General features: G+C 63.7%; 102 protein-coding genes (2 of these 102 cut by a window edge). 46 read left to right on the forward strand and 56 right to left on the reverse strand.

What is annotated here, in order from left to right; genetic code table 11:
- On the reverse strand, positions 1–1508 hold the 5' portion of the coding sequence (locus tag NKI46_RS11810) for a propionyl-CoA synthetase (protein WP_023684216.1). 400 nt of this gene lie to the left of the window's left edge; only the first 1508 of its 1908 coding nucleotides appear in the window; its start codon is at positions 1506–1508; its stop codon lies off the left edge, out of view.
- A 218-nt stretch (positions 1509–1726) separates the two neighbouring features.
- Between NKI46_RS11810 and NKI46_RS11815 the strand changes: the two genes are divergently transcribed.
- The 4 genes from NKI46_RS11815 (at position 1727) to NKI46_RS11830 (ending at position 4784) form a co-directional block, all read left to right on the forward strand.
- Positions 1727–2524, forward strand: coding sequence for a DUF2259 domain-containing protein (locus tag NKI46_RS11815; protein WP_245260383.1), 798 nt, complete (start codon positions 1727–1729; stop codon positions 2522–2524).
- A 546-nt stretch (positions 2525–3070) separates the two neighbouring features.
- Positions 3071–3358, forward strand: coding sequence for a PqqD family protein (locus NKI46_RS11820; protein WP_352746328.1), 288 nt, complete (start codon positions 3071–3073; stop codon positions 3356–3358).
- On the forward strand, positions 3358–3792 hold the full coding sequence (locus NKI46_RS11825) for a lasso peptide biosynthesis B2 protein (RefSeq protein ID WP_023668789.1): 435 nt from the start codon (positions 3358–3360) through the stop codon (positions 3790–3792). Before NKI46_RS11820 ends, NKI46_RS11825 begins: the two co-directional genes overlap by 1 nt.
- Positions 3789–4784, forward strand: a complete 996-nt coding sequence (locus tag NKI46_RS11830) for a phosphoenolpyruvate carboxykinase (ATP) (protein ID WP_023738104.1) — start codon at positions 3789–3791, stop codon at positions 4782–4784. The genes NKI46_RS11825 and NKI46_RS11830 overlap by 4 nt, the downstream gene beginning before the upstream one ends.
- Before the next feature lie 8 nt (positions 4785–4792).
- Here NKI46_RS11830 and NKI46_RS11835 read toward each other — a convergent pair whose 3' ends face one another.
- The 15 genes from NKI46_RS11835 to NKI46_RS11905 form a co-directional block, all read right to left on the reverse strand.
- Positions 4793–5818 carry a nucleotidyltransferase family protein gene (locus NKI46_RS11835; RefSeq protein ID WP_023668787.1) on the reverse strand — a complete coding sequence of 342 codons (1026 nt, stop codon included), beginning with the start codon at positions 5816–5818 and terminating at the stop codon, positions 4793–4795.
- A gap of 448 nt (positions 5819–6266) precedes the next feature.
- Positions 6267–7253: a dihydroxyacetone kinase subunit DhaK gene (gene dhaK / locus NKI46_RS11840; protein ID WP_352459269.1), complete on the reverse strand. Its 987-nt coding sequence runs from the start codon at positions 7251–7253 to the stop codon at positions 6267–6269.
- Positions 7254–7275: 22 nt separating this feature from the next.
- Positions 7276–7701, reverse strand: coding sequence for a hypothetical protein (locus NKI46_RS11845; RefSeq protein ID WP_023725853.1), 426 nt, complete (start codon positions 7699–7701; stop codon positions 7276–7278).
- Between the two features lie 10 nt (positions 7702–7711).
- Positions 7712–9298: a phosphoenolpyruvate--protein phosphotransferase gene (ptsP, locus tag NKI46_RS11850; protein WP_023738106.1), complete on the reverse strand. Its 1587-nt coding sequence runs from the start codon at positions 9296–9298 to the stop codon at positions 7712–7714.
- On the reverse strand, positions 9282–9584 hold the full coding sequence (locus NKI46_RS11855) for an HPr family phosphocarrier protein (RefSeq protein ID WP_023738107.1): 303 nt from the start codon (positions 9582–9584) through the stop codon (positions 9282–9284). Before NKI46_RS11855 ends, ptsP begins: the two co-directional genes overlap by 17 nt.
- A gap of 21 nt (positions 9585–9605) precedes the next feature.
- Positions 9606–9995: a dihydroxyacetone kinase phosphoryl donor subunit DhaM gene (gene dhaM, locus NKI46_RS11860; protein ID WP_023690004.1), complete on the reverse strand. Its 390-nt coding sequence runs from the start codon at positions 9993–9995 to the stop codon at positions 9606–9608.
- On the reverse strand, positions 9992–10594 hold the full coding sequence (gene dhaL / locus NKI46_RS11865; protein ID WP_352459267.1) for a dihydroxyacetone kinase subunit DhaL: 603 nt from the start codon (positions 10592–10594) through the stop codon (positions 9992–9994). The genes dhaM and dhaL overlap by 4 nt, the downstream gene beginning before the upstream one ends.
- 70 nt (positions 10595–10664) lie before the next feature.
- Entirely contained in the window at positions 10665–12308 is a 1644-nt protein-coding gene (locus tag NKI46_RS11870) for a dihydroxyacetone kinase subunit DhaK (protein ID WP_352459266.1), read from the reverse strand.
- Positions 12309–12368: 60 nt separating this feature from the next.
- Positions 12369–13382 carry an ABC transporter ATP-binding protein gene (locus tag NKI46_RS11875; protein ID WP_023738110.1) on the reverse strand — a complete coding sequence of 338 codons (1014 nt, stop codon included), beginning with the start codon at positions 13380–13382 and terminating at the stop codon, positions 12369–12371.
- Positions 13375–14487, reverse strand: a complete 1113-nt coding sequence (locus tag NKI46_RS11880) for an ABC transporter ATP-binding protein (protein ID WP_352459265.1) — start codon at positions 14485–14487, stop codon at positions 13375–13377. The genes NKI46_RS11875 and NKI46_RS11880 overlap by 8 nt, the downstream gene beginning before the upstream one ends.
- A gap of 2 nt (positions 14488–14489) precedes the next feature.
- On the reverse strand, positions 14490–14693 hold the full coding sequence (locus NKI46_RS11885) for a hypothetical protein (protein WP_023668776.1): 204 nt from the start codon (positions 14691–14693) through the stop codon (positions 14490–14492).
- 214 nt (positions 14694–14907) lie between these two features.
- A complete protein-coding gene (locus tag NKI46_RS11890) occupies positions 14908–15858 on the reverse strand; it encodes a carbohydrate ABC transporter permease (RefSeq protein ID WP_023694180.1) in 951 nt (316 codons plus the stop codon).
- Positions 15855–16802, reverse strand: coding sequence for a carbohydrate ABC transporter permease (locus tag NKI46_RS11895; RefSeq protein ID WP_031198535.1), 948 nt, complete (start codon positions 16800–16802; stop codon positions 15855–15857). The genes NKI46_RS11890 and NKI46_RS11895 overlap by 4 nt, the downstream gene beginning before the upstream one ends.
- A gap of 230 nt (positions 16803–17032) precedes the next feature.
- On the reverse strand, positions 17033–18364 hold the full coding sequence (locus tag NKI46_RS11900) for an ABC transporter substrate-binding protein (RefSeq protein ID WP_023738112.1): 1332 nt from the start codon (positions 18362–18364) through the stop codon (positions 17033–17035).
- A gap of 253 nt (positions 18365–18617) precedes the next feature.
- Positions 18618–19316 carry a PIG-L deacetylase family protein gene (locus tag NKI46_RS11905; RefSeq protein ID WP_023738113.1) on the reverse strand — a complete coding sequence of 233 codons (699 nt, stop codon included), beginning with the start codon at positions 19314–19316 and terminating at the stop codon, positions 18618–18620.
- A 26-nt stretch (positions 19317–19342) separates the two neighbouring features.
- On the opposite strand from NKI46_RS11905, the gene NKI46_RS11910 reads away from it, so the two are divergent.
- The 5 genes from NKI46_RS11910 (at position 19343) to nhaA (ending at position 26304) form a co-directional block, all read left to right on the forward strand.
- Positions 19343–20233: a DMT family transporter gene (locus tag NKI46_RS11910; protein ID WP_023684199.1), complete on the forward strand. Its 891-nt coding sequence runs from the start codon at positions 19343–19345 to the stop codon at positions 20231–20233.
- A gap of 41 nt (positions 20234–20274) precedes the next feature.
- Positions 20275–22737: an ATP-dependent helicase HrpB gene (gene hrpB / locus NKI46_RS11915; protein ID WP_352746337.1), complete on the forward strand. Its 2463-nt coding sequence runs from the start codon at positions 20275–20277 to the stop codon at positions 22735–22737.
- A 32-nt stretch (positions 22738–22769) separates the two neighbouring features.
- Positions 22770–24095, forward strand: a complete 1326-nt coding sequence (locus NKI46_RS11920; protein WP_023703121.1) for an ActS/PrrB/RegB family redox-sensitive histidine kinase — start codon at positions 22770–22772, stop codon at positions 24093–24095.
- Between the two features lie 86 nt (positions 24096–24181).
- A complete protein-coding gene (locus NKI46_RS11925; protein WP_023672848.1) occupies positions 24182–24745 on the forward strand; it encodes an ActR/PrrA/RegA family redox response regulator transcription factor in 564 nt (187 codons plus the stop codon).
- Positions 24746–25116: 371 nt separating this feature from the next.
- Positions 25117–26304 carry a Na+/H+ antiporter NhaA gene (gene nhaA / locus NKI46_RS11930; protein ID WP_023732524.1) on the forward strand — a complete coding sequence of 396 codons (1188 nt, stop codon included), beginning with the start codon at positions 25117–25119 and terminating at the stop codon, positions 26302–26304.
- A 53-nt stretch (positions 26305–26357) separates the two neighbouring features.
- Here the strand turns inward: nhaA and NKI46_RS11935 are convergent, their stop codons facing one another.
- Positions 26358–26858 carry an MmcB family DNA repair protein gene (locus NKI46_RS11935; RefSeq protein ID WP_023732523.1) on the reverse strand — a complete coding sequence of 167 codons (501 nt, stop codon included), beginning with the start codon at positions 26856–26858 and terminating at the stop codon, positions 26358–26360.
- Between the two features lie 337 nt (positions 26859–27195).
- The gene (locus NKI46_RS11940) at positions 27196–27843 is read right to left on the reverse strand and encodes a hypothetical protein (RefSeq protein WP_352746340.1); all 648 of its coding nucleotides are present in this window, start codon (positions 27841–27843) and stop codon (positions 27196–27198) included.
- A 169-nt stretch (positions 27844–28012) separates the two neighbouring features.
- Between NKI46_RS11940 and NKI46_RS11945 the strand changes: the two genes are divergently transcribed.
- The gene (locus tag NKI46_RS11945; protein WP_352746343.1) at positions 28013–28333 is read left to right on the forward strand and encodes a hypothetical protein; all 321 of its coding nucleotides are present in this window, start codon (positions 28013–28015) and stop codon (positions 28331–28333) included.
- A gap of 381 nt (positions 28334–28714) precedes the next feature.
- On the opposite strand, the gene cueR is transcribed toward NKI46_RS11945, so the two are convergent.
- Positions 28715–29131 (reverse strand): Cu(I)-responsive transcriptional regulator, encoded by a 417-nt coding sequence (gene cueR / locus NKI46_RS11950; protein WP_023672853.1) that lies wholly within the window; start codon positions 29129–29131, stop codon positions 28715–28717.
- A gap of 238 nt (positions 29132–29369) precedes the next feature.
- Between cueR and NKI46_RS11955 the strand changes: the two genes are divergently transcribed.
- Positions 29370–29987 (forward strand): L,D-transpeptidase, encoded by a 618-nt coding sequence (locus tag NKI46_RS11955; RefSeq protein WP_023692663.1) that lies wholly within the window; start codon positions 29370–29372, stop codon positions 29985–29987.
- Between the two features lie 182 nt (positions 29988–30169).
- Here the strand turns inward: NKI46_RS11955 and NKI46_RS11960 are convergent, their stop codons facing one another.
- The 6 genes from NKI46_RS11960 to NKI46_RS11985 all read right to left on the reverse strand — a co-directional run bounded on the left by NKI46_RS11960 (position 30170) and on the right by NKI46_RS11985 (position 38128).
- Positions 30170–30739: a NifU family protein gene (locus NKI46_RS11960; protein WP_023685140.1), complete on the reverse strand. Its 570-nt coding sequence runs from the start codon at positions 30737–30739 to the stop codon at positions 30170–30172.
- 200 nt (positions 30740–30939) lie between these two features.
- The gene (locus NKI46_RS11965; RefSeq protein ID WP_023672856.1) at positions 30940–31431 is read right to left on the reverse strand and encodes a universal stress protein; all 492 of its coding nucleotides are present in this window, start codon (positions 31429–31431) and stop codon (positions 30940–30942) included.
- A 100-nt stretch (positions 31432–31531) separates the two neighbouring features.
- Positions 31532–32599, reverse strand: coding sequence for a tryptophan--tRNA ligase (trpS, locus tag NKI46_RS11970; RefSeq protein WP_023738118.1), 1068 nt, complete (start codon positions 32597–32599; stop codon positions 31532–31534).
- 173 nt (positions 32600–32772) lie between these two features.
- Entirely contained in the window at positions 32773–34380 is a 1608-nt protein-coding gene (gene murJ, locus NKI46_RS11975) for a murein biosynthesis integral membrane protein MurJ (RefSeq protein ID WP_023703110.1), read from the reverse strand.
- 76 nt (positions 34381–34456) lie between these two features.
- Positions 34457–37252 carry a [protein-PII] uridylyltransferase gene (locus tag NKI46_RS11980; RefSeq protein ID WP_023685137.1) on the reverse strand — a complete coding sequence of 932 codons (2796 nt, stop codon included), beginning with the start codon at positions 37250–37252 and terminating at the stop codon, positions 34457–34459.
- Between the two features lie 33 nt (positions 37253–37285).
- Positions 37286–38128: a glycosyltransferase family 25 protein gene (locus NKI46_RS11985; protein WP_023685136.1), complete on the reverse strand. Its 843-nt coding sequence runs from the start codon at positions 38126–38128 to the stop codon at positions 37286–37288.
- A 176-nt stretch (positions 38129–38304) separates the two neighbouring features.
- Between NKI46_RS11985 and NKI46_RS11990 the strand changes: the two genes are divergently transcribed.
- The 4 genes from NKI46_RS11990 to NKI46_RS12005 all read left to right on the forward strand — a co-directional run bounded on the left by NKI46_RS11990 (position 38305) and on the right by NKI46_RS12005 (position 42989).
- Positions 38305–40812, forward strand: a complete 2508-nt coding sequence (locus tag NKI46_RS11990) for a heavy metal translocating P-type ATPase (protein WP_352746348.1) — start codon at positions 38305–38307, stop codon at positions 40810–40812.
- 43 nt (positions 40813–40855) lie between these two features.
- Positions 40856–41239, forward strand: a complete 384-nt coding sequence (copM, locus tag NKI46_RS11995) for a CopM family metallochaperone (RefSeq protein WP_023685134.1) — start codon at positions 40856–40858, stop codon at positions 41237–41239.
- Positions 41240–41332: 93 nt separating this feature from the next.
- Positions 41333–42178, forward strand: a complete 846-nt coding sequence (locus NKI46_RS12000; RefSeq protein WP_023715573.1) for an aldo/keto reductase — start codon at positions 41333–41335, stop codon at positions 42176–42178.
- Positions 42179–42230: 52 nt separating this feature from the next.
- Positions 42231–42989 carry an MBL fold metallo-hydrolase gene (locus NKI46_RS12005; protein ID WP_352459261.1) on the forward strand — a complete coding sequence of 253 codons (759 nt, stop codon included), beginning with the start codon at positions 42231–42233 and terminating at the stop codon, positions 42987–42989.
- 4 nt (positions 42990–42993) lie between these two features.
- Here NKI46_RS12005 and NKI46_RS12010 read toward each other — a convergent pair whose 3' ends face one another.
- The 3 genes from NKI46_RS12010 to mutS form a co-directional block, all read right to left on the reverse strand.
- The gene (locus NKI46_RS12010; protein ID WP_352746353.1) at positions 42994–43548 is read right to left on the reverse strand and encodes a TetR/AcrR family transcriptional regulator; all 555 of its coding nucleotides are present in this window, start codon (positions 43546–43548) and stop codon (positions 42994–42996) included.
- 66 nt (positions 43549–43614) lie between these two features.
- A complete protein-coding gene (locus tag NKI46_RS12015; RefSeq protein WP_023715575.1) occupies positions 43615–44079 on the reverse strand; it encodes a nuclear transport factor 2 family protein in 465 nt (154 codons plus the stop codon).
- 73 nt (positions 44080–44152) lie between these two features.
- Positions 44153–46882 (reverse strand): DNA mismatch repair protein MutS, encoded by a 2730-nt coding sequence (gene mutS, locus NKI46_RS12020; RefSeq protein ID WP_352459260.1) that lies wholly within the window; start codon positions 46880–46882, stop codon positions 44153–44155.
- 165 nt (positions 46883–47047) lie between these two features.
- On the opposite strand from mutS, the gene NKI46_RS12025 reads away from it, so the two are divergent.
- From NKI46_RS12025 to NKI46_RS12035, 3 genes are all read left to right on the forward strand, one after another.
- Positions 47048–48229: a glycosyltransferase family protein gene (locus tag NKI46_RS12025; protein ID WP_352459259.1), complete on the forward strand. Its 1182-nt coding sequence runs from the start codon at positions 47048–47050 to the stop codon at positions 48227–48229.
- Positions 48230–48372: 143 nt separating this feature from the next.
- The gene (locus NKI46_RS12030; RefSeq protein ID WP_023738125.1) at positions 48373–50652 is read left to right on the forward strand and encodes an NADP-dependent malic enzyme; all 2280 of its coding nucleotides are present in this window, start codon (positions 48373–48375) and stop codon (positions 50650–50652) included.
- Positions 50653–50773: 121 nt separating this feature from the next.
- On the forward strand, positions 50774–51853 hold the full coding sequence (locus tag NKI46_RS12035; RefSeq protein WP_352459257.1) for a diguanylate cyclase domain-containing protein: 1080 nt from the start codon (positions 50774–50776) through the stop codon (positions 51851–51853).
- A gap of 71 nt (positions 51854–51924) precedes the next feature.
- Here the strand turns inward: NKI46_RS12035 and NKI46_RS12040 are convergent, their stop codons facing one another.
- On the reverse strand, positions 51925–52917 hold the full coding sequence (locus NKI46_RS12040) for an adenosine kinase (RefSeq protein ID WP_352459256.1): 993 nt from the start codon (positions 52915–52917) through the stop codon (positions 51925–51927).
- Positions 52918–53132: 215 nt separating this feature from the next.
- On the opposite strand from NKI46_RS12040, the gene NKI46_RS12045 reads away from it, so the two are divergent.
- A complete protein-coding gene (locus NKI46_RS12045) occupies positions 53133–54035 on the forward strand; it encodes a DMT family transporter (protein ID WP_352746357.1) in 903 nt (300 codons plus the stop codon).
- A 198-nt stretch (positions 54036–54233) separates the two neighbouring features.
- Positions 54234–54935, forward strand: coding sequence for a sulfate transporter family protein (locus NKI46_RS12050; protein WP_023672874.1), 702 nt, complete (start codon positions 54234–54236; stop codon positions 54933–54935).
- Positions 54936–54940: 5 nt separating this feature from the next.
- On the opposite strand, the gene NKI46_RS12055 is transcribed toward NKI46_RS12050, so the two are convergent.
- The 6 genes from NKI46_RS12055 to NKI46_RS12080 form a co-directional block, all read right to left on the reverse strand.
- Positions 54941–55939, reverse strand: coding sequence for a proline racemase family protein (locus NKI46_RS12055; RefSeq protein ID WP_352459252.1), 999 nt, complete (start codon positions 55937–55939; stop codon positions 54941–54943).
- A gap of 12 nt (positions 55940–55951) precedes the next feature.
- Positions 55952–56755, reverse strand: coding sequence for an isocitrate lyase/PEP mutase family protein (locus tag NKI46_RS12060; protein ID WP_023834356.1), 804 nt, complete (start codon positions 56753–56755; stop codon positions 55952–55954).
- Between the two features lie 76 nt (positions 56756–56831).
- Positions 56832–57650 (reverse strand): hypothetical protein, encoded by an 819-nt coding sequence (locus NKI46_RS12065; protein ID WP_352459251.1) that lies wholly within the window; start codon positions 57648–57650, stop codon positions 56832–56834.
- Positions 57651–57826: 176 nt separating this feature from the next.
- On the reverse strand, positions 57827–58486 hold the full coding sequence (locus NKI46_RS12070) for an HAD family hydrolase (RefSeq protein ID WP_352746360.1): 660 nt from the start codon (positions 58484–58486) through the stop codon (positions 57827–57829).
- A complete protein-coding gene (gene dut, locus NKI46_RS12075; protein WP_023690041.1) occupies positions 58487–58972 on the reverse strand; it encodes a dUTP diphosphatase in 486 nt (161 codons plus the stop codon).
- 85 nt (positions 58973–59057) lie between these two features.
- A complete protein-coding gene (locus NKI46_RS12080) occupies positions 59058–59528 on the reverse strand; it encodes an Lrp/AsnC family transcriptional regulator (RefSeq protein WP_023690042.1) in 471 nt (156 codons plus the stop codon).
- Between the two features lie 115 nt (positions 59529–59643).
- Here NKI46_RS12080 and NKI46_RS12085 point away from each other — a divergent pair, with 115 nt between their 5' ends.
- From NKI46_RS12085 to NKI46_RS12095, 3 genes are all read left to right on the forward strand, one after another.
- Complete coding sequence (locus NKI46_RS12085; protein ID WP_023685117.1) at positions 59644–59898, forward strand: DUF6356 family protein; 255 nt, start codon at positions 59644–59646, stop codon at positions 59896–59898.
- A 15-nt stretch (positions 59899–59913) separates the two neighbouring features.
- The gene (locus NKI46_RS12090) at positions 59914–60708 is read left to right on the forward strand and encodes a class II glutamine amidotransferase (protein ID WP_352459249.1); all 795 of its coding nucleotides are present in this window, start codon (positions 59914–59916) and stop codon (positions 60706–60708) included.
- Positions 60709–61009: 301 nt separating this feature from the next.
- Positions 61010–62383: an amidase gene (locus NKI46_RS12095; RefSeq protein WP_352459248.1), complete on the forward strand. Its 1374-nt coding sequence runs from the start codon at positions 61010–61012 to the stop codon at positions 62381–62383.
- Here NKI46_RS12095 and NKI46_RS12100 read toward each other — a convergent pair.
- The gene (locus NKI46_RS12100) at positions 62377–63450 is read right to left on the reverse strand and encodes an NAD(P)/FAD-dependent oxidoreductase (protein WP_352459247.1); all 1074 of its coding nucleotides are present in this window, start codon (positions 63448–63450) and stop codon (positions 62377–62379) included. The two genes, NKI46_RS12095 and NKI46_RS12100, sit on opposite strands and share 7 nt — an antisense overlap.
- Before the next feature lie 138 nt (positions 63451–63588).
- On the opposite strand from NKI46_RS12100, the gene NKI46_RS12105 reads away from it, so the two are divergent.
- Positions 63589–65181 (forward strand): peptide chain release factor 3, encoded by a 1593-nt coding sequence (locus NKI46_RS12105; RefSeq protein WP_352746365.1) that lies wholly within the window; start codon positions 63589–63591, stop codon positions 65179–65181.
- A 178-nt stretch (positions 65182–65359) separates the two neighbouring features.
- Here the strand turns inward: NKI46_RS12105 and NKI46_RS12110 are convergent, their stop codons facing one another.
- Complete coding sequence (locus NKI46_RS12110) at positions 65360–65830, reverse strand: VOC family protein (protein WP_023685112.1); 471 nt, start codon at positions 65828–65830, stop codon at positions 65360–65362.
- A 270-nt stretch (positions 65831–66100) separates the two neighbouring features.
- Between NKI46_RS12110 and ilvD the strand changes: the two genes are divergently transcribed.
- Positions 66101–67945: a dihydroxy-acid dehydratase gene (ilvD, locus tag NKI46_RS12115; protein ID WP_352746367.1), complete on the forward strand. Its 1845-nt coding sequence runs from the start codon at positions 66101–66103 to the stop codon at positions 67943–67945.
- 156 nt (positions 67946–68101) lie between these two features.
- On the opposite strand, the gene NKI46_RS12120 is transcribed toward ilvD, so the two are convergent.
- The gene (locus tag NKI46_RS12120; RefSeq protein WP_023685110.1) at positions 68102–69859 is read right to left on the reverse strand and encodes an ABC transporter ATP-binding protein; all 1758 of its coding nucleotides are present in this window, start codon (positions 69857–69859) and stop codon (positions 68102–68104) included.
- Positions 69860–70034: 175 nt separating this feature from the next.
- Between NKI46_RS12120 and NKI46_RS12125 the strand changes: the two genes are divergently transcribed.
- Complete coding sequence (locus tag NKI46_RS12125) at positions 70035–71315, forward strand: amidohydrolase family protein (RefSeq protein ID WP_352746370.1); 1281 nt, start codon at positions 70035–70037, stop codon at positions 71313–71315.
- Between the two features lie 72 nt (positions 71316–71387).
- Positions 71388–72311, forward strand: coding sequence for a DMT family transporter (locus tag NKI46_RS12130; RefSeq protein WP_023692641.1), 924 nt, complete (start codon positions 71388–71390; stop codon positions 72309–72311).
- A 1-nt stretch (position 72312) separates the two neighbouring features.
- On the opposite strand, the gene NKI46_RS12135 is transcribed toward NKI46_RS12130, so the two are convergent.
- A complete protein-coding gene (locus tag NKI46_RS12135) occupies positions 72313–73215 on the reverse strand; it encodes a phosphotransferase family protein (RefSeq protein WP_023685107.1) in 903 nt (300 codons plus the stop codon).
- A 106-nt stretch (positions 73216–73321) separates the two neighbouring features.
- On the opposite strand from NKI46_RS12135, the gene NKI46_RS12140 reads away from it, so the two are divergent.
- Entirely contained in the window at positions 73322–73954 is a 633-nt protein-coding gene (locus NKI46_RS12140; RefSeq protein WP_031204315.1) for a class I SAM-dependent DNA methyltransferase, read from the forward strand.
- A gap of 12 nt (positions 73955–73966) precedes the next feature.
- On the opposite strand, the gene NKI46_RS12145 is transcribed toward NKI46_RS12140, so the two are convergent.
- Positions 73967–76420 carry a GcvT family protein gene (locus tag NKI46_RS12145; RefSeq protein ID WP_352746375.1) on the reverse strand — a complete coding sequence of 818 codons (2454 nt, stop codon included), beginning with the start codon at positions 76418–76420 and terminating at the stop codon, positions 73967–73969.
- A complete protein-coding gene (locus NKI46_RS12150; protein ID WP_031204313.1) occupies positions 76417–77301 on the reverse strand; it encodes a phosphotransferase family protein in 885 nt (294 codons plus the stop codon). The genes NKI46_RS12145 and NKI46_RS12150 overlap by 4 nt, the downstream gene beginning before the upstream one ends.
- A 420-nt stretch (positions 77302–77721) precedes the next feature.
- On the opposite strand from NKI46_RS12150, the gene NKI46_RS12155 reads away from it, so the two are divergent.
- The 10 genes from NKI46_RS12155 to NKI46_RS12200 all read left to right on the forward strand — a co-directional run bounded on the left by NKI46_RS12155 (position 77722) and on the right by NKI46_RS12200 (position 87441).
- The gene (locus NKI46_RS12155) at positions 77722–78486 is read left to right on the forward strand and encodes a DeoR/GlpR family DNA-binding transcription regulator (RefSeq protein ID WP_023685103.1); all 765 of its coding nucleotides are present in this window, start codon (positions 77722–77724) and stop codon (positions 78484–78486) included.
- A gap of 69 nt (positions 78487–78555) precedes the next feature.
- Complete coding sequence (locus tag NKI46_RS12160) at positions 78556–78831, forward strand: hypothetical protein (protein ID WP_155923951.1); 276 nt, start codon at positions 78556–78558, stop codon at positions 78829–78831.
- A 55-nt stretch (positions 78832–78886) separates the two neighbouring features.
- Positions 78887–79498 carry a DedA family protein gene (locus tag NKI46_RS12165; protein WP_023692634.1) on the forward strand — a complete coding sequence of 204 codons (612 nt, stop codon included), beginning with the start codon at positions 78887–78889 and terminating at the stop codon, positions 79496–79498.
- 80 nt (positions 79499–79578) lie between these two features.
- Positions 79579–80490, forward strand: a complete 912-nt coding sequence (locus NKI46_RS12170) for a LysR family transcriptional regulator (RefSeq protein ID WP_023673412.1) — start codon at positions 79579–79581, stop codon at positions 80488–80490.
- A 211-nt stretch (positions 80491–80701) separates the two neighbouring features.
- Positions 80702–81856 carry an ABC transporter substrate-binding protein gene (locus NKI46_RS12175; RefSeq protein ID WP_023692632.1) on the forward strand — a complete coding sequence of 385 codons (1155 nt, stop codon included), beginning with the start codon at positions 80702–80704 and terminating at the stop codon, positions 81854–81856.
- 210 nt (positions 81857–82066) lie between these two features.
- On the forward strand, positions 82067–83065 hold the full coding sequence (locus tag NKI46_RS12180; RefSeq protein WP_023692631.1) for an ABC transporter ATP-binding protein: 999 nt from the start codon (positions 82067–82069) through the stop codon (positions 83063–83065).
- A 220-nt stretch (positions 83066–83285) separates the two neighbouring features.
- Positions 83286–84251: an ABC transporter permease gene (locus NKI46_RS12185; protein ID WP_023692630.1), complete on the forward strand. Its 966-nt coding sequence runs from the start codon at positions 83286–83288 to the stop codon at positions 84249–84251.
- Entirely contained in the window at positions 84241–85056 is an 816-nt protein-coding gene (locus tag NKI46_RS12190; RefSeq protein ID WP_023673416.1) for an ABC transporter permease, read from the forward strand. The genes NKI46_RS12185 and NKI46_RS12190 overlap by 11 nt, the downstream gene beginning before the upstream one ends.
- 105 nt (positions 85057–85161) lie before the next feature.
- On the forward strand, positions 85162–86589 hold the full coding sequence (locus NKI46_RS12195; RefSeq protein ID WP_352746380.1) for a gamma-aminobutyraldehyde dehydrogenase: 1428 nt from the start codon (positions 85162–85164) through the stop codon (positions 86587–86589).
- A 153-nt stretch (positions 86590–86742) separates the two neighbouring features.
- Entirely contained in the window at positions 86743–87441 is a 699-nt protein-coding gene (locus tag NKI46_RS12200; RefSeq protein WP_352746382.1) for a hypothetical protein, read from the forward strand.
- Positions 87442–87469: 28 nt separating this feature from the next.
- Here the strand turns inward: NKI46_RS12200 and NKI46_RS12205 are convergent, their stop codons facing one another.
- From NKI46_RS12205 to NKI46_RS12250, 10 genes are all read right to left on the reverse strand, one after another.
- Positions 87470–87784, reverse strand: coding sequence for a hypothetical protein (locus NKI46_RS12205; RefSeq protein WP_023738143.1), 315 nt, complete (start codon positions 87782–87784; stop codon positions 87470–87472).
- A 55-nt stretch (positions 87785–87839) separates the two neighbouring features.
- Positions 87840–88202, reverse strand: coding sequence for a nuclear transport factor 2 family protein (locus NKI46_RS12210; protein WP_352746385.1), 363 nt, complete (start codon positions 88200–88202; stop codon positions 87840–87842).
- Positions 88203–88278: 76 nt separating this feature from the next.
- The gene (locus NKI46_RS12215) at positions 88279–88758 is read right to left on the reverse strand and encodes a carboxymuconolactone decarboxylase family protein (RefSeq protein ID WP_023688798.1); all 480 of its coding nucleotides are present in this window, start codon (positions 88756–88758) and stop codon (positions 88279–88281) included.
- A gap of 110 nt (positions 88759–88868) precedes the next feature.
- Positions 88869–90422 (reverse strand): alpha/beta fold hydrolase, encoded by a 1554-nt coding sequence (locus NKI46_RS12220; protein ID WP_023673422.1) that lies wholly within the window; start codon positions 90420–90422, stop codon positions 88869–88871.
- A gap of 134 nt (positions 90423–90556) precedes the next feature.
- A complete protein-coding gene (locus NKI46_RS12225) occupies positions 90557–90871 on the reverse strand; it encodes a formate dehydrogenase subunit delta (protein WP_023688796.1) in 315 nt (104 codons plus the stop codon).
- Positions 90861–91691: a formate dehydrogenase accessory sulfurtransferase FdhD gene (gene fdhD, locus NKI46_RS12230; protein WP_352746387.1), complete on the reverse strand. Its 831-nt coding sequence runs from the start codon at positions 91689–91691 to the stop codon at positions 90861–90863. Before fdhD ends, NKI46_RS12225 begins: the two co-directional genes overlap by 11 nt.
- A gap of 343 nt (positions 91692–92034) precedes the next feature.
- Positions 92035–94947 carry a formate dehydrogenase subunit alpha gene (gene fdhF, locus NKI46_RS12235; RefSeq protein ID WP_352746389.1) on the reverse strand — a complete coding sequence of 971 codons (2913 nt, stop codon included), beginning with the start codon at positions 94945–94947 and terminating at the stop codon, positions 92035–92037.
- A 10-nt stretch (positions 94948–94957) separates the two neighbouring features.
- Positions 94958–96514: a formate dehydrogenase beta subunit gene (locus NKI46_RS12240; RefSeq protein ID WP_023673426.1), complete on the reverse strand. Its 1557-nt coding sequence runs from the start codon at positions 96512–96514 to the stop codon at positions 94958–94960.
- The gene (locus NKI46_RS12245; RefSeq protein ID WP_023738147.1) at positions 96511–96990 is read right to left on the reverse strand and encodes a formate dehydrogenase subunit gamma; all 480 of its coding nucleotides are present in this window, start codon (positions 96988–96990) and stop codon (positions 96511–96513) included. The genes NKI46_RS12240 and NKI46_RS12245 overlap by 4 nt, the downstream gene beginning before the upstream one ends.
- Before the next feature lie 194 nt (positions 96991–97184).
- Positions 97185–98084, reverse strand: coding sequence for a LysR family transcriptional regulator (locus NKI46_RS12250; RefSeq protein WP_023688790.1), 900 nt, complete (start codon positions 98082–98084; stop codon positions 97185–97187).
- Between the two features lie 158 nt (positions 98085–98242).
- Here NKI46_RS12250 and NKI46_RS12255 point away from each other — a divergent pair, with 158 nt between their 5' ends.
- From NKI46_RS12255 to NKI46_RS12265, 3 genes are all read left to right on the forward strand, one after another.
- Complete coding sequence (locus tag NKI46_RS12255) at positions 98243–98884, forward strand: DUF47 domain-containing protein (protein WP_023673429.1); 642 nt, start codon at positions 98243–98245, stop codon at positions 98882–98884.
- Between the two features lie 3 nt (positions 98885–98887).
- Positions 98888–99892 (forward strand): inorganic phosphate transporter, encoded by a 1005-nt coding sequence (locus tag NKI46_RS12260; protein WP_352746393.1) that lies wholly within the window; start codon positions 98888–98890, stop codon positions 99890–99892.
- Positions 99893–99969: 77 nt separating this feature from the next.
- The gene (locus NKI46_RS12265; RefSeq protein ID WP_352518548.1) at positions 99970–101160 is read left to right on the forward strand and encodes an Mrp/NBP35 family ATP-binding protein; all 1191 of its coding nucleotides are present in this window, start codon (positions 99970–99972) and stop codon (positions 101158–101160) included.
- 159 nt (positions 101161–101319) lie between these two features.
- On the opposite strand, the gene NKI46_RS12270 is transcribed toward NKI46_RS12265, so the two are convergent.
- Positions 101320–101778, reverse strand: a complete 459-nt coding sequence (locus tag NKI46_RS12270) for an SRPBCC family protein (RefSeq protein ID WP_352746397.1) — start codon at positions 101776–101778, stop codon at positions 101320–101322.
- A gap of 143 nt (positions 101779–101921) precedes the next feature.
- On the opposite strand from NKI46_RS12270, the gene NKI46_RS12275 reads away from it, so the two are divergent.
- On the forward strand, positions 101922–103727 hold the full coding sequence (locus tag NKI46_RS12275; RefSeq protein WP_352746400.1) for an IlvD/Edd family dehydratase: 1806 nt from the start codon (positions 101922–101924) through the stop codon (positions 103725–103727).
- 139 nt (positions 103728–103866) lie between these two features.
- On the forward strand, positions 103867–104265 hold the full coding sequence (locus NKI46_RS12280; RefSeq protein ID WP_023696770.1) for a hypothetical protein: 399 nt from the start codon (positions 103867–103869) through the stop codon (positions 104263–104265).
- Between the two features lie 17 nt (positions 104266–104282).
- Here the strand turns inward: NKI46_RS12280 and NKI46_RS12285 are convergent, their stop codons facing one another.
- The gene (locus NKI46_RS12285; RefSeq protein WP_023696769.1) at positions 104283–105887 is read right to left on the reverse strand and encodes a trimethylamine methyltransferase family protein; all 1605 of its coding nucleotides are present in this window, start codon (positions 105885–105887) and stop codon (positions 104283–104285) included.
- A 207-nt stretch (positions 105888–106094) separates the two neighbouring features.
- The gene (gene pdxR / locus NKI46_RS12290; protein ID WP_023669484.1) at positions 106095–107588 is read right to left on the reverse strand and encodes a MocR-like pyridoxine biosynthesis transcription factor PdxR; all 1494 of its coding nucleotides are present in this window, start codon (positions 107586–107588) and stop codon (positions 106095–106097) included.
- A gap of 427 nt (positions 107589–108015) precedes the next feature.
- On the opposite strand from pdxR, the gene pgi reads away from it, so the two are divergent.
- Positions 108016–109659: a glucose-6-phosphate isomerase gene (pgi, locus tag NKI46_RS12295; RefSeq protein ID WP_502896811.1), complete on the forward strand. Its 1644-nt coding sequence runs from the start codon at positions 108016–108018 to the stop codon at positions 109657–109659.
- The gene (locus NKI46_RS12300; protein ID WP_023709202.1) at positions 109656–110387 is read left to right on the forward strand and encodes an HAD family hydrolase; all 732 of its coding nucleotides are present in this window, start codon (positions 109656–109658) and stop codon (positions 110385–110387) included. The genes pgi and NKI46_RS12300 overlap by 4 nt, the downstream gene beginning before the upstream one ends.
- A gap of 347 nt (positions 110388–110734) precedes the next feature.
- Here NKI46_RS12300 and NKI46_RS12305 read toward each other — a convergent pair whose 3' ends face one another.
- Together NKI46_RS12305 and NKI46_RS12310 are read right to left on the reverse strand one after the other, a co-directional pair.
- The gene (locus NKI46_RS12305) at positions 110735–111472 is read right to left on the reverse strand and encodes a class I SAM-dependent methyltransferase (RefSeq protein ID WP_050593122.1); all 738 of its coding nucleotides are present in this window, start codon (positions 111470–111472) and stop codon (positions 110735–110737) included.
- Between the two features lie 29 nt (positions 111473–111501).
- Positions 111502–113493, reverse strand: a complete 1992-nt coding sequence (locus NKI46_RS12310) for a long-chain fatty acid--CoA ligase (RefSeq protein ID WP_023738157.1) — start codon at positions 113491–113493, stop codon at positions 111502–111504.
- A 477-nt stretch (positions 113494–113970) separates the two neighbouring features.
- Here NKI46_RS12310 and NKI46_RS12315 point away from each other — a divergent pair, with 477 nt between their 5' ends.
- Positions 113971–115343, forward strand: partial view of an ABC transporter substrate-binding protein gene (locus NKI46_RS12315; RefSeq protein ID WP_023669491.1) — the 5' portion only. 226 nt of this gene lie beyond the right edge of the window; 1373 of the gene's 1599 nt are visible here — the first part of the coding sequence; its start codon is at positions 113971–113973; the stop codon falls past the right edge of the window.

Raw genomic sequence — 115343 nt, forward strand, 5'->3', positions numbered from 1 at the left:
ATGTCGTCTGTGCGCGCCATGACATAGAGGTAGCCGTCTTCGTCGATCATGCCGGCATCGGCCGTCTTGTAGAAGCCGGGAAACTCCTCGAGATAGGCCTGCCGGAAACGCTCGTCGGCATTCCACAGCGTCGGCAGGCAGCCGGCCGGCAGCGGCAGTTTCACCACCACATTGCCAAGCGTGCCGCGCGGCACTTCATGGCCGGCATCGTCGAGCACGCGAATGTCGTAGCCCGGCATCGGCACGCCGGGCGAGCCGTATTTCACCGGCAGCAGGCCGAGGCCTGCCGGGTTGATGGTCATCGGCGAGCCGGTCTCGGTCTGCCACCAATGATCGACCACCGGCACGTTGAGTTTCTGCTCCGCCCATTTGATGGTTTCCGGGTCTGCGCGTTCGCCGGCCAGGAACAGAGTGCGGAATTTCGACAGATCGTATTTCGGCACGAATTCGCCCTTGGGGTCCTGCCCCTTGATGGCGCGAAAGGCTGTCGGCGCGGTGAACAGCGCGACAACGCCGTGTTCGGCGATCACCCGCCAATAGGTGCCGGCGTCGGGTGTGCCGATCGGCTTGCCCTCGAACAGCACGCTTGTCGCACCATGCAGCAGCGGTCCGTAAACGATGTAGGAATGGCCGACCACCCAGCCGACATCGGAGGCCGCCCAGAATACTTCGCCCGGTCTGACGCCGAACTCGTTTTCCATCGTCCATTTGAGCGCGACCATGTGGCCGCCATTGTCGCGCACGATGCCCTTCGGCTGGCCGGTCGTGCCGGAGGTATAGATGATGTAGAGCGGGTCTGTAGCCAGTACCGGAACGCAATCGACGTTGGCGCCCGCCGCCCGCTCGCGGGCAACGGCGTCGGCAAAATCGATATCGTAATGCTCCCTCAGATCGCAGCGCAGCTGGTCGCGCTGCAGGATCAGGCAGGCGTCCGGCTTGTGGCGGGACATTTCGATCGCCTTGTCGAGCAGCGGCTTGTAGGCCACGACACGTCCAGGCTCCAGGCCGCAGGACGCGGAGATGACCAGCTTCGGCTTAGCGTCGTCGATGCGGGTGGCGAGCTCGTGCGAGGCAAAGCCGCCGAACACCACCGAATGCACCGCGCCGATGCGGGCACAGGCAAGCATCGCGATCGTCGCTTCGGCCACCATCGGCATGTAGATGATGACGCGGTCGCCTTTGCGAATGCCGCGGTTCTTGAGCACCGAAGTCAGCGCTACCACTTCGCGCTTCAATTCGGCATAGGTGAATTTCTTGACCGTGCCGGTGATCGCGCTGTCGTAGATAAGTGCGATCTGGTCGGCGCGGCCGCCTGCGACATGGCGATCGAGAGCGTTGAAGCAGGTGTTGCAGGTGGCGCCGTTGAACCAGCGCCCGTAAACGCCCGCCTTGGCATCGAAGACGCTGGTCCACGGCGAATACCAGTCGATCGCCTCGGCGGCAGCGGCCCAGAATTGTTCCGGGTCGCGTTTCCAGCCGTCATAGACCTCGTGGTAGCGTGACGCCATTCATCCCTCCTCGGGAAAACTCTCTATGTTGCAATAGCCTATGCGGGTTTTCCCGGCCACGTCTTTCCCCAAATGCCATGTCTTTCCCGAAATTTGGGGCTTGGCCGATCTCGCCTTGGCCATAAATTGCAGGCACCATGGCCGGGTTTGAAATCGGGGCAGGGCGCGCAATGACGGTACGATACGGGGTTGGATCTGCCGTTGGAGCAGCGCTGCTGTTGACGATCGTTTCCGCCGCCCAGGCCGGCGATGCCGCCGCGCGGCGCATCATCGGCTTTTCCCCCGACGGCAAATATTTCGCCTTCGAGCAATATGGCGAGGTCGACGCTGCCCTTTCCGGCTGGTCGCAGATCGACATCATCGACACAAGCACAGACGAGTTCGTCGGCGGCAAGCCGATCCTTGTCCTCGATGAATCGGAAGAGGCGACCACGACGGTGGAGCAGGCACGGGCGCAGGCCGCAAAGCAGGCCGCGCCAATCCTGGCCAAATACGGCATCGCCGAGCGCGGCACGCGCACGGCCTCCGACAGGTTCACCTTCCCGGACGACACGGTCGAGTACAACGACATCCCCCGCCTCGAGCAGGCCGCGCAGAAATGGCTGTCGCCGTTCTATGGCGAAACACAGATTTCGACCATCCAGCTCGATGAGATTTTGGCCGACAGCAAGGAGGATTGCTCGGCAAGCTTTGATGACGCCAAGGAAGGCGACCAGCCTCTTCAGGGGCACAAGACACTTCAAGGCGACAAGACACTTCAAGGGGACAAGACGGGCAAGGCGCGCGGCTTCCGCCTGTCGCTGCAGGGGCAGGACGGCAAGCCGTTCAAGGTGCTGCACGAGGACAAGGCCGTGCCGGGCTCGCGCAACTGCCCGACCTCCTACAGCCTGTCGGAATCCTACGAATACGCCCCGCCCGACAAGCCGGCGGTACTGGCCGTGCTGGTGCAGCGCTTCAGCCAGGGCTTCGAAGGACGGGACCGCCGCTTCATCGCCGTAACCGGCCAGGCACGCTAAGCCGCGGCCCCCCTTGTGGCAGGCAGAAAAAGCTCATGCGCCCGGAGAAAGCAGGGCGTTCGTGTCGGATATCAGCTCTTAAAGCGGCAAGGCCGCCAGCATCAGCCCGACGCCACCCGCAATCAATATGGCGGCTGCCAACGCTTTTCGATGACGTTCGAACGCGGTCGGCGCCCGCTCCCAATTGTAACGCATACCCAATGCTCTCCCAAAACCCCGCGACTGCATAGCTTACTTTAGGTAAGACAAGCAAGACCTTGACCCTGCGAGATAGCCGGCTTGACGGTTTGCGGCGGTGATTACCAGCTGCAATCACCGACGATTTCTGGGGTGCTTCCCTGTTCTCAGGCTCTGAATGATGTGGAAGTTACCACAATCTGAAATTGGATGTCTCCATTAGGCTTCGGTCGCCTGTGTCGTGAGGATGGTGGCGTTGCCGGATTGCCACAGAACGGTCAGGCCGGCCTGTTCTCCCTCTCGCCCGCGCAATGGACAGACCCGCATCGCCGCGCTATCTGCTCTCCAGGAAAATGGTGGAGGGGCTCCATGGCCCAAATCGGTTCTGAAATGGTTCTGCGGCTGGCGGACGACGCCTCGGTCCAGCATGTCGGCGATGGCGCCGTCGTGCTCTTGGCGCGCAGCGGCCAGCTTTACACCTGCAACGGCACCACCGAAGCCTTTCTCGACAAGGTGGACGGCGCCCGCAGCCTTGACCAGATCGTCGTCCTGTTGTCTGACGAGTTCGAGGTCGACAAGGGCACGCTCGACCGGGACATGGCGGCGCTGGCCGCCGAACTGGTGAGCGAAGGCATTCTCGCCGACCCGGCTCCCTGATGGTGGACGGCGTTCTCCTGCGCGCTTTGTTTCGTGTCCATTTATGGGCAAGCGCGCGGCTGATGCCGACCCTGATCGGCCGCCGCAGCTTCGAATCGGTGCTGAAATGGGCGCCGCTCAGCGCACCCACCCCTTATCGCGGCCTGTCGTCAGCCTACATCGTCGCTGCCGTCAACCGGACCGTCCGGCACCCCTGGCTGATGCGCGACCGCAGATGCCTGCGCGAGGGCCTGCTCGCCCACCGCTTCCTGCGCTTTGCCGGCTTCGATCCGGATCTGCGCTTCGGCGTCGATCCGAAGTCGATGCAGGCGCCGCGTATGTCTGCCCATTGCTGGGTCTGTCTCGATGGCCGCCCGGTGGTCTCGGACAGCCTCCCCGGCATGGTGCAGATCTATCGCCATCACGCCGATGCCGGAAAGGCGCACGCTGCTTGACCGGTCCGGCGACCACCTTCTGCTATGATCTCCAGGGCCAGGTCATCAGCATATCGGCCCCGCGGGCCGATCTCTGGCCGAGCTTCGACCTCTTGCTCGGCACGTTGCGCGTGAGCGGGCCGGTCGAGCCCGATTTCCGCGTCGACATCGTCGAGACGCGGGAGTTACCGGAATCGCCTGCCGGAAAACTCGCTTTCGACGGCGAGGTGCCGGAGGACGGCCATTGCCGGCTGATCGACGGTGGCGGCACCGTTCATCTGGTCTTTCCCGGCCTGCAGACCGTCTCGATCAATGCCGATGGAGGCTGGGCCGAGATACGAGTCCATCCCGATGCCAAGGTCAAATGGACGGTGCTGATGATGGTGCTGGATGCAGCACTTGATGCCGGCGACCAGCACATGCTGCACACCGCCGGCCTGACATTGCCCGGCCGCGAGGCGCTCGTGCTGATCCATGCGCCGAGCGGCACCGGCAAGTCGACGACGTCGCTGGCGCTGGCGTCGCAAGGTTTCGGCCTGTGCTCGGATGACGCCATGATCCTCAAGGTTTTGGCCGGTGGCGGCATCACGGCCTGGGGCTTGCCGCGCAAGGTGAAGGTCCACCGCCACACCGCGGCAATGCTGCCCTTCGTGGCGCCTTGCCTTGGCGACAAATGGGACGCCAATGGCGAGCAGGCCGTCTCGCTGGAACGTCTCGCCGAGATCATCCGCATCGAGGAAACTGTCGGCAGACCGGTTGCGGCACTGTTTCATCTCGCCCGCTCGGCGGACGCGCAAACCCGGCTCGTGCCCATGACCAGGACAGACGCCATGGTGGCGCTTGCCACCGACAATGTCAGGACCGGCATGACCGGCCTTTTGCCGGCGCAGAAGCGCCGCATGGCAACCATCGCAACGCTGGTCAAAGCCGTCCCGACATTTACCCTGGAAGTCGGCGCGAACCCGGCCGAGGCGGCCCCGCTGATCCGCTCGGCGCTGGCGGCGCGGGACTAAAGCACACTTCAGGCAGAATGCGGCTTTGGCCTGGCGAGGCGCTGGATCCAGCGGAAGGCGTCGCGGCGCAGGCGCGAATGCATCTTGTCCCTGGAATTGACGCCGAGCAGCGTATCGCCGGTGATCAGCCATTTGGCCAAAAATATCGAGAGGTCGGGCTTGATGCGGTCGGCCAGTTCGATCGCGCGCGGTGCATCAAACAGCCGCCCCGTCACATTGAGAACCGTCGCCAGTTCGAGCTCGATGCCGCTGATGCGCGCCGCCTCGAAAAGCCGGTCTTCATCCGCGGGCGACCGCAGCGCGCGCACGCCCTGCAGCACATCGACGCAAAGCTGCAGCCGGTGGAACTTGTGCCCGCCGGCGGCGTGGACAATGGCGATGGTCAGCAGCGCGGCCGGCGTGTCGGCCTCGCTGCCGTCGATGATCTGCAATTCGCGAAAGCCCAGCGACAGCCGCCGCCGCATGCCGGAATCATGCACCAGGTTGCCGTGCAGTTCGATCAGCAGGCTGGTATTCTCCTTCTCCAGCCACTTGAACTCCTGCAGATCCTGCGACTGCGCCTCGCCGCTCCAGAGCTCGAAGCCGCATCCGGCAATCACCGTGTTGGCTTCAATGATGCTGGCCGGCTCGACCAGAATGTCGATGTCGGTGAACGGCCGGTCAGCGGCGTGGCGGTAAAGTTTGCGTGCGAAGACCGGACCCTTGACGATGCGGGCCGGAACATTTTTCGCCGCCAATGCCTTCATGATGCGGTCGCCATGATATTGCAGCAGCATCGATTGGCCGGTCGCCAGCGTCGAGCGATCACGCAGTTCCGACAGCTTTTGCCGCAAGGCTGCGTCCGCAGGCAGTTGGGCGTCGCCGATCTCGCTGAGCTTGCGCAGCATGATCGGCAGCACGCCGTGGAACTCGGCATTGGCGAGCAGTGCCAGCAAGCTTTCGGCAGCAACGTCACGGCCAATGGCAACCGTCGCCTCCGGGTCGGCGAAGGTCAGCAGCAGTTTTTCATCGGCAGGCGCAAGAGATGGCAGCATCAAACCCGGATTGCGTTCGCCCACATCAGCAATTCCCGTCCGGAATTGCGTCAAACAACCAACTCAGAGGAGCGTATGTTGCAGAAAAGCATGCATGAAGCCAGCGTGTGGTGGCAGAACCAGCTCATGAATTGACTTTCCACGGTTTCGGTCCATTCTTTTGCACTGGACTGAAAAGGGTGTTTGGAATGGCCAAGAAAAAGTATGAAGCGCCCGTGCTGCGCAAGGCAGGAAAGTTGTCCAGCGTGGTGGCCGGGCCGTCGCTGCCGATACCGCGATAAGACTTCTACGGCTTCGGTTTGGATGAAGCCGGAGCGGTCGGCCGCAAGGCAAGCCGCGCTGCAGGCGGGCAATCTGTCGGCGTGACTGCGGGTAACGGTCCGTCCGGTCCCGCAGGCTAAGGCAAGTTCATAAGCCGCCTGTTCGGGATATGGGCAAGGCCCCTCCGTTACAGTCCCCAGCGCAGCGCGGCTGTTTGCACCGGCGCGTCCCACATTGACGTTGCCTCGTCATCCAGCATGGTCAGCGTGATCGAGCAGCCGGCCATGTCGAGCGATGTCACGTAGGACCCGACCAGCGAGCGGGTCACCGTCACGCCCTGTTTTTCGAAGATGTTTCGGGCGCTGTTGTACATCAGATAGAGCTCCATCAGCGGCGTGCCGCCAAAGCCGTTGATGAACAACAGTGCCGGGCCTTTCGCCCTGTCGCCGAGATCGCCCAGGATCGCGGCGCAAATCTCTTCGGCGATCGCATCGGCGCTTTTCAACGTGTCGCGACGCCGGCCGGGCTCGCCATGAATGCCGACGCCGAATTCCATCTCGCCATCACCAATCTCGAAGGTCGGCCTGCCGGCCGCCGGCACCGTGCAACTGGTCAGCGCCACGCCCATCGAACGCGTCGCGCTGTTGATGCGACCGCCGAGCGCCTTGAGATCCGCCAGCGCCATGCCTTGCTCGGCGGCGGCGCCGACGATCTTCTCCACCACCAGCGTGCCGGCGACGCCGCGCCGGCCGGTCGTAAAGGACGAATTCTCGACGGCGACGTCATCATTGATCACCACCTGCAGGACGCCGTCGGCCATTTCGCCGGCCATGTCGAAATTCATCACGTCGCCTTCATAGTTCTTGACGATGAACAGGCAGCCGGCGCCGGTATCGACGGCGGCGGCCGCCGCCAGTATCTGGTCCGGCGTTGGCGAGGTGAAGACCTGGCCGGGGCAGGCGGCGTCCAACATGCCCTGACCGACAAAGCCGGCATGCAACGGCTCGTGGCCGGAACCGCCGCCCGAGATCAGCGCCACTTTCCCCGGCTTCAGCACCTTGCGGCGAATGAATTTGTGCTCCTCGCCCAGCACCAGGATGTCGGCATGGGCTGCAACGAAGCCGTTGAGGCTTTCGGTCAGCACCGTGTCGACGGAATTCATAAACTTCTTCATGTGTCCTCCCGACACAACACGATCAGCCACCACTCCTGCCGGTGATGCTGGTGATCTTCTGGATGAATTCGTTGATCGCCCTGTCGAGCGCTGCGTTCTGCTTGTCGTCGCCGAAATCGGGCACGATCAGCGAGACATGCCGGGTCTTGCGCATGCCTGCCGCAACCGACATCTTGCCGGGATGCGCCAGATGATAGGCAGCCAGAAACTGATCGCGCTCGGCCGGACTGAAATGGCAGACCGAAAAAATAGCCGGCAGATGTTTTGATGGGATCGGGGTCGAATAGGCCGCGCTGGAAATCTGGGTGACGAAGCTGCGGTGCTTGCCAAGCGCATCGGCAAGGCGCTGGCGCATGCCCGACGGACGCTGGTCGATGACCTGCGACAGGATCGTCTTGTAGGCGCGGATCGCCTCTTCGGAGCCGGCTTCTGGTGTCTTGTCGGCCATCTCAGTCACCCTAGACCGAAACATCTGAGATGGCCGCCTTGGCCATGGCGAGTTGGGCGGGAGCCACCGAGAGATCCCGCAGGCCGGCCTCGAGCAGTGCCGGGATCGATGCCGGATCGCCGCCGGCATCGCCGCACAGGCTGACTGGGATTTTCGCGCGCAGGCCGAACGCGGTCACCCCCGCGATCAACCGCAGCACGGCAGGATGACGCACCGAATTGAGGTGTGCCACGGCAGCGTTGTCGCGGGCGGCGGCCATAACATATTGGGTCAGATCGTTCGAACCGATCGAGAAGAAGGCGACATCGGCGAACGCTTCCGGCGCGATCGCCACCGACGGCACCTCGACCATGATCCCGAGCGGCGGCATTTTGTACGCTACGCCGCGCGCGGCAAGCCCGGCCTGCTCCTCCACGAACAGAGCGGCGGCGCGTTGGTACTCCTCCGCGACGGCGATCATCGGAAACATCACCTTCAGATTGCCGTGCACCGCCGCGCGCAGCAGCGCCCTGATCTGTACGCGAAACACCTCCGGCCTTGCCAGCGACAGCCTGATGCCGCGCAGGCCGAGGAACGGGTTGCTCTCCTCGACGGTGAAGCCCGGCACCGGCTTGTCGCCGCCGGCATCGACGGTGCGGATGGTCACCGGCTTGTCGCCTGCCCATTCCAGCACCTTGCGATAGGCCTGGTATTGCGTCTCCTCGTCCGGCGGCGCCTTGCCGAACAGGAATTCGGTGCGCATCAGCCCGACGCCATCACAGGTCGAGATGTCGATGCCATCGACCTCGGACGGATCGGCGATGTTGACCTGCACGCGCACCGTCGTGCCGGCCCGGGTTACCGCCGGTTTCGCGAGATAGGCGCCGGCCTTGTCTAGATGTGCCACAAACGAGGACGAGGACCGGTGGAACGCTTCGATCTCGGTCGTCGTCGGCGAAACCACGATACCGCCATGCTCCGCATCGAGCAGAGCCAGACCGACGGGATTAGCCGGCGAAGCGCCAAGCCCCACCACCATCGGCACACCGCGCGAGCGCGCCAGCATGGCGACGTGGCTGGCGGCGCTGCCGGCCCTCAGCGCGATGCCGCCGCCGGTGCTCCAGTCGGTCTCGAGAAAGCGCGTCGGCGCGATGTCCTCGCCATAGAGAATGGCGCCCGCTGGTGGAGCCCTCTCCTGCTCCTCGGTAAGGGCGCGCAGCACGCGGTCGCGGATATCGCTGATATCGGCGGCGCGAGCCCGGAAATAGTCCTGGTCTGACGTTTCGTAGCCGGAGATCTCGGCGTCCAGCGCCTGTCGCCAGGCCATGTCAGCCGGCATGCCGGACGCGATCGCGGCAAAAGCCGGGCCGGTCAGTGCCTCGTCCCCAAGCATGGCGAGCTGGAATTCGAGAATTCCGGCGGCCTCGTCATCGGCGGTTTCGATCAGGGTCGCGAGCCGGTCCGTCGCGCTGGCGATAGCTGCTTCCAATGCGGCCTTCTCGTCCGCGGCGCTCGCCTTGCCCGTGTAGTGCGCGGTGCCGTTGTCGAGGTTGAACAACGGCCCCTCGGCATAGCCGGCCGACGCCGAAATGCCTTGCAGCCTAAGCGGTTCGGGCATGGCCCGCATCCTCGTCGAAACCGCGTCGCACCAGCTCGGCCAGCGCTCTCACGGCATCATCGGCGCCGTCGCCTGTGGCCCGGATGTGCAGCATGGTGCCTTTCGGCGCCCTGGCCGCCATCACCTTGACGATGCTCTTGGCGTCGAACCATGGGCCGTTGGCGGCAAGCGCAATCTCCACCTCGGCGGCAAAGCTCTTGGCAAGCTTGGTGAACTTCACCGAAGGGCGCGCGTGCAGACCTACCTCGTGGGTGATCAGGACGGCGGCCTCGGCAAATGCGGACATGCGCTCAAAATTCCCGTTCGCTCACGACGGCGACAATTCATGCGCCGTCGCCACCACTTCCTTCAGTGAGGCCCCGCCGGACGCCTCCGTCGCAGCCATCACCGCGCCTTCGACGATCGGCGCGTTGCAGACGACGATCTTCTGCGCCCGCGGCTCGCCGATCATTTCCACCGCCATTTCCGAATTGGTCTCGGCGCCGCCGAGATCGACCAGTATGGCGACGCCCGCCTCCGACCACGCCTTGTCGATGGCGCCCATGATCGCTTCGACGCTGGTGCCGAGCCCGCCATGGCCGTTTCCGCCGCACCATGCAAGCGGCACTTCGTCGCCCACCATCTGCCGCACCATGTCGGCCGTGCCTTCGGCAACCAGCGGCGAATGCGAGACGATGACGATGCCGACATTGCTCATGCTTCGACCTCGACGGTTTCGGCGACGGTCCGCACCAGCAGCGCGACCGAGCGTCCGCCGGCATCCATGTGGCCGATAGAACGGTCGCCGAGGAATGAAGCGCGACCGCGTGTTGCCTTCATCGGCACGGTCGCTTCGGCAGCCGCGTCGGCGACATCTGCGATTTCCATGGCCGTCTTTCCTTTGACCAATGCGTCATGCACGGGTTGCAGCACATCGAGCATGGTCTTTTGACCAACCTGGGATTTGCCTCTAGCGGCCACCGCCTCGATTGCCTTGCCGAAAGCAGCCGTCAGCTTGGGGCGATCCGGCTCTCCTGAAATCTCCTTGCCCAGCGCCAGGAACAATGTACCGAACAGCGGCCCGGACGCACCGCCAACCGTCATCACCAGCTTGGTGCCGATCGCCTTCAGCGCCTCGGGCAGCGGCTTTGCAGCGAACGCCCCGGCATCGGCGCGCATAGCCTCGAAGCCGCGCTTCATGTTCAGCCCATGGTCACCATCGCCGATCGCCTGGTCGAGCGCGGTCAACTCTTCCGAGTGAGCGGCGATCGTGTCCGCGGCGGCGGTGATCAGCCTGGCAAGGTCGAACGCTGCCATGTCCAGATTCCCGGTTTCGATCCTGCCGGCAGTATCGCAAGAGTTTTCATTCGACAATCGAAGCATGCCGTCAGGCCGTTGCATGCAGCGCGGCGGCGGCCGCGAACACTTCGGCCACGGCATGGGCGCCAGGGTCGACTACGCCCTGCAATTTGGTGCCAACATAGGCGGAGCGTCCGGCCTTCGCCTTCTCCATGGCAGCGGTCGCCTCGGCGCCGTGCCGTGCCGCTGTAGCCGCGGCATCCAGCCCCTTGGCATCGAGCGCCTTCAGCGCCGGCTCCAAGGCATCGACCATGGTGCGGTCGCCGACCTTGGCGCCACCGTAAAAAGTCATGCGGTCAAGCCCGGCAAGCAGCGCCTTGGACAGGGTTGCTCCGCCGTTCGAAGCCTGAGCCGCTGCCGTGAAGAAGATCGACAGCAAGACGCCTGAGGAGCCGCCCATTGCGACGCCCAGACTATCGCCTATAGCCGCGAGCGTGGCGGCAGGGTCGGCCAGCGGCAGTGTATCGAGCTTCTCCAGCACGCTGCGCGCGCCGGTCGCCACCGTCGAACCGGTATCGCCGTCGCCCGCCTTGGCGTCGAGCCCGTTCAGTGTCTCTTCGAGCTCGATCAGCCGTTCGCAGACCGTGACGATCAAACGCCTGGTACCGGGATCCTGACTGGCCTTTTGGGCTGCGCTGTTTCCAGCCGCTTTCGCCATAGGCACGATAGCCGGCGCGACGACGGTTTTGGCCGGCATCCAGGCATGTGGGCCGACAGGCGCCAGCAAGGCTGCCTCGCGCGCCGCGTCGAGCTTGATCAGCGACAGCGAAAAGCCGTTCATGTTGAGCGCCGTCATCAGCGGTCCGGGGCCGATCGCAAGTTTGACGGTTTTGGCCAGCGGCGAGGCCAGCACGGCATTGGCGATGAGCGACATTTCGAGCGGCGGCACCGAACCGAGATTGTTGATCAGCAGCGCATGGCTGGCTTTCGGGTCAAGCCGCGCGGCAAGCCGCTCCGCCATGATCGCCACAAGCTTGTCGGCGCTTTGCACTGCGATGCGCTCTACGCCCGGCTCACCATGGATGCCGAGGCCGAGTTCGCCGTCATTTTCGCCGAACCGCTCTTCATGTGGCTGGCCGGGGATAGAGCAGGACGACAGCGACATGCCGAGCGAGATGATGTCCTTTGCCACCGCGCGAGCCGCTGTCGCGATCGCTGACAGGTCGCTTCCGGTCTCCGCCAGATGGCCGGCGATCTTGTGCACGAACAAGGTGCCGGCGACGCCGCGCGGCTGGTTGATACCCGGCAGGGCGATGTCGTCGGCAACGATCGCCATCTCGACGCGAAACCCTTCGGCGCGCGCTTTCTCGGCCGCCAGGCCGAAATTGAGCCGGTCGCCGGTGTAGTTCTTGACGATCAGCAGGCAGCCGGCGGGGCCGGTCACCGCGCGGATGGCCGCCAGCACCGCCTCGACGCTGGGCGAGGCAAAGATCTCGCCCGAAACCGCCGCCGTCAGCATGCCCTTGCCCACAAAGCCGGCATGGGACGGTTCGTGTCCGGCGCCGCCACCGGAGACGACGGCAACTTTCGCCTTGTCCCAGTCGGCGCGCAGCACGACCTTGATCTCGGGGTAACCGTCGAGGCGCGCGAGATCGCCGGAACCGATGGTCCGCAACAGGCCATCCAGCGCCTCGGTGACGATCGTTTCCCTGCGGTTGAAAAAGTGCTTCATCGAGTTCGTCCCGTATTCGCAATCGTCAGTCAGAAGCCGGCGTCTAGACCGCCGAAATCTTCACATCAGCCTTTGTCCGTCGGCGCCGAAATACAGCGGCGAGCGGTAGCGGATCACCACTTTGTCGCCCTCGGCCAGATCCGTATCGGGGTCGGTGAGCGTCACCAGTTTCTTTGGGCCGACCGTAACATGCAGATGGTTCTGGTCCCCGAGATGTTCGACCCAGTCGACGACGCCGTCGGCATGGCCGTTTGCGGTCTTCTCGATCGACAGATGCTCGGTGCGCGCGCCGATGGTCTTGGTTCCGGTCGGCGCCCCACCATCAGGCAGCAGCCCGGCCGGCAGCAGGTTGATCGCCGGCTGGCCGAGGCGGGCCGCGACATGAAGGTTGGCCGGCTCCGAATAGATGGTGCGCGGCGTGCCGATCTGCACCAGCACGCCATTGTTGAGGATGCCGATGCGGTCCGCCATGGTCATCGCCTCGATCTGGTCGTGCGTGACATAGAGCATGGTGGCGCCGAGCTCGGCTTGGATGCGCTTGAGTTCGAGCCTGAGATCGGCGCGCAATTTGGCGTCGAGCGACGACAGCGGCTCGTCCATCAAATAGATCGACGGCTTGCGCACCAGCGCGCGCCCAATGGCGACGCGCTGCATTTCGCCACCCGAAAGCTTGGTCGAGCGGTTGTTCAGCTTGTGGTGGATGCGCACCATCTTCGCCACCTCTTCGACGCGGCGGCGAATCTGGTCCTCCGGTACTTTCCGCGCTGGCGAACGCAGCGGGAAGGCGAGGTTGTCGTAGACCGACAGATGCGGGTAGAGCGAATATTGCTGGAACACGAAGGCGGTGTCGCGCTCGGCCGGCGACAGCGTCGTCGCATCGTGGCCGCCAATATGGATCGTGCCGCCATCCGGCCGCTCCAGTCCGGCGATCAATCTCAGCGTCGTCGTCTTGCCGGCGCCGGTCGGGCCGAGCAGCACGACGAATTCGCCATCGGCGATGTTAAGGTCGAGGCCATCGACGGCGACATGGTCGCCGAAGCTTTTGGTCACGCCCTTGATGTGCACGTCAGCCATGCTGCGCTCTCCCTTGAGAGGCGGTATCGTGGATCGCGGTGCGCACCGCCCGACCCGAGCCCTTGTCGAACAGCGACAGCCGCGCGCTGTTCAACGTCAGCCCGACATGATCGCCGGCAGCGAGCCGGATTTCGGCCGGCACCCGCGCCTTGATGATGCCGTCCGCCGTCTCCACCGCCACGATCTGCGTCGTGCCGAGATATTCGGTGCCGTAGATGGTGCCGCGCAGTTTCGACGCATCGTCGAAACGGATGTGCTCGGGACGGATGCCGAGCGCCATGTCGGCGGGCGCAATTTCCTCGCGCACTTCCGGCACCGCCACCTTGGCGCCCTGGACGACGATTTCCTTCGCCCCCTTCGCCAGCCCGCCACCGAAGCCCAGGAAATTCATCGGCGGCGAGCCGATGAAGTCGGCGACGAACATGGTTGCCGGGCGGTCGTAGATTTCGCGCGGGCTGCCGAACTGTTCGATGACGCCATGGTTCATGACGGCGATCTTGTCGGCCATCGACATCGCTTCCATCTGGTCGTGCGTGACATAGACGGTGGTGGCGTGGATGCGGTTGTGCAGCTCGCGCAGCTCATGCACCATCAGATCGCGGAATTCGGTGTCGAGCGTGCCGAGCGGCTCGTCCATCAGAAAACACTTTGGCCGCCGCACGATGGCACGGCCGAGCGCGACCCGCTGGCGGTCGCCGCCGGCAAGCCCTGAGACCGATTTGTTGAGCAGGTGGTCGATGCGCAAAAGCTTGGCCGTCTCGTCGACCCGTTGGCGGATTTCGGCCGACGGCATTCCTTGCGCGAGAAGCGGGAAGCCGATGTTCTTGCGCACATTCATATGCGGATAGAGCGCGAAAAGCTGGAAGACGAAGGCGATGTCGCGTTCGCGCGCCCGGCGCATGGTGACATCCTCGCCGCCGAGCAGGATCTGGCCGCCCGTCGGCAGTTCCAGCCCGGCGATCATGCGCAGCGTCGTCGTCTTGCCGCAGCCCGACGGGCCAAGCATGACGAAGAACTCGCCATCCTCGACGACGAAGCTGGAATCCTGCACGGCGACGAAATCGCCGAAGGCCTTTCTCAAATGTTGGACGCGGATTTCGGCCATGATTATTCCGGGAATTTCGAGACGATGATGAACATCACTGTGCCGGCGAGCATGGTGATGAAGGAGTAGGTGTAGAGCGCCAGCGCGAAGGGCTGGAACAGCATCAGGAATCCAATGGCGATCAGCGTCGTGGCGATGTTTTCCATCAGGCCGCGGCGAGCCCAGCGAGGCCAGGATGACTTTTTGGAGATGGCTGGGCGCGTCATGCGTAGCTGCCTTCCTTCTGCCCGGCAACGGGGCGAGACGGTTGCCAGGTGGTTCCCCCACTCCGTCGCTGCTTCGCAGCGCCACCTCTCCCCCCTCCGGAGGGAGAGGAAGGCAGCCTGCCTGAATGAAGTTCGGGCCCTGCCTAACCCCCGGCGCGCGGGGGATTGGTGGCCTGCGAAGCGCGACGGAGTGGGGGTCGACTTGACACACCACTCATTTGCGAACCGCGCCGAAAGTGATGCCGCGCAGCAACTGCTTGCGTAGCAGGATGGTGAAGACCAGGATCGGCACCAGGAAGATCGTCGTGCCCGCCGCCACCGCCGGCCAGTCCTGGCCGCCTTCACCGATAATGGTCGGGATGAAGGGCGGTGCGGTCTGCGCCGTGCCGGAGGTCAGCAGGGCCGCGAATGCATATTCGTTCCAGGCAAAGATCAGGCAGAAGATGGCGGTCGCGGCGATGCCGGTGGTCGCCTGCGGCAGCACGGTGCGCCAGAAGGCCTGCAGCCTGGTATAGCCGTCGATCATCGCCGCTTCCTCATACTCGCGCGGGATCTCGTCGATGAAGCCTTTCAGCAGCCACACCGCGAGTGACACGTTGACCGCGGTGTAGAGCAGGATCATGCCCAGCGCGGTGTCGGACAGGCCGAGCTCGCGGTACATCAGGTAGATGGGAATCGCGACCGCGATCGGCGGCATGAAGCGCGTCGACAGGATGAAGAACAGAAGGTCGTCGGCCAGCGGCACCTTGAAGCGCGAGAAACCATAGGCAGACAGCGTGCCGAGGAAGACCGCGCAGAAGGTCGAGCCGAAGGCGATTATCAGCGAATTGACGAAGCGCGGCAGGAAATTGGACGGGCCGGCAATCACCATGTTGCGCTTGCGCGAGGTCTCGTCGCAGAAACCGGTCGCGGGTCCGAGCGAGTTGATGTAGTCGGGCGTTTGCCTGGTGCGCGTCGTGAACAGGTTGCAATAGCCCTCGATGCTCGGCTGGAACAGAATCTTGGGCGGATAGGCGATCGAATCCGGCGGCGTCTTGAAGCTGGTGGCGAAGATCCACAGCAGCGGCACGATCGAGATCAGCGCGTAGAGCACGATGATCGTGCCGGCGATCCGCTTCGAATTGGCCGAGGGGGCGACGACGGAGTGGGCGGTGGTCAGGCTCATCTCTGCTTCACCTTGTTCAGCGCCTTGACGTAGATGTTGGCCAGCCCAAACACCGCGACGAACAGGATGATGGCGAAGGCCGAGGAATATCCGGTGCGCCAGCTCTCGAAGGCCTGCCGCTTCAGCGTGATCGAGGCGACCTCGGTGGTCGAGCCCGGCCCGCCACCGGTCAGCAGGTTGACCATGTCGAACATCTTGAAGTTCTCGATGCCGCGAAACAGCACCGCCAGCATGATGAAGGGCAGCGCCATGGGCAGCGTGATCGACCAGAACTGCCGCCAGTTGGACGCGCGGTCGACCTCGGCGGCTTCATAGATGTATTCGGGGATGGAGCGCAGGCCGGCGAGACAGATCAGCATGACATAGGGCGTCCACATCCAGGTGTCGACGATGATGATCGACCACGGCGCCAGCGACACGTTGGACAGCATCTGGATGTCGGTCGGTGGTATCCGGGTGACGAACGAGATGGCGTAGGCGAACAGGCCGATCTGCGGCTCGTAGAGGAAACGCCAGAAATTGCCGACCACCGCCGGCGACAGCATCATCGGCACCAGGATGATGGTCGTCCAGAAGGCGTGGCCGCGAAACTTCCTGTCGATCAGCCATGCCAGCGTGAAACCGATCAGCGTCTGCAGCAGGATCGTCCAGAACACGAAATGCGCCGTCGTCTGCATGGCGATCCAGATGTCCTGGTCGCCGAGGATGCGCTGGTAGTTGGCGAAGCCGAGGTTTTTCACCACCTCGTTCGGGCGGTTCGCGCGGAAGTTGGTGAAGGACAGGTAGATCGCCCAGAACAGCGGGAAGATGTTGATGGCCAAGAGCAACAGGATCGTCGGCGAGATGAACAGCCAGGCGAGGCCCTTGTCGCTGATCCCCCGGACCTTGCGGGCCAACGGCTCCGGGGTCGCCCGGGCAACGTTCTCCGCAGTCCGATTGAGCATGGTGAGTCCTGCTTCGGTCACGTCAAGTCTCGACACTGGAATTTATCTGAACTGCGTCCCGTGCCAAGGGCGGCACGGGACCAAGAGCATGAAGCCGAAAAGTGTGAAGCGGTTTTCGGACGACATCATGCTCTCTCTCTCTTTTTAGCCCGAGGCGGATGATTTCTGGTCGATTCGGCCTGAAAATCATCCGCCTCTGGGGTCAGGCTCGGGAGGAGCCGTTGGTCCGGTTACATCTTGCCGTCGTCCTGGAACACTTGCGTCCAGTCCTTGACCAGGCCGTCAAGCGCGTCCTTGGCCGAACCCTGGCCGGCTACGACATAGTCGTGGAAGCGCTTCTGCGACGCCTGCAGCAGCGGTGCGTAGCTCGGCTCGGCCCAGAAGTCCTTCACGATCGCCATCGAGTCGAGGAAGGTCTGCGCATAAGGCTGGCTGGACGGGAAGGCCGGGTCCTTGACCACCGCGTTCAGGCAGGAATAGCCGCCGAGCGACCACCATTTGGCCTGCACATCCTTGTTGGCGAACCACTTGATGTATTTCAGCGCCGATTCCTGCTTGTCTGAATAGGACACCACCGAAATGCCCTGGCCGCCGAGCTGCGCGAACTGGGCGCCGCCGGGACCCTTCGGATTGACGAAGTAGCCGATCTTGTCGCCGCCGACATTCTCGTCCTTCTGCAGGCCGGGCCAGGTGAAGGCGAAGTTCATGTGCATGGCCACCTGACCGGATTTGAAGGCGTCGACGCCTTCGCCCATATAGCTGTTCGAGGCACCCGGAGGCGTGCAGCAATCGTAGAGCGACTTGTAGAACTCCAGGCCTTTGACCGCGTCTGGCGAATTGACGAAGCCTTCCATCTCGTAGGGCTTCTTCGGGTTTTCATACTGGAAGCCGAAGCTGTAGAGCACGTCCATGGCGCCCATGGTGATGCCCTCCGAGCCGCGCTCGGTGTAGATAGAGGCGCCATAGACGGTCTTGCCGTCTATCTCGCGCTTCTGGAAGAACTCGGCGACCTGCTTCAGTTGGTCGAAGGTGGTCGGCGGGCCGAGATCCCAGCCAAATTTTTCCTTGAATTCCTTCTGCAGCTCCGGCTTGGAGAACCAATCCTTGCGGTAGGTCCAGCCGACGACGTCGCCCATGGCCGGCAGCGCCCAGTAATTCGGCGTGTTCTTCGGCCATTCGGAATAGCCGACGACTGTTGCCGGCACGAAGTCGTCCATGCTGATCTTCTCCTTGTCGAAGAAGTCGTTCAGCTTGACGTAGTGGCCGTTCTCGGCCGAGCCGCCGATCCACTGGCTGTCGCCGATGATCAGGTCGCACAGTTTGCCGTGCGAGTTGAGCTCGTTGAGGAAGCGGTCGGCATAGTTGGTCCACGGCACGAATTCGAATTTCATGCCGATGCCGGTTTCCTTGGTAAAATCCTTGGACAGTTCGACCAGCGCGTTTGCCGGATCCCAGGCGGCCCAGCAAAGCGTCAGGTCTTCAGCGTGCGCCGCGTTCGAGACGGCTGTCGACGCGGTAATCGCCGAGGCCAGCCCCAACGCCAGTTTCGAGCTCGATTTCATGTCTTCCTCCCATTTGCGAAACGCGCCCGGATGGCCGTTTCAAGAACCCCTTAACCCTCGCTCCTCCGAGGGGCTAAACACGGCGCGCTATGCGTCGCTAGGGCGGCGCGGTGCGCCGCAGATGTTTAGTAATTTGTTTAGTGATGCAATTTTTACTAAACAAGGCAAGCGAATTCGTCGCTGCGCCGCAACATGGCGAAACGGCGATTGAAATCGTTGGGAAATGATTGCCGGACGGCTCGCCCGGAAGTTGCTACCCGGGGTCGCCTACAATTTTCGTCTGCGGCGTCACCGGCCGGACAGGGGGCGCGGGCGGCAGCAGCGCGCGGATGTCGGCGAAGGGAAATGTCGGCTCGAATCGGAAGGCCTCGGCCAGAGAGCCGGGAACGCTGTTGCATTGCCCGGCGCGAAACTCATTCTGGACGCGCGCTCTGTCGACATATTGCTCCGGCCACTGCGACTGGTGCGCGCGGATCGCCCGCGTCTTGATATCGGCGTGGGCGGAAATGTCGACATAATGCGTCGGTGAGAATCCAGTGCCGCCCATCGTGTCGGCATGCAGCACCGGAGCGGTGAAGGATGCCGCGATGCGCACGCCGTCAGACAAAGCGCGATGGTCGGCGTGATAGTCGTTGGGGGCATGCGTGATCACCAGATTCGCCGCTGTCTCGCGTATCAGCGCTTTCAGCGAAGCGATCAGTGCCGCATCGGCCACCAGTTCGCCGTCGGGAAAGTCGAGAAAGCGAAGGGTTGCGCCGAGCAGCGCCGCAGCGGTCGCCGCCTCGTCGCGGCGGACACGAGCCAGAACGCTCGGGTCGCCCATGCCGCCCTTGGCGCCATCCGTGGCCACGGCAAAAGTCAGTTCTGCGCCTTGCGTGGCATAGGCAGCCAGCGTACCGAACATGAATATCTCGATGTCGTCGGGATGCGCGCCGAGCGCCAATACCTTCACTGCACTCTCCCCGGAAATGGAAAAACGTGACGAACGGAATCCTGCTCGCCCTCATCGCCTATGCAAGCTATTCGTGCAGCGATGCCGTTATCAAGAGCCTTGGCGGACAGTTCACCGTCTTCGAGATCGGCTTCTTCATCACGCTGTTTGCCGGCTGCTTCCTGTTTTTCAGCCGCCCAGTCGATGAGCGCTGGCGCGACTTCTGGCGCACCGGGCGGCCATGGGCGGTGCAGGCCCGCGCCTGGGCCGGCATCGCCTCGGGCGTGCTCAGCGTCTACGCCTTCACCACCATTCCGCTGGCCGAGACCTATGCACTGATCTTCCTGGCGCCGCTTTGCGTTACCATTCTCTCGACCGTCATCCTGAAAGAAAAGGTCGGTCCATGGCGCTGGCTGGCGGTGGTTGCCGGCTTTGCAGGTGTCATGCTGGTGGTGCGGCCAGGTTTTCGCGAGTTGCATCTCGGACACCTTGCCGCCTTCACGGTGGCCTTCCTTGCCGCGGCGAGCGTCATCCTGATGCGGTCGCTCGCCCAGCAGGAAAAGCGCACCACCATGCTCGGCGTGCTCATCGGTTACGGGCTGCTGTTCAACGGGGCCGGCACCATCGCCACATCGTTCACCCTCCCCAACGCCATGCAGCTGCTGTGGCTGGTGCTGGGCGGCGCCTTTACCGCCGGCGGCCAATTGCTGCAGCTGCTGGCCGCCAAACACGCACCGGCCAACCGCATCGCGCCGACGCATTATTCGCAGATCGTCTGGGCGGTGATCCTCGGTGCGTTGTTCTTCCAGGAGTATCCGGACTGGATATCGCTGGTCGGCTTGGCCGTCGTTGGCGCGTCCGGCCTGCTCACCATGGTGCGCGAGGAGGTGCGGCTGGGCACGGTGCGCTGGAACCCGTTTGCGCGCACGAGGCTTTGATCCGGTTGCATGGCCATAGTGACCGCTGATATGCGGACGCAATGACGACGAGATCCTTGCCGGAGCTTCCGGTATCCGCCGTGCTGCCGGCCCTGAGCCAGGCGCTCGGCTCCGGCAACAGCGCCGTCCTGGTGGCGCCGCCCGGCGCCGGCAAGACGACGCTGGTGCCGCTGGCGCTGCTCGATGCGCCCTGGCTGGTCGCCGGCAAGATCGTCCTGCTCGAACCGCGCCGCCTCGCCGCCCGCGCCGCCGCCCGCCGCATGGCGGAATTGCTTGGCGAAGAGCCCGGCGCCACCGTCGGCTATGCCCTGCGCATGGAAAACCGCACGTCGGCACGGACCAGAATTCTCGTCGTTACCGAAGGCGTGCTGGCGCGCATGATCCTCGACGATCCGGAGTTGCCCGGCGTCTCGGCGGTGATTTTCGACGAATTCCACGAGCGCTCGCTCGACGGCGATTTCGGCCTGGCGCTGGCGCTCGACGTGCAGGGCGCGCTGCGGCCGGATTTGCGGCTGCTGGTGATGTCGGCAACGCTCGATGGCGCGCGCGTCGCGAAACTCCTGTCCGGCGCCCCGGTGATCGAAAGCCAAGGCCGTGCGTTCCCCGTCGATGTCAGATACGACGAACGGCCGGCCGGCGTTCCCGTCGAAGACGCCATGGCCAAGGCTATCCGCTCCACCCTTGCCGAGGAGAGCGGCAGCGTGCTCGCCTTCCTGCCCGGCCAGCGCGAGATCGAGCGCACCGCCGAGCGGCTGCAGGGCCGCCTCGGCGCCGACACCGACATCGTGCCGCTCTACGGCCAGCTCGACAACACGGCGCAGGACGCCGCGATCAAGCCGGCGCCGCCCGGTCGCCGCAAGGTGGTGCTGGCGACGTCGATCGCCGAGACCTCGATTACCATCGACGGCGTGCGCGTCGTCATCGATTCCGGCCTGTCGCGGCTGCCGCGCTACGAGCCGGCGAGCGGCCTGACCCGGCTGGAGACGGTGCGTGTTTCCAGGGCGTCGGCCGATCAACGCGCCGGTCGCGCCGGACGCACGCAGCCAGGTGTCGCCATTCGGCTGTGGCGGGCCGAGCAGACGGCGGCCCTTCCCGCGTTCACCCCGCCCGAGATTCTGGAAGCCGATCTGTCCGGGTTGCTGCTCGATTGCGCCGCCTTCGGCGTCGCCGATCCCGCAAGTCTCTCCTTCCTCGATCCGCCGCCCATTCCCGCGCTTAACGAGGCGCGGGCGCTGCTCACGGCGCTGCACGCCATCGACGCGGCCGGACGGCTGACGGAGGCAGGCGGCGCGATGCGCAAGCTGGCGCTGCCCGTGCGGCTCGCACACATGGTCGCTGAAGCCGCTGGCGGCGGCCACGCGCTCGAAGCTGCGATGCTAGCCGTCCTGCTCACCGAGCGTGGCCTTGGCGGCGACGGCGCCGACCTCGAACGGCGCCTGATGCGCTTCCGCACGGAAAAGTCACCGCGCGCCGTTGCGGCAAGGCAGCTTGCCGGGCGATTGGCGAAGCAGGCGGGCGGCGCCAAGAGCAGCGAAACCGCTTCTGCCGGTCTTCTCCTCATCCACGCCTGGCCGGACCGTGTCGCCAGAGCGCGCGGCGAGCGCGGGCGTTTCGTGCTCGCCAACGGCTCCGGCGCCATGCTCGACGCCGCCGATCCGCTGGCCGGTGAGACCTGGCTGGTCGTCGCCGATCTGCAAGGCAAGGCGCAAAATGCCCGCATCACGGCGGCGGCAGCCGTCGACGAGGCCGACATCCGCGCCGCACTCTCCGACAGGATCGAGACTCGCCGCGAGACAAGCTTCGACCGCGAGCGGCGCACGGTGCGCGTGCGCGAGACCGCCAGGCTCGGCGCCATCACTTTGTCGGAGCGCATGCTGCCCGCACCAACTGGAACAGACGCCGACCGCGCCATCCTGGATGCCTTGCGCGAGCACGGCCTGTCGCTGCTGGAATGGGGCAAGGACGGCGAGACGCTGCGCCAACGGCTTGGCTGGCTGCATCGCGGCCTCGGCGCGCCTTGGCCCGATGTTTCGGAAGCCGCCCTGCTCGAACGCCTCGACGACTGGCTGCTGCCGTTCCTGTCGGGCAAGGCGTCCTTCGCCGCCATCGAACCCGGCGTGCTGTCGTCAGGCCTGATGGCGCTGGTGCCGCATGATTTGCAGCGCAAGATCGGCACACTGGCGCCGACCCATTTCGACGCGCCGTCCGGCAGCCATGTGCCGATCCGCTATGACGGCGAATGGCCGGTGCTGGCGATCCGCGTGCAGGAACTGTTCGGCCTTGACCGCCATCCGGCAATCGCCAACGGCACCGTGCCGCTAACGCTTGAGCTGTTGTCGCCGGCGCACCGGCCGATCCAGACGACGCGTGACTTGCCCGGCTTCTGGCGCGGCTCCTGGGCCGATGTGCGCACCGACATGCGCGGCCGCTATCCCCGCCATGTCTGGCCGGAAAATCCGCTGCTCGCTGCGGCCACCGCCCGCGCCAAACCGCGAGGGACCTAGCGCTCGTCCTTTCCCGGCTATAATCCTTGGCCATGATCAACATCGTGCACGCGCCAGACTTCCAGCAAAGCCAGCGGCTGCGCCTCAACACGCTGATCCGGCTGCGCTGGCTGGCCATCGTCGGCCAGAGCCTGGCGGTGCTGGTCGTCGCCTATGGGCTCAAATTCCCGCTGCCGGTCAGCCTCTGCTTCGCGCTGGTCGCCTGCTCGGCCTGGCTCAACCTGGTGCTGACCTTCCGCTATCCGGCAGCGCACCGGCTGACCCCGTTCTCAGCCTTTTTCATCCTAACCTTCGACAGCCTGCAGCTTGCCGGCCTGCTCTATTTGACCGGCGGCCTCACCAACCCGTTCTCGGTGCTGATGACCGTGCCCGTCGTCATCTCGGCGGCGTCGCTGCCGCTGCGGCTAACTGCGGTGCTCGGCGCGCTGGTCATGGCGGCGGCCACGTTGCTGGTCTTCTTCCACCAGCCGCTGCCATGGTATGAGGGCGCGCCGCTGCCCATGCCATTCATCTATGTCGCCGGCATATGGATGGCGGTGTTTTCCTCGATCGCCTTCACCGCCATCTATGCCTTCCGCGTCGCCGAGGAAGCCCGCCTGCTCGCCAATGCGCTTGCCGCCACCGAACTGGTGTTGCAACGCGAACAGCATCTGTCGGCGCTGGATGGGCTCGCCGCCGCCGCCGCGCACGAGCTCGGCACGCCGCTCGCCACCATCGCCCTTGTCTCCAAGGAAATGGAGAAGGCGCTGGGCAACGATCTTAAATATGGTGAGGATGTGAAGCTGTTGCGGTCGCAGAGCGAGCGCTGCCGCGAGATCCTGAAGCGGCTGACCAGCCTGTCCTCCGAGGGCGAGGCGCATCTGTCCCGTCTGCCGCTGACCTCGCTGGTCGAGGAGGTGACGGCGCCGCACCGCGATTTCGGCATCTCGATCAAGCTTCGGCCGGGCGAGCGCGTCGGCCCCGAACCGGTGGGACGACGCAACCCCGGGGTCATCTACGGCCTCGGCAATCTCGTCGAGAACGCCGTCGACTTCGCCCGCAACAGTGTGACGGTGCGATGGAGTTGGGACGAACTCGACGTCACCTTCTCGATCATCGATGACGGGCCGGGCTTTCCCCCCGAAATCATCGACCGCATCGGCGAGCCCTATATGTCGACGCGCCAGGGCAACGAAGCCGGCGGTGGCCTGGGCCTCGGGCTGTTCATCGCCAAGACCTTGCTCGAACGCTCCGGCGCCACGCTCGATTTCCGCAATTCGAGCGGGCTGGGCGAGGGCGCCATCGTGCAGATATCGTGGCCCCGCACCGTCTTCCTTAACCCGGAATCGGTGGGGATCTCGATGTTCGACACCGCGTAAAAGCCTTGGCGGAGGCGGCAAAATTGGACAATGGCGTTCAGGAACTATATCTGCGTAAAATTAAGGCAGCAGGATTTTTTAAGATAATGACTGGCGAAGAAGCAATTGGCGCAATGGTCGAAGGCGAGGACACCTCGCTGCTCATCGTTGACGACGACAAGCCGTTCCTGACGCGGCTGGCCCGCGCCATGGAAACCAGGGGTTTCGTGGTCGAGACGGCCGAGAGCGTCGAGGAGGCAGTGGCCAAGGCGCGCGCCCACCCGCCGGCCTATGCGGTGGTCGACATGCGGCTTGGCGACGGCAACGGCCTCGACGTCGTCGCCGCCATCCGCGAGAAGCGCGACGATGCCCGCACCGTCATCCTCACCGGCTACGGCAACATCGCCACCGCGGTGACCGCGGTGAAGCTCGGCGCCATCGACTATCTGTCGAAGCCGGCTGACGCCGACGACGTGTTTGCAGCGCTCACCCGCACCGCCGGCGAGCGCGCCGCCCCCCCGGAAAATCCGATGTCGGCCGACCGCGTGCGCTGGGAACACATCCAGCGCGTCTACGAAATGTGCGACCGCAACGTGTCGGAAACCGCGCGCCGGCTCAACATGCATCGCCGCACGCTGCAGCGCATACTCGCCAAGCGCGCACCACGCTGAGGTTCACGCGCCGGCGGCGCCGGCCGCCAATTGCCGAACCTTAGCGCTGCCCCTCACCTGCCTGCCGGCATCCTCTCCCCGTATAGAGACGGGGGAGAGGGGCGCTCTCATCGCCGGTTTCGCCAATCGCCGGCGTTGCAGGAGACGACGGCTAGGCTGAAGCTGCCTCTTTCTCCCCGTCGCTATGCGGGGAGTTGAGGAATGGTCCGCGAAGCGGACGAAAAGCCAACTGCTTGGCTTTTCGAATAACGAACGTCCGGCAGGACAATGAGGGGCGGCGCCAACGCTGGAAACAGTTGCGCTTGCCGTGCCATCGACCTTTGCCCATCATCGGCAATAACGCCGCCGGAAAACCCGGCAACGGAGCACAGATGCGCGACAAGCAGCCGAAATCCATCCTTCGCGAATTCCTCGATGGCGAGGCGGCGGGCGGCATCATCCTGATGGTTGCGGCAGCCCTTGCGCTGATCGTCGCCAATTCACCATTGGCCGAAACCTATTTCGCCGCTCTCCACGCCTATCTCGGCCCGCTCAGCGTGTCGCACTGGATCAATGATGGGCTGATGGCGGTATTCTTCCTGCTGGTCGGCCTCGAGATCAAGCGCGAGATGCTCGACGGTCAGCTCTCGACCTGGCCGCGCCGCGTGCTGCCGGGCGTCGCCGCCGCCGGCGGCATGCTGGTTCCCGCGCTGGTCTATGTCGCCATCAACCGCAACAACGCCGCCGCGCTCTCCGGTTGGGCGATCCCGACCGCCACCGATATCGCCTTTGCGCTCGGCGTACTGTCGCTGCTCGGCAACCGCGTGCCGGCGTCGCTCAAGATATTTCTCACCGCGCTCGCCATCATCGACGATCTCGGCGCCGTCATCATCATCGCCATCTTCTACACAAGCGGCCTGTCGCTGGCCTATCTCGGTGCGGCCTTCGCCGTCATCGCGGTGCTCATCGTGCTCAACCGCATGCGGGTGACGAGGCTGACGCCTTACCTCGTGCTCGGCGCCGTGCTGTGGGTGCTCGTGCTGAAATCGGGTGTGCATGCGACGCTGGCCGGCGTGGCGCTGGCGCTCACCATTCCGCTGAAAACTTCTCCCGGCAGCGGGCACGATCTCGACCATTCGCCGCTGCACCGGTTGGAGCACGGCCTGCACAAGATCGTGCCGTTCTTCGTCATCCCGATTTTCGGCTTTGCCAATGCCGGCGTGTCGCTGGCCGGCCTCAGCGCCTCTGCCCTGGTCGAGCCGCTGACGCTCGGCGTTGCCGCCGGCCTGGTGCTGGGCAAGCTGGCCGGCGTCTTCGGCTCCTCGGCGCTGGCGATCCGGCTCGGCTTCGCCGACCTGCCGGTCAATGCCGGCTGGCTGCACATGATCGGCATTTCGCTGCTCTGCGGCATCGGCTTCACCATGAGCCTGTTCATCGGCCTGCTCGCCTTCGCCAACGACATGGCGCTGCAGGACGCCGTCAAGGTCGGCATCCTGGCGGGGTCCTTCGTTGCAGCGCTGCTGGGTGCCGCCGTGCTCCTGATGGCGCCGGCGGCAGGGGTGGAGGAGGTGGTGGAGTAGGTGTTCTTGGGTTCCTCGCCCCCGCAAAGCGGGGCGAGGAACTTGAGCTTCGTCTACTCGCTCTCTCCCGCCAGCGCCGGCACCGCCACACCCGCCAGTTCCGCCGCCAGCAGCCGCGCCGCACCCGCCCGTGCGATGCGCAGCATCAGCGCCTTGCGCGTTGCCGCCGCCATCCGGTGCTCGGGCGCATCGCGCAGAATCTCGGCGCCGTAGCCGTCGGAGAGGATGAAGCCGCATTCCTCGGGGAAGATATCCGATGGCACGCCCGGATGGGTGGCGAAGAAGAAGCGGTCGGAGTGCAGCCGGTAGTCAGGCCATTTGCGGTCGACGCGGAAATCCTCGATCGAGGATTTGACCTCGATGATCCAGATATCGCCCTGCCGGGTCAGCGCCACAAGGTCGGCGCGCCGCCCGGTGGCCAGCGACAGTTCGGGCAGCACATGCATGCCCATTTGCATCAACAGCCTCTGCACGCCGCGCCGCACCAGCATGGCGCGTTCGGACTGGCGGCCGTCGATGAGAGGATTGAGGGGAATCGGTGAAATGATCGGCATGGCAGCCACCATGCCAGATTTTGTTCACGGTTTGAACCCATGCTTGGGCAAAAATCCGATTGACAAGCTCGGCCAGATAGGAATATAATCCTGTTACGATTAGTAATCTGAGACGCATGTCACGTCATGGGCAAGACGCCACGGGAAGTACTGCGGACAATCCTGCGTTGGATCGAATCTTTGATCGGTGCCTTCTTCGCGTTTTTGAGAAGGGGATGGCCGAGAAGGTCCTGAGGTCCCGCACTGAGCGGGGTCCGGCCGCTTATGCCACCGCCGAAGCGTCCCTGCCTTCGCTTGGCGCACTCTCCGCCATATTAATCATCGCGGAGAATGCGACTCAACGCCCACGAGGAAAGTCCTTACGATGTTCAATAAGCTTGCGCCTGCGCTCGTCGTTGACGTTATGGCGGCGCTTGGAAGGTGGTTTGACTGTAACAAGTTTCTTGGCGGCTTCTACCTTGGCTGGTCGATCGCCTTTGGACTTAACACGGTTGCCGCGCTCTACCTCTTTTGAGATATTTTCAACCGCCTCCACTTGCCGGGTAAGCGCCTCAATAGCTTGCTGATAGAACTGTGTCGTTTCCTTGCCGTCTTCGCGCTGGAGATGAAGGCTAATCAATGAAACGAGCAATGCAATCGTGGGCAGACCAAAGGTGAACATCTTCGCGATCAATCCACCAAATGCGGGATCGATTTGAGCCGCCTGCTGCACTGCCTCTTGAGGCGTAATCTCGCTTCGTTGTAACCGCTCCGCGATATCAAGTAGGGCCTTAAGCGCTTCAGGTGAGATGCTAGGATCAAGCAAATACTTAAGCTGGTTGTTTGATTCTGTGTACGTGCCCGGCAGTATCTCTGAATCGCGCCCGCATCGCGGACAGCTCACCATACTATTGGTTATCCTCACGCTGGCCCCGCCAGATATCTGTATCGCACCAAGCGCTTGAAAAAGCCCGTGGACCGGACAAAAAGCCATCGGTGAAGGCATGCATAATTCCTCCCAAGCCCAGACGGAACGATATCACGTTTATGTCGATTCGTGGTTTGGGTGCGCGAAATATACAATCCCCTTTCGCAGGGCGATTATCTACTTTACCAACGCGCCCTGCCGATTGATCCCCGCTATGCTGGAGATAAGCTACTGGGGGAGGCAAAGCATGAAGCGGAGAACCGTACTCACCGCGTTGCTCGTATCGTTGGGCACGATAGGCCTAATCTTGCTGGGGATTGGCCTTCTTGCTAGCGCGGGAATCGTAGCTGAGAAGGGTACTTGGCCGCATATTGTCGGTGGCTTCACTGCGGTATTGATGATGCCGATAGCTTTTGTGGCGTTTCTGTCCTGTATGTTTTCAGTTCTGACCACCCTTCTTTTTGCGGCTCTGCCGCGAGAGAAGCTGATCCCCTATCTAAGAGCGTGGCCATTCAAGTTTTTGCTCTGGAAGGAAGTCAGAGAAGAGTTTGAACCTACCTCAAGCTAGGTCTGCTTCTTACTCGTTCGGTCTGAAGGTGGCGGTCGCTTTCGGATTTTGACCCCAGCATCCGCGCGCCTCATCAGACGATTATTCGGTTGACAAACCTGGGTGACGGCTTGGTCCGAGCGTCTTCCGCGATCGCACCATATTAGTCTGGGTGCAGTCTGGTATTGATCCGCAGCGGCCCTATGTCGTGCCGATCGACTTCCGTTCTTAGCTATAAATCGGCCGGACTAAAGTCTTACGTCGTGAGCGCGAAGGTCTGATGTAACCGCTTTGGTTCCGTTCTTGTCCATTGGACGTTCCGTAATTTTAGCCAAATGAGATATAGACCTTTGGAGGTTTTTCCTGCGCGTCCGGCGCCCAGTCTATCCCGGCGCCCGTGCTTCAAACCGTGGCCCGCCTGTCTGCGGCCTGCGCAGCCCCCGCAATGTCATCCAAAATCGGGCAATCCGGCCGGTCGTCACCATGGCAGGCCTGGATCAGCGTCTGCAAGGTCGTGCGCATCGACTGCAGCTCGCGCACTTTTTCCTCGATGGCGCTGACATGGGCGGCGGCGATCTCGCGCACATCGTGGCTGGCGCGGCTGCGGTCCCGGTAGAGCGCCATCAGCTGGCGGCAATCGTCGATTGAAAAGCCGAGGTTGCGGGCACGGCGCAGGAAGGCCAGCCGATGGATGTCGTCGCTGGAATAATCGCGATAGCCATTGCCGGCGCGCGCCGGCGCGATCAGGCCGATCTCTTCATAGTAGCGGATGGTCTTGGCCGGCAGGCCGGACCGCGCCGCGGCATCGCCTACATTCATTGTGATTCCTCGATGTGGTTCCCTGATTCTAGGCTATCCGACAGGGCCGCCCATTGTTTTTCCTTCACAATCCCGTGAGTCCTGTTGCCGAAATGCCATAGTTGACGGCTTACCGGCACGTAAGCTCCTGCATATAGGCATCGCGCGCTTGGCAAGCAAAGCAAATGCCAGCATGAATGATTTCAGGAAAAGCGGCCGTAACGTGTCGCGACATCTTGGCGGGGCATCGGACCATTTCATGCGCATGAAGTCATTTGCAATCGTCGCCGCACTTGCGTTGTCGGCCGCGATCTCGGGTTGCAGCACGATCGGCTCGCAGCTGTTCACCAACAACTACGGTTCGGTGAACGATGCAGGCTACCAACTGCCGCGCATCCCGATCGAGAGGGTGCCGCTGAAGTACCACCGGCAAGAGGTGAACTACGACACCTCGGAAAAGCCGGGCACCATTGTCGTCGATACCCAGAACAAGTTTCTCTACTTCGTCGAAGGCGACGGCCGGGCGATCCGCTACGGGATCGGCGTCGGCCGCGAAGGCTTTGAATGGCACGGGACCGCCCATATCGCGCTGAAGCGCGAATGGCCTACCTGGACGCCGCCGCGGCAGATGATCCAGCGCCAGCCGGAGCTAGCGAAGTTCGCGAGCGGCATGGAGCCGGGCCTGAAGAACCCGCTCGGCGCGCGCGCCATGTATCTGTTCAACAAGGGCGGTGATATGGGCTACCGCCTGCACGGCAGTCCGGAATGGAATTCGATCGGCAAGGCGATGTCGTCAGGCTGCATCCGGCTGATGAACCAGGACATCATCGACCTCTACGACCGCACGTCGGTCGGCGCCAAGGTCATCGTGATGTAGGACCATGATCCGGAACCGAGGTCCACGAAAGCGAAAAGTGGAACCGGTTTTCGGGAAGATCATGGTCAAAGTAGGCGTTACCCTTCGTACGCGGACCGTCTAGGCAACAACGGACGTCCAAAACAGAAAACCGGGCAATCTGGCCCGGTTTTTTGTTGCTCGCTCGAATGCGTGAAGGGGTCTTAGGAGACCTGCTCGACCTGCTGTACTTCCGGCACGAAGTGGCGGAGCAGGTTCTGGATGCCGTGCTTCAGCGTCGCCGTCGAGGACGGGCAGCCGGCGCAGGCGCCCTTCATGTGCAGGAACACGGTGCCGTTCTCGAAGCCGCGGAAGGTGATGTCGCCGCCATCCTGGGCAACCGCCGGGCGCACCCTGGTGTCGAGCAGTTCCTTGATGGTGATGACCAGTTGCTCGTCGGCCTTGTCGTAGAATTCGCCGGTCTGGCTGGTCTCGGCGGCGGGGCCGGCATTGACCATGACGGGCGCGCCCGACATGAAATGCTCCATGATGGCGCCCAGGATCGCCGGCTTCAGGTGCTGCCAGTCCGGGCCGTCCTTGGTCACGGTGATGAAGTCATAGCCGAAGAAGACGCCGGTCACGCCGGGGATCTCGAACAGCCGGCCGGCCAGCGGCGAGGCGCTGGCTGCACTGTCGGCGTCGCGGAAATCGGCGGTGCCTTCGACAAGCACTTCCTTGCCGGGCAGGAACTTCAGCGTTGCCGGGTTCGGCGTCGATTCGGTTTGGATGAACATGGCCGTCTCCGTGCCCAGTCGGGCAGCTAGTTTGGAATAGTTCTAAATAGGCTCAATCGGCGGGATATTCAAGCGAAACGCATCGCTCAAAACGGCTGGCTGGCGGAATGTCTTTGCTGGCTGGGAATGAATGCCGCGCGGGCTATAAATCCAGGATCGTGATGTTATCCGAACCGCTTCACACTTTCCGGCATCACTCTCTATGCGAGGCTGTCGATCTCCTCGTCAGACAGGTTCTGCGGCACCACTGTGACCGGAATAGGGAAGGCGGCGCCCTTGCCGGCAACAGCCCCGACCAGCGGCCCGGGTCCTTCCTTGCCGGCACCTGCCGCCAGCACCAGGATGGCGATGTCCTGGTCTTCCTCGATCAGCTTGTGGATCTCCTCGGTCGGCTTGCCTTCGCGCACCACCATCTCGGGCTCGATGCCGAGCTTCTGGCGCACCTTGTTGGCGTAGCCGTCGAGTGCCGCGCGCGCCGTGGCGTTGGCTTCCTCGCGCATGATCTTCTCGACGCCCAGCCAGTGCTGAAAGTCGTCCGGTGTGATGATGTAGAGCAGCACCAGCGTGCCGCTGGTGCTCTGCGCCCGCTTGGAGGCGTAGGCGACGGCGCGCTCGCACTCCGGCGTGTCGTCGATGATCGTCAGGAATTTCCTGCGATGGCCGGCTTCGCGACTGAGGCGTTTGGAGACCATGTCTATCTACTCGGTGTTTCGGCCGCAATCTGCCACCGCGACAGACCGGCGGCAAGCCGCCGGCCTTGGGCCAGAATGGTGCGGTGCACTGACGGTAGGATCAGCCCTGCAACAGGCCGATAATGTCGCGTACCGTCTTCATGGTGGTCCCAGCCAGCGCGCCGGCGCGTTCGCCGCCGTCTCTCAGCACCGCGTCGACATAGGCGCGGTCTCCCTCGATACGGCGCATCTCGCCGGCGATCGGCGCCAGTTTTTCCACGGCAAGGTCGGCGAGCGCCGGCTTGAACACGGAAAACTGCTGGCCGCCGAATTCCTTCAGCACGTCCGCCTTCGACATCTCGGCCAGCCCGGCATAGATGCCGACCAGGTTTTCCGCTTCCGGGCGGCTTTCCAGGCCGTCGGCTTCGCTTGGCAACGCTTCCGGGTCGGTCTTGGCCTTGCGGATCTTCTTCGAGATGGTGTCGGCATCGTCGGTCAAATTGATGCGGGACAGATCCGACGGGTCCGACTTCGACATCTTCTTGGAGCCGTCGCGCAGGCTCATGATGCGCGCCGCCGGCCCGCCGATCACCGGTTCGGTTATCGGGAAGAACCCGTTTACCGTCTCTTCGCCAACCTGCATCTCGACGCCGACGCCAAGACTGGCGATGCGGCTCGAAAAATCATTATTGAACTTTTGCGCGATGTCGCGGGTCAGCTCCAGATGCTGCTTTTGGTCCTCGCCCACCGGCACATGGGTGGCGCGGTAGAGCAGGATGTCGGCGGCCATCAGCGAGGGATAGGCAAGCAGGCCCAGCGAGGCGTTCTCGCGGTCCTTGCCGGCCTTGTCCTTGAACTGCGTCATCTTGTTCATCCAGCCGATGCGCGCCACGCAATTGAAGATCCAGGCAAGCTCGGCATGCTGCATCACCCGCGACTGGTTGAAGACGATGTGCTTCTTCGGGTCGATGCCCGAGGCGAGGAAGGCGGCGGTGATCGAGCGGGTCTGGTCTGCGAGGTCATCATGGACGAGTTGTGCCGTCAGCGAATGCAGGTCGACGACGCAATAGATGCAGTCTGACGTGTCCTGAAGCGCAACGAATTTCTTGATGGCGCCGAGATAGTTGCCGAGATGCAGATTGCCGGTCGGCTGTACCCCGGAAAAGACGAGCTGTTTGAAGGCGGTCATGGGTTCCTCATGGCTTGTGGAGGGCCGTATTAAGCGTGTTTCCGAAAAGTTGCAGACCTTTCGGAGCCAATCACGCGGCTGGAAACCACGCGCGGCGAAAGTCTTGCGACGGCGCGCTTATGGACGAAGGGGCGGAGAGGATCAAGACCGGTGTTGCTGTTAGCTCGCCCGGACTATTCGTCCAGATCGGCGTTTGGCGCTGGCGCCGCTGCCTTGCCCGAGCCGCGTTTCACATTGCGCCGGATCATTCCGAAATCGGCGCCGCCGGTGGCGAAAGCCGTGACGAAGTAGAGCAGCGCCCCGCCGGCCACCAATGAGAGAAGCGTCACGGCCTTGATCACCAGTGGGGAGCCGGGGCCGAGCCTGACGGCCAGCCAGTGCTCGGCGAAATAGAGTGCTGTCGCCATCACCGCAGCCGACAGCACCAGGCGCGGAATGCGCTTCAGCAGCGGCGCGTCGCGGCCCCAATGGCCGCGTCGGATCAGCACGGCAAGCAGCATCACAGCGTTGACCCAGCCGGCCACGGCCGAGGCCACCGCAATGCCGGGCGCGCCCATGCTCGGGAACAGCGTCAGTGCCGTGATCACGTTCACGCCGACCGAAATGGCGGCGAACATCATCGGCGTGCGCGTATCCTCGCGGGCGAAATAGCCGGGAGTGAAGGCCTTGATCAGCACGAAGGCCGGCAGGCCGAGGCCAAAGATCGCCAGGATTGCGGCCACTGTCGGCGTCGAGCCGTTGGCGGCGAAGGCGCCGCGCTCATAGACCAGCCGCACGATCGGCTCCGCCATCACCCACAGAGCCGCCGCCGCCGGCAAGGTCATGAACAGGGTGAACTCGACCGAGCGGTTCTGCAGATTGGCCGCCTCGACCAGATTGCCCGATTTCAGCGCCCGCGACAGCTCCGGCAACAGCACGATGGCCACCGCGACGCCGACGACGCCGAGCGGCAGCTGGTAGATGCGGTCGGCGTAAGCAAGCGAGGACACGGCGCTGTCCTGCGCCGACGCGATCGCCGTGCCGATCAGCTGGTTGATCTGGGTGATGCCGCCGGTGATCGCCGCCGGCAGCGCCAGGATCAGCAGGCGCTTGACGTTGGGCGTCATCTTCGGCCGGCGAAAGCCGATGGCGATGCCGGCATTGCGCACCGCCACCCAGACGATGGCAAGCTGCACCAGCCCCGCCGCCAGCACGCCCCAGGACAGGCTGAAACCGACCTCACGGGCATCCATGCCGTGGTACCAGGCGTAGCCGAGCACGCTGATCAGGATGATGTTGAGGAAAGCCGGCGCCACGGCAGCCGCGAAATAGCGGCGCAGCGAATTCAGCATGCCGGCCATCATCGCTGCGAGCGACATGCAGATGAGATACGGGAACATGATCGTCGCCAGCAGGACGGTCGTCTCGAATTTGCCCGGCGTGTCGGCAAAGCCCGGCGCCACGAGATAGCGCACGATCAGCGGCATCGCCAATTCCATGACGATGGTCAGCGCCAGAAGTGCGGTGAACAGGACGCCGAACACTTCCTCCGAAAAGCGCTTGGCGCCGTCGGTGCCGTGGGTCTCGATCTCCTTGGCAAACAGCGGCACGAAGGCGGCGTTGAAAGCGCCTTCGGCAAACAGCCGGCGAAACGTGTTTGGAAACTGGAAGGCGGCGTTGAAGGCGTCCGCCACCGGCCCGGTGCCGAGTGCGGCAGCCATCAGCATCTCGCGGCCAAAGCCAAGGGCGCGGCTCATCAGCGTGCCGGACGCAACCGTGGCGAATTTCTTGACGAGGCTCATGCGCGGGGAGATTGCCTGGATGATTGGGACAAAGGGGATGATTGGGACAAAGGGGGTGATTGGGACAAAGTGATGGTCACTCGGCCGCCGCCTTGGCCTTGCCGCCGCGCTCTGGGACAACGCCTTCAAGCGCCGCGATCAGCCTGGCGTGGATGGTGGCGGTGCGTGCCGGGTTGTCGATCTTCTGCCCCGTAAGGTCGGTGACATAGAAAGTGTCGATCACCTTCTCGCCGAAGGTGGTGATGTGAGCCGAGGCGATGTCGAGCGAGAGATCGGACAACGCACTGGTGATTTCCGACAACAGCCCAGGCCGGTCCAGTCCCTCGACCTCGATCACCGAAAACCGGTTCGACAGCGTGTTGCGGATTTCGGCGCGCGGCGGAATCTTGAACACCTTGGCGCCGCGCCGCGGCCGGGTGCGCTTCTCGATCATCTCCGGCAGCCAGCTCTTGCCCGACAGCACGTCCTCGATCAGCCGGCCGACGCGCTCGGCGCGACGGCGCTCATCCTCATCGCGGTCGAATTCCCGTGAGATCAGGATGATGTCCAGCGCGCGGCCGTCGGACGTGGTGAAGATCTGCGCGTCGACGATGTTGCCGCCGGCGCCGGCACAGGCGCCGGCAATAACCGAAAGCAGGCGCGGATGGTCCTGCGCCAGCACGGTGATCTCGGTCACCGCCTCGAATTGGTGGGTCCTGACCACGGTGGCGAGCTTCTTGCCTGCCGCGTCGGCTTCGCGGATGAATTCGGCATGGCGCAACTGATCGGGGAGGTCGACCGTCAGCAGATAGTTCTCGTAATGCAGGCCGACATAGCGCTTGCGGGCCTTGTCCGGCCAATCGGCCAGCGCCTCGGCCAGCCGCTCGCGCGCCGCCGCCGTCCGCTTGGCGCGCGACACTTCCGAGAAGCCGCCGGTCAAAAGCAGTTCGGTCTCGTAGTAGAGCGTGCGCAGGAGCTGGCCCTTCCAGCCGTTCCACACGCCCGGCCCGACACCCCTGATGTCGCAGACGGTCAGGATCAACAGCATTTTCAGCCGCTCGACCGATTGCACGATCGAGGCGAAATCCTCGATCGTCTTGCGGTCGTTGAGGTCGCGCGTCTGCGCCGTCATCGACATCACCAGATGGTTCTCGACCAGCCAGGCGACTGTCTCGGTGTCGGCCGCCGACAGCCCCATATGCGGGCAGATGCGGCGCGCGATCCGGGCGCCGGCCTCTGAGTGATCCTCCGGCCGGCCCTTGGCGATGTCGTGCAGCAGCACCGCGACATAGAGTGCCTCGCGGCTCTTCTCTAGCCCCGGCATCAGCGTGTGCGAGAGCGGATGCACCTTTTCGCCGTCGCCGCGCTCGATCTCGGCCAAGACGCCGATGCAGCGGATCAGGTGCTCGTCCACCGTATAGTGGTGGTACATCGAGAACTGCATCATGGCGACTATTCTGCCGAAATCGGGGATCAGCCTGCCGAGCAGGCCGGCCTCGTTCATACGCCGCAAATTAAGCTCGGCATTGCGGTCCGAGGTCAGGATGTCGAGGAACAGCCGGTTGGCCTCCTCGTCGCGCCGCAGCGACTTGTTGACCAGACCGAGCGAGCGGGTGAGCAGCTTCAGCGCATCGGGATGGAACTCCAGCCCGTGCTTGTCGGCGAACCAGAACAGCCTGAGCAGATTGACCGGGTCGCGCTCGAACACGCTGTCGTCGGCGACGTTGATGCGGTGATTGTCGACAATGAAGTCCGACGTGCCTGCCAGCTTGCGCTTGCGGCGCTGGAAGGTGAGGAAGATGCGGTTGAAGCCGGGCACATGCTTGGCCTGCTCTTCCTCGAGCGCGGCGCAGAAGATGCGGGTGAGGTCGCCGACATCCTTGGCGACGAGGAAGTAGTGCTTCATGAAGCGCTCGACCGCCGACAGACCGGGATGGGTGGTGTAGCCGAGACGTTCGGCAATCTCGCGCTGGATATCGAAATGCAGCCGTTCCTCTGGCTTGCCGGTGAGGAAATGCATGTGGCAGCGCACCGCCCAGAGGAAATCCTCGGCCTTGAGGAATTCCCGGTATTCGGCCTCGGTGAACACAGCCTTGTCGACCAGTTCCTCGCCTGTGCGCACGCGATAGAAGTATTTGGCGATCCAGAACAGCGTCTGCAAATCGCGCAGGCCGCCCTTGCCGTCCTTGACGTTGGGCTCGACCAGATAGCGGCTTTCGCCGGCCTTGGCATGGCGATCGTCGCGTTCGGCGAGCTTGGCCTGCACATATTCCGGTCCGGTGGTGCGCACCACTTCATGGTCGAAGCGGGTGAGCAATTCGTCGAAGAGCTTCTGTTCGCCCCACAGGAACCGCGCTTCCAGGATCGTGGTGCGGATGGTGATATCGCTGCGCGACAGTCTGAGACACTCGTCGATGTTGCGGGTGGCGTGGCCAACCTTCAACCCGAGGTCCCACAGCATATAGAGCATATATTCGACGATCTGTTCGCCCCACGGCGTCTGCTTGTAGGGCAGCAGGAACAACAGGTCGATGTCGGAGCCCGGCGCCAGCGTGCCGCGGCCATAGCCGCCGACGGCAACGACCGCCATGCGCTCTGCGGTCGAGGGGCTTTTCACCCGGTAGACGTGGGTCGCGGCGAACTCGTAGAGGGCGCGGATGATCTCGTCCATCAGATGCGACAGCCGGGCGGCGCATGCCGTGCCGCTGCCATCGTCCATCAGCATGCGCTCGGCAACCTTGCGGCCCTCGGTCAGCCGATCCTTCAGCAGCCGGAGCGCACCGACGCGCGCGCCGGGCTCGGCGCCGCTGGCCGCCGAGATCAGCGCCGTCATGTCGCGGCGCAAAGCCTCGCTGTCGATCAGCGCGTCGAGCTTGAGGGAGATTTTTGCCATGGATTGCCGGTGGGCCTCGCCTTTGCGCGGCGTCTATAGCGCGTTTTCACGGCGCTGTGTATGGGGCGGACGGACGCGTCGGCCGCGATACCAGAAAGGGATGATCATCTCGCGCCGGAGCCGGAAGAGATCGGCGATCTGCCGCGTCAACCGCCTGGTCTCGATCCTTACCTTGGCGGTGATTGGCCTGGGGCGCCGTTTACCTATCCCGCTTGCCACCCATTCCTCTGTTCGCTCCTGCTTGAGCAGGCTTGGCAATCTCACCGGACTGTCGCCGAGGAATTGTGCCTGCAGGCACAATGCTGGGACGAGTTGGTAAATGACCTTGTCGGACGAGGTCGCAAAACGCGGATTGAAGATGAGGTGATCGACGGGAATGCTGATCTCATTCGTTGCCGCAAGAAGGTCCCGCGCGGCCTGTCTGGACAGGATGTATCCCGCCGTACCGATATGGAGCCCGTGCAGTCTGCTCGCAGAAAAACCGTGGCCGCAGGCAACTTGCTTGCGTGAAATTACGGTCCGGTTGAAGAACGTTTCCAACTTGACGATGTCCGCATCGGCGGGAATCCAGCCCGCATCGGCAAGCAAAGCGCCGGCTTTGTCCGGGAAAACGACATCGTCCTCGAAAATCGCCGCGTAAGCATCCTCACCTGCAGCGATCATCGACCAACACTGTTGGTGGCTGAGCAGGCATGCAATCTCGGCGTCGGCCAGACGCAAATGCTTCTTGCCCTGCGGCATTTCGGCCAGATCCGGCCGATCTCGCGCATCGATGGCGGCGACCCGCTCAAACGCGATGCCGATGCGGGCGAACTCCGCCGTTACATGGGCGAGGCGATCGCGGGACCGATCGAGATTGATAATCAGGCATTTCATTTGGGTGGGATCGATGCAGTGGGACGCGCGTCCATAGCATGGGAACAAAGTTGCGTAAGCGATTTTCCCTCGATGTGTGCGATGAGGGCCATGATCGAAAAGTGGAAATCGCCCCTTGACCTTCCAGTTACTGGAAGCACTACCCCCTCACCCAGACAGATATAAGGCATTTTTCGATGGCGCATTCCGAGCATCACCACCACGCGGCCGATGGCAGCTGCTGTGCGGCAAAGGCTGCTGAGCCGGCCGCCGAAGCCGTGGTGCGCGATCCGGTCTGCGGCATGAGCGTCGATCCGGCCGCGGGCAAGCCGACGGCCGAGCATGGCGGCCGTCTCTTTCACTTCTGCAGCGAGGGTTGCCGTACGAAATTCGTCGCCGGGCCCGAAAAATACCTGACCGCCACCGACCCCGTCTGTGGCATGAGTGTCGACCGCGCTACCGCCAGGCATTTTTTCCGCCACGAAGGCCAGGGTTTCTATTTCTGCTCGGCCGGCTGCCAGGCGAAGTTCGAGGCCGAGCCACAAAACTATCTCGGCGACAGGCCGGCGGCGTCGCCGGTGCCGAAAGGCACGCAATACACCTGCCCGATGCATCCCGAAGTGATAAGAGACAAGCCCGGCTCCTGCCCGATCTGCGGCATGGCGCTTGAGCCGATGGGCGTTCCCACTGGCGATGAGGGGCCGAACCCCGAACTGGTAGACTTCACCAGACGGTTCTGGGTCAGTGCGATGCTGTCCGTGCCGCTGCTGATCGTTGCCATGGCGCCGATGCTCGGCCTGACGTTCCAGGCGTTTGTCGACGGGCGAACGATGGTCTGGCTGGAATTGGCGCTGGCCAGCCCGGTGGTGCTGTGGGCGGCCTTCCCCTTCTTCCACCGCGGCTGGGAGTCGCTGGTCAACCGCAGCCCCAACATGTGGACGCTGATTTCGCTGGGTGTGGGTGCGGCCTACCTCTACAGCGTCGTCGCCGCACTGTTTCCGGACATCTTTCCGCATCAGTTCCGTGGCCATGGCGGCACAGTGCCGGTCTATTTCGAGGCAGCCGCCGTTATCGTCGCGCTGGTATTCCTCGGTCAGGTCCTCGAATTGCGGGCGCGCGAGAAGACCGGCTCGGCCATCCGTGCGCTGCTCGACCTGGCGCCGAAGACGGCACGGCTGATCGGGGAGGACGGCTCCGAGACCGACGTGCCGCTCGATGCGGTCAAGACCGGCGACCACCTGCGCCTCCGTCCGGGCGACGCCGTGCCGGTCGACGGCATTGTAACGGAAGGCCGTTCCTCCATCGACGAATCGATGATCTCGGGCGAGCCGCTGCCGGTCGAAAAAACGAAAGGCGATGCCTTGACCGGCGGCACGCTCAACAAGAACGGTTCGCTGATCATGCGCGCCGAAAAGGTCGGCTCCGAAACGACGCTTTCGCGCATCGTCGAGCTGGTCGCAAAGGCGCAGCGTTCGCGCGCGCCGATTCAAGGTTTAGCCGATCGCGTCTCCTTCTACTTCGTGCCGGCCGTCGTGCTGGTCGCGCTCGCGGCCTTTGCCGCCTGGGCGATCTTCGGTCCCGAACCCAGCTTGATCTTTGCCATCGTCTCGGCGGTGTCGGTGCTGATCATCGCCTGCCCCTGCGCGCTCGGCCTGGCGACGCCGATGTCGATCATGACCGCCACCGGGCGCGGGGCGCACGCGGGCGTGCTGATCAAGGAGGCGGGCGCGCTCGAGCGCTTCGCTTCGGTCGACACGTTGATCGTCGACAAGACCGGCACATTGACCGAAGGCAAGCCTCGCTTGACCGATGTCGTCGCTGCCGAAGGCCTGTCTGAGAATGAATTGCTGGCGCTCGCCGCCGGCCTGGAAAAAGGCTCGGAGCATCCGCTGGCCGAGGCCATTGTCGGCGGCGCCGGCGAACGCGGCCTGACGCTCGTTGAGGCCGGCGGCTTCGACGCGGTCACCGGCAAGGGCGTATCCGGCACGGTGTCTGGCAGGAAGGTTTCGCTCGGCAACGCCGCCATGATGGCCGATGTAGGCATCGACACCGCTTCCCTGTCGGCCAGGGCCGAGGCGCTGCAGGCAGAAGGCAAGACGGCGATGTTCGTTGCGGTGGACAAAAGACTGGCCGGCATTGTCGCGGTCGCCGATCCGGTCAAGGCAACGACAGCCGAGGCGATCAGGGCGCTGCACGACAGAGGGTTGCGGATCATCATGGCGACCGGCGACAATGAACGCACGGCGCGTGCCATCGCCAAAAGCCTTGGCATTGACGAGGTGCGCGCCGGCCTGCTGCCGGAACAAAAGGCCGCCCTTGTCGAGGAGTTGCGTGCGAAAGGTGCGGGCGTCGCCATGGCCGGCGACGGCGTCAACGATGCGCCGGCCTTGGCCAGCGCCGATGTCGGCATCGCCATGGGCACCGGCGCCGATGTCGCTGTCGAGAGCGCCGGCATTACGCTGGTCAAGGGCGATCTCAACGGCATCGTCAGGGCGCGAACGCTCGCCCAGGGGACTATCCGCAACATCCGCCAGAATCTGTTTTTCGCCTTCCTCTACAATGTGCTTGGCGTGCCGGTTGCTGCCGGCGTGCTCTATCCGCTCACCGGCACGCTTTTGTCGCCGATGCTGGCGGCGGCGGCCATGAGCCTGTCTTCGGTTTCGGTCATCGCCAACGCATTGCGGCTGCGGACGTTGAAACTCTGAGCAAAGCCCCCAGATACGAATTTCAATCAACAGGAGATCATGGATGACCTTGGCTAAGAAAATCGTGCTTTTGATGATGGCGGCGGGAATGCTGCTTGCCGTTTTCCTCGAAAGCGTCCCGGCGCAATCCGAAGAGATGAAACACGACATGGGCGCGATGGGGGCGCAAGGTCCTTCGACCGACGGCTACAAGGCGGCGATGGACAAGATGCACACCGACATGATGATCGAATATTCCGGCAATGCCGATGTCGATTTCGTGCGCGGCATGATCCCGCATCATCGGGGCGCGATCGACATGGCCAAGGTGGAACTCGCCAATGGCAAGGATCCCGAAATCCGCAAGCTGGCCGAAGATGTCATCGCCGCGCAGGAAGCCGAGATCGCCAAGATGCAGGCTTGGCTCGCCGCCCATCCGGCGAAGTAAGGCAGCAACCGGCCATGCCGGAGAGATCGATTCTGGATTTCTCTCCGTGGTTGTGATGCCATTCACATCGATTACACGGCGCCAGGAGCCTACATGCCATCGACGATAAGAGCCACCACGCTGCCTTCGGGCGAGGCCGTCCAGGTGCTGGGACAGGGCACATGGAAGATGGGCGAAGATTCCCGCCGCCGCGCCGGGGAGGTCAATGCCCTGAAGCTCGGGCTGGACCTCGGCATGACGTTGATCGACACCGCCGAAATGTATGCCAGCGGCGGCGCCGAGGAGGTGGTGGCGGAAGCCATTGCCGGGCGCCGCGACGAACTCTTTCTTGTCTCCAAGGTATTGCCGTCCAATGCCTCGCGCGCCGGCGTGGCGCGGGCCTGCGAAAACAGCTTGAAGCGCCTGCGCACCGACCGCATCGATCTCTATCTCCTGCACTGGCCGGGCAGTGTGCCTCTATCTGAAACCGTCGAGGCGTTCGAGGCGCTGAAGGAGGCCGGCAAGATACGCCACTGGGGTGTCAGCAATTTCGACACCGACGAGATGGAGGAGTTGACCGGCCTGTCGTCTGGCGATCATGTCCAGACCAACCAGGTGCTCTACAATCTGTCGCGGCGCGGCCCCGAATTCGATCTCGCGCCATGGAGCCGGCAGCGCGGCGTCCCGCTGATGGCCTATTCGCCGGTCGAGCAGGGCGCGCTGGCGCGCAATTCCAGGCTGGAAACCATCGCCGCCCGCCACAACGCCACGGCAGCACAGATCGCGCTTGCCTGGGTGATGGCGCAGCCCGGTGTCATCGCCATCCCGAAGGCCAGCAGCCAGGAGCACGTCCGCCAGAATGTCGCCGCGCACGATATCAGGCTGACGGCCGAAGACCTCGCCGAACTCGACCGCGCCTTTCCACCGCCGACGCGCAAACGCGGCCTGGAGATGATCTAGATTGGAACGGGTTTCGACCGGGTATCATCATACGGCGTATAGAGTCGGAGCCATGACGGTCACGTCGCTGCGCGACGGTTACGTCGACATGCCAATCAAGCGGCTGCGCCAGCCCGGAGACCGGACATTCGGTGACAACCTGCCCTCGCATGTACCGCTCGTCGACGGTGCGCTCAGGCTGTCGGTCAACGCCTTCGCCATCGATGACGGCGACGACATCACGCTGATCGACACAGGGGCTTCGAACGCCTGGCACCCGACAATGGGGCACCTGCCCGAGGCGCTGCGCGAGGCGAAGATCGCCACCGACCGGATTCGGACTGTTGCTTTCACCCACACCCATCTCGACCATATACACGGGCTCATCCTTGCCGATGGTGGCGACGGCTTCCCGCAGCTCTCTCGCCTGCTTGTCCCGCGCGCTGAGCTCGGCATGTTTCGCGACGTGGCGAGGCTGGAACGCTTCCACGATCGCGCCCAGCCTCTCGATGCTGGACAGCGCGTCAGCGCTGACATCGATACGATCGGCTCCGCTGGCCATGAAGCCGGCCACACTTGCTTTCGCGTTGTGAGCGCAGGCGAAACACTGTTGATCTGGGGCGACATCGTACATGTGCCGTCGCTTCAATTCGATCGACCCGAGATCACGTGGGAATTCGACGCAGACCAGCAGCAGGCGAGGGCAAGCCGGTTGCAAATGCTGGCGCTTGCGGCCAACAACGACTGCTACGTCGCCGGCGCGCATCTTGATTCGCCCGGCGTCGGCCGGGTTTTTCGAACCGAGACGGCTTTCCGCTTCGAGCCCTTGTAGCACTCTAGCCGAGCGCCGCCCGCGCCCGTCGCAACGCGCGCGAAAACACTGCGGTGTCGTCGAAGGCGCGTGCCAGCGTGAGCGCGCCCTGGATGGCGCCGACCGCTTCTTCGGCGAGTTCGTCCGCCCTGTCAGCGCTGTGCCCGCTTCGGGTCAGCGCTTCGGCAAGATGCGCCACCCAGCGGCCGAAATAGCTTTTGATCGCAATGGCGAAGAGGTCGCGGGATTCGTCCAGCGCGAAGGCGCCGATCAGGCACACCCGGCGTCCCGAGCGGAAATAGCTGTCGGCCGCTTCGAACATCCGATCGATGCCCGTGCGAGGGTAGGCCCTGTCCTGCAACGGCACGAAGACATTCTCCTCGAACCAGCCATCTATATGGGCAATGACAGCCGCCGCCATCTCTTCCTTGCCGCCGGGGAAGAAGTGATAAAGGCTGCCTTTGCCTAGGCCGGTCGCCGCACCGATCCGCGCCAGGCTCGCCCCTTCATAGCCGTGTTCGCGGAAAACCTCGCCGATGATGGAGAGCAAATCGGCGCGATCGAGCGCGATCCTGCGCATGCGCTAGTTTTTCCGCTTGAGCATGATCTTTGCCGAAAACCGCGACACAGTTCTAGGGATCACACTCTAAAGTCCGAGTTCGGTCAGGCCGGGATGGTCGTCCGGCCGGCGGCCGAGCGGCCAGTGATATTTGCGCTCACCCTCAGCGATCGGCAGGTCGTTGATGCTGGCGACGCGCCTACGCATCAGTCCATCCGCGTCAAATTCCCAATTCTCATTGCCGTAGGAGCGGAACCAGTGGCCACTGTCGTCGCGCCATTCATAGGCAAAGCGCACCGCGATGCGGTTGTCGTTCCAGGTCCAGACCTCCTTGATCAGCCGGTAGTCCAGCTCGCGCGCCCATTTGCGCGTGAGGAAGGAGACGATCTCATTTCTGCCCGAGACGAACTCGGCGCGGTTGCGCCAGGTGCTGTCTTGCGTATAGGCGAGCGAAACCCGTTCGGGATCGCGGCTGTTCCAGGCGTCTTCGGCCATGCGCGCCTTCTGCGCGGCGGTCTCGGCGGTGAAGGGCGGCAGCGGCGGACGGCTCATGTCACTCTCCCATCGGCAAAGGCGATGGCGAGCATTGTACCAAACGGTACAATTGGTCAAGGCTGAAATCGGACTAGGTTTTCCCCGCCAGCCCCTTCAGCCGGTAGAGCGCTTCCAGCGCCTCGCGCGGCGTCATCTCGTCTGGATTGATCTCACCCAGCGCTGCGCCCAATGCGTCGCTCTTCGCAGGCTTTGCCGCTTCCCGCTTCATTGCCACCGAAAACAGCGGCAGATCGTCGACCAGCCGGTTGGCCTTGCCGGAGACATCGCCTTCCTCGAGCTGATGCAGCACCTCTTTGGCGCGGCCGACCACCGCTTCCGGCAGACCGGCAAGGCGAGCGACCTGAACGCCATAGGAGCGATCGGCGGCACCCTTGCCGACCTCGTGCAGGAAGACGACGTCGCCTTCCCATTCCTTGACCCGCATGGTGACGTTGGAAAGGCGCGGCAGTTTGCCGGACAGCGCCGTCATCTCGTGGAAATGGGTGGCAAAGATCGCCCGGCAGCGGTTCTTCTCGTGCAGGTACTCGACCGCCGCCCAGGCGATCGACAGGCCATCGAAAGTGGCGGTGCCGCGGCCGATTTCGTCGAGGATCACCAGCGCCCGCTCACCGGCCTGGTTGAGGATCGCCGCCGTCTCGACCATCTCGACCATGAAGGTGGAGCGGCCACGCGCCAGATCGTCCGAGGCGCCGACGCGCGAGAACAACCGGTCGACGACGCCGATATGGGCCGATGTCGCCGGCACGAAGGAACCGGTTTGGGCGAGGATGGCGATCAGTGCGTTTTGCCGCAGGAAAGTCGACTTACCGCCCATATTCGGACCGGTGAGCAGCCAGATCGCGCCGGCCTTGGCCCCGTCTTGCGGCGACAGATCGCAATCATTGGCGACGAACGGCCCTTCGCCCGAACGCCGCAGCGCCTGTTCCACCACAGGATGGCGCCCGCCCGAAATGTCGAAGGCAAGGCTGGAATCGACCAGCGGCCGGCACCAGGCTTCACTCTCCGACAACAGCGCGAGCGCCGCCGACACGTCAAGTACGGCAAGCGCATCGGCGCCGGCGCGAATTTTTTGCGCCTCGGCGACCGCCTCTGTCGTCAGCGTGTCGAAAGCGGCAAGCTCGATGCTCAGCGCCCGGTCGGCGGCATTGGCGATTTTGGTCTCGAGTTCGGCAAGTTCGGTCGTGGTGAAACGCATGGCGTTGGCCATGGTCTGGCGGTGGATGAAGCGCGCCTTGGCGCCGTCGCTTCCGGTCATGATTGAATGGTGGTTGGCCGTCACCTCGATGTAATAGCCCAGCACATTGTTGTGGCGGATTTTCAGCGAGCGGATGCCGGTCTCCTCGATCAGCGAGCGCTCCAGTCCGGCGATCACCTTGCGCGATTCGTCGCGCAGCGCCCGCATTTCGTCGAGCTCGGCATGGTAGCCGCCGCGCACGAAGCCGCCGTCGCGCCTGAGCAACGGCAGTTCCTCGCCAAGAGCCTGGGTCAGATGCTCGGCCAGCGCACGCGGCAGCGCCTTGATCGCGGCAAGTGCTTCCGTCAATTCATGGGGCAGCGCTGTTGCGGCGAAGATTTCGGCAATGGCGCCCGCCGCTTCAAAGCCGGCACGCAGCGCGCCGAGGTCGCGCGGGCCGCCGCGGTTGAGCGCCAACCGCGACAGCGCTCGCGGCATGTCGGCGACGCTCTTCAGGCTTGACCGCACCGCCTGGCAGAGCCGCGTCTCGGCGCGGAAGAACGATACCGAATCAAGCCGGGCGGCAATCGCCGCCGGATCGGTCAGCGGCGCCATCAGCCGGTCGGCGAGCAGCCTGGCGCCGCCGCCGGTGACCGTGCGGTCTATAGCCTTGAACAGCGAGCCGTCGCGGCTGCCCGACAGCGTGCGCAACAGTTCCAGATTGCCGCGTGTCGCAGGATCGATGAACAGCGTCGAGCCCTGCTCCTCGCGTTCGGGACGCGACAAAGGCGGCCGCTCGGCCTTCTGCGTCTTTTCGACATAGGCGATGGCGCCCGAGATCGCCGACAATTCGGCGCGCGAGAAGGCGCCGAAACTGTCCGGCGTCGCCACTTCGAAGAAGCGCGCGATCCGCCCCGCTGCCGAAGCCGAATCGAAAAGCGACGGCGGCTGCGGGCTGGCGACGCGGCCGATGAAGTCGAACACCGGCTTCAGCTCGGGATCGTAAAACACCGGCTCGGCGACGATCAGCTCGCGCGGGTCGACGCGGAAGACATCGGCCAGCAGGCGGTCGGCCGTGGTTTCGGCGACGCGGAAGACGCCGGTCGAGATCTCGATCCAGGCCAGGGCGAAGGCGTCACCGCTGCTGCCGCCCTTCACCCGTCCCAGCGCCATCAGGAAACTCGATTCCGACGGCGCCAGCAATTTGTCCTCGGTGATGGTGCCGGGCGTCACCAGGCGCACCACGTCACGGCGTACGACCGATTTGCCGCCGCGCTTCCTGGCTTCCGCCGGGTCCTCGATCTGCTCGCAGACGGCAACGCGAAAACCTTGGCCGATCAGCTTTTGCAGATAGTCGTCGGCCGCATGCACCGGCACGCCGCACATCGGAATGTCGTTACCCTGGTGCTTGCCGCGCTTGGTCAGGACGATGCCCAGCGCCTTGCTCGCCTTTTCGGCGTCGTCGAAGAACAGCTCGTAAAAATCGCCCATGCGGTAGAACAGCAGAGAATCCGGGTTCGCCGCCTTGATCTCGATATATTGCTCCATCATCGGCGTGACGCTGCCGACGGGCGCAGGCGGTGTCACCCCGGGGGCGTCGGTTTCTGCTGAAGTGTGCATGTTCATGCCCGCACGCTAGCAGATGTGGGTGCGGGGTTTAATGCCGGCGGCCCGAAAAGCAGGGGACGACCGGCCTCGACGGCGGCTTGTGCTCCCTCTACGCCGGGTGAAGCCGTTGGTTGCTTCGGGCGCCAACCAGACCCTATGATCGCCATGGCGGGGATAAGCGGCATGGATCAGGACAAACAGGAGGCGTTCGAAGAGCTGGTCGGTCCGGCTGGATCGGCGCTTGAGCGCCTGCTGCTGTTGGCGGCGCGGCGCGTCCACCGCACCAAAAGCAAGCTTAGGGGGACAGTGCGCAAGCGCGTCCCCTTCCTCCTGCCGTCACGGGGACCGCTGTCCGATCTCGATAGCGGCATCGAGATGTCGCTGCATGTGCTCAGCCGCGACCCGCTGGTGCTCTATGTCCCGATTGGCGGAGCCCGTCCGCTCTATCCGCTGGCGGCCCTTGGCCGGCGCCTGGCGGGACGGCGCGTCACCTTCCTGACGATGCAGACCTGGACCATGGAGCGGCCGGCTGTCATCGCCCGGATGGGCCGCGATCTCGCCTGGTATGCCGGCCGGTTTCCGCTGCACGAAATCATCTTCCTGTGCAACACCGAGGAAGAGCGCCGTCTCGTCGCGGCTGCGGGCGGCAATGCCATCTTCTCCAACCACAATCTGATGGTGTCGGAGGATATATTCCGGCAGCTGCCGGACGTGCCGGTCGAATTCGACGCGGTCTACAATGGCCGCATCTCGCCGATCAAACGCCATCACCTGGCCTTCGACATAGAGCGGCTGGCCCACATCACCTATTCGATCGGCGAATTGCCGCCGGTTGCCGCCCGCGCCTTTGTTCGGCGACTGCAGGCGCGTTCGCCGCTCCACCAGATCGCCAATCCGCTCGTCGACGGCTGGCCGGGCAAGCTGACGGCGCAACAGGTCAACCACGTCTACAACCAGGCCGCCGTCGGGCTGTGCCTGTCGGCCGTGGAAGGAGCGATGTACTCCTCGATGGAATATCTGATGGCCGGCCTGCCGATCGTCAGTACGCCGAGCCTTGGCGGTCGCGACGTCTATTTCGATCCGGATTATTGCATCGTCGCCGATCCGGAACCGGCTGCCATTCGCCGCGCCGTCGAGACGCTGCGAGATCGTGCCATACCGCGTCAGCAGATCCGCCGCCGCACGCTGGAGAAGGTTCACGCCCAGCGCATCGAACTCATGGCGTTCCTGACTGCATTGCTGCGGCGCAAGGGAAGCCGTGCGCCACCCATCGAGACGTGGCCTTTCCCCGGCACAGACGGCATGATGCGGCGGGGAACGGTGCGCGAAATCGCTGCCTTCGTCAGCGAGCCAGAGCCGACGTGACGCCGTTCGACCTCGGGAGATTTCGCTGCGGGCGTGAAGATTGCTTGGCGGTTTACAGCGGTGGCGTGTAGCCTTGATTCAGAAGTTTCAAAAACACACACCCGTCTCAAGGGTGCGGCACCGGCGAGGAAATCAAAAGCATCATGGCCAAGAAAACCGAAAACAGCGGCCCCTCCGTCAGCGCCGAGGAGGCGCTGGAATTCCACGCCATGGGCCGCCCCGGCAAGCTGGAGATCGTCGCCACCAAGCCGATGGCGACGCAGCGCGATCTGAGCCTCGCCTATTCGCCGGGTGTCGCGGTTCCTGTGCTGGCCATTGCCGAAGACCCCAGCCGCGCCTTCGACTACACGACGCGCGGCAACATGGTCGCCGTCATCTCCAACGGCACCGCCATTCTCGGCCTCGGCAATCTCGGCGCGTTGGCCTCCAAGCCGGTGATGGAAGGCAAGGCGGTGCTGTTCAAGCGCTTCGCCGATGTCGATTCCATCGACCTCGAGGTCGACACCGAGGATGCCGACGAGTTCATCAATTGCGTGCGCTTTCTTGGGCCGTCCTTCGGCGGCATCAACCTGGAAGACATCAAGGCGCCGGAATGCTTCATCATCGAGCAGCGCCTGCGCGAACTGATGGACATCCCGGTCTTCCACGACGATCAGCACGGCACCGCCATCATCTCGGCCGCCGGGCTGATCAACGCGCTGGAGATCACCGGCCGCGACATGAAGACCACGAAAATGGTCTGCAACGGCGCCGGCGCCGCCGGTATCGCCTGCATCGAACTGATGAAGGCGATGGGTTTCGCCCCGGAAAACATCATCTTGTGCGACACCAAGGGTGTCGTCTACCAGGGCCGCACCGAAGGCATGAACCAGTGGAAGTCGGCGCATGCGGTCAAGACCGCCACGCGCAGCCTGGCCGAGGCGCTGGATGGCGCCGACGTCTTCCTCGGCCTGTCGGCCAAGGGCGCATTGACCACCGAGATGGTGCAGTCGATGGCCAAGAACCCGATCATCTTCGCCATGGCCAATCCCGACCCGGAGATCACGCCGGAGGAAGTGGCCGAAATCCGCACCGACGCCATCATGGCCACCGGGCGTTCCGACTACCCCAACCAGGTCAACAATGTGCTGGGCTTCCCCTACATCTTCCGCGGTGCGCTGGATGTCAGGGCCACCACCATCAATGACGACATGAAGATCGCCGCAGCGAGAGCGCTGGCCGACCTGGCGCGCAAGGACGTGCCCGACGATGTCGCCGCCGCCTATCAGGGCAACCGGCCGAAATTCGGCCCCAACTACATCATCCCGGTGCCGTTCGATCCGCGCCTGATCTCGGCCATCCCGCTCGCTGTGGCCAAGGCGGCGATGGAGTCGGGCGTCGCCCGCAAGCCGATCCTCGACCTCGACCGCTACGCGCAGGAGCTGTCGGCCCGCCGCGACCCGATCGCCTCGACCTTGCAGCGCATCTACGATCGCGTCCGCCGCCAGCCCAAGCGCATCGTCTTTGCCGAGGGCGAGGAAGAACAGGTGATGCGCGCCGCCGTCTCCTATGTGAACCAGAAGCTCGGCACCGCGATCCTGCTCGGCCGCGACGATGTCATCAAGGAAAACGCCAGGCACGCCGGCATCGACCTCAACAAGCAAGGCATCGAGATCATCAATGCCAGGCTGTCGCGCCGAAACGGCATCTATACCGATTATCTCTACGAGCGCATGCAGCGCAAAGGCTTCCTGTTCCGCGACTGCCAGCGGCTGATCAACAACGACCGCAACCATTTCGCTGCCTGCATGGTGGCGCTGGGCGATGCCGACGGCATCGTCACCGGCGTCACTCGCAACTATTCCACGGCGCTTGACGATATCCGCCGCGTCATCGACGCCAAGCCCGGCCACCGCGTCATCGGCGTCTCGATCGTGCTCGCCCGGGGCAAGACCGTGCTCGTCGCCGACACCGCCGTGCACGATATGCCCAATGCCGAGCAGATCGCCGATATCGCCGAGGAGGCGGCGGGCTTCGCCCGCCGCATGGGCTATGAGCCGAGGCTCGCCATGCTGGCCTATTCGACTTTCGGCCACCCGCAGGGCGAGCGCTCGGAACGCGTCCAGGAAGCGGTACGCATCCTCGACAAGCGCCGCGTCGATTTCGAATATGATGGCGAGATGGCCGCCGACGTGGCGCTCAATGCCCGCGCCATGGCCCAGTATCCATTCATTCGCCTGACCGGACCGGCCAATGTGCTGATCATGCCGGCGTTCCACTCGGCCTCGATCTCGACCAAGATGCTGCAGGAACTCGGCGGCTCCACCGTCATCGGCCCGCTGCTGGTCGGCCTCAACAAGCCGGTCCAGATCGTCTCGCTGAACGCCAAGGATTCGGACATCGTCAACATGGCTGCGATCGCGGCCTATAGCGCGGGAGCCTGATTGGCGGCAAAATCACCAACCCATAAGAGATTGATAATATTCGGCTGCTATAGGGAACGTTCTCGCCCCTATGGCCTTATGGCATTGGCGGCGCGCTCAGACCGCTAACGGGGGTGCGGCCATGAAGCATGACGGGGTTTCTGCATCCGCGGTTGGCCATGGGGTCTACCACGACGAGCGGCTGGACGCGCTGCTCAGTATCACCGGCCGCATGGACGGTTATCTCTACCGTTGCCGCAACGATGCGTCCTACACCATGCTCTACATCAGCGACGGCATTTTCACCGTCAGCGGTTATCGGCCGAGCGACTTCATTCAAAATGCCGTGCGCGACTATGTCTCGGCCATCCACCCGGATGATCTCGCTGCCGTCTATGCCGCCGTCGATACCGCGCTCGAGGCGCGCTGCAACTGGAACGTCGACTACCGCATCGTGCCGCAGGTCGGCGAGCCGCTCTGGGTCCGCGAGATCGGCGGCGGCGTCTGGGACGAGGCCGGCGAACTGGAATTCCTGGAAGGTTTCGTCGTCGACATCAGCGACCGCAAGGTCGTCGAGGATCTCAACGCCGAGCTGCTGCTCGAACTCAAGGCCGCCAATGAGGAACTCTCGGTACAAAAGCGCGAGATCGAGCTGGCCAAGCAGCACAGCGACCACTCGGCCAACCACGATGCATTGACCGGCCTGCCCAACCGGCGCGCCTTTCACAACGAGCTGAGGTCGGTGATCGACCGCTGCGACAGCACCGGCCAGGCGGCCGGCCTGCTGTTCATCGACCTCGATAGGTTCAAGAAGGTCAACGACACGCTCGGCCACGAGGCCGGCGACGCGCTGCTGCAGGAGGTGGCGGGTCAGCTTCGCACCATCCTGCGCAGCGCTGATTTCGTGGCGCGGCTCGGTGGAGACGAGTTCGCATTCCTGTTTTCAGGAGAGGCTAGCCGGGCCCGACAGAAGGCCGTGGGCGTCGCCGAACGTATCCTGGAAAAGCTGCGGATCAAGGTGCCGACGCCGAATGGAGCCATCCATGTTGGTTGCACCGTTGGCGTCGCCATCTACCCGGCGGAAGCGTCCGATTCGGAGGCGCTGATAACGCTCGCCGACCGACTGATGTACATCGGCAAAAAGAGCGGCCGCAACCGGCTGGTCACCGCCGGGGCTTTGGAACCCGGGCCTACGTCCGACGACGTTCGCCGCACCGCCTGAGCGGAGCGCCGGACAGCCTGAACCGGCGGGCACCCCTCATCTGGCTCGGCGCTGCGCGCCGAAAGACGGCCCTACAGCAACCCCGCCAGTTGGGCAGCGCTGCGCAGATTCTGCCGTGGCCGCGGTCCGAGCTGCTGGATCACCAGCCCGGCGGCCAGTGAGCCGAGATCGCCGCAATCCTGCAGGCTGCGCCCCGAGGTGTAGCCGTAGAGGAAACCGGCGGCGTAGAGGTCGCCGGCGCCGGTGGTGTCGACCAGTTCGCGGATCGTCGTCGCCTGGATGGTGACGGTCTCCTCGCCACGCACGATCACCGAGCCTTTTTCGGAGCGGGTGACAGCGGCAATCTTGCAGTCCTTGCGGATAGCCGCCAGCGCCTCGTCGATGGATTTTGTCTGGTAGAGCGACTTGATCTCGTGGCTGTTGGCAAAGACGATGTCGACAGTGCCCGAGCGCATCAGCTCGAGGAACTCGTCCCGGTAGCGGTCGACGCAGAACGAATCCGACAACGTCATCGACACTTCGCGCCCGGCCTCGTGTGCGAGCTTCGCCGTCTGCCGGATCGCCTCCTTGGCGCGCGGCGGATCCCACAGATAGCCCTCGAAATAGGTAACCTTGGCGCCGGATGCCTTGTCGGCCTCGACGTCTTCCGGGCCGAGTTCGACGCAGGCGCCGAGATAGGTGTTCATCGAACGCTCGCCATCGGGGGTGACGAATATCATCGAGCGCGCCGTCGGCGGCTGTCCCTCAAGCGGCCTGGTGTCGAAGGCAACGCCCTGGGCATGGATGTCATGGGCGTAGATTTCGCCGAGCGGATCGTTCGACACCTTGCCGAAGAAGGCGGCGCGGCCGCCGAAGCTGGCGACGCCCGCCGCCGTGTTGCCGGCGCTGCCGCCCGAGGCCTCGATCGCCGGCCCCATGCGGCTGTAGAGCAGCTCGGCGCGCTTGGTGTCGATGAGGTTCATCGCACCCTTGATGATGCCGTTGGTCTCGAGAAAAGCGTCGTCGCACTGGGCGATGATGTCGACAATGGCATTGCCGATGCAAAGCACGTCAAAATCCGGCATCAATGTCTCCGCCTCGGAACCTGCCGGCTTTCTGCCGCGCCCGGGCGGGTCTACAGCATCACCCCGAAAAATGGCAACCGATTTCCATCCTTTGCCGGCCCAAGCCGGCGCGCGCGCCTGGGACGAGGCTCCATCACAGTTCGACCGTGGCCGAAGCATCTGACCGCCGGGTCGCCTACAAGCTTGGCCTCAAATCAAGCGCTGGAAGCACCCGCATGCAAGCAAAGACCGACATGACCACCGAACTGGCGCTGCTTGGCGTGCTGGCCGCCCTGTGGGGCGCGTTCTATACCTTCATCAAGATCGGTGTCGAGACGATCCCGCCGATATCCTTCATCGCTGCCCGCACCTTGATTGCCGGCGCCATCCTGCTCGCGCTGATCCGCTGGCGCGGCCTCGCCATGCCCAAGGACAGCGCGACCTTGTGGCGGTTCATGGTCCAGGCCTGCCTCAACAGCGTCGTGCCGTTCACGCTGATCGCCGCCGCCGAGCGCTCCATCGACGCCGGTCTGGCCACCATTCTCAACGCGACCTCGCCGATCTTCACCTTCCTGCTGACCGCGCTTATCACCCGCCATGAATCCGTGACCGCACGCAAGCTGTTCGGTGTCGGTGCCGGCATTGCCGGCATTTGCCTGATCGTCGGCACCCAGGCGCTTGGCGGGCTCGGCCATCAATTGTGGGCGCAGCTTGCCGTCATTGCCGCCACGGTCTGCTATGCCGGCGCCGCCATTTTCGGCCGCAGCTTTAGGGGACTCGACCCGATGCTGCCGGCCGCCGGCTCGATGCTGTGCGGCGCGGTCATCCTCGTCCCCTTGAGCCTGGCCTTCGACCGCCCGTGGACGCTGTCGCCTTCAATGGCGTCGATACTGGCCTTGTTGGCATTGTCGGTGTTCTCCACGGCGCTGGCCTTCTGCATCTTTTTCCGCCTCATCCACACGCTTGGTTCGGTCGGCACGACGTCGCAGGCCTATCTGCGCGTGCCGATCGGCGTCGGCATCGGCGTCCTGTTCCTCGGTGAAAGCCTTGGGCCGACAGCTTTCTGGGGCATGGGCTGCGTCGTCGCCGGTGTTGCGGCAATGACCATCCCCGCCCGCTCCCGGGCGCTGGCGCGCTAGATCATGATGAGATTTGGTTGAAATCTCATCATGATCTAACCCTTTGTTGGAGCATGATCTTTTCCAAAAACCGGTACCCACTTTTTGGGATCATGCTCCAGTTCCCGTCCGGAATTGCGCCCGCTCCAGCAGGCTTGCGGCTGACAGGGTCTCCGCCTATGTCGGAGATATCCGTTTGTTCCTGGGGGTGGAAACGCCGTGATCTCCAACGCTGCCCGCGCCGCCTTCAGCCGGCTGTTTTCTCCCGAATTCCGCGCGGTTTTCCTGAAGACGCTGGGCTTGACCGTCCTGGCGCTGGTCGCCTTGTGGTTCGTCTTGACCGGGCTTGTCGATTGGCTGGCCCTGCCATGGGTTCACTCCTTGCTGCCCGGCCTGCCGTCCTGGGCCGGATGGCTGAGCGGCATCATCGCTGCCATCGCGCTTGCCTTCGGGATGGCGCTGCTGATCGCGCCGGTGACGGCAATCGTGGCGGGCCTGTTTCTCGACGACATCGCCGAAGTGGTCGAGCGCACCGACTATCCGGCCGATCCCGTCGGACGCGCCATGCCGGCGCTGCGCTCGCTCGTGTTGTCGGTGAAATTCTTCGGCGTCGTCATCCTGGGCAACATCGTCGCCTTGCTCCTTCTGTTGGTTCCAGGCGTCAACATCGCCGCCTTCTTCATCGTCAACGGCTATCTGCTCGGACGTGAATTCTTCGAATTCGCCGCCATGCGCTTCCGCCCGGAAGATGAGGCGAGGGCGTTGCGCCGGAAATATGCCGGCACCGTCTTTCTGGCCGGGCTGCTCATCGCTGCCTTCCTCGCCGTGCCCCTGCTCAACCTGCTGACGCCGCTCTTTGCCGCCGCCATGATGGTGCATCTGCACAAGGCGGTCGGCGCGCGGGAGAGCGCCGGGCGATAGGCCTATCAACGCAGAAGGAAACCGCGTCCCAATTCGTCATCCGGCTCGACGGTGAATTCCGTCCGGCCCGAATAGTAGGCGCGGCCGCCGACGCGGGCGATGATCGCATCATGCGGGCCGGCCATGGTCGTGCGCGCCACCGCTCCGGAAAAGCGCGAGCCGGCGATGCTTTCGAAGGACCGCTCCTGACCAGGGTTGATCTCACCCTTGGCATGCATTGCCGCCAGCCGCGCGGTGACGCCGGAGCCGGTCGGCGAGCGGTCGACCTCGGCATCGGCAAAGACGCAGATGTTTTGCGTTGCCTCGCTGGAGAATGCATCGTGTCCATCGGTGAGGATGGTGCCGTAGAGGAAAGCGAGATCGGCATGGTCGGGATGCGATAGAGGGAACGCCGCCTTCAGCCGCTCGGTCAGCGCGGTTGCCGCGTCGACGAAATCGCGCACCCGGCTGCGGCCGAACTCCAGGCCGAATTGATGGCAGCCGGCCAGCGCGTAGAAGGCGCCGCCATAGGCGATGTCGAACGCAATCTTGCCGTATCCCCCCAATTCGATTTGTTGGTCATGGGCAAACAGAAAGGCCGGCACGCTTTCGAACGACACCGATCCCGCTTTGCCGTCCTTGACCTCCACCGAAGCGACGACCATGCCGCACGGCGCCTCGATGTTGACGGTGGTGATTGGCTCCTGCTTGACCACCAGCCCTTCGTCGACGGCGTAGCGGCCAAGCGCAATGATGGCGTGGCCGCACATCGTCGAATAGCCCTCGTTGTGCATGAACAGCACGGCCAGCTCGGCGCCGGGCAGGTCGGGCTCCACCAGCAGCGCGCCATACATGTCGTAGTGGCCGCGCGGCTCGAAGATCAGCAGCTTGCGCAAATGGTCGAGGTGGTCGCGCACATAGGCACGCTTTTCCAGGATCGTGCCTTTGGGAATGTCTGGATAGCCGTCCGTGACGATCCTGACCGGCTCACCGCCGGTGTGCATGTCGACGACGGTGAGCGTCATGCGCCGGGACCCCTACCCTGAGGATTTGGAAAACAGCGCCTGCAATTTGCCGAACGGCATGGCGGCCCGGGTGAAGCCGAACGTGCCGTCCTGCTGGATCTCGCGCGCCGCGGTTTCCAGCATGCCGAAGGCGAAATTGGTCAGCCACGGACCGAGCGAGATGCGCTTGACCCCGGCCATGGCAAGGTCGGCGATGGTGAAGGCCGACAGTGCCATGACGTTGACCGGCCTGCTCACCGCCGAGCAGACGTCCCGGATGGTCTCGACATCTTTGAGGCCGGGCGCATAGAGCACATCGGCGCCGGCCTTTTCGAAGGCCTGCAGCCGCTTGATCGTGTCGTCGAGATCCGGTTTGCCCCAAAGGAAATTCTCGGCCCGTGCGGTGAAGACGAAATCATGCTTGAGCGCCCGTGCGGCTTCAGCAGCAGCTGCAACGCGCTCGACGGCGTGTGAAAACTCATAGATGGGCTTGTCGGGATCGCCGGTATGGTCCTCGATCGAGCAGCCGGCGAGACCTGCCGCTTCGGCCGCAAAAACCGTCTCGGCGGCACTCGTCGCGCTGTCGCCCTTGCCTTTCTCGAGATCGGCCGACACCGGCAGGCTGGTTGCCGCCGTCAGCTCGCGGCAATGGTGGATCATCGCCTCGAAGGTCACTGCGCCATCGGGCAGGCCGCGCGAGAAGGCAAAACCGGCGCTGGTCGTCGCCAGCGCCTTGAAGCCGAAGGAGGCCAGGAGCTTGGTCGTGCCGACATCCCAGGGGTTGGGCATGACGAAGGTCGAGGCGTGCAGGTCGCGAAAGATCTTGCCCTTGTCCATGAGTGCTCCCTTCAGATGCGGAATATCGGCAGATTCTATCGTGCAGAAATGCACCGGGCAAACGAATGCGGTTGGCTCAGAAGCGTTTGGCGTTCTCTCCTGCCAATCTGTCCAGCGCGTCGGAATCCCTGACGTAGTGCAACGTCTTCTTGTCCCAATGATAGGTAACGGAAATTGCGTGGGCTTCAGGCTTGGGCGGCTGGCCGTCGCAGCTCTCGCCGTTGAGCACCGTGGCGTCGGTCACCGTCACTTTGACTGCGGCATAAGGCTGCCCGTCAGCGATCGTCTGGAAAGCAACGTCCTGCTTGCGGCTGTAGGCGCACAGGTTCTCATCGAAGGTGAAGATCATGTCGATCAGTTGGAATTTGTCGTCGCGCACCATGATCAGCGGCGTGATCGCGTAGTTTTGGCTTGAATTGAAATGCGCGCTCATGGTGATCACGATGTCGTCGTTCGGCCCAACGGAAAGCTTGCCCGGTTCACGGAAATAGGTGCCGCGGTCGAGCGCGACATTGACGGCGTCGAGCAGCTTCGGCTTGTCTGTGATGTCGTAGAGCGCCAGCACGGCATAGCCTTCGGCGCTGTCGGGAGAGTCGCCGAGGTCGTAGAGCATCGCCAGCCGGTCCTTACCCCCGGCCTTGATGGCGAGCACGCCGGCGTTGGAGAGACCCGATGTCTCAGGCGGCGAACCGCCGTCATCCGGTCCCTCGATGTGGCCCATCTCGATCGGCAATCCACCCCGGTAGAAACCGTTGCTGTCACCTGCGAGGCCGGGAATGACCATCCTTGCGAGGTCCAGATAGGTCACATTCATGTGGCCGGGGATGGCGCCGGCGAATTCCGGGAAGCTGACGGCTTGCGCGCCGGCTGCGGTCCAAAGCCACGGCAGCAGCACAAGCGCTAGAGCAATTTCAGGAAAAGTGTGTGCGGTTTTCCGGCCGGAAATTGCAACAAAACAAGAAGATAGAGCGGTTCGCCGTTTCCATGAAACGGTGAAACGCTTTAGGATGGAGCGAAGCAGGTTCGTTGGCATGGGCGCCTCAGGCTGGCCGCGCGGAACCTAACACAGCTTCAGTGGATCGGCACCAGCCCGGCAAGTTCGCGCATGTCGTCGAACAGGACGCCGCCGGCGCTGGCCAGGCCATCGCGGTCGGAATAGGGATCGCCATGATAGGAATAGACACGCATGCCGGCGGCAATGCCGGCCTGCGTGCCGGCAACGCTGTCCTCGATGACGATGCAGTCGGCGGGCGCAAAGCCCATGGTCTTTGCCGCATGCAGGAACAGGTCCGGGAATGGCTTGCCGCGGCTGACCATGGTCGAAGAGAACATGGCATGCTCGAACAGCGGCAGCAGCCCGGTCTGGCCGAGCGTGATGTGCATCTTCGAGATACGCGCGGAAGTGGCGACGCAATAGGGAATGCCGGCCGCGCGAACCGCCTCGATGAAGTCGCGCACATAGGGGATCGCCTCGACGCCATGCGCAAACAGATCGGGCAGGCCGGCATTCCAGCGATCGACGAAATCGGCGCCGAGCCGCACCGTGGTCGTCTCTTCGATTTCCTTCTGCACCGAAGCCATGCTGCGGCCGGAAAAATATTTGCGGCAATATCCGAATGTGGTGGGATAACCGGCGGCAACAAACCACTCGGCAAGCCGCCGGTTGGCAAGGTTCTCGGTGTCGACCAGGATTCCGTCGCAGTCGAAGATGACCAGTTTCGGTATGCTCATTCAGGCGGTGCCGGTCGATCCGAACCCGCCCGCGCCGCGCGTCGTGGCGCCGGCCAGCGAGCGCTCCTCAACCGTCACCTGCGTCACCGCGGCAAAGACGATCTGGGCAATGCGCATGCCGCGCGTCACCGCGAAATCCTCGTCGCCGAGGTTGACCAGCAGCACCTTAACCTCGCCGCGATAGTCGCTGTCGACCGTGCCTGGTGAATTGAGGACGGTCAGCCCATGCTTGAAGGCAAGGCCGGAGCGCGGCCGCACCTGGCCTTCCATTCCTTCGGGAATTTCCAGGATCAGACCGGTCGGCACCAAGGCGCGCTTGCCAGGCAGGATCAGCAGCGGCCGGTCTTCCGGCACCGCGGCGCGCAGATCCATGCCGGCGGCGCCGGTGCTTTCGTAAGCGGGAAGGGGAAGTCCATCGCCATGCGGCAACCTGACGAAGCCGACGGTTGGACCGATGACGGAGGAATTGTGGAGGGCTGCGCGCATAAAATCGATCCTATCGGCGCGAACGGCGATTCGGTCAACTCGTCCGCAGGCCTATCAACGGCTTTCTTTCGGGCGTCAGTGTGACCTAGCGCAATTCCACCGGAACGACCGTCGTCTCCTTGATCTCCTCCATGACGAAGGAGGCCGAAACGTCCGACAGCGCCACCTTGGCGATCAGCCGCTGATAGAGCCGGTCATAGGCCTTCATGTCAGCGACGCGGGCGCGCAGCACGTAGTCGAGATCGCCGGACATGCGATAGACTCCGGTGATCTCGGGAAAACCGGTCACCGCCGCCCGAAACTTCTGCAGCCAGTCCGGGTCATGATTGGACGTGCGGATCAGGATGAACACCGAAAGCCCGAGCCCGAGCTTGTCGGCATCGACCAGCGCCACCCGCCCGGTGATGACGCCGTCCTCTTCCAGCCGCTTGACCCGGCGCCAGCAGGCGTTGCGCGACAGCGACACTTTTTCGGAGAGCTGATCGACCGACAGTGTGCCGTCGCGTTGCAGCTCGGCCAGCAATCTTCGGTCGATTTCATCAAATTCAAGCGCCATGTTGGGATGAATGTCCCGAACCACGGCGTTAGACAAGGACAAATTGAGACCGATGAACCTTTACCCCGTGGCAGGATACCCACATCGGGGGCTTATCCCGGCAGGAGGGATCACCATGACGACGCTGTTTTCGAAGCTGTTCACCTCTCACCCGGCCAAGGTGGGCGAGACCTATTTCAGCCATATGGCCTTTGCCGCCTGGTTCTGCTCGCGCCTCCTGATGGCCGCTGGTGCGGCACTCGTTCACGCTTTCTTGCCGTTTCTCTTCGAAACTACGGCAAGCCGAATCGTTCGCGAACTCTACGAGCGGACGCACAACAGAGGCTCGCACGCGGTCAAGGAGCCCCAGGCTCTCTTGGATCGCGCCTAGGATTGGTTAGAAGCCATGTGCCGATGGGCGGCCTATCTGGGTGAAGCGGTCTTCCTCGAAGACGTCGTCACCGCGCCTTGCCACTCGCTGATCGCCCAGAGCCATTGCGCCCAGGAAGCCAAGTCGCCGACCAATGGCGACGGTTTCGGCCTTGCCTGGTATGGCGACCGGCCCGAGCCCGGCCTCTACCGCGACATCCTGCCGGCCTGGTCGGATCCCAATCTGAAAAGCCTATGCCGGCAGATCAAATCCGGCCTGTTCCTCGCCCATGTCAGGGCGTCGACCGGCGGCGCCACCAGCCGCATGAACTGCCATCCCTTCATCTCCGGCAGCTGGTCGTTCATGCACAACGGCCAGATCGGCGGCTTCGAAAAGATCCGCCGCGCGCTGGAGAACTCGCTCTCTGACGCCGTCTTCGACCAGCGCGAGGGCACCACCGATTCCGAATTGTTTTTCCTGCTGATGATCGACGAGGGTCTTGCTGGCGACCCGCAAGGGGCAGTATCGCGCGCCACCGCCCGCGTCATCGAGGCATCGCGCCGCGCCGGTCTGGAGCCAGCCTTGAAACTGACTGCGGCCTTTTCGGATGGAAAGGCGCTGTATGCCGTGCGCTATGCCAGCGACGATCACGCGCCGACGCTGTACACGTCGGTGCGCAATGCCGGCCGTTGCATCGTGTCGGAGCCTTTCGATCGCGAGGGCGGGGAATGGCAGGCCATCCCGCCCGCGAGTTTTGTCACGATCACTGGCGATGGGATGAGCATTCGGCCGTTCGTGCCGGCTGTGGCAAGGCTGGCACTGGTCGTCTAGGCCCTAGTCTAAGCCGCACTCCTTCGCGCCCCCCTCTGTCCTGCCGGACATCTCCCCCACGAGGGGGGAGATTGGAGGTCACGGCGGCCTTCGCCAATTTTCAACGCAGGAAAAGGGGCGCCGAAGCCAAAGCTGCCAATCGCCCCCCAAAGTGGGGGAGATGTCCGGCAGGACAGAGGGGGGCGCCGTAGAGCGCCAACCTCAACCGACCGGCAAGCGCAATTTTGATCAAGCGCCGATGATCTCCGAATGCTGAACTTGGTTTTTAACCGCGATACGTTTGGCAGCAGCCGGAGCAATCATGGACCTCGCCTTTTCCTCGACCATCGATCTCGCCGCCGCAATCGCGGCGCGAAAGATCTCCGCCGTCGAAGCTCTGGACGCCCATCTGACCCAAATCGACCGACACAGCGAGGCGGTCAACGCGGTCGTCAATCTCGATCGGGAAGGCGCCCGCGAGCGCGCGAAACAAGCCGACGCGGTGCAGGCGCGCGGCGATGCGCTCGGACCGCTGCATGGCGTGCCTTTCACGTTGAAGGACATGCACCAAACCGCTGATATGAAGACCACGGTTGGTTTCGCACCATTCGCCGACTATGTGGCAAAGGCAGACAGCCCGGTCGTCGCCCGATTGAAAGCCGCAGGCGGCATCCTGATTGGAAAGACCAATGTCGCGACGATGCTGGGCGACTGGCAATCGGACAATCCGCTGTTCGGTCGCACCAGCAATCCGTGGAACCGATCGCGCACGTCAGGCGGGTCCAGCGGTGGCGCAGCGGCAGCGGTGGCGGCCGGCATGACGCCGTTCGATGTCGGCACCGACATGCAGGATTCGATCCGCCTGCCGTCGGCTTTTTGCGGCGTCTACGGGTTGAAACCGACCGAGCACCGCGTGTCCCTGGCCGGCGCCTTCCCCGATCCGAACGGCGCGGCGCGTAGCGTGCGGCTGATGTCCTGCCTCGGCCCGCTGGCGCGCAGCGTGGAGGATCTTGCGCTGATCTACAAAATCATCGCCGGCCCGGACGGAGCAGACACGGACCTCGCGCCGGTGCCCGTAGAGGCCATGCTCAGGCTAGACCTCAAGACATTGCGCATCGCCGTGGCGCCGTCCATCACCGGCTTTCCGGTGGCTGGCGAAATCGCTGTCGCCGCCGAAAGCCTGGCCAAGCGGTTGCAATCAGCAGGGGTGATTGTGGAAGAAGCGAACTTGCCTGAGATCGATCTGCATGACGATCTGGAGCAGGGCGGCGATCTGATCGGCATGATGCTGGAGGCAGCGCAGCCCGAACCGCCGGAGCAGCCAACGCCGATCACCAATTGGTTCGAGGCGCTCGCTCGCCGCGACCGCTCGATCCTGGCCTGGGACAGGTTCTTCGAAACCTGCGATGCCTTGCTGTGCCCGGTCGCCATGACCACGGCCTTCGCGCATTGTGAGCCCGGCACGCCGATCGAAGTCGACGGCAAGGAGCAAAGCTATTGGATGCTACCGGCCTATGGCGCGGTCTTCAATTATTCCGGCCATCCGGCACTCTCGCTGCCCTGCGGGCAAGACCGCGACGGCCTGCCTATCGGCCTGCAACTGGTCGGCAAGCGCTGGTCGGAATCGCGGCTGCTCGGCATCGCCAAGGCGATCGAAGCGCTGACCGGCGGCTTCAAGCGTCCGCCGGGCTACTGAGCAAACCGACCCAACCCATAAGGCGTCAGCAGCGGATCACGCTCGCCGTCGAGAATTTCGCGCGTGGCGAACAGCCCGACCGCGGGCGCCAGCGTTATGCCGGAATGCATGACGGCGACATAGAGACCTTCCGTGCCCTCGGCGCGGCCGATGATCGGAAAGCCGTCGATCGGCGTCGGCCGGTAGCCAACCGTGTGGAAATCGAATTCCAGTTCGTCGGCGCCGCGCAAGGCCGCCTTCATTGCTGCAAACAGCTCGCGCGCCGTGGCGTCGGGATTCTCACCGGGATCGCTCCCCGCGAAATCCGAGCCGGCGATGATGCGGCCCTCCGCCGTCTGGCGCATATGCAGCTTTTCGGCATGCACCAGCCCGTTGAGGAGCTTCTTGTAGGGCTGCGAGTGGACGATCAGACCGGGCGGCGTCTCGATCGGCAGCTTGATGCCGACGGTAGCGGCAATATCGGGCGCCCCGACACCGGCTGCGATCACCACCTCTTCGGCTGGCATCAGCCCATGCGATGTATCGACACCGGCAATCCTGCCATCGGTCTGGACAAGTGCGGTTACAGAACTGGAGAGAACGCGCGCACCTTGCCGTTCTGCGTCGGCCAGCAGCGCCTTGGCCGCTGCGACCGGTTCGGCCACGCCTTCTTCCGCGACATAGACAGCGAATTCCGGCGGCTCGACGAGATTGGGCTCGATTTGCGCTACGCGCCCGGCGTCGACGCGTTCGATGCCGTAACCCCAGGAAGCGTGCTCAGCCGCGTAGGCTTCGAGCCTGTCGGCCGGCAGATCCCAGCACAGCCCGCCGCACCAGGCGAGCGGCAGGCCGGGCAGCTCGTTTGCCAGCCGCTTCCATTCGGCCATCGCACGGATGCGCAGCCGGAAATAGATTTCGGGATTGCCCCAGCTGGCGTTGATCCAGGCAAAGGAGTTTGGCGTGGCGACGCCGCCGGCACCACTATCGGAAATCACAGTCACCCGCGCCCCGGCCTTGGTCAGGTGCCAGGCGATGGACGCCCCGATAATGCCGGCGCCGATGACGATGACTTCTTTAGCGCTGCTCATACCGGACCTCTCAGAATGGGCTCCTCTGATGCCACCGTAACGATTCAAGCTCAAGTGTGGTCGGCCTGCCGGCCCGAAACTGTCGACAGGCCAGCAATGCGCTGCTAGAAGCCCGCGCCACAGACAGGATTCCAGAAATTGGCTGAAGACATCGAACAGGCGGTATCGCGCCGCCGCACTTTCGCGATCATCGCCCACCCCGACGCCGGAAAGACGACGCTCACCGAAAAGCTGCTGCTGTTCGGCGGCGCCATCCAGCTTGCCGGCGAGGTCAAGGCCAAGAAGGATCGCATCCAGACCCGGTCCGACTGGATGAAGATCGAGCGCGAGCGCGGCATTTCGGTCGTCACCTCGGTGATGACCTTCGAATATGAGGACAATGTCTTCAACCTGCTCGATACGCCCGGCCACGAGGATTTTGCCGACGACACCTACCGCACCCTGTCGGCGGTCGATAGCGCCGTCATGGTCATCGACGCCGCCAAGGGTATCGAGCCGCGCACGCTGAAACTGTTCGAGGTCTGCCGGCTGCGCGACATCCCGATCATCACCTTCATCAACAAGATGGACCGCGAAAGCCGCGACCCGTTCGAAATTCTCGACGAGATCGAGCAGAAGTTGGCGCTGGACACTGCCCCCATCACCTGGCCGATCGGCCGCGGCAAGACTTTTGCCGGCACCTACCACCTGGCGCTCAACGCTGTGCGCAGGGGCGATGCCGAGAAAGAGCGCACGCCGGTCAACGGCCCCGACTCCAACCGCGTCGCCGGCCTGCTGCCGGAAAACGAGCGCGAGGCCTTCATCGAGGAGCTGGAGCTCGCGCGCGAAGCTTGCCGCCCGCTCGACATCGACGCCTTCCGCGAAGGCCATCTGACACCGGTCTATTTCGGCTCGGCGCTGCGCAATTACGGCGTGCGCGACCTGATCGAGGCGCTCGGCGCCTTCGGCCCGCCGCCGCGTGCGCAGGACGCAGACACCCGCAAGGTCGAGGCGACGGAGGAGAAGATGACGTCCTTCGTGTTCAAGATCCAGGCCAATATGGACCCCAACCATCGCGACCGCATCGCCTTCGTGCGCGTCTGTTCGGGCAAGCTCGAGCGCGGCATGAAGGCCAAGCTGGTGCGCACCGGCAAGCCGATGAGCCTGTCGGCGCCGCAGTTCTTCTTTGCCCGCACCCGCGTCACCGCCGACGAAGCGTTTGCCGGCGATGTCGTCGGCATTCCCAACCACGGCACGCTGCGTATCGGCGATACGCTGACCGAAGGCGAGGAGATACTGTTCCGCGGCGTACCCAACTTCGCGCCGGAAATCCTGCGCCGTGTGCGCCTCGGCGACGCGATGAAGGCGAAAAAACTCAAGGAAGCGCTGCACCAGATGGCCGAGGAAGGCGTCGTGCAGCTGTTTTCGCCGGAAGACGGCTCGCCGGCCATCGTCGGCGTTGTCGGCGCGTTGCAGCTCGACGTTTTGAAGGAGCGGCTGAATTTCGAATACACGCTGCCGGTCGAATTCGAAATGTCGCGCTTCTCGGTCTGCCGCTGGATCTCGGCCGACGACAAGGGCGAGACGCTTCGCTTCATCGAAGCGCATCGCGGCGACATCGCCCGCGATCTCGACAACGACCCGGTGTTTCTGGCCCAGAACGCCTTCTCGCTGAACTACGAAGCCGAACGCTGGAGGGCGATCCGCTTCGCCACCATCAAGGACTACCAGGTCCGCGACAAGGCGGCGTAAGGCGCCCCTTTTCCTTCTGCCCGTTTACGCGGAGAAGGTGCCCGAAGGGCGGATGAGGGGCAGCGCCGACGTTGAAGGGTCAATTGGCTCCAACGCGCGCCGGCCGTTCGCATGACTCAGGGCGTTCGAAGCTCGAAAAGCAAAGCAATTGGCTTTTCGTCCGCTACGCGGCCGCTTCTCACCCCTTCGCAGCTTCCTCGATCTTGGCAATATCGATCTTGCTCATCTGCATCATCGCCGACATCACCCGCCCGGCCTTGGCCCGGTCCGGATCCAGAAGCAGGCGCGGCAGCTGCTCCGGCACGACTTGCCAGGAGACGCCGAACTTGTCCTTCAGCCAGCTGCATTGCGACGGTTCGCCGCCGCCTTCGATGAGCTTGTCCCAGAAATAATCGACCTCTTCCTGGGTCTTGCAGTCGATCGACTGTGACATCGCCTCGTTGAACTTGAATTGCGGTCCGCCGTTCAGCGCCTGGAACTGCACGCCGTCGAGTTCGAACGTGGTTACCAGCGCCTTGCCGGCATCGGTATGGCCTTCGGGCCAACGCAGCACGCTCAGTACCTTCGAGTTCTTGAAGATGGAGACGTAGAAATTCATCGCCTCTTCGGCCTGGCCATCGAACCACAGGCAGGTGGTGATCTTTTGCATGTCATGCTCCTCGGGTGTTTGGTTGCGGTTACAGGTGAAGCTGCTGACTTATAGAAATGGTGCCATTCCCTTGCCGTCGTCCAAGGACGGATGCCGGGCTAGCGATCCGACACTGGCCGGCAATCTTTTTCGAAACCCTGATTTTCAGCGAGACTCTGGCGCATTGCAAAAATGTGGCCAGACCATACTTGCCGGTCTATAAACCCTGCGGTCCAAATTAAGCGCCGCCACGCTCCGCGTTGAGCGCAGCCAGCCAGCCAAGGAAGATTCATGCCTGCCTATCGCTCCCGCACCACCACCCACGGCCGCAACATGGCCGGCGCCCGCGGCCTGTGGCGCGCCACCGGCATGAAGGATTCGGATTTCGGCAAGCCGATCATCGCGGTGGTCAATTCCTTCACCCAGTTCGTGCCGGGTCATGTCCATCTGAAAGACCTTGGCCAGTTGGTGGCGCGCGAGATCGAGAAGGCCGGCGGTGTCGCCAAGGAATTCAACACCATCGCCGTCGATGACGGCATCGCCATGGGCCATGACGGCATGCTCTATTCGCTGCCGTCGCGCGAGCTGATCGCGGACTCAGTCGAATACATGGTCAACGCGCATTGCGCCGATGCCATGGTCTGCATCTCCAATTGCGACAAGATCACGCCCGGCATGCTGATGGCCTCCTTGCGCCTCAATATCCCAAGCGTCTTCGTCTCCGGGGGGCCGATGGAAGCCGGCAAGGTGGTGCTCGCCGGCAAGACACAGGCGCTCGACCTGGTCGACGCCATGGTTGCCGCCGCCGACGACAAGATCTCCGACGAGGACGTCAAGGTCATCGAACGCTCGGCCTGCCCGACCTGCGGCTCGTGCTCCGGCATGTTCACCGCCAATTCGATGAATTGCCTGACCGAGGCGCTCGGCCTGTCGCTACCCGGCAACGGCTCGACCCTGGCAACCCACGCCGACCGCAAGCGGCTGTTCGTCGAGGCCGGCCATCTCATCGTCGATCTCGCCCAGCGCTACTACGAGCAGGATGATGAGTCCGCACTGCCGCGCAGCATCGCCTCCAAGGGCGCCTTCGAGAACGCCATGACGCTCGACATCGCCATGGGAGGCTCGACCAACACCGTGCTGCATATCCTGGCCGCCGCGCACGAGGGCGAAGTCGACTTCACCATGGAAGACATCGACCGGCTGTCACGGCGGGTTCCGGTGCTATGCAAGGTCGCACCGGCCAAGTCCGACGTGCATATGGAAGACGTCCACCGCGCCGGCGGCATCATGGCCATCCTTGGCCAGCTCGACAATGCCGGGCTGCTCAATCGCGACCTGCCCACGGTGCATACGGCGAGCCTTGGCGAAGCGCTCGACCACTGGGACATCTCCCGCACCTCGAGCCAGAGCGTCCGCGACTTCTTTCTCGCCGCTCCGGGGGGCGTGCCGACGCAGGTCGCCTTCAGCCAGGACCGCCGCTGGGACGAGCTCGATCTCGACCGCGAGAAGGGCGTCATCCGCTCAGCCAAGACGCCGTTCTCGAAAGACGGCGGCCTCGCCGTGCTGAAAGGCAATCTGGCGCTCGACGGCTGCATCGTGAAGACCGCGGGCGTCGATGAATCGATCCTGAAGTTCACCGGCCTGGCCCGCGTGTTCGAAAGCCAGGACGCCTCCGTCAAGGCGATCCTGTCCAACGAGATCAAGGCCGGCGATGTTGTCGTCATCCGCTATGAAGGACCGCGCGGCGGTCCCGGCATGCAGGAAATGCTCTATCCCACGAGCTATCTGAAGTCGAAAGGCCTCGGCAAAGCCTGCGCGCTGGTCACCGACGGCCGCTTCTCCGGCGGCACATCAGGCCTGTCGATCGGCCATGCCTCGCCCGAAGCAGCGGAAGGCGGCACGATCGGACTGGTGCAGGAAGGCGATACGATCGAGATCGACATCCCCAACCGCACGATCCGGCTTGCTGTCAGCGACGCTGAACTCGACGCGCGCCGCGCGGCCATGGAGGCAAAGGGCGCCATGGCCTGGAAGCCCGAGGAAAAGCGCAAACGCAAGGTGACGACCGCGCTGCGCGCTTACGCCGCCTTCGCCACCAGCGCCGACAAGGGCGCGGTGCGGCACGTGCCGGAGTGAGGGGGGCGGCGCCCGGGGCCGGCGCCCCCGCGCGGCCGCGCCGCCCCCCCCGCCCCCCCGGGGGGGGGGGGCGGCCGGGGGGGGGGGGGGGGGGGCGGCGCCCACCCCCACCCCGCTGCTGCGCAGCGACCCTCCCCACAAGGGGGAGGGTAAAGCTCACGGCATCAGCTGATACTCATAAAGCTTCTGATACAGTCCGCCCTGGTTGAGCAGCGTGCGATGCGCGCCGCTTTCCACCACCTTGCCGGCCTCCAGCACCACGATCGTGTCGGCCTGGTGCACGGTCGACAGGCGGTGGGCAATGACGATGGTGGTGCGCCCGACCGTCAGCTGCTGCAGCGCGTCGCGGAAAAGCGCCTCGGATTCGGCGTCGAGCGCGCTGGTCGCCTCGTCCAGAAGCAGGATTTCGGCATTGCGCAGCATGGCGCGTGCGATCGAGATGCGCTGGCGCTGGCCGCCTGACAGCAGCGCGCCATTCTCGCCGACATCCGTGTCGTAGCCTTTCGCCTGGGCGCTGATGAAGTCATGTGCATTGGCGGCCCTTGCGGCGGCCATTACTTCCTCGTCCGTGGCGCCCTCGCGCCCGAGCCTGATGTTGTGCATGATCGTGCCGGCAAACAGGAACGTGTCCTGGCTGACATAGGCGATCTTTTCCCTGACCGAGGTGAGCGTGGCACAAGAAATGTCCTGCCCGTCGAACATCACCCTGCCGCTCTGCGGGTCGTACATGCGCATGATCAGGTTGAGGATGGTCGACTTGCCACTGCCCGAGGGTCCGACGAGCGCCGTCATTTTGCCTGCGGCAAGCGTCAGGTCCAGTCCCTCGAACACCGGCGCGCTTTCGGGGTAGGCGAAGCTGACATTGTCGAAATGGATCTCGCCCGGCCCGGCCCGCAGCGGCTTTGCATCCGGCTTTTCGGCCAGCGTCAGCGGCCGGTCGGCGAGCTGGAACATCATGCGCACGCCGACAATGCCGGTTTCAAGCGAGATGCGTACGCGGGCCAGGCGCTTGGCCGGCTCATAGGCCAACAGCAGCGCCGCGATGAAGGCCATGATGTTGCCCGGCATCTGACCGCCGCCGCCCAGAACCAGGAAGCCGCTGACAAAAACGGCGCCAGCGATGGCCAGCCCCGCAAGCGTTTCCATAACCGGGCTGGTGGCGGCCTCCAGCGTGGCGATGTTGTTGGCGCGGCTCTCCACGTCCGACACGGCCTTGTACATGCGCTTGCGCATGGCGCCTTCGAGACCGAAGGATTTGACGACGCGCACGCCGATCGCAGTTTCCTGCATCACCTGCACGATCTGGCCGAGCGAACGGAATTCTTGCGAGGCAATTTTTCGGACGCGCTTCAGGATACGATTGACGCCGTAAATGGCGATCGGCCCGATCACCAGACAGATCAGGGACAGCGCCGGCTGCTGCCAGACCATCACACCCACCAGCGCAGCCAGCGTCACCAGGTCGCGAACATAGGACGTGACGATTTGGTCGAGCACGCTGCGCGCGGCCTGGGCATTGTTCGTCATGCGCGAAATCAGTTCGGACGAAGAGGTCGAATGATAGAATTCGATGCCTTGCGCAAGAATGCTGTCATAGATCTTGCGCTGCCGGTCGGCGATGATGGCATTGCCGACCCTGCTCATGAAGTAGGCCTGGATGAAGTTTGCGAAGCCCTTGAGAATGAAAATCGCTCCGGTCGCCGCCGCGATCAGATTGACCTGCCCAATCCGCTTGTAAACCACGAATTCATTGGTGATTTCGCGCAGCATATAGGCGCTGGCTGCTGTCGTTGCCGCCACCACCAGCATCGACAGAATGGCCGCAGCGTAGCCAAATCTATGCGCGTGAAAGGATTCCCGCAAAAGCCTTGCGATAAGGCGCTGGTTTTCCGTCGAACGGAAGAAGCGAAACAAATGGCCGATCCCATGCCTGACTGACGAATTTCGGATTCGCCACCAGGGCGAAAGGCGGCTTATAGAGCGAGTTGTGGCCGGATGGAACCTTTCGCTGTCGCGGAGACAATCGGCTGCGGCACGGTGTCTTTTGCGCCACGATTGCGGCGATTGATCTGCGGGGAGATGACGACAGATGGATTTCGACCTTGTTGTGCGCGGCGGAACGCTGCCCGACGGCACCGTCGCCGACCTCGGCATCATCGGCGAGACGATCGTCGCCATCGAGCCCGAACTGCATGTCAGCGCCGGCACGTCGATCGGCGCCCGTGGCAATCTGATCTCGCCGCCCTTCGTCGATCCGCATTTCCATATGGATGCAACGCTGTCCTACGGCATTCCACGCATCAACGCTTCGGGTACGCTGCTGGAGGGCATTTCGCTATGGGGCGAGCTGAAGCCGCTCCTGACGCATGACGCGGTGCGCGAGCGGGCGCTCGCCTATTGCGACTGGGCGGTCTCGATGGGCCTGCTCGCCATCCGTACCCATGTCGATGTCTGCGACGACCGGCTGCTGGCGGTCGAGGCGCTGCTCGACGTCAAGAAGATTGTCGCGCCCTATATCGATCTGCAACTGGTCGCTTTCCCGCAGGATGGCTTCTACCGTTCGCCGACGGCGCGCCAGAACACGCTGCGCGCGCTCGACATGGGCGTCGACATCGTCGGCGGCATCCCGCATTTCGAACGCACCATGGCCGACGGCACGCGCTCGGTGACCGAATTGTGCGAAATCGCGGCGAAGCGCGGGCTGATGGTCGACCTGCATTGCGACGAGACCGACGATCCGCTGTCGCGCCACATCGAGCAGCTTGCCTATGAGACGCAGCGCCTTGGCCTGCAGGGCAAGGTAGCCGGCTCGCATCTGACTTCAATGCACTCGATGGACAATTACTACGTCTCCAAGCTGCTGCCGCTGATTGCCGAGGCCGGTGTGTCGGCGATCCCCAATCCGCTGATCAACATCATGCTGCAGGGCCGCCACGACACGTTTCCCAAACGCCGCGGAATGACCCGGGTGAAGGAGATGCTGGCGCTCGGCATCCGCGTCGGTTGGGGCCAGGATTGCGTTCTCGACCCCTGGTATTCGCTGGGCACCGCCGACATGCTCGACGTCGCCTTCATGGGGCTTCACGTCGCTCAGATGTCGAGCCCTGCCGACATGGCACGCTGCTTCGACATGGTCACCAATGTCAACGCCGCCATCATGGGCCTCGATCATCTCGGCCTTGCCGTGGGCAAGCGCGCCAGCTTCGTCATCCTCGATGCAGGCAACCCGATCGAGGCCTTGAGGCTGCGTGCCGAACGGCTGTGCGTCGTCGCCAGGGGCAAGGTGGTGGCCGAGCGCACGAAACAGGAGACACGGCTGTCGATCGCCGGCCGTCCCGGACAGGTGAACCGGCGGCACAAAACTGCGTAGAAACAGCCGATTTCCGCCGCTGGTCTTACCGATTTGCCTCGTCAAAGCGACCGCTTGCAGCTAGGGAGCCGCATGGCCCAGTCGCTCGTCCGCACCTTCACTATCAGGAACGCGCTTCTGGCCGGCATCCTCTTGATGCTGGCCGGCGACTTCATGTTCGCGCTGAACGACGCGATGGGCAAATGGCTGGTCGCCAGCTTCTCTGTCGGCCAGGTGGTGCTGATCCGATCCATCGGCGCCTTCATCGTGCTCGGCCCGATGATCGCCAACCAGGGCGCCCGCAGACTGTTCCGGATGGAGCGGCCGGTCCTCCAGATTCTGCGCGTGCTGGCGACCACGGCGGACACGGCGCTGTTCTATGCCGCCGTCGTCTATCTTCCGCTTGCCGACGTGATGAGCTTCTACATGGCCGGGCCGATCTATGTAGCGGCGCTGTCGCATTTCCTGCTCGGCGAAAAGGTCGGCTGGCGCCGCTGGGCCGCCATCATGGTCGGCTTCTGCGGCGTGCTGATCATCTTGAAGCCGTCTTCGGCGGCGTTCTCGCAGTCCTCGCTGTTCGCACTGGTCGGCAGCATTGCCTTCGCCTTCGCCATCATCCTCAGCCGCCGCCTGCGCGGCACCAGCGACACAACGCTGGTCACCTGGCAGACTATCGGCACGCTGCTCGTCGGCGGCGTGATGACCATAGGCGCCTGGCAGACGCCCTCGGCACTCGATTTCGGCGCCATGCTCCTGCTCGGCATCGTCTCCTGCAGCGCGCATCTGATGATTACCAGGGCGCTGAAACTGGCCCCTGCCTCGACGCTGGCGCCGCTGCACTACAGCCTGCTTCTATGGGCGGTGATCTTCGGCCTGGCCTTCTTCGGCGACCTGCCGGGACCGCGCATCCTGATCGGCTCGGCCATCGTCGTGCTCGCCGGCCTGTTCATCTTCCACCGCCAGAAGGTGGTCGAAACAGTCGTGCCGCCGGAGAACGTGCCGAAAGGCGTGAATTGACCTAACCTTGGCGCACCGCCGCCAGATGCCGTGAAAACTCAGGCGTTTCCATCAGCGCCTTGCAACGGGCGAAGCGGCCGTCGGCATAGGCGCGGAAATCCTCGACCGGGTTGTTGTTGGCAAGCTGGATAAGGCCCCAGAGCGTCCACAACAGGTCGCACATCGCCTTGTAGGTGACGACGCGGCCGCGCTCGGCCGGTTTTGCCTCGCCGCCGAAATAGGCGCGCATCATCTCTTCCTCCTGCGCGGTGTCGAACCGGCCTTCGACCGAGAGGTCGCCGAGGTCCCAGAGCGGGTCGTTCATCCCCGAATATTCCCAGTCGACGATCCACATCCGCTCGCCCGTATCGAGAAAATTCTCGCACAGTGGATCGCAATGGCAGGCGGCAATCGGCAGTCTATGCGCGGCAAGGGACGCACGCACGGTGTCGGATTCGCGCACCACGTCATGGTAGCCCGGCGGCAAGGCGACTTCCTTGGTCGATAAGACCTTGAGATAGTCGTCGATCATCGCAAACAGCTCGAAGCGGAACGGAAATACCGCACCGGACGTGTGCAGCTTGCGGAAGGCTTCGCCGGCGCGGGCCGGGCTGCCGGCGCGCAGCTTGAACTTTTCCGGCGACATCGTCACGGCGCCGGCAACGAAGCGGCTCGCCAGCACGCCTGTCGCGGGGTCGACATGCAGCACTTCGGGGCTGACGCCCGCTTTGGCCGCCTCACGCGCCGCCACCGCTTCATTGGCGCGGTTGATATACTCCTCGGTGCCTTTGCCGGGGATACGCAGGCAGATATCGCCGGCCCGAAAGACGAGATTGGTCATCCCGCCCAGCCGCTCAAGCGGTCCGTCATAGCCCGCAAATGCCGGAATTGCCGCAAGTGTTGCGCGTGCCTCGTCCGTCCCCATGCCTGTTGCCCTTGGCCGTGTATTTCTTGCGACAACGGTTCCACAGTTTTCGCCGTTTGGCTATCATCCGATCGAGGGTGAGCAGCGAGCTGGCGGAGAAACAGCCATGGCGGGCAACAAGGATCATGGCGGGCTTGGCGCCGCCTATGCGGCGCAACGGCCCGAGGACGTCGCCGCGATCTATGACAGTTGGTCGGAAACCTACGATGCCGACATGTCGGCCGCCGGCTACCGCCATCCGACGATCTGCCTGGCCCTGCTGGCCCGCCATCTGCCGCGCGGCGCCGCACCGCTTCTCGACGCCGGCGCCGGCACCGGGCTGATCGGCGAGTGGCTGGCCATCACCGGCTATCCCCAGGTCGAAGCGCTCGATATTTCGCAAGGCATGCTGTCTAAAGCGGCGGCAAAGGGCGTCTATTCGGCGCTGCATTGCCTGGCGCTCGGCGGGCCACTGCCCTTTGCCGACAATGCCTATGCCGGCATCGTCTCGGCCGGCGTTTTCACCTCCGGCCATGTCGGCGCCGAGGGGCTGGACGAACTGATCCGCGTCTGCCGTCCCGGTGGCGTCATCGTGCTGACCATCAAGAACACGCTGTGGAACGCCGGCTTCGCCGAACGCATCGCTGTACTCGAAGCTGAGGGCAGGGTTGTCCGCGCCGAGGAGACTGCGCCTTATGTTTCGATGCCGGGCGAGGCTGACACCGTGCCCAGCCGCGGCCTTGTGCTCCGTGTGAGCTAATCCAGGTTTCGTCTACGCCTTGATCCTGCTCATTGTAGGATCATACATCGGTTCGAGATGGATTTTGGCCGGCGTCCGCTCCATGGCGACCACCAGCTCATAGTCGCCAAAGCCGAGGAAATCGTCGCCGACGCCATCGGCATTGCGGACATAACCGTAACCGATGTTCTTGGCCAGCGTGTAGCCATAGCCGCCGCTGGTGAGATAGCCGACCGGTTCGCCATTGCGCAAAATCGTCTCGCGCCCGACCAGCACGATATCGGAATCGTCGACCGTGAAGCCGGCAAAGCGTTTCTTCAGATCGGCGCCGCTGATCTTTTCGAGCGCCCGCCGGCCGACGAAATCGGTGTTCTTCCTCAGCTTCACCGCCCAGCCGAGGCCGGCCTCCTGAGGCGCGTCGTTGGGGGTGATGTCGGAGCCCCAGGCGCGGTAGCCTTTCTCCAGCCGAAGTGATTCCAGCGCCCGATAGCCTATCGGCCGGATGCCGTGCGGCTTGCCGGCGGCCATCAATGCGTCGAAGATTTCGCCGGTGGCGGCGATCGGCACATGCAATTCCCAGCCGAGCTCGCCGACATAGGTGACGCGCAGCGCCCGAACCGTATGACCGGCAATGGCGATCTCGCTGACATGGCCGAACGGGAAGGCGGCATTCGAGACATCCGCGTCGGTGACGGCCGAAAGCACATCGCGGGCGCGCGGCCCCATCAGCGACAGCGTGCCGAAATCCTCGGTGACATCTTTCAACGTCACGTCGAGGCCCTTGCCGACATGGTCGCCGATCCAGGAGAGATCATGCGAGCGGAAGCCGGTGCCGGTGACGATGTAGAATTTCTCCTCGGCGAGCCTGCCCACAGTCAGGTCGGCCTCGATGCCGCCGCGCGTGTTGAGCAGCTGCGTGTACGTCAGCCGTCCCACCGGCTTGGCGACATCGTTGGCGCAGATCCAGTCCAGCGCCTTGGCCGCATCCGAACCCGTCATTTCGTATTTGGCGAAGGACGACTGGTCGAAGATGCCGACTTTCTCGCGCACATGGCGATGCTCCTCGCCGACCGGGCCAAACCAGTTCTGCCGGCCCATGGAATAAATGTCTTCGGATGTGGCGCCCTGCGGCGCGAACCAGTTCGGCCGTTCCCAGCCGAGCTTGGAGCCGAACACCGCGCGGTGCGCTTTCAGCCGCTCGTAGAGCGGCGAGACGATGCGCGGCCGGCCCGACAAATACTCCTCATGCGGAAAGCCGATCGTGTAATGCTTGCCATAGGCCTCCTGCGTGCGGTCGCTGACCCATTGCCGGTCGCGGTGCAGGCCGGAAAAGCGCCTGATGTCGACCACCCAAAGGTCGAGCGGCGCCTCGCCGTCGACAACCCATTGCGCCAGCACCCAGCCGGCGCCGCCGCCGGAGGCGATGCCGAAGGCGTTGAAGCCGGCGCCGACGAACATGTTGGCGCATTCGGGCGCGACACCGAGGATGAAATTGCCGTCCGGCGTAAAACTCTCCGGCCCGTTGATCATCTGCTTGACGCCGACCGTCTCCAGCGCCGGCACGCGCGCGATCGCCTGGCTCATATGCTGTTCGAAATGATCGTAGTCGTCGTCGAACAGGCGGAACTCCCAGTCATCGGGGACATCGCCGCCGGGCAGGCCGGTCGCCCAGGCCTGCGGGTTCGGCTCATAGCCGCCCATCACCAGCCCGCCGACCTCTTCCTTGAAATAGGTGCGGCGGTCGGGATCGCGGATTGTCGGCGCGTCGGTCGCCAGCCCGTCGATCTTCTCGGTGATGATGTACTGGTGCTTGACCGGTTGCAGCGGCACGCAAATGCCGGCCATCGCGCCGACCTGGCGTGCCCATTGCCCGGCGCAGTTCACCACCTTGTCGCAAGCAATGTCGCCCTTGTTGGTCTTCACCGCGGTGATGTGCCCGTCCGTCATGTCAAAGCCGGTAACGCGGACGTCCTCGAACAGCTTGGCGCCATGCATGCGCGCGCCCTTGGCCAGCGACTGCGTGATGTCGGAGGGGCTGGCCTGCCCATCGGTCGGCAGCCAGGAGGCGCCGACGAGGTCGCTGGTCTCCAGCAGCGGCCACATCTTTTTGACCTCCCCCGGCGACAGCAACTGCATGTCCATGCCGAAGCTCCTGGCCGTCGTCGCCAGCCGTTTATATTCGGTCCAGCGGTCGGCATTGGTCGCAAGCCTGAGGCACCCGGTCATCTTCCAGCCGGTAGCGAGCCCGGTCTCAGTCTCCAGTCCCTTGTAGAGCTCGACCGAATATTTGAGCACGCGGGTGATCGAGGCCGACGAGCGCAACTGGCCGACCAGCCCGGCCGCATGCCAGGTCGAGCCCGAGGTCAGCTTGCCCTGTTCCAGCAGCACGACATCGGCCTTGTGGTCGCGCGCCAGGTGGTAGGCCGTCGAACAGCCGATAATGCCGCCGCCGATGACGACGATATCGGCATGCGTGGGCAAGCTCATGACTGTGTCCCGTATTTCGTGCGGTAATTGTCCAGCGCCGCGTCAAGCCGCGTCAGGTTCTCCGCGGTGTAGGCGACGTAGTCGATGCCGGGCGCGTCGAGGTAAAGTTCGGAAACCATGCTCCACATCGCCTCGCGCAGCAGCGAGGCGCATTGCATGGCGGCGTGCGAGCGGCGGATCGCCTCATCCGGCTCGCGCATGAAATACGCCGTGAGGAAAGTGAAGGACTCCGCGTCGCTCATCTCGGCGTTGGAGGCAACGCCGGCAAGATCGAACATCGCGGTGTTGAAACCTGCATATTCGAAATCGATGAGCCACAACCTGTCGCCATCGTCGAGGATATTTGCCGGCAGAAGATCGTTGTGGCCGAATACGATCGGCAGCAGCTTCTGCGCCCGCTCCAGTTCGTCGGCCAGCGCCAGCAGCCTGGGCAGGTCGTCGCGCTTGCGGCTGCCGCCTTCGCTCAGCGTTCGCGCATAGTCGCGGATGACGTGGAAGACCCAGAACATGAAGCCGGCGCCGGAGATGTGATTGGGCATCTCGCGATGGAATCCGCGCATAAGGGCTGCGACGCGACCAATATTGGCGCGCACGTCCTCGGCAACATAGGTTTTCGCGCCGAGAAATTCCGTGACCATGATGCCGGGTTCGGAATGGTGGACCGCCGGCGCGAAGCCAGCGGCGTGCGCCGCGCGGGCCGTCATCACTTCACGGTCGCGAAAGACATGGTGGAACGGATAGTCCTGGCCGAAGCGCACGACATGCCGCCCGGCCGCGTCCTTGACCAGATAGTTGGCGTTGCTGAGGCCGCCCGGCAGCGGCGCAATGTCGATGCTGCCATTCCAGCAAGGCAAGGCCCGGATGCGGTCTTCAGCAGTCACGGGGCCATCCCTGACTTTTGCGGAGCTTTCTTGGGCGCCATGCGCCGCGCAACGAGCGTTGGGAAACGCAAAAAATCTCGTCGGTGCGGGACGCAGGAACTCCTATCCCGCGCCGCACCGACGAGCCCCTCTGGCCAGGTTTTGATACCCGGTCTCCGCCCCCGCGGATTTGAGAAACTTTTGTGCCAGTTCAAACCCAGACGGTCTGGCCAGACGGTCCGGTCCGTGAATTGCGGCTCTGCCATCACCCTCCCGTGGCAGTTCCGAAGCTGTCACGCCGTCAATGTCACGCCAGTGCTACCTAACTGTCAATGAAATGTTGTGACTTTTTTTGGGTGTTTTGCCCGAAACCACGAGCAATTCCTTTAAAAACGGCGGCATTGCCCTAAAACCGGGCAGGCCGCAAATTGAGGAAGCCAGATGATCCATTCGAAACGGCATGGCGAAATCCTCCGCCTCCTCAAGGAAGAGGGCACCGTCACCATTGCCAGCCTCGCCGACCGGCTGGGGGTTTCGCTTGAAACGGTGCGCCGGGATGTCAAGCCACTGACCGGCAATGGCTCGGTGCTCAAGATGCATGGCGCCATCGGCCTGCCGTCGATGGCCGGCGAAGCGCCCTTCGAGCGGCGCATGCGCGACAATGCCGAGGCCAAGCGGCTGATCGCCCGCATGGTCGCTGCCACCATTCGCGACGGTGAATCGGTCATGCTGGACACCGGCACCACGACCTCGTTCCTGGCCCGCGAACTGCTCGGCCACCGGCGGCTGACGGTCGTCACCAACTCGTCCGATATCGCCCGCACGCTGGCCACCGTCAACGGCAACAAGGTCTATATGGCCGGGGGCGAATTGCGCAGCGATTCCGGGGCCGCCTTCGGCGCCTCGGCGATCGATTTCGTCAGCCGCTTCTCGGTCAGCCATGCGGTGATTTCGATCGGCGCCGTCGATGCCGCCGCAGGCCTTGCCGACTACGATCTGGAAGAGGCGGAGTTCGCCCGCATGGTGCTGTCGCGCGGCCAGCGCTCGCTGGTCATCACCGACCACACCAAGTTCGGTCGCCAGGGTCTGGTCCAGGTCTGCGGCTTCGACGGTTTTTCCGAACTCGCCACCGACCAGCCGCCGCCGCGCGACATTGCCTCGGCACTTGCCGAGGCTGGAGCGCGCCTCAGCATCGCTGCGGCCTAGCCAAACACCAGCGACTGGCGCGCCGCGATCCCGGCCCATGCCGCCACCCGATACCACGAAGGCGATGTTGTGCATCATGCGCGCCGCGTCGCCGGCCGCATAAGATGTCGTTCTGGTGAAAAATTGCTTTTTTCAATCATCCCGCTCTTCGCAATGTCCATGCAACTTGGCAGCCGCAAACAGCGCCTCGTCGAAATGCGGGCCGGGCGAATCGCCCGCATCAGCAATGAGGCCACCATGCTGCAAACGATGCCTTGTCTTTCCTGGACGCTTGCGCGCTCCGACCTGGAAGCGGACCCGGCTTGGCCGGACATTCCGCAACTTTCCGCCGGCGACGGTGTATGACGGTGTATAAGGTGTCCAGGATCAAGAACCTCAAAACCTATGACTGGCGCTTCGCATGACTGATCCACTGTCGGCGATCCTGGGCTTCGGCCTGCTTGGTGTCGGCTGTCTCGCCTTCACTGAAAAGATCCTGCCGCTGCCGCCCTCGCATGTGCTGCTGCTGTTCCTCGGCATGACGGCAGCCTCCGATCTCCTGGCGCTGGCGATCCTGCTTCTGGTGACGACGCTGTCCGCCATCACAGGCTGCCTTGTCTGGTATAGTGTGGGCCGTAGGATTGGATTGGATCGTGCCGACAGGCTGGTCGAGCGTTTCGGCAAATATGTCTGCTTGCGCTATGCGACCTACAGCAAGCTTGGTCAGGCCTACCGCCGCCATCATGTCCGGGTCTCCTTGCTGGCGCAGTTCATCCCGACGGTTCGCAACTATCTGCCGATCGCGGCCGGCGCGCTCCGTCTTCCACTCTTGCCCTTCGCGGCGGCGACGCTGCTCGGCGCCACGCTATGGAACACCGGCTTCCTCGTCACCGGCTACCTTATGCGCGGCAGCGGCCGGGATTCCTATGCCATCGGCTTTCGCATCATCGTCATCGTCCTGGCGCTGGAGACGGCGTTCATGCTCGCGCTTCGCTACGGTCCTGCCTGCCGGCGGCGCCTCGGGTTCGGCTGACCAGGAGGCGCCTCAAGCCGTATGGGTATAAGCTCCGCCTTCGGCTTTCCTTCCCCGGCGCGCCGGTGTTTAGTCCGGCCATGGCTTTCACCATCCGCCAGCTGCAGTTCTTCATTGCCGTCGCCGAGCAAGGCACGGTGTCGGGCGCCGCACAAAACCTCTCCATCTCGCAATCCTCGGTCACCGAGGCGATCAAGGAGCTGGAGAGCGATCTCGGCGTCGAATTGTTCGAGCGCCATCCGCGTGGCCTCAACATTACCCACAAAGGCCACCAGTTCCTGCGCCATGCGACCAAGATCCTGGCCGACGTCTCCGACGCGCGCCGCGCTTTTTCCGACGACCAGGTGGTGGCCGGCGGGCGGCTGCAGCTCGGCGTCACCTCGCTGGTCGCGGGCTATGTGCTGTCCGATCTGCTGGCGCGCTACCGCCGCGCCTATCCCGGCGTCGATGTCTCGGCCATCGAGGACAATGGCGACTATCTCGAACATCTGCTGATCGGCGGCAAGCTCGACATTGCCGTCATGGTCACCTCCAATTTGCGCGACCGCACCGCTCTGCAGTCGGAAATCCTCGAGGTCTCGGCCTACCGGCTGTGGGTCCCGCTCGGCCACAAGCTGGCCAGCGCCGACATTATCGGCATAGGCGACATTGCCGGCGAGCCGCTGATCATGCTGACCGTCGACGAGATCGAGGAGAACACCGGCAAGCTTCTGGCGGCGATCGGCGCCAGGCCGCATGTCGCCTTTCGCACCCGCTCGGTCGAAGCCGTTCGCAGCCTCGTCGCCACAGGTGCGGGCGTGGCGTTGCTGCCCGACCTAGTCTACCGGCCGTGGTCGCTGGAAGGCGACCGCATCGAATCGCGCGACATTTCGGGTTCCCTGCCGGTCGTCCAGGTCGGCATGGTCTGGCGCCGCGGCTCCGGTCTGCCGCAGGCGTCGCGCGACTTCATCGGCCTTGCCCAGTCGCAGCGTATGGTACGCCAGCAGCGTTGATAGGGTGCGTGGTTATCTATCGGAAAAACCGATATCGCGTTTCTGATAAATGAATTTGCGAAACCGGAATTTTCCGAGCACTTTTCATGTCAGGGACGAAAGCCGCCATCAGAGCGGCAACGTGCCATCGGATGAACTGACGCTTTTCAGCCTGCGGCTGACCGCGGCGGCGACTCGCTTCGCAGTCAGGCGCCAAAATGGGAGATTGACGATGAATTCATTCCTGAAGACGTGCACCGCCTTGACGGTCGCGCTGACCTTTTCCGGTCAGGCCGTCGCCCAGGTCAAGGAACTTGGCAAGGGCGAAGGGGAGGTCAGCATCGTTGCCTGGCCGGGGTACATCGAGCGCGGCGAAACCGACAAGGGCTATGACTGGGTGACCTCCTTCGAGAAGGAGAGCGGCTGCAAGGTCAACGTCAAGACCGCGAACACCTCCGACGAGATGGTCTCGCTGATGAATGAGGGTGGGTTCGATCTAGTCACCGCTTCGGGTGACGCATCGCTGCGCCTCGTTGCCGGCAAGCGCGTGCAGCCGATCAACACCGATCTCATCCCGAGCTGGAAGGCGGTAGACGACCGTCTGAAGGATGCGCCCTGGTTCACCGTCGACAAGGTGCATTACGGCGTTCCCTATCAGTGGGGCCCGAACATCCTGATGTACAACACCGATGTCTTCAAGGAAGCGCCCAAGAGCTGGAACGTCGTCTTCGAGGAAATGAACCTGCCGGACGGCAAGTCCAACAAGGGCCGCGTCCAGGCCTATGACGGCCCGATCCACATCGCCGACGCCGCCAACTATTTGATGTTCCACAAGCCGGAACTCGGCATTAAGGACCCGTACGAATTGAACGAAGACCAGTACAAGGCAGCGCTCGAGCTGCTGCGTGTTCAGCGGACGCTGGTCGGCCGCTACTGGCATGACGCCGCCATCCAGGTCGACGATTTCCAGAACGAAGGCGTCGTCGCTTCCGGTTCGTGGCCTTACCAGGTCAACACGCTGGTTGCCGCCAAGAAGCCGGTCGCCTCGACCGTGCCGGAAGAAGGCGTCACCGGCTGGGCCGACACCACCATGATGGAGGCCGACGCCGCGCATCCCAACTGCGCCTATATGTGGCTTGAGCATTCGCTGTCGCCCAAGGTCCAGGGCGATGTCTCGGCCTGGTTCGGCTCGCTCCCCGTGGTGCCCGCTGCCTGCAAGGGCAACGAGCTGCTCGGCGAGGAAGGCTGCAAGACCAACGGCTACGAGAACTTCGACAAGATCAAGTTCTGGAAGACCCCGGTCTCCAAGTGCGCAACCCAGAACGACCAGTGCGTGCCTTACTACCGCTGGGTGTCCGACTATATCGGCGTCATCGGCGGGCGTTGAGCTCCCTTTAACCCACCCCCTTGTGGGGAGGGTCGACGCGCAGCGTCGGGGTGGGGGCAGCGCTGACGTCCGGTGCTAGTCACCCCCACCCGCGGCTTCGCCGCGACCTCCCCATCGAGGGGGAGGTGAAGTGCCGTGCCCGCTGGCCTGATTGGTGGCGGCAAGAGCTATTTCGACGAACCACAAACCGGCAACAGATCAGGACAGCCCATGACCTCGGCCGTTTCCTTCCAGAAAGTCTCTCGCCATTTCGGCAGCGTGCGCGCCGTCGATGCGGTCGATCTCGACATCGTGCCGGGCGAGTTCTTCGCCATGCTTGGTCCGTCGGGGTCCGGCAAGACTACCTGCCTGCGCCTCATCGCCGGCTTCGAGCAGCCGACATCGGGCTCGATCTCGATCTTCGGCGACCGCGCCGAGGGCGTGCCGCCCTATCGCCGCAACGTCAACACGGTGTTCCAGGACTACGCGCTGTTCCCGCATTTGAACGTGCTGGACAATGTCGCCTACGGGCTGATGGTCAAGGGCATCGCCAAGCCGCAGCGGCAGAAGGCGGCGGAAGAGGCATTGTCACTGGTGCGGCTTCCCGGCTATGGCGCCCGCCGTCCCGGCCAGCTCTCCGGCGGCCAACGCCAGCGCGTCGCGCTGGCCCGTGCGCTGGTCAACCAGCCCAAGGTGCTTTTGCTCGACGAGCCGCTCGGCGCGCTCGACCTCAAGCTGCGCGAGAACATGCAGGAAGAGCTGAAGTCGCTGCAGAAGGCGCTCGGCATCACCTTCGTCTTCGTCACCCATGATCAGGGCGAAGCGCTGTCGATGGCCGACCGCGTTGCCGTCTTCAATGACGGCAAGATCATGCAGATCGGCACGCCGGAAGACATCTACCAGCGGCCCAGGACACGCTTCGTCGCCGATTTCGTCGGCTCCTCCAATGTGTTGCCGCCGGATTTCGTCCAGCGTTATTCCGGCCAGGACCGCTGGGGCAGCTTGCGCCCCGAATCGATCCGCATCGGCAGCATTGCGAAAGGCGAAGGGGTTGCCGCGCGCCTGGTCGGAACCAACTATCTCGGCGCCACGACCAGGCTGGCGCTCGACGCCGACGGCTTGAGGCTGCACGCCATCGTGCCGGCCGGGACAAAGCTGCCGGCGGAAGGCGAAGCGGTGGTGCTGACGTTCAACCGCGAGCATTTGCATTTGATGGACGAGCCGGCATGATTGAGGTTTGCGCCAAGCACCCCCCTCTGTCCTGCCGGACATCTCCCCCTCAAGCGGGGAGATTGGCTGTTCCTCCCGGTTTCGCCAATCTTCAACGTTGGGGATTTGGCGAGGCAGCGAAACTGCTGATCTCCCCCCTTGAGGGGGAGATGTCCGGCAGGACAGAGGGGGGTGTGAAGGAACCCGGCTTCTCAGGGTTCCTTCAGCACGCGGTCTCCCCATGACCATCGCCGCGCTCAACTCAACCTCCGCCCCCGCCATCCTGCCCGGCAGCGGCGGCGTGCGCGGTGCGCTGTCCGACCTGTTCTGGCGCAAGCCGCAACTGCTGCTGTTCCTCATGTTGGCGCCGCCGGTGCTGTGGCTCGGCGTCGTCTATATCGGTTCGCTGTTCGCGCTCTTGGCACAGAGTTTCTTCTCGATCGACGAATTTTCCGGCCTCATCAACCATGAGTTCACGCTGAAGACCTATGGCGACCTGTTCCAGCCCGCCAATCTCGACATCATCCTGCGCACGGTGACGATGGCGGTGCTGGTCACGCTGGCCTCCGCCGCCATCGCCTTCCCGATCGCCTATTATGCGGCGCGCTATGCCCGGGGCCGCTGGAAGGCGCTGTTTTATCTCGGAATCATGCTGCCGCTGTGGTCGAGTTATCTGGTGAAAATCTACGCCTGGAAGTTGATCCTCGCCAAGGAAGGCATTCTGACCTGGCTGCTGGCCAAATTGCATCTGCTCTGGGTGCTCGACGGCTGGCTGTCGCTGCCGGTCGTCGGCGGCAACTCGCTGTCGGTCTCCGCCACCGGCACCTTCATCGCCTTCGTCTATGTCTGGCTGCCGTTCATGATCCTGCCGGTGCAGGCGGCATTGGAGCGCGTGCCCGGCAATCTGGTCGAGGCGTCCTCCGATCTCGGCGCATCGCCGGGCCAGACCTTCCGCAACGTGCTGTTCCCGCTGGCGCTGCCCGGCATCGTCGCCGGCTCGATCTTCACCTTCTCGCTGACGCTGGGCGACTACATCATCCCGCAGATCATCGGCACGTCGCGGCTGTTTATCGGCCAGGCCGTCTATTCGCAGCAGGGCACCGCCGGCAACATCCCGCTCGCCGCCGCCTTCACCGTCGTGCCCATCGTCATCATGGGTTTCTATCTCTGGGGCGCCAAGCGCATGGGGGCCTTCGATGCGCTCTGACGGTTCGCAATCCGCCCCGCTCGGCCTCAAGATCGCAGCCGCTTGCGGCCTGCTCTTCCTGCACCTGCCGATCCTGCTGATCTTCGTCTATGCCTTCACCACGGAAGAGAAGAGCTTCGTCTGGCCGCCGCCGGGGCTGACCACACAATGGTTCGCCGTCACCTGGAACCGGCCGGATGTCTGGCAGGCGCTGTCGCTTTCGGTCCGCGTCGCCGCAATCTCGACCGCGATTGCCTTGATACTGGGCACGCTGTGCGCCGCCGCCGTGTCACGGACGAAATTCTTCGGCCGCGAGACGATCTCGCTGCTCGTCATCCTGCCGATCGCGCTGCCCGGCATCATCACCGGCATCGCGTTGCGCTCGGCCTTCTCGCTAGCCGACATCCCGTTCTCGTTCTGGACGATCGTGCTCGGCCACGCCACCTTCTGCGTTGTCGTCGTCTACAACAATGCGGTCGCCCGTTTCCGCCGCACTTCCGGCTCAATGATCGAGGCCTCGATGGATCTCGGCGCCGACGGCTTCCAGACCTTCCGGCACGTCGTGCTGCCCAACATCGCCACCGCTCTGCTTGCCGGGGGGATGCTCGCCTTCGCGCTGTCCTTCGACGAGGTCATCGTCACCACCTTCACCGCCGGCCAGCAGCAGACCGTGCCGATCTGGATGCTGGAAGAGCTGATCCGCCCACGCCAGCGTCCGGTCACCAATGTCGTCGCCATGGTCGTGGTGCTGGTGACGCTGCTGCCCATCCTTGCCGCCTATTACCTGACCCGCGACGGCGACCAGATCGCCGGTTCGGGCAAATGAAGAACAGCGAATAGGGAGTAGCGAATAGCGAATAGGGGAGATTGCACGACCAGCCCTATTCGCTACTCGCTATTCGCTACTCGCTCCTGACCGAGGAGAACCTGCATGGACACCCAGATGCTGATCGGCTCGAGCTTCGAGAACGGCACCGAGACCGAGGAGCCGATTCTGAATCCAAAGACCGGGGCGACCATTCTCAACCTGCCTGAAGCCAGCCAGGCGCAGATCGAGGCGGCTGTTACTGCCGCCGAGCGAGCGTTCGTCTTGTGGTCACGCACAACGCCGGCGCAGCGCTCCGGCTATCTCCTCAAGATCGCCGACCGCATCGAGGCCAACGCGCGGGAGTTCGCGGCGCTCGAGGCGCTGAATTGCGGCAAGCCGATCAACGCCGTGCTCAATGACGAAATCCCGGCGATCGTCGACTGCTATCGCTTCTTTGCCGGCGCGGTACGTTCGATGCCGGGCGTGGTCGCCGGCGAATATCTGCCCGGCCACACCTCGATGGTGCGGCGCGACCCGATCGGCATCGTCGCTTCCATCGCGCCGTGGAACTATCCACTGATGATGATGGCCTGGAAGCTGGCGCCGGCCATTGCCGGCGGCAACACCGTCGTCTTCAAGCCGTCGGAGCAGACGCCGCTGACGGCGCTGAAGCTGGCCAGGATCCTGGCCGAGGTGCTGCCCGAGGGCGTCGTCAATGTCGTGCTCGGCCGCGGCGACAGCGTCGGCAACACGCTGATCAATCACGCCAAGGTCAACATGATTTCGATCACCGGCGACGTCGCCACGGGCAAGAAGGTGCTGCAGGCCGCCGCCAAGTCGGTCAAGCGCACGCATCTGGAACTCGGCGGCAAGGCGCCGGTCATCGTTTTCGACGACGCCGACCTCGGCGCCGTGGTCAACGGCCTGCGCGGTTTCGGCTACTACAATGCCGGGCAGGATTGTACAGCCGCTTGCCGCATCTATGCCGGCAAGAAGATCTACGACAAGCTCGTCGCCGATCTCTCATCTGCCGTCTCGACCATCAAATACAACCAGCCCGACGACACCGAAAATGACATCGGGCCGCTGATCTCGCGCCGCCAGCGCGATCGCGTCTCGAGCTTCGTCGAGCGCGCTTCGGAACTGAAGCACATCGAGATCACCACCGGCGGCAAGCCGGGCGAAGGCTCCGGCTTCTATTACCAGCCGACGGTGGTTGCCGGCGCGCTGCAGGAAGACGAGATCGTGCGCCGCGAAGTGTTCGGTCCGGTCGTCTCCATCACCCGCTTCTCCGAAGTCGATGAAGCCGTGAACTGGGCCAATGACAGCGACTACGGCCTGGCATCCTCGGTGTGGACCAAGAACGTCTCGCGCGCCATGGCGACGGCCGCCCGTCTGCAATATGGCTGCACCTGGATCAACACCCATTTCATGCTGACCAACGAGATGCCGCATGGCGGGCTGAAGCAGTCTGGCTACGGCAAGGACATGTCTCTCTATGCGCTGGAGGATTATACCGCCGTTCGTCATGTGATGGTGGCGCATGGGTAGAGGCCGCCACTATCTCTAAAATATTCGCCAACCCGTTTTCTGTACATTAAGCGAGAGTTACTTTTGCGGTACGGCGGGAGTTCACGATTTACTGAATATTCAACCTGAACGAGCAGCCTCTTGCCGGGAAACCGCGCGGCGAGGGGTTTGCGCATGAACACGACCAAGATCAAGCTGGTACTCATTGGCGGCTTCTGTCTGCTGATCGCTGTGTTCGGCGGCAAGGACATGATCAAGAAGAGCGGCTGGCCCGAGGCGCCTGCTGAAATCCTCGCGGTCAATGTCGAATGCGACATGGAATCGACCGCCCACAAGATTGTCTACAAGACCGTCAGCACCGCCACGATCCCGTGCGAACTGGTGGATGCGTTCAAGACGGTTCATGCTGACAAAGAGTGGAAGGTGACCCAGAAATTCACCGACACCTTGCGCGTCGGCACCGGCGCCGACGCCGTCGAGGCCACGATGGAGCTGAACAAGAACGGTGCCCGCGAACCGCAGGTCGGCGACAAGCTCACCGTCGTCCAGAACCCCGCCAACCCCACCCAGATCGAACGCACCGGCATGACCGGCACGCGTTTGACGATCGTCATTGGGGCTGGACTGCTCGGCGCGTTGCTTCTCTATCTTGCTTTCAAACCCCGCCGGCGGATGTCGACCTCCGCCGTGGCGGGCAACCCTGCCGGAGATGCCGGCGCGGACCAGCGCGCGCGCCAGGCCGACGCCTTGATAGCGGCGGCCCTGGCCAAGCAGGCCACATTGCCCAATCAGCCGGCACGTGTCGCGGCTGCCGGATCGGTCAGGGAAGGGCGGTTTTCCGGGCAGCGGACGAGTTTCGGCCGCCGCAACTGATGGCCGAAAACTGCTGCACCTGCCACGGCTACTCCACGATGCGGTAGATGTTCCAAAGGCTGGTGCCTGAAACGACGTAGGGCTCCATCTCCTTGCCCCATTTGGCGTGCGCGTCGATCTTGCCGATCCTCGCGAAGAATCCCTCCAGCTGGGCAAGGCTTTCGACCTGATGATGCGATTCGACCGTCGCTTCCCGAGCTCCGACCGAACCGGTCATGATCTGGAACTCGAGATCGGCAATGCCGACCTGAGAGCCGATCTCGCGTTCCCATTTCTTCAACAGGTCGAGCACGGTCTGCTTGTGCCCGAACTTGGCGTCGATCTGCCATCTGGCGCTGAACATTTTTGTCTCCTCCAGTTTTGCGGCCCAAACCGCGGTTGATCTTTCCGCGGTGGAACTACTCGTCCCAGGCCTGCACGACGGTCTGTCGTGCAATCCGCCCATTCTTCAGCTCCAGCATCGCCGCGCAGAACACTTTCGTTCCGTCCGGATAGGTGCAGGCCTGGGTGAAGGCGAGATTGTCGCCATCGGCGATGGTGGTGTCGACCTTGTGGGTCATCGCCCGGCTGCAGATGTCGTCCCAGAAGGTGCTGATCGCCGCCCGGCCGCGGATCTCGCGCGGCTTGCTCGGCGGATTGTTGCGGTCGATCACCCGCACCAGTGCGTCGTCGGCATAGAAGCTAGCGAGCATCCTGCCGTCCCGTCCTTCGATCGCTTTCTTGATCGCCGCGCCGTCCACGCTCTGCGTCTTGGTCAGCATCTTCTCCTCCATGGCCCGTTGATCGGGCGGTTGAATGATCACAAGCAATGCCCGGCGCACCGCCCGCCATTTTCTTTCACTGCGACTTGGCTTTGACGGCTGCGAACACCCCGTCGGTCTGTTGTTTGAAGGTCGCGAAATCGACCTGGCTGCCGTTGAGCATCGTCGACCAGTGGCGCACGATGGCCGCCATCGCGATCGCCTCCTTGATCTCCTCATCGGTCGCGCCATTGAGCTTGGCGGCCTCGGTGTGGAAATAGATGCAGTACTGGCAGGGGATCTGCGAGGCGACGGCCAGCCCCAGCAGTTCCTTGGTCTTGCCGTCGAGCGCGGTCTTGGGGTTGAGCTGCACACCCTTGATCTCGGCCCAGGCGCCGGCAACCGCGACATCGGGCAGCGTCTTGAACATGTCCGGCACTGAGCCGAGCGTCGCCTCGATGTCCTTGTAGGCGGCGGCCGCCGAGGCATCCTCGGCTCTGGCGGGAGCGATCGTGAACAGCGCGCCAACGCCTGCCGCTATCACCAGCGATTTGATCGACCTGTTTGACTTCAGCATTGCATCCTCCATCCGCAGTGCCTTTCCCGGCGACATCCGCCTGGCCTGCATGGAGAGAATTGGTACGCCTCGACCCCACCTGGCCGCTTCGCCCGAAAGCGCCATGGTCCCTATGGCCCGTCCGGGCCAGCCTGCCTGGCGGAAAATGCCGCTGCCGCCGCCCGTGACGGCAAATCGAGCTTCAGCAATATGTTGGCGACATGACGCTTGACCGTATGCTCGCTGAGCCTCAGCTCGGCGGCGATCGCGGCATTGCTCTTGCCGTCGGCGATCAGGATCACCACCTCGCTTTCGCGCGCCGTCAGTTGAGCCGGCTCGGCGGGTTTCGCCTTGGGGCGGCAGGCCGGCTCCAGGTGCTGTTCCGACGTTGCCTGGACCAGCGCCAGCGGCTCGTCCAGCTCATCCACCGTGACACGCCCGGCATCGATGAAATGCAGGCCGGACCCCGCCGCCAGATCGGCGGCCAGCCGCGACGCCAGAATATCGCCGCGCCCGGCATGGGCGGCGATCTGCATCGTCACCCGTGCCATCAGCCCCACCGGCGGCCCGCGCATTTCGACCTCACCGACATGGGCGCCCTGGGCGCTTGCAATGCCCATATGTTGCGCCGCATCGCGCAGTGCCGCCGCGCAGCGTATGGCCCGCGCCGGCCCGTCGAAGCGCGAGATCATCAATTCGCCATGGATGCCGGCGACGCGTCCGCCATGACGGCCGACCAGCTGCTGCCAGCTCTCCTGGAAGCGCTCGCTACGTTCGCTCCACATGCGGTCGCCAACCCGCGCCGTGTCGTAGATGCGTGTCGCCAGAAGAGCGGCAAGCACGCGCTCCGCTTCGGCCACGGCACGCTCGCCGGTCAGGAATTCCTCGATCAGGTCGGCCACCCGGTCGACATCGCCGGTCCATATCGGGTGGTCGCGCCCGGGGACCTCGACCAATCGCGCATTGGCGATCTCTTTCGCCAGGAAGCGGCTGGCGTCCGGGTCGACCCGCGCGTCGTTGCGGCGATGGATGAGCAGGGTCGGTGCGCCGATCGCCGAAAGCACGCCGCGCACATCGATTCCGGCATTCATCCGGGCAAGGGCTGCCGCTGCCGTCGGACTGGCCGACAGCCGCTCGAAGCGGGCCCACCACTGGGTGAAATGCGCATCATCTACCCGGCCGGGAGCGAAGTTGGGCAGTGTGGCGCCCGTGCCCCATTCCGTGCCGGCCGTCGCGATGAAGGCCTCGAGGCGCTCCGGCGACATCACCCATTTGTGGAAATGCGCATAACCGCCATAGAGCGCCAGCGCTCGTGTCCGTTCCGGATAGGTGGCGGCAAACAACATTGCCATCGGCGCGCCTTCCGAAGCGCCGAGCAAGGCCGCGCGGCCGCTGCCGGTGGCATCCATCACCGCGCGCACATCGTCCATGCGGGTTTCGAGGCTGGGCAGGTGGCGTGGGTCGACGCGGTCGGACAGGCCGGTGCCGCGCTTGTCGAACAGGATCAGCCGCGAGAACGCCGAGAGCCGTTTCAAGAGCCTGGCGTAGCCCTCGTCTTCCCAATGCAGGTCGAGATTGGAGATGAAGCCGGGCACGAAAACCAGGTCGAACGATCCCTGGCCGACCACCTGATAGGCGATCCGCACGTCGCCGCTGAGGGCATATCGCGTCTCGATCGGCCTCACGTTGCTATCCCGTCCGGCCAGACGATTTCTGATCGCCGACCATAGCAGACGCCCGGCGGATGCGGCAGCCAAACTTTAGAAGACAGGAATATAGCCCGCGGCGAACCGTGTTCGCCCGCCATTTCTGGGGGAGGCTATTTCTGGGGAGCGGCGCTCTCTGCACCCGTGGGTTGGACGTAGCCGATGCTCACATCGGCCTGCTCCTCGGTCTTCGGCCGCTTGATCCTGGCCGAGGCCACGACGACGAGTTCGTCAAAACCTTCGCCGCCGCTGTCCAGCATCTCGAAGAACTGCCGGCGCATCCTGGGCTCCCAGAACTTGTTGATGTGCTCGGCCACGCCCGCCACACCTTCCTCGCGGGGCCTTGAATGGAAGAAGGCGGCGATCTGGTTGGCCATGCGCACCAGCTTTTCCCCGGTGCTCGTGATGTGTTCTTCGTCATGCGACATGCTGGGCAACTCCCAAGACCACCCGTTCCGGGTGGGTGAAAACATCGAAATCGTCGCCGCGCACCAGCGCCACCAGCGTCATGCCGGCCTCTTCGGCGGTGCGGATGGCAAGGGCTGTCGGCGCCGACACGGCGATGATGAAGGCGGAGCCGATCGCCGCCGTTTTCTGCACCATCTCCACTGAGACGCGTGATGTCACCACCACCGCGCCCGATGCACCGTCAATGCCGGCCTTGGCCAGCGCGCCGGCCAGTTTGTCCAGCGCATTGTGGCGGCCGACATCCTCGCGCGCCATGACTATGCCCTTGCCGGGGATGTAGAAGCCCGCTGCATGAACTGCACCGGTTTCCGAATGCAGCGGCTGCACCTTCGACAAAAGCTTGACCGAGCGAACGATGTCGTCAGCTTCAAGCGTAAGCTTGGACGCACCAACCTTGTCGACCGAGCGCATCGCTTCCTCGATCGATTCGATGCCGCATAGCCCACAGCCGACCGGACCGGCCAATCGCCTGCGTCGCGCCTCGAAGCGCGTATTGGCCTGGTCCTTCAACCGGATCTGGATATCGATCCCGGCGCCATGGTCCTCGACCTCGATCGCCTCTATCTCGTCAGGCAACGCGATGATGCCTTCGGTCAGCGAGAAGCCGAGCGCAAAATCCTCGAAATCGGCGGGGCTCGCCATCATCACCGCATGTGTGGTGCCGGCAAACGAGAACGCCACCGGCGTCTCCTCCGGCACCATGCGGTTGGCCGCCGCAGTGCCGCTGGCGCGGTGGGCAAGGCGAGAGATTTGGGTGGTGGCTTGGCGTTTTCGGGTCACGAGGCGCGCCCCTCTGCCCTGTTCGTCCTTAGCAGTAGCTGTGGAGGCTCGCGCCTTTCCTCTCCCCCGTCGATCGGGGGAGAGGCAAGCGAAGCTTGACGGAGTGGGGGTCGACTGCTCGCCAGATAGGCCGGTTTGCCTGCTCTTTGGGTTGTGCGCGACTTTCGACGGCTGCGTGTTGCGGGGCCGGCTTCCCCCACTCCGTCGCCGCTTCGCGGCGCCACCTCTCCCCCCTCCGGAGGGAGAGGAAAGGCGCCAGGCGGCTTAAGCTCTCCTTCCTGACGGAGTGGGGGTCGACCAACCGTCAAGATTGAAGCTCTCATTGTCGAACGCCGTGGCAAGACTACTCCGCCGCCTGTAGCGGAGCGATGCGACGGCTCTGCTCGGCCTGCTCGTTATAGTCGCGCTGCCAGTCCGAAGGTCCGTTCGACGCGCCGACCTGCACTGCGGTCACCTTGTACTCCGGACAATTGGTCGCCCAGTCGGAGAAGTCGGTGGTGATGACGTTGGCCTGCGTGTCCGGATGGTGGAAGGTGGTGTAGACCACGCCCGGCGCCACCCGGTCGGTGATCAGCGCACGCAGCGTCGTCTCGCCCGAACGGCTGGTCAGCCGCACCCAGTCGCCATCGCGCAGGCCGCGGTTCTCGGCGTCGTGCGGATGGATCTCCAACCGATCTTCCGAGTGCCACATGACGTTTTCGGTGCGCCTTGTCTGTGCACCGACATTGTACTGGCTGAGAATGCGGCCGGTGGTCAGCAGCAACGGGAAACGCGGCCCGGTCCGCTCGTCGGTCGCGACATATTCAGTGCGGATGAACTTGCCCTTGCCACGCACGAAGCCATCCATATGCATGATCGGTGTGCCGAGCGGCGCCTTCTCGTTGCAGGGCCATTGCACGGATCCGACACGGTCGAGCAGCTCGAAGGACACGCCGGCGAAGCTCGGCGTCGTTTTTGCAACCTCGTCCATGATCTCGGAGGGATGCTGATAGTTCCAGTCCAGCCCGATCGCACGGGCAAGCTCCTGTGTCGCTTCCCAGTCGGCATAGCGCGCCTTCGGCTCCAGCACCTTGCGCACCATGTTGATGCGGCGCTCGGCATTGGTGAAGGTGCCGTCCTTTTCCAGGAAGGTCGAGCCCGGCAGGAAGACATGCGCGTAGTTAGCTGTCTCGTTGAGGAACAGGTCGTGCACGACGACGCATTCCATCGCCGCCAGGCCGGCCGCGACATGCTTGGTATCAGGGTCGGATTGCAGGATGTCCTCGCCCTGGATGTAGATGCCCTTGAAGGATCCGTCGACGGCGGCATCCAGCATGTTTGGGATGCGCAGGCCCGGTTCGTCGTCGAGCTTCACCCCCCACAACGTCTCATAGATGTCGCGCACCGCCTCGCCGGAGATGTGGCGGTAGCCCGGCAGTTCATGCGGGAACGAGCCCATGTCGCAGGAACCCTGCACGTTGTTCTGGCCGCGCAGCGGATTCACCCCGACGCCCGGGCGGCCGATATTGCCGGTCGCCATGGCAAGGTTGGCGATAGCCATAACCGTGGTCGAACCCTGGCTGTGTTCGGTCACGCCGAGGCCGTAATAAATCGCGCCATTGCCGCCCTTGGCATAGAGCCGTGCAGCACCTCGGATCAGTTCGGGATCGACGCCGGACAGCTTGCCCACGATTTCGGGGCTGTTTTCCGGCAAGGCGACGAAAGAAGCCCAATCCTGGAACTCCGCCCAGTCGCAGCGATCGCGGATGAAGGCTTCGTCGAAAAGCCCTTCGGTAACGATGACATGCGCCAGCGCCGTCAGCACCGCCACGTTGGTGCCCGGCTTCAGCGGCAGGTGATAGTCGGCCTCGATATGCGCCGACTTGACCATTTCGGTGCGGCGCGGATCGAGCACGATCAGCTTGGCGCCCTGGCGCAGCCGCTTCTTCAGCCGCGAGGCGAACACCGGGTGGGCGGAAGCCGGATTGGCGCCGATGATGACGGCGACATCGGTGAAGTCGACGGAATCGAAATCCTGCGTGCCGGCCGAGGTGCCATAGGTCTGGCCGAGGCCGTAGCCGGTCGGCGAGTGGCAGACGCGGGCGCAGGTGTCGACATTGTTGTTGCGGAAGCCTTGGCGCACCAGCTTCTGCACCAGATAGGTCTCTTCATTCGTGCAGCGCGAGGACGTGATACCGCCGATCGAGGTGCGGCCGTATTGATACTGGATACGGCGGAATTCCTTGGCCGTATGGGCGATGGCCTCTTCCCAACTCACTTCGCGCCAGGGATCGCTGACCTTTTCCCGGATCATAGGCGACAGGATGCGGTCCTTGTGGGTGGCATAGCCATAGGCGAAACGGCCCTTCACGCAGGAGTGGCCGTGGTTCGCCTTGCCGTCCTTGTAGGGCATCATGCGAATGACTTCGTCGTCCTTCACTTCTGCCTTGAACGAGCAGCCGACGCCGCAATAGGCGCAGGTGGTGACAGCGGAACGCTCGGGCATGCCTTTCTCAAGCACGGTCTTTTCACGCAGCGCATCGGTCGGACAGGCCTGCACGCAGGCGCCGCAGGATACGCATTCGGAGGCGATAAAATCCTCGTGCATGCCGGCGACCATGCGCGATTCGAAACCGCGGCCCTCGATCGTCAGCGCGAAGGTGCCTTGCACCTCTTCGCAGGCCCGCACGCAGCGCGAGCACACGATACATTGCGCCGGATCATAGGTGAAATAGGGGTTGGACTCATCGCGGGCGATGTAGTCGACCGCCAGCGAGCCATGGCCGGGCGCGACGCCGTTTTCCTGCTTGACGTGGTTGCGGCCCTCGATGCCGAAGCGGTTCTCGGTCAGGCCGACAGACTTCGCCACAACGTCGAACTCGCTGGCCCCGGTACCGGCCTTCTCGTTCCAGCCGGTCGGGTGGTCGGAGACGTAAAGCTCCATGACACCGCGGCGGATGGCGTCGAGCCGCTCGGATTGCGTGCGCACCACCATGCCTTCGCCGACGGGCGTCGTGCAGGATGCCGGCGTGCCGCCGCGCCCGTCGATCTCGACCAGGCAGACGCGGCAGGAGCCGAACGAGTCCAGCATGTCCGTGGCACAGAGTTTTGGGATCTCGACCCCGCCTTCCATCGCCGCGCGCATGATCGACGTACCCTCCGGCACGCTGATGCTGCGGCCGTCGACGATCAGCGTAACCTGCTTTTGCGCCTTCGATTCCGGGGTTCCGTAATCGAGTTCTTCGATGAGTGTCGGGAAGTCGGCCTTGATATTCATCTGCCAGCACCTATTCAGCAGCCACGCGCGCCGGCGCGGGCTTGAAATCTTCGGGGAAATGGGTGATCGAGCTCATCACCGGATAGGGCGTGAAGCCGCCCAGCGCGCAGAGCGATCCGAACTTCATCGTGTTGCAGAGATCGGTGACCAGTGCCAGGTTCTTCTCCGGCTCGATGCCGGCGGCAAGCCGGTCGATGGTCTCCACCCCGCGTATCGAGCCGATGCGGCAGGGCGTGCACTTGCCGCAGCTTTCGATGGCGCAGAACTCCATGGCAAAGCGCGCCTGCTTCAGCATGTCGGCCGTGTCGTCGAACACGGTGATGCCGGCATGGCCGATCAGTCCGTCGCGCTTCGCGAACTCTTCGTAGTCGAACGGCGTGTCGAACAGGCCGCGCGGGAAATAGGCGCCGAGCGGGCCGCCGACCTGCACCGCCTTCACCGGGCGACCAGTGGCCGTACCGCCGCCGATATCGTCGACGATCTCGCCCAGCGTCATGCCGAACGCCGCCTCGAACAGGCCGCCGAACTTGACGTTGCCGGCGATCTGTATCGGGATCGTGCCGCGCGAGCGGCCCATGCCGAAATCCTTGTAGAAGGCAGCACCCTTGTCCATGATGATGGGCACGGAGGCCAGGCTGATGACGTTGTTGATCACCGTCGGCTTGCCGAACAGACCCTGGATTGCCGGCAGCGGTGGCTTGGCTCGCACCACGCCGCGCTTGCCTTCAAGGCTGTTCAGCAGCGAAGTTTCCTCGCCGCAGACATAGGCGCCGGCGCCGACGCGGATTTCCATGTCGAAGGCGTTGGGCGAACCCAGCACGCTGACGCCGAGCACGCCTGCCTTGCGGGCGACCTCGACAGCCTTGTTCATGACAGCCACCGCATGCGGATATTCCGAGCGGATATAGACGAACCCCTTGGTCGCGCCGGTGGCGATGCCGGCAATCGTCATGCCTTCGATGAGCACGAAGGGGTCGCCCTCCATAATCATGCGGTCGGCAAAGGTGGCGCTGTCGCCCTCGTCGGCATTGCAGACGATGTATTTGCGGTCAGATGTCGTATCGAGCACCGTCTTCCACTTGATGCCGGTCGGGAAGCCGGCGCCGCCTCGGCCGCGCAAGCCCGATTCCGTGACCTGTTTGACGATGTCGAGCGGCGCCATGGCCACCGCGTTCTGCAGGCCCTTGAGCCCGCCCAGTGACTTGTAGGCATCGAGCGATAGCGGGTCGTTGATGCCGCAACGCGCAAAGGTCAGGCGCGTCTGCTTGGCCAGGAACGGGATTTTGTCGGGCGCGCCCAGCCAGCGCTTGTGATGCCCGCCGGTGAGAAAGCCGCTGTCGAACAGGCTCTTGACGTCCGATGGCTTGACCGGCCCGTAAGCGACGCGGCCCTTTTCGGTCGCGACCTCGACCATCGGTTCGAGGAAATAGGCGCCGCGCGAGCCGTTGCGGACGATCTTGGCCTCGACACCCCGTTCGGCCAGTTCCGCACGAACAGCCTTGGCGACTTTTTCGGCGCCGAGCGCCAGCGCGCCGGAGTCACCTGGAATGTAGATGCGCGGGATCATGAGCGTACCTCCGCGACGATCTCTTCGATCTTCTCGTCATCGAGCCGCCCGATCACCTCACCATCCAGCATCGCCGACGGTGAACAGGCGCACAGCCCGAGGCAATAGACAGGCTCAAGCGTAACCGATCCGTCGCGGGTGGTCTCATGGAAATCGATGCCGAGCAACTGCTTGACCTTTGCGGCGATCGCATCCGAACCCATCGACTGGCAGGCTTCCGCCTGGCAAAGCTTGAGCACATGCCGGCCAGCCGGCCGGGCACGGAAATCATGATAGAAGGTCACGACGCCATGCACTTCGGCCCTCGACAGGTTCAGCCCATCGGCGATGACGGGCACGGCGTCCTGCGGCACGTGGCCAAATTCTTCCTGGATCTCGTGCAGGATCGGCAGCAGGGGGCCTTCGAGGCCCTTCAACTCCTGGATGATCGCCGCCGTGCGCGACTGTATCTCGGTACTTGCAGGCTGCATCGTCACGCAGCGCCCTCCCTATCGTAGCGACCGATGCATATAATCGTCCAAAAGCATGAAGCAGTTTTGGAACAACGACATGCCTACGCCGCTTAATCGCTAAGTGCTTAAGAAATCAGAGAAAACCTCTGAAATCAATAAAGCGGTTTCGTTGCACGATAGAAAATTTCTATCGCGCCGATTGACCAGTTATGACTAGCTCAGCGATTGGCGCGGAAATCGTCTGCCAGCGCCATCGCCTCGTCCAGCAGCGCCTGCACCAGCGGCGTGTGCGGTTCGCGCGGCGCGGCGACCAGCCCGACAGTGTGGCTGGCATCCGGTTCGACGATCGGAATGGCCCGGATCGGTTCGGAAAAACCGAATGTTTCCGCCAGGTTGAGCGGCATGATCGACGACCATTTGCCTGTCCGTATGTGGGAGAACAGCACGATCATCGAGTTGGATTCCAGTGTCGGCCGCACCTGCACGCCGGCCTCGGCCAGATGCTGGTCGATGATGCGGCGGTTCTGCATGTCCGGCGTCAACAAGCAGAGCGGCAGCTGGCTGATTTCGGCCCATGTCACTTTGTCGCGATCCGAATAGGGATTTCCGACCGCCGTGATCAGCTGGTAGCGCTCGTCATAGAGCGGCACGCTGGTCACCCGTCCGAGAGGCTCGTTGTCGAGATAGGTGATGCCGGCATCGACGTCGAAATTGCCGAGCAGCGACAACACCTCGATCGAGGTGCGCGACAGGATAGAGAAGGTGACGCCCGGATGCTTCTCGCGAAATGGCGTCGTAAGCCGCGCCACCATGGCGAGGGCGGTTGGGATGGCGGCAATACGGATACGCCCGGACAGGCCATGTCGCGCCGCCCGCATCTCTTCGCGCATGGTCCTGGAATCGCCGACGATGCGACGCGCCCACACCAGCACCTGCTTGCCTTCCGGCGTCAGCCCCTGAAAGCGCGAACCGCGATTGACCAGCATGACGCCGAGCTGGCCCTCCAGCTGCTTGATCCCGGCCGACAAGGTCGGCTGCGTGACGCCGCACGCTTCCGCCGCCCGGCCGAAATGCTCCTCCTTGGCCAGCGCGATGAAGAATTCGAGCTTGTCGATCATCCCATCCGTCCGTTCGTTGCGCGCAAGGTCGGGGAAATTGCCTTTCGCCGCAAGCTCTACCCGCAATTGGCCATGCATCCACATCTTTGGGCCGGCTGGCTGTTTCCCCCGGCCGAACACGGCGCTATGTGGTTGGATGGAATACGAGGAGATCGGACATGCTGGGCTGGTTCCGCAAGCTTTTGCCGCGCGAAGATCGCTTCTTCGACCTATTTGAACGGCATTCCCGCACGGTGGTCGGCGGCGCCGAGGCGCTGGAGCAGCTTCTGCAGGGCAAGGACATCGATCGCTGGTGCCAGAAGATCATCGATCTCGAGGACGAGGCCGATCATATCACGGCCGAAGTCCTGCTGGCGGTGCGGCGTTCCTTCATCACGCCTTTCGATCGCGGCGACATCAAGGACCTGATCCAGTCAATGGATGACGCCATCGACATGATGCACAAGACCGTCAAGACGGTGAAGCTGTTCGAAAAGAAGGAATTCGACCCGCTGATGCAGGAGATGGGCGGCGTCATCGTTGCCGCCTCCAGGCTGGTTGCCGAAGCGATCCCGCTGCTCAGCAAGGTCGGCACGCACACGGTACGCCTCAACGCCATCGCCGAAGAGGTCATGCGCGTCGAAAGCCGCGCCGACGATCTGCATGAGCAGGGATTGAAGGACCTGTTCAAGCGGCATGGCCGCAGCGATCCGATGGCCTACCTGATCGGCTCGGAGATCTACGGCCAGCTGGAGAAGGTGGTCGACCGCTTTGAGGACGTCGCCAACGAGATCAGCGGCATCGTCATCGAGAACGTTTAGGCAATGGAAGCCACCATCGCCTTTCCCGTGCTGATCGGCCTTGTCGCCGTCGCGCTGTTTTTCGATTTTCTCAACGGCCTGCACGATGCGGCGAACTCCATCGCCACCATCGTCTCCACCCGCGTGCTGAGACCACAATATGCGGTCCTGTGGGCGGCTTTCTTCAATTTCATCGCCTTCATGTTCTTCGGCCTTCACGTGGCTGAAACCTTGGGAAAAGGTATCGTCGACGTCAGCATCGTCACGCCGGCGGTGATCTTCTCGGCGCTCGTCGGCGCCATCGTCTGGAACATCGTCACCTGGATTGCCGGCATCCCGTCCAGCAGTTCGCATGCCCTGATCGGCGGGCTCGTCGGCGCCGGCGTTGCAAAGGCTGGGCCCGGCGCCATCGTCTGGACCGGGCTTGGCAAGACGGTCGCCGCAATCGTCGTGTCGCCGGCGACAGGGTTTGTTCTGGCGCTGGTCCTGATCCTGGCCGTTTCCTGGCTGTTCGTGCGCCAGACACCGTTCGCCGTCGACAGCACTTTCCGCGTCATGCAGTTCTTTTCGGCCTCGCTTTATTCGCTAGGGCACGGCGGCAACGACGCCCAGAAAACCATGGGCATCATCGCCGTGCTGCTCTATTCGCAAGGTATGCTCGGCGGGACGTTCTACGTGCCGCTGTGGGTCGTCCTCACCTGTCAGACAGCACTGGCGCTCGGCACTTTGTTCGGCGGCTGGCGCATCGTCCACACGATGGGCTCGAAGATCACCCGGTTGAACCCGATGCAGGGCTTCTGCGCCGAGACCGGCGGCGCCATCACCCTGTTTGCCGCCACCTGGCTTGGCGTCCCCGTGTCGACCACCCATACGATCACCGGGGCCATCATCGGTGTCGGCGCTGCCCGTCGCGTCTCTGCCGTGCGCTGGGGCATTGCCGGCAACATCGTCATCGCCTGGATCGTCACCTTGCCGGCCACGGCTGCAATTTCGGCGCTCACCTACCTTGCGGTTGGCCTGGCAAGGTGAGGCGGACACCGTGGTGCTTGGAGTCGCTGCCAATCTGCACTATCTGAGCCGCAGCCAAACGCCTTAGGGAATAATGCATGTCCGTCACCAAGGAAATCGTCACCGAGCGTCTGAAGACGGTCAACGGGCCGGACTTCACCGGCAACATCGTCGACCTCGGCATGGTTTCGGAGATTTTCATCGCCGATTCGAAAGTGTTTTTCTCGATCACCGTTCCCGCCGCCCGCGCACAGGAGATGGAGCCGCTGCGCGCCGCAGCCGAGCGTGTCGTCAAGGCGATCCCTGGTGTCGCCGGCGCCGTCGTCGCGCTGACGGCGGAGAAGAAGGGCGGCGGCATGGAGGCTCCGGTTGCGTCGCGTCCCGCGCCCAGGCCCGCACCGCCGGCTGCGCCAGCCGCGCCGCGCCCGGCTCCACACTCTCCAGCCCCGCACGCCCCGGCCTCGCAAAGCTCGGGCAAGCGCGGCGTGCCCGGCATCGAGGCGATCATCGCGGTGGCGTCCGGCAAGGGCGGCGTCGGCAAGTCGACCACCGCTGTCAACATCGCGCTTGGCCTCGCCGCCAACGGTTTGCGTGTCGGCGTGCTCGATGCCGATATTTATGGGCCGTCCATGCCCAGGCTGCTCAACATCCATGGCCGGCCGCAGACCGTCGACGGCAAGATCCTGAAACCGATGGAGAATTACGGCCTTAAGGTGATGTCGATGGGCTTCCTCGTCGACGAGGAGACGCCGATGATCTGGCGCGGTCCGATGGTGATGTCGGCGCTGACGCAGATGCTGCGCGAGGTCGAATGGGGCCGCCTCGACGTGCTCGTCGTCGACATGCCGCCCGGCACCGGCGACGCGCAGCTGACTATGGCCCAGCAGGTGCCCCTGGCCGGCGCCGTCATCGTCTCGACGCCGCAGGACCTGGCGCTGATCGACGCCCGCAAGGGATTGAATATGTTCAAGAAGGTCGACGTGCCGCTGCTCGGCATCGTCGAGAACATGAGCTATTTCATAGCACCCGATACCGGCAAGCGCTACGACATCTTTGGCCATGGCGGGGCGCGGCGCGAGGCCGAGCGACTCGGCGTAACCTTCCTCGGCGAAGTGCCGCTGGAAATGGGCATTCGCGAAAGTTCTGATGAAGGCTCGCCCGTGGTGGCGTCGAAGCCCGACGGCCCCGAGGCGAAGATTTACCGCGATATTGCTTCGAAGGTCTGGGACCGGGTCAACGAAGAACGCGGCGCGGCCGAAGCGGCGGTGCCGAACATCGTGTTCGAGTAGCTCGGATATCCCTCCCCCTTGAGGGAGGGTGGCCCGAAGGGCCGGGTGGGGTCCGCGGTGACACGCTCGACGCTATTTCTTTACAAGTAGAGGCAGCTCAACTCAGGTTGAGGCAGTTGAGGCGACCCCACCCGCCTCGCTTCGCGAGGCACCCTCCCCTCAAGGGGGAGGGGAGCCCACCTTCTCGCCAAAGCTTGAAAAGAACTGCCCGGCCAGCTTCTTCGAAGTCGATTCGATCAGCCGGCTGCCGAGTTGGGCGATCTTGCCGCCGACTTCGGCTTTGGCCGCGTATTTGAGGACTGTCCCATCCGGCCCGTCCGCCGTCAGCGTCACGTCGGCGCCACCCTTGGCGAAGCCGGCAATACCGCCCTTGCCCTCGCCCTGGATGGTGTAGGAGTGCGGCGGCTTCAGGTTCTTCAGCGTCACCTCGCCGTTGAATGTCGCCTTGATCGGTCCGATCTTCAGGACCACCGTCGCCGCCATTTCGGTCGGCGATTTCATCTCCAGGTTCTGGCAACCGGGAATGGTCGCCTGCAAAACCTTCGGATCGTTCAGCGCTTCCCACACTTTCTGCAGGGGGGCGGCAATGCGTTCCTCGCCTTCGATCACCAAAGCCATCGACACCTCCCGGACAGACTTCGAAGGCCTAACGCACGGTCTGGTCTGTGTCTATCGCACCAAAGTCCGGTTGCGACGGTGCGCCCTCTTGCCTGCTTCCGCGCGTTGCCATATCGATTTGTCTTACAAATACGGAGACCATGATGGCAGGCGCCCCCACCGGAAAGAAGAAATTTCGCTCGCAGGAGTGGTTCGACAATCCCGACAATCCAGGCATGACCGCGCTCTACCTCGAGCGCTACCTGAACTATGGCCTGACGCGGGCCGAGCTGATGTCGGGCAAGCCGCTGATCGGCATCGCCCAGACCGGCTCGGATCTGTCGCCATGCAACCGCCACCATATCGAGCTCGCCAAGCGCGTGCGCGAAGGCATCGTCTCGATGGGCGGCATCCCCTTCGAATTCCCGTGCCATCCGATCCAGGAGACCGGCAAGCGTCCGACCGCGGCACTCGACCGCAACCTTGCCTATCTCGGCCTAGTCGAAGTGCTCTACGGCTATCCGCTCGACGGCGTCGTGCTGACCATCGGCTGCGACAAAACCACGCCGGCGCTGCTGATGGCGGTGGCCACCGTCAATATTCCGGCCATAGCACTTTCGGTCGGACCGATGCTCAATGGCTGGCACAAGGGCAAGCGCACGGGATCGGGCACCATCGTCTGGGAATCGCGCCAGCGCCTCTCGGCCGGCGAGATCGACTATGACGAGTTCATGGACATCGTCGCCTCATCGGCGCCGTCGACCGGCTATTGCAACACCATGGGCACCGCCACCACGATGAACTCGCTGGCCGAGGCGCTCGGCATGCAATTGCCGGGCTCGGCCGCCATTCCCGCACCCTATCGCGAGCGCGGCCAGATCTCCTATGAGACGGGCAAGCGCATCGTCGAGATGGTGCATGAGGATCTGAAGCCGTCCGACATCATGACGCGCAAGGCCTTCGAGAACGCCATTGTCGTCAATTCGGCGATAGGCGGCTCGACCAACGCGCCGATCCACCTCAACGCGATTGCCCGCCATCTCGGCGTGCCACTCACCAATGACGACTGGCAGACGGTCGGCCTCCATGTGCCGCTCATCGTCAATCTGCAGCCATCGGGCGAATATCTCGGCGAAGACTATCACCATGCCGGCGGCGTGCCGGCTGTGGTGGCCGAACTGATGAAGGCCAAGCTGCTGCCTTATCCCGAAGCCATGACGGTCAACGGCAAGACGATCGGAGACAATTGCAAGGATGTCGCCAACGAGAACACCGACGTCATCCGCACCGTCGCCGAGCCGCTGAAGGCCAATGCCGGCTTCATCAACTTCACGGGCAATCTGTTCGATTCCGCAATCATGAAGATGAGCGGCATCTCGCCGGAATTTCGCGAACGCTATCTCTCCAACCCGAACGACCCGGAAGCCTTCGAGGGCAATGCCATGGTCTTCGATGGTCCCGAGGACTACCACGCCCGCATCGACGATCCGGCGCAAGGCATCGACGAGCACACCATCCTGTTCATGCGCGGCGCCGGCCCGATCGGCTATCCCGGCGGCGCCGAGGTCGTCAACATGCAACCGCCAGCCTATCTCATCAAGAAGGGAATTCACGCGTTGGCCTGCATCGGCGATGGCCGCCAGTCGGGCACGTCGGGCTCGCCCTCTATCCTCAACGCTTCGCCCGAAGCCGCCATTGGCGGCGGCCTGGCGCTGCTCAAGACAGGCGACCGTGTGCGCATCGATTTACGGAAAGGCACTGCCAACATCCTCGTCTCCGACGAGGAAATCACGCGCCGCCGTGCCGAACTGCAGGACGATGGCGGCTATCACTATCCCAAGCACCAGACGCCATGGCAGGAAATCCAGCGCTCCATGGTCGACCAGTTCTCGGAGGGCATGGTGCTGAAGCCGGCGGTGAAATACCAGGACGTCGCCCATACCAGCGGCGTGCCGAGGGACAACCACTAAGCGTTGCAAGTTTGGTGAAATCGAAGGCGGCTTGCCATCGGGTAGGCCGCCTTTTCTCATGGCAACGCTCTTGTATCGATTGGGCCAAGTCTACAGATACGTCGTCTGACAGGTCCTGCACGAGGGATAACACCCATCAATGACGAAGCGGCGCTCTTCCCTCGGTTTCCTCGGCATGTTCGGCCGCTCGGGTGACTTGCGGGAACTGGACAACGCGCTGCGCGGCGCCGATCTTCATCCGGCGATTGTTCCCGAGGGGGTAAAGCTCACCATCGTCAATTTGATGAAGGATCGTTGGCCGGACGAGCCGCCGCCCGACGCCTACCGGTCCGTGGCGCAGCTGTTCGGCTTTTGCATCGCGGGCCCACAAACCTTCGAGCAGGCCAATGGGCCGGAGCGGCGGCTGGAGGCTGAGCGCCGCATCGAGGCTGCGCTTGAAACCGGCGACAGCCTGGATGCCCAGATCGTGTTGATGGCGCTGCATGGCAAGCTGATCAGCGCCGAAGTCGTCGAGCGCTTTGGGCTAAGTGCGGACTGACCTTCGTAAGGTGAAGCTTACCCGCCCATGCCGCTGCGTGGCAGCTTGATCATCTCGCCGAAGCGGGCACGCAATTTGTCGTCGAGCAGCTTCGGCACATGGCGCGGGAAGCGCTCGGCCAGCACGCGCTTCTTTTCGATGATCGCCCGCTGCAAGATGTCGGGCCGGCCCTTCTCGTTCCATTCCTTGGGCGAAAAGCGGTCGCCGACGGCAGGATAGAAATACTCCGTCTGCATCAGGCGCAGCGTCTGCTCATTGCCGAGATAGTGGCCTGGGCCATTCATGCAGACTTCGGTGATGGTGTCGATCGACAGCGCTTCGTCGGTCACTTCGATGCCGCGCACGCAGCGCAGGCAGTGGCCCAGCATGTCATTGTCGATGATCAGGCTCTCCAGGCAAAAGCCGAGCAGCGAGGCATGCATACCCGCCGATTCGTAGACCAAGTTGAGGCCGGCAAGACCGGCCATCACATCGGTGATGCCCTTTTCATAGCCGGACTGGATGTCGGGCAGTTTCGAATCCGTCATGCCGGCGGCCGAACCGCCCGGCAGATCGTAGAACTGCGCCATCTGCGCACAGGCCGAAGTCAACACTGCCTGCTCGGCCGAGCCGCCCGACATGGCGCCGGTCCTGAGGTCGGAGACGAACGGCCAGGTGCCGAAGATCGCCGGATGCCCGGGCTTGATGGCGTTGACGTAGATGAGGCCGACCAGCACTTCGGCCACCGCTTGCACCACAGCGCCGGCAATTGCCGCCGGAGCGGTGGCGCCGGCCTGGCCGGCCGATAGAAGCAGGATCGGAATGCCGCCTTCGACGCAGGCTTCGAGCACGCCGCAGGCGTCCTCAGCGAATTTCATCGGCGGCACGACGAAGCAGTTGGAATTGGATACGAACGGCCGCGCGCGAAAGTTCTCTTCGCCGCCGGCGATCGCATAAAGCATTTCCAGCGCCGGCTGCACGTTCTCGCGCACCGTGAACGAGGTGCCGACATGCTTAGACGTGCCCATCACGCAGGCGTAGAGCGTGTTGAAGTCCATTTCGAGCGGATCGGGAATGTCGCGCGGCACCATCGGCCGCTGGAAGAAATGGATGTTGTCGAGCCCTTCGACGAGGCGAGCGGCATCATAAATGTCCTGCACCAGCGACTCGCGGTATTCGCGCTTTTCGGCATCGACCAGATGCACCGCCGCACCCGCCGTGCCGTAATGCACGCGCTTGCCCTGGATCAGCATGTCATGCCTCGGGTCCTGGCCGTGCAGCGTAAAATTCCGCGCGGCTCGTCTGATCGTGTCCATCACAAGCCCACGTGGGAAACGGACGCGGCCGTCATCGCCATAGACGGCGCCGACCCCGGTCAGCGCCTCGATGCAGGAGGGAATGGCATTGGCGAAGCCGACGGTCTCCAGCAGCGTCAGCACCGCTTCATGGATGCGCTCCTGGTCGTTCTGGTTGAGCGGCCCGTAGCTGCCGCCTTCGAGGCCGGCGCGCACCGGCCGGATATCGTCGGCAAGCGGTGCGGCCCGCATGGCGCGGCGCGCTTCGCGCCCGCCGGATCGGCGCGAACGCTGGTCGGCTGATGCATCTTTAGGAGCCGCATCCTGCTTCTCAACAGCCACTGACATGGGGGGCACTCCACCTTTAGCTTGCGAAACACGACGCGATGATTGGTCCACCGTCGGCTTGCTTCGTCCCTCTGTCAGCCGACTATGCCGTTGCCATTGGCCCAGCCTATGGGCCAGTCAACGCAGCCGAGTATGCCAGAGAGCTAATGCAGAATGTTGGTGATCACGCCAAGGGCCGGGGCTGTTCAAAGCTCCGGCACAGGCAAATCAGGCTGCCGCGGGCCTGCGTCCGGCTGCAGTCGCGAGCTCGCGAATACCCGGCTCGATGTGCTGCAGTGCGATCGAGGAAATGCCCAAGCGCATGAAACGCGACGGCTTTTCGGTGCGATCGAAGAAGCGGTCGCCCGGCTCGATGATGACGCTGCGCGAGGCCGCGGCCTCGGCCAGTCCACGTGAATCGGTGCCGCGCGGGCCTTCCAGCCAGAGCGATGTGCCGCCGGCTGAATCGGTCGAGCGCCATTCCGGCAGGAATGCGGAAATCGCATGGACCAGACGCTTGCGCCGCTCGTCGAAGGCCGACGACAGCCGCCGCACCAGCGCCTCGTGATGGCCGAGCGACAGGAACAGCGCTACCGCGCGCTGATTGTTGGCCGGCGGGTGCCTGAGCATGAAGCGGCGCAGCGCCCTGAGCTCGGAGATTAGTCCAGCCGAAGCGACGATGTAGCCAAGCCGCAGGCCCGGAGCCAGCGTCTTCGACATCGAGCCGACATAGACGACGCGACCCGAGCGATCGAGGCTCTTCAGCGCCTGCTGCGGCGCCTCGTCGAGAAGCTGGCTGTCATAGCCGTCCTCGATGATGATCTGGTTGTGGCGGTTGGCGCGCGCCAGAAGGTCCTGCCGCCGCTCTGCCGACAGCGGCACCATGGTCGGGCAATGGTGGCTGGGGGTGACGAAGACAAAGCCGGAATCGTTGGGGATGGACGAGGTGACGATGCCGGACTGATCGACCGGAACCGGCTGGATTTCGGCGCCTGCCAGGCGGAAGATCGAGCGCGCGTCGGGGTATCCCGGGTCTTCCATCGCGACCTTGGAGCCCTTTGTCATCAGCAGTGTCGCCAGCATATAGAGCGCGTTCTGGGCGCCGAGCGTGACGATGATCTCGTCCGGATTGGCGAAGATGCCGCGCCGCGGCAACAGCCGCGCCTGGATCTGCTCGATCAAGAGCGGATCGTCGCGGTCGACCATGTCCGAGGCCCAGTTGCGGATCTCAAGCACGGCCAGCGCCATGCGATTGCACTCACGCCATTCGGCGGTCGGGAACAATGCCGGGTCGAACTGGCCGTAGACGAAGGGGTAGGACGACTTGATCCAGTTGTCGTGCTTGGCCGGCGGCGGCATGTCGCTGGCAGCGATCTGCCGGCGTGCCTTCCAGTCGATCTCGTTTTGCTGGTCCGGCGCCTTCTGGTGCGGCTTGGCGGGGGTGGCCAGCACATCCGGATTGACGAAATGGCCGCGCCGTTCGCGCGCCACCAGGAAACCTTGGTCGACCAATTGCTGGAACGCCAGCACCACAGTGCCGCGTGCGACGCCGAGTTTTTCAGCCAGGATGCGGCAGGACGGAAGCGGCATCGAAGCGGCGATCTGCCGGTCGAGAATGGCGGCGACGATCGCCTGACGGATCTGCGCCTGCAGGGTCTGGCCCGATTCCGCCGAAATCCGGAACAGGCCGGACCATATGGCCGTGTCGTTACGCTGTGGCATGGAAGGTGTTCCTCGATGGCCAGTCTTTTTTGCTTGGCTGGACCAGCGGAAGGTAACCGTGGCACAAGGGGTTGCGCCAATCAATTTTTCTGATCGCTGGGATTTATGCCAGTGATCTATGCGCGACGCGCAGCGTCGTCGCATCCCCGGGTGACGCTTGCGTCATCCCGCAGCGCGGACGCCCGCGCGACGCGAAGCGTCGTCGCGCCTCACTATCCCCAGCGCGACGCGCAGCGTCGTCGCTACTCCCATCACATCATCCAGCGCGACGCGCAGCGTCGTAGCTCCATCACATCGCACTATGCTGCACTGCGTCATCCCCACGCATTGAAACATGGGGAATTCGGCTCAATAAGATCAGCGCGACGACACGCGCCGGAAACATCCGGTCTGATAAGATGTCGTGAAAAACGATCAGGAGCCGGCAGTGGATCATTCCTCCTTCGACAAACAGCTTGTCGCCTTGCGTGCTGCGCGCGCGGCGGCATCGGGCACGATGCGCGAGGCGTTTGCCGCGGACCCCAAGCGCTTCGAGACATTTTCGGCCAGCGACGGCGACCTTTTGCTCGACTGGTCGAAATGCGCGGTCGACCAGCGCACGATGGAACTGCTCGAGAAGCTCGCCGCCGCCGCCGATCTCGAAGGTCGCCGGGCCGCAATGTTTTCCGGCAAGAAGATCAACATCACCGAGGATCGCGCCGTGCTGCACACGGCGCTACGGAACCTCTCGGGCAAGGGCGTCACGGTCGATGGCCAGGACGTCAAGGCGGATGTGCTGTCCGTGCTCGACGCCATGGGCGCTTTCGCCGATGCCATTCGCTCCGGCAAGGCCGCCGGCGCCACCGGCAAGAAAATCACCGACATCGTCAACATCGGCATTGGCGGCTCCGATCTCGGCCCGGCCATGGCGACGCTGGCGCTGGCGCCCTATCACGACGGCCCGCGCGCGCACTACGTCTCCAACATCGACGGCGCCCATATCCACGACACGCTGAAGGGCCTGTCGGCCGAAACCACTCTGTTCATCATCGCCTCCAAGACCTTCACCACGGTCGAGACGATGACCAATGCCGAGACGGCGCGCGAATGGGTGCAGAAGGCGCTCGGCAAGGAAGCAGTCGGCAAGCAATTCGCCGCCGTCTCGACCGCGCTCGACCTGGTGGCGAAATTTGGGATTGAGGCCGATCGCGTGTTCGGCTTCTGGGACTGGGTCGGCGGCCGCTATTCGCTGTGGGGCGCCATCGGCCTGCCGGTGATGATCGCCATCGGCCCGCGCAACTTCCGCGCCTTCCTCGATGGCGCGCATGAGATGGACGAGCACTTCCGCACCGCACCCCTGCAGAAGAACCTGCCGGCGCTGCTGGGGCTGGTCGGCTGGTGGCATCGCGTGATCTGCGGTTATCCGGCGCGTGCGGTCATCCCTTATGACCAGCGCCTTTCCAGGCTGCCGGCCTATCTGCAGCAGCTCGACATGGAATCGAACGGCAAGGGCGTCACCCTCGACGGCACGCCGGTGACGACGCCGACCGGACCGCTGGTCTGGGGCGAGCCCGGCACCAATGGCCAGCACGCCTTCTTCCAGCTGCTGCACCAGGGCACCGATTTCATCCCGGTCGAGTTCCTTGCCGCTGCCGTCGGCCATGAGCCTGATCTCAAGCACCAGCACGATCTACTGCTTGCCAATTGCTTGGCCCAATCGGAAGCGTTGATGAAGGGCCGCACGCTGGACGAGGCGCGCGCGCAGATGCTGGCCAAGGGCATGAAGCCGGCCGATGTCGACAGAATAGCCCCGCACCGTGTCTTCTCCGGCAACCGCCCGTCGGTGACGATCCTCTACCGCAAGCTCGACCCGCGCACCTTCGGCCGGCTGATCGCGCTTTACGAGCACCGCGTCTTCGTCGAAGGCACTCTGTTCAACATCAATTCCTTCGACCAATGGGGCGTCGAGCTCGGCAAGGAGCTGGCGACCGGCCTGTTGCCAGTCGTGGAAGGCAAGGAGAGCGCCGACAAGCGCGACGCATCGACGGCCGGGCTGGTGGCGCGCATCCAGCAACTGCGGGGGGCTCAATGAAAAATCCGGCCGACATCAAGGGCATCTTGTTCGACAAGGACGGCACGCTTGTCGATTTCAACGCGACCTGGCTCGGCATCGCCGATTTCATGGCCATGGACGCCGCCGAGGGCGATCGCTGGAAAGCCGACAGGCTGCTTTCGGCGGCGGGCTTCGATTTTGTCGCCAAGCGTTTCAAGCCGGATTCCATCTTCGCCTCGGGCACCAACATGGATGTCGTCGAACTATGGTTCCCGCGCCTGTCCGACGAGGACCAGATGCTGGCCGTCGCCCGCTTCAACGAGATCACCTCGGTGCAAGGCTCATCGATGGCGGTGGCCCTGCCCGGCATCGTCGCGGCGCTGACGGCTCTGCACAAGCGATCCTACCGGCTCGGCGTCGCCACCAACGATTCGACTGCCGGTGCCGAAAAGACCATGGTCACGCTCGGCGTCGCCCAGCTGTTCACCGCCGCCTATGGCTATGACGCGGTCGCCAATCCGAAACCGGCGCCGGACACGATCGTCGCCTTTTGCGACCTGACCGGGTTGAAGGCGTCCGAGATCGCCATGGTCGGCGACAACCGCCACGACCTGGAGATGGCGCGTGCTGGCGGCTGCGGCCTGGCGGTCGGCGTGCTCTCCGGCACCGGCACGCGTGAATCGCTGTCGGCGATCGCCGATGTCGTTTTGGATTCGGTCGCCGATTTGCCAGACTTTCTCTCGGCGCGGGTCAAGGAGACGGTCTGAAGGGGGCCTGGGGCAAACTCAATTCGACTCGAGATTTCCCGCCAATGGCCGCGTTGGGCGAAGCAGCCCATGAAAACTATGGAGCTTCTGGTTTGTTTTCGGACACAGTGGGCCACTCATCAGCAGAGCAAACGTACCCGCATTTGCCGCACCTGATCTTGGCGCTTGCGTTATCGATGTCTTCGCCCGGCTGAAGGTCGAAGCCGCGATTTTCGCACTTTGGGCAAACTGTGAAACCGATACGTTGAACAACTTTAATCCACGCCATTCGACTTCTCCTATCAACGGCTAATCGAATCTATTTTCTGCCCCTTGAGGTTTGTCCACAATGAGTAGAATCCGGCCATTCAGAGCGACTGGGCTTTGCCGCGTCGCGCTAGCAAATCTTCCGGCTCGAACCAAAACACACCGCTCAGCCTGCCCGCAGCGCCCTTCGCGTCACCGAAGTCCGGCACTTGATATTCCGCAACCAACCGAAGCCGCGACAGCGGCAGATCGGCGCGGCGGGGGTCGCCGACCAGCACTTCGATGCCGGCTGCCAGGCAGCGGTCGAGGAACGGAATAACTCGTATCGCAACCTCGCGGCCGTAGAACACGTCGCCGGCAAGCACGAGGTCGACGGCCGGCGGCGGGCCTGTGGTGATGTCCTTGTCGACAATGGTGATCTCGACGCCGTTGGCCAACGCGTTGAGGCCGATCGCGGCGACGCCGTTGCGGTCGATCTCCGCCGCGATCACCGCGCTGGCGCCGGCCTTGGCGGCGGCGATGCCGACGAGGCCGGAGCCGGCGCCGAGATCGAGCACGCGTCGGCCGGCTACGCTTTGCGGATGGTCGAGTATATAGCGCGCAAGCACCGCCCCGCCGGCCCATGGATAGGCCCAGTAGGGCGGCGGTGGCTGAGGCGCGTCGTCGACTGGCTCAACCGCATCGTCGTCCGCGCCTTGGTGCGGGTCGACAAGCCGCCTCAGGCCGCTGCCGGGATGAGCCGTGTAGAGTTGGATTTCAGGAAGTGCTGGAACAGGCGCAAGCCGCAGGTTCGCCCTGATGAACACTACTGCATCGGCACGCCGACTATCGTCCGCCATCCCGCCGTCGCCAGGCTCGCCGTTCAAATTTATTCCCGCAGCGCCCGGCGCAAAATCTTGCCCACCGGCGTCTTCGGCAGTTCGGTTCGGAACTCGATGTATTTCGGCCGTTTGTAGCCGGTCAGGTTCTCGCGGCAATAGGCGGTCAGTGCCTCGACGGTCAGCGCCGGGTCCTTCTTGACCACGAACAGCTTCGGCACCTCGCCCGAATGCTCGTCCGGCACGCCGATCGCCGCCACTTCGAGCACGCCCGGATGCTGGGCGACGACTTCCTCGAGTTCGTTGGGATAGACGTTGAAGCCGGAGACCAGGATCATGTCCTTCTTGCGGTCGACGATCTTGGTGTAGCCGCGCTCGTCCATGAAGCCCATGTCGCCGGATTTGAAAAACCCGTCCTTGGTCATCACCTTGGCGGTCTCGTCCGGCCGGTTCCAGTAACCGGCCATGACCTGCGGCCCGCGAATGCAGATCTCGCCGACCTCGCCGAGCGGCAGGTTGTTGCCGTCATCGTCGCGGATGACGATCTCGGTCGACGGCAGCGGCAGGCCGATCGTGCCGGTGAAATTGCTGTCGCTGAACTTGTTGGCGGTGGCCACCGGCGAGGTCTCCGACAGCCCGTAGCCCTCGGTGATCGAATTGCCGGTCAGCGCCTTCCAGCGCTCGGCAACCCCCTTCTGTACCGCCATGCCACCACCCAGCGTCATGATCAGCGGCTTGAAGTCGAGCTTGCGGAAATCCTCGTTGTTGAGCAGCGCGTTGAACAGCGTGTTGAGGCCGGGGAAAATGTGCATCGGGTATTTCTGCAGCTCCTTGACGAAGCCGGGAATGTCGCGCGGGTTGGGAACGAGCACGTTCTGGGCGCCCTGCTGCATGCCCATCAGCGCGTTCACCGTCAGCGCGAAGATATGGTAGAGCGGCAGCGCGCAGATGAAGTTGAGATGCGCCGGTTTCGGCTTGATCGCATAGGCGTCCTGCAGCCACAGCGTGTTCTGCGCGACATTGGACAGCACATTGGAGTGCAGCAGCACAGCACCTTTGGAAATCCCCGTGGTTCCGCCGGTATATTGCAGGAAGGCGACGTCGCTGGCCTCCATCTTGGCCGGTTTGAAGGCGATGCCGGCGCCGGCCTTCACCGCCGCATTGAACTTGACATGGCCGGGCAGCGACCAGGCCGGCACCATCTTCTTCACCCGGCGCACGACCAGGTTGACGATCGTGCCCTTGAGGCCGCCGAGCATGTCGCCCATCGCCGCGACCACCACATGCTTGACCGCCGTCCTGGCAATCACCGCGTCCAGGGTGCTGGCGAAATTCTCCAGAATGACGATCGCCTGCGCGCCAGAATCCTTGAGCTGGTGTTCGAGCTCGCGCGGCGTGTAGAGCGGATTGATGTTCACCACGACATAGCCGGCGCGAAGCACGGCCATCATTGCCACCGGATATTGCAGCACATTCGGCATCATCAGCGCCACGCGTGCACCCTTCTGCAGGCCCTTCGATTGCAAATATGCGCCGAAGGCGGCCGATTGCCGCTCGAGTTCGGCATAGGAGATCGACTTGCCCATGCAGACGTATGCCGGCTGGCCGGAAAACTGCTTGCAGGCGCCGACGAGGAAGTCGCCGATCGAACTGTAGGGCAGGGCGCCGATCTCCGCCGGCACGACTTTCGAATAGCTTTTTAGCCATGGCTTTTCCGGCAAGCCCGCGGCAAGCGCCGTCAGCGTATTCGGCAGTTTTTTGGCCGCGCCCGGCGACGGCTTCGAGGCGGGCTTCGCCGCGGCTGTCTTGGCGGCTGGCGGCTGGGCGGGCTTTGCAGCGGGTGCTGTCTTCGCCGCGCGCTTGACCGCAGGTTTCGCCGCCGGCTTGGCGCTTGCCTTCGCCGGCGTCGAGATTGCCGTTGGCTTGACGGCGGGAGTGGCTTTGGCCGGTGGCGCTTTCGACTTGAAGGCAGCGGCGGCCGGTTTTGAAGCTTTCGCCGCTTTTGCTTTCGCCGGGGCCGTTGTCTTTGTTGCTTTCGCCACCTCTAGCCTCCCTCAGTCGTTCTGTTGCCTGCTCCATGCTGCGCCGCCTCGATGTGGTGAGGCGTCCTCCGCTGCAGCGATGTCGCGGATTCCCGGAAAATCCAGCGTGTCATCTATCTATTGCGACTATCGGCGGGCGTGCAAGTCTTGCCCCAGCGGCAGGACGGCAAAGATTTGCCGTCGAAATCCTTCCCGCGATGCCAGCTCAGGCAATGCCGTCCTGTCATCTCGGTGGCGAAACCCAGGCTTGTGGATTTTTGGCTTACGATTGCTGCGATCAATGAAAAAATGCGGTCGTTAACAATCCCGTGATTAGCAGATTTTGCTATTTCTTTCTGTAGTTCGTCAAAGACCGAGAAATATTTTCTGCTTACGGTGGGGTAGGCAAACAGGGTGTTCCAAAGCCGGAAAAACGGTGCTTATATGCGCGCTTCGCGAGCCTATAGAGGGGCTTGGAAGAACATCAGGGAGTGCTCAATGAAAAAGAAACTGACTTTTGCAGCCGCGTTGCTGGCTGCAAGCGTCCTCGGCGGTGTGGCCAATGCCAAGACGCTGGTCTATTGCTCGGAGGCCTCGCCGGCCAACTTCGACCCGGGTACCACGACGGGCGGCAACGACTTCGACGCCTCGTCGCGCACCGTCTATTCGCGCCTGGTCGAGTTCAAGCATGGCGGCACCGAAGTTGTGCCCGGTCTCGCCGACAAATGGGAGATTTCGGACGACGGCCTGGTCTATACTTTCCACCTGCATCCGGGCGTGAAGTTCCAGACGACGGATTTCTTCAAGCCGACGCGTGATTTCAATGCCGACGACGTCGTCTTTTCGTTCGATCGCCAGTTCAACAAGGAAAACCCCTGGAACGGCGAGAAGTACCTGCCGAACCTGACCTGGGACTACTACACCGGCATGGACATGCCGAAATACGTAGCCAAGTGGGAAAAGGTCGATGACCTGACCGTGAAGCTGACGCTGACCGAGCCGAACGCGCCGATGCTGGCCAATCTCGGCATGGACTTCGCCTCGATCGTGTCGAAGGAATATGCCGACCAGCTGGAAAAAGACGGCAAGATGGCCGACTTCTCGACCAAGCCGGTCGGTACAGGTCCGTTCCAGTTCGTCGACTACCAGCTGGATTCGGTCATCCGCTATGCGGCCAACCCGGACTACTTCAAGGGCAAGGAGAAGATCGACGATCTCGTCTTCGCGATCACGCCTGACGCCACCGCCCGCATCCAGAAGGTGCTCGCCGGCGAATGCGATATCGCGCCCTATCCGAATCCTGCCGACATCGGCACGATCAAGGCCAACGCCGACGTGACCCTGATGGATCAGGCTGGCCTCAACATCGGCTATATGAGCTACAACACCACCATCCCGCCGCTCGACAAGCCTGAAGTGCGCCATGCGCTCAACCAGGCGATCGATCGGGAATCGCTCATCAAGTCGCTGTTCCAGGACGCCGGCGCCACGCCGGCCGTAAACCTGATCCCGCCGACCATGTGGTCGTGGAACAAGGACGTGAAGTCCGACGCCTATGATCCGGAAGCAGCCAAGAAGGTGCTGGCCGATGCCGGATTGAAGGAGATCCAGCTTTGGGCCTCCGACCGCGTCCGTCCCTACAACCCGAACTTCCAGCGCGCCGCCGAACTGATCCAGGCTGACTGGGCCAAGGTCGGCGTCAAGGCGGAAATCGTCAGCTACGAGTGGACGAAGTACCGCGAAGAAGGCAAGAAGAAGGAACGACCGGGCGCCTTCCAGATCGGCTGGACCGGTGACAATGGCGATCCGGACAATTTCTTCGCCACGCTGTTCGCCTGCTCGGCCATCGGCGTGTCGAACTACTCCAGCTG

Source organism: Mesorhizobium sp. M0615 (assembly GCF_040320805.1).
Classification (GTDB): domain Bacteria; phylum Pseudomonadota; class Alphaproteobacteria; order Rhizobiales; family Rhizobiaceae; genus Mesorhizobium.

Coding starts and splice junctions, on each gene's coding strand:
- NKI46_RS11820 (WP_352746328.1), top strand. CDS start 3,071: ATGGCCCAAATCGGTTCTGAAATGGTTCTGCGGCTGGCGGACGACGCC.
- NKI46_RS11825 (WP_023668789.1), top strand. CDS start 3,358: ATGGTGGACGGCGTTCTCCTGCGCGCTTTGTTTCGTGTCCATTTATGG.
- NKI46_RS11835 (WP_023668787.1), bottom strand. CDS start 5,818: ATGCTGCCATCTCTTGCGCCTGCCGATGAAAAACTGCTGCTGACCTTC.
- dhaK (WP_352459269.1), bottom strand. CDS start 7,253: ATGAAGAAGTTTATGAATTCCGTCGACACGGTGCTGACCGAAAGCCTC.
- NKI46_RS11845 (WP_023725853.1), bottom strand. CDS start 7,701: ATGGCCGACAAGACACCAGAAGCCGGCTCCGAAGAGGCGATCCGCGCC.
- ptsP (WP_023738106.1), bottom strand. CDS start 9,298: ATGCCCGAACCGCTTAGGCTGCAAGGCATTTCGGCGTCGGCCGGCTAT.
- NKI46_RS11855 (WP_023738107.1), bottom strand. CDS start 9,584: ATGTCCGCATTTGCCGAGGCCGCCGTCCTGATCACCCACGAGGTAGGT.
- dhaM (WP_023690004.1), bottom strand. CDS start 9,995: ATGAGCAATGTCGGCATCGTCATCGTCTCGCATTCGCCGCTGGTTGCC.
- dhaL (WP_352459267.1), bottom strand. CDS start 10,594: ATGGCAGCGTTCGACCTTGCCAGGCTGATCACCGCCGCCGCGGACACG.
- NKI46_RS11870 (WP_352459266.1), bottom strand. CDS start 12,308: ATGAAGCACTTTTTCAACCGCAGGGAAACGATCGTCACCGAGGCGCTG.
- NKI46_RS11875 (WP_023738110.1), bottom strand. CDS start 13,382: ATGGCTGACGTGCACATCAAGGGCGTGACCAAAAGCTTCGGCGACCAT.
- NKI46_RS11880 (WP_352459265.1), bottom strand. CDS start 14,487: ATGGCCGAAATCCGCGTCCAACATTTGAGAAAGGCCTTCGGCGATTTC.
- NKI46_RS11885 (WP_023668776.1), bottom strand. CDS start 14,693: ATGACGCGCCCAGCCATCTCCAAAAAGTCATCCTGGCCTCGCTGGGCT.
- NKI46_RS11890 (WP_023694180.1), bottom strand. CDS start 15,858: ATGAGCCTGACCACCGCCCACTCCGTCGTCGCCCCCTCGGCCAATTCG.
- NKI46_RS11895 (WP_031198535.1), bottom strand. CDS start 16,802: ATGCTCAATCGGACTGCGGAGAACGTTGCCCGGGCGACCCCGGAGCCG.
- NKI46_RS11900 (WP_023738112.1), bottom strand. CDS start 18,364: ATGAAATCGAGCTCGAAACTGGCGTTGGGGCTGGCCTCGGCGATTACC.
- hrpB (WP_352746337.1), top strand. CDS start 20,275: ATGACGACGAGATCCTTGCCGGAGCTTCCGGTATCCGCCGTGCTGCCG.
- NKI46_RS11920 (WP_023703121.1), top strand. CDS start 22,770: ATGATCAACATCGTGCACGCGCCAGACTTCCAGCAAAGCCAGCGGCTG.
- NKI46_RS11925 (WP_023672848.1), top strand. CDS start 24,182: ATGACTGGCGAAGAAGCAATTGGCGCAATGGTCGAAGGCGAGGACACC.
- nhaA (WP_023732524.1), top strand. CDS start 25,117: ATGCGCGACAAGCAGCCGAAATCCATCCTTCGCGAATTCCTCGATGGC.
- NKI46_RS11935 (WP_023732523.1), bottom strand. CDS start 26,858: ATGCCGATCATTTCACCGATTCCCCTCAATCCTCTCATCGACGGCCGC.
- NKI46_RS11940 (WP_352746340.1), bottom strand. CDS start 27,843: ATGCCTTCACCGATGGCTTTTTGTCCGGTCCACGGGCTTTTTCAAGCG.
- NKI46_RS11945 (WP_352746343.1), top strand. CDS start 28,013: ATGAAGCGGAGAACCGTACTCACCGCGTTGCTCGTATCGTTGGGCACG.
- cueR (WP_023672853.1), bottom strand. CDS start 29,131: ATGAATGTAGGCGATGCCGCGGCGCGGTCCGGCCTGCCGGCCAAGACC.
- NKI46_RS11955 (WP_023692663.1), top strand. CDS start 29,370: ATGCGCATGAAGTCATTTGCAATCGTCGCCGCACTTGCGTTGTCGGCC.
- NKI46_RS11960 (WP_023685140.1), bottom strand. CDS start 30,739: ATGTTCATCCAAACCGAATCGACGCCGAACCCGGCAACGCTGAAGTTC.
- NKI46_RS11965 (WP_023672856.1), bottom strand. CDS start 31,431: ATGGTCTCCAAACGCCTCAGTCGCGAAGCCGGCCATCGCAGGAAATTC.
- trpS (WP_023738118.1), bottom strand. CDS start 32,599: ATGACCGCCTTCAAACAGCTCGTCTTTTCCGGGGTACAGCCGACCGGC.
- murJ (WP_023703110.1), bottom strand. CDS start 34,380: ATGAGCCTCGTCAAGAAATTCGCCACGGTTGCGTCCGGCACGCTGATG.
- NKI46_RS11980 (WP_023685137.1), bottom strand. CDS start 37,252: ATGGCAAAAATCTCCCTCAAGCTCGACGCGCTGATCGACAGCGAGGCT.
- NKI46_RS11985 (WP_023685136.1), bottom strand. CDS start 38,128: ATGAAATGCCTGATTATCAATCTCGATCGGTCCCGCGATCGCCTCGCC.
- NKI46_RS11990 (WP_352746348.1), top strand. CDS start 38,305: ATGGCGCATTCCGAGCATCACCACCACGCGGCCGATGGCAGCTGCTGT.
- copM (WP_023685134.1), top strand. CDS start 40,856: ATGACCTTGGCTAAGAAAATCGTGCTTTTGATGATGGCGGCGGGAATG.
- NKI46_RS12000 (WP_023715573.1), top strand. CDS start 41,333: ATGCCATCGACGATAAGAGCCACCACGCTGCCTTCGGGCGAGGCCGTC.
- NKI46_RS12005 (WP_352459261.1), top strand. CDS start 42,231: ATGACGGTCACGTCGCTGCGCGACGGTTACGTCGACATGCCAATCAAG.
- NKI46_RS12010 (WP_352746353.1), bottom strand. CDS start 43,548: ATGCGCAGGATCGCGCTCGATCGCGCCGATTTGCTCTCCATCATCGGC.
- NKI46_RS12015 (WP_023715575.1), bottom strand. CDS start 44,079: ATGAGCCGTCCGCCGCTGCCGCCCTTCACCGCCGAGACCGCCGCGCAG.
- mutS (WP_352459260.1), bottom strand. CDS start 46,882: ATGAACATGCACACTTCAGCAGAAACCGACGCCCCCGGGGTGACACCG.
- NKI46_RS12025 (WP_352459259.1), top strand. CDS start 47,048: ATGGATCAGGACAAACAGGAGGCGTTCGAAGAGCTGGTCGGTCCGGCT.
- NKI46_RS12030 (WP_023738125.1), top strand. CDS start 48,373: ATGGCCAAGAAAACCGAAAACAGCGGCCCCTCCGTCAGCGCCGAGGAG.
- NKI46_RS12035 (WP_352459257.1), top strand. CDS start 50,774: ATGAAGCATGACGGGGTTTCTGCATCCGCGGTTGGCCATGGGGTCTAC.
- NKI46_RS12040 (WP_352459256.1), bottom strand. CDS start 52,917: ATGCCGGATTTTGACGTGCTTTGCATCGGCAATGCCATTGTCGACATC.
- NKI46_RS12045 (WP_352746357.1), top strand. CDS start 53,133: ATGCAAGCAAAGACCGACATGACCACCGAACTGGCGCTGCTTGGCGTG.
- NKI46_RS12055 (WP_352459252.1), bottom strand. CDS start 55,939: ATGACGCTCACCGTCGTCGACATGCACACCGGCGGTGAGCCGGTCAGG.
- NKI46_RS12060 (WP_023834356.1), bottom strand. CDS start 56,755: ATGGACAAGGGCAAGATCTTTCGCGACCTGCACGCCTCGACCTTCGTC.
- NKI46_RS12070 (WP_352746360.1), bottom strand. CDS start 58,486: ATGAGCATACCGAAACTGGTCATCTTCGACTGCGACGGAATCCTGGTC.
- dut (WP_023690041.1), bottom strand. CDS start 58,972: ATGCGCGCAGCCCTCCACAATTCCTCCGTCATCGGTCCAACCGTCGGC.
- NKI46_RS12080 (WP_023690042.1), bottom strand. CDS start 59,528: ATGGCGCTTGAATTTGATGAAATCGACCGAAGATTGCTGGCCGAGCTG.
- NKI46_RS12085 (WP_023685117.1), top strand. CDS start 59,644: ATGACGACGCTGTTTTCGAAGCTGTTCACCTCTCACCCGGCCAAGGTG.
- NKI46_RS12090 (WP_352459249.1), top strand. CDS start 59,914: ATGTGCCGATGGGCGGCCTATCTGGGTGAAGCGGTCTTCCTCGAAGAC.
- NKI46_RS12095 (WP_352459248.1), top strand. CDS start 61,010: ATGGACCTCGCCTTTTCCTCGACCATCGATCTCGCCGCCGCAATCGCG.
- NKI46_RS12100 (WP_352459247.1), bottom strand. CDS start 63,450: ATGAGCAGCGCTAAAGAAGTCATCGTCATCGGCGCCGGCATTATCGGG.
- NKI46_RS12110 (WP_023685112.1), bottom strand. CDS start 65,830: ATGCAAAAGATCACCACCTGCCTGTGGTTCGATGGCCAGGCCGAAGAG.
- ilvD (WP_352746367.1), top strand. CDS start 66,101: ATGCCTGCCTATCGCTCCCGCACCACCACCCACGGCCGCAACATGGCC.
- NKI46_RS12125 (WP_352746370.1), top strand. CDS start 70,035: ATGGATTTCGACCTTGTTGTGCGCGGCGGAACGCTGCCCGACGGCACC.
- NKI46_RS12130 (WP_023692641.1), top strand. CDS start 71,388: ATGGCCCAGTCGCTCGTCCGCACCTTCACTATCAGGAACGCGCTTCTG.
- NKI46_RS12135 (WP_023685107.1), bottom strand. CDS start 73,215: ATGGGGACGGACGAGGCACGCGCAACACTTGCGGCAATTCCGGCATTT.
- NKI46_RS12140 (WP_031204315.1), top strand. CDS start 73,322: ATGGCGGGCAACAAGGATCATGGCGGGCTTGGCGCCGCCTATGCGGCG.
- NKI46_RS12145 (WP_352746375.1), bottom strand. CDS start 76,420: ATGAGCTTGCCCACGCATGCCGATATCGTCGTCATCGGCGGCGGCATT.
- NKI46_RS12155 (WP_023685103.1), top strand. CDS start 77,722: ATGATCCATTCGAAACGGCATGGCGAAATCCTCCGCCTCCTCAAGGAA.
- NKI46_RS12165 (WP_023692634.1), top strand. CDS start 78,887: ATGACTGATCCACTGTCGGCGATCCTGGGCTTCGGCCTGCTTGGTGTC.
- NKI46_RS12170 (WP_023673412.1), top strand. CDS start 79,579: ATGGCTTTCACCATCCGCCAGCTGCAGTTCTTCATTGCCGTCGCCGAG.
- NKI46_RS12175 (WP_023692632.1), top strand. CDS start 80,702: ATGAATTCATTCCTGAAGACGTGCACCGCCTTGACGGTCGCGCTGACC.
- NKI46_RS12180 (WP_023692631.1), top strand. CDS start 82,067: ATGACCTCGGCCGTTTCCTTCCAGAAAGTCTCTCGCCATTTCGGCAGC.
- NKI46_RS12185 (WP_023692630.1), top strand. CDS start 83,286: ATGACCATCGCCGCGCTCAACTCAACCTCCGCCCCCGCCATCCTGCCC.
- NKI46_RS12190 (WP_023673416.1), top strand. CDS start 84,241: ATGCGCTCTGACGGTTCGCAATCCGCCCCGCTCGGCCTCAAGATCGCA.
- NKI46_RS12195 (WP_352746380.1), top strand. CDS start 85,162: ATGGACACCCAGATGCTGATCGGCTCGAGCTTCGAGAACGGCACCGAG.
- NKI46_RS12200 (WP_352746382.1), top strand. CDS start 86,743: ATGAACACGACCAAGATCAAGCTGGTACTCATTGGCGGCTTCTGTCTG.
- NKI46_RS12205 (WP_023738143.1), bottom strand. CDS start 87,784: ATGTTCAGCGCCAGATGGCAGATCGACGCCAAGTTCGGGCACAAGCAG.
- NKI46_RS12210 (WP_352746385.1), bottom strand. CDS start 88,202: ATGCTGACCAAGACGCAGAGCGTGGACGGCGCGGCGATCAAGAAAGCG.
- NKI46_RS12215 (WP_023688798.1), bottom strand. CDS start 88,758: ATGCTGAAGTCAAACAGGTCGATCAAATCGCTGGTGATAGCGGCAGGC.
- NKI46_RS12225 (WP_023688796.1), bottom strand. CDS start 90,871: ATGTCGCATGACGAAGAACACATCACGAGCACCGGGGAAAAGCTGGTG.
- fdhF (WP_352746389.1), bottom strand. CDS start 94,947: ATGAATATCAAGGCCGACTTCCCGACACTCATCGAAGAACTCGATTAC.
- NKI46_RS12240 (WP_023673426.1), bottom strand. CDS start 96,514: ATGATCCCGCGCATCTACATTCCAGGTGACTCCGGCGCGCTGGCGCTC.
- NKI46_RS12250 (WP_023688790.1), bottom strand. CDS start 98,084: ATGATCGACAAGCTCGAATTCTTCATCGCGCTGGCCAAGGAGGAGCAT.
- NKI46_RS12255 (WP_023673429.1), top strand. CDS start 98,243: ATGCTGGGCTGGTTCCGCAAGCTTTTGCCGCGCGAAGATCGCTTCTTC.
- NKI46_RS12260 (WP_352746393.1), top strand. CDS start 98,888: ATGGAAGCCACCATCGCCTTTCCCGTGCTGATCGGCCTTGTCGCCGTC.
- NKI46_RS12265 (WP_352518548.1), top strand. CDS start 99,970: ATGTCCGTCACCAAGGAAATCGTCACCGAGCGTCTGAAGACGGTCAAC.
- NKI46_RS12270 (WP_352746397.1), bottom strand. CDS start 101,778: ATGGCTTTGGTGATCGAAGGCGAGGAACGCATTGCCGCCCCCCTGCAG.
- NKI46_RS12275 (WP_352746400.1), top strand. CDS start 101,922: ATGGCAGGCGCCCCCACCGGAAAGAAGAAATTTCGCTCGCAGGAGTGG.
- NKI46_RS12280 (WP_023696770.1), top strand. CDS start 103,867: ATGACGAAGCGGCGCTCTTCCCTCGGTTTCCTCGGCATGTTCGGCCGC.
- NKI46_RS12285 (WP_023696769.1), bottom strand. CDS start 105,887: ATGTCAGTGGCTGTTGAGAAGCAGGATGCGGCTCCTAAAGATGCATCA.
- pdxR (WP_023669484.1), bottom strand. CDS start 107,588: ATGCCACAGCGTAACGACACGGCCATATGGTCCGGCCTGTTCCGGATT.
- NKI46_RS12300 (WP_023709202.1), top strand. CDS start 109,656: ATGAAAAATCCGGCCGACATCAAGGGCATCTTGTTCGACAAGGACGGC.
- NKI46_RS12305 (WP_050593122.1), bottom strand. CDS start 111,472: ATGGCGGACGATAGTCGGCGTGCCGATGCAGTAGTGTTCATCAGGGCG.